The organism is Paraburkholderia phenazinium (assembly GCF_900141745.1).
GTDB classification, from domain to species: domain Bacteria; phylum Pseudomonadota; class Gammaproteobacteria; order Burkholderiales; family Burkholderiaceae; genus Paraburkholderia; species Paraburkholderia phenazinium_B.
Window position 1 is genome coordinate 3557426 of sequence record NZ_FSRM01000001.1, and the last position, 115343, is coordinate 3672768.

101 protein-coding genes and 1 pseudogene (2 of these 102 running past the window's edge) are annotated in these 115343 nt (G+C 61.6%); 58 read left to right on the forward strand and 44 right to left on the reverse strand.

Annotation, left to right across the window (positions count from 1 at the left end; genetic code table 11):
* The 4 genes from BUS06_RS15915 to BUS06_RS15930 form a co-directional block, all read left to right on the forward strand.
* Positions 1-310, forward strand: the 3' portion of a protein-coding gene (locus tag BUS06_RS15915) for a phosphotriesterase family protein (protein WP_074265140.1). Its footprint begins 785 nt before the window's first position; only the last 310 of its 1095 coding nucleotides appear in the window; its start codon lies off the left edge, out of view; it ends in the stop codon at positions 308-310.
* Between the two features lie 116 nt (positions 311-426).
* A complete protein-coding gene (locus BUS06_RS15920) occupies positions 427-1188 on the forward strand; it encodes a glutamine amidotransferase (protein WP_074265141.1) in 762 nt (253 codons plus the stop codon).
* A gap of 12 nt (positions 1189-1200) precedes the next feature.
* Entirely contained in the window at positions 1201-2178 is a 978-nt protein-coding gene (locus BUS06_RS15925; protein ID WP_074265142.1) for a ribokinase, read from the forward strand.
* A 6-nt stretch (positions 2179-2184) separates the two neighbouring features.
* The gene (locus BUS06_RS15930; protein WP_074265143.1) at positions 2185-3024 is read left to right on the forward strand and encodes a BtpA family protein; all 840 of its coding nucleotides are present in this window, start codon (positions 2185-2187) and stop codon (positions 3022-3024) included.
* 50 nt (positions 3025-3074) lie between these two features.
* Here the strand turns inward: BUS06_RS15930 and BUS06_RS15935 are convergent, their stop codons facing one another.
* Together BUS06_RS15935 and BUS06_RS15940 are read right to left on the reverse strand one after the other, a co-directional pair.
* Complete coding sequence (locus BUS06_RS15935) at positions 3075-3473, reverse strand: PPC domain-containing DNA-binding protein (RefSeq protein ID WP_074265144.1); 399 nt, start codon at positions 3471-3473, stop codon at positions 3075-3077.
* Positions 3474-3497: 24 nt separating this feature from the next.
* Positions 3498-3983 carry a hypothetical protein gene (locus tag BUS06_RS15940; protein WP_083611438.1) on the reverse strand — a complete coding sequence of 162 codons (486 nt, stop codon included), beginning with the start codon at positions 3981-3983 and terminating at the stop codon, positions 3498-3500.
* A 243-nt stretch (positions 3984-4226) separates the two neighbouring features.
* Between BUS06_RS15940 and BUS06_RS15945 the strand changes: the two genes are divergently transcribed.
* Entirely contained in the window at positions 4227-5795 is a 1569-nt protein-coding gene (locus tag BUS06_RS15945; protein ID WP_074266126.1) for an amidase, read from the forward strand.
* Here the strand turns inward: BUS06_RS15945 and cls are convergent, their stop codons facing one another.
* The gene (gene cls / locus BUS06_RS15950) at positions 5796-7058 is read right to left on the reverse strand and encodes a cardiolipin synthase (RefSeq protein WP_074265145.1); all 1263 of its coding nucleotides are present in this window, start codon (positions 7056-7058) and stop codon (positions 5796-5798) included.
* Positions 7059-7307: 249 nt separating this feature from the next.
* Between cls and BUS06_RS15955 the strand changes: the two genes are divergently transcribed.
* The 3 genes from BUS06_RS15955 (at position 7308) to pstS (ending at position 11755) form a co-directional block, all read left to right on the forward strand.
* Positions 7308-8705 (forward strand): MFS transporter, encoded by a 1398-nt coding sequence (locus tag BUS06_RS15955; protein ID WP_074265146.1) that lies wholly within the window; start codon positions 7308-7310, stop codon positions 8703-8705.
* Positions 8706-9109: 404 nt separating this feature from the next.
* Entirely contained in the window at positions 9110-10594 is a 1485-nt protein-coding gene (locus tag BUS06_RS15960) for an MFS transporter (protein WP_074265147.1), read from the forward strand.
* Positions 10595-10663: 69 nt separating this feature from the next.
* Positions 10664-11755 (forward strand): phosphate ABC transporter substrate-binding protein PstS, encoded by a 1092-nt coding sequence (pstS, locus tag BUS06_RS15965; RefSeq protein WP_074265148.1) that lies wholly within the window; start codon positions 10664-10666, stop codon positions 11753-11755.
* Between the two features lie 63 nt (positions 11756-11818).
* Here pstS and BUS06_RS15970 read toward each other — a convergent pair whose 3' ends face one another.
* The gene (locus BUS06_RS15970; RefSeq protein ID WP_074265149.1) at positions 11819-12046 is read right to left on the reverse strand and encodes a hypothetical protein; all 228 of its coding nucleotides are present in this window, start codon (positions 12044-12046) and stop codon (positions 11819-11821) included.
* A gap of 212 nt (positions 12047-12258) precedes the next feature.
* Positions 12259-12912 (reverse strand): hypothetical protein, encoded by a 654-nt coding sequence (locus BUS06_RS15975; RefSeq protein ID WP_074265150.1) that lies wholly within the window; start codon positions 12910-12912, stop codon positions 12259-12261.
* Positions 12913-13234: 322 nt separating this feature from the next.
* Here BUS06_RS15975 and BUS06_RS15980 point away from each other — a divergent pair, with 322 nt between their 5' ends.
* Positions 13235-14176 carry an aldo/keto reductase gene (locus BUS06_RS15980; protein WP_254368854.1) on the forward strand — a complete coding sequence of 314 codons (942 nt, stop codon included), beginning with the start codon at positions 13235-13237 and terminating at the stop codon, positions 14174-14176.
* A gap of 32 nt (positions 14177-14208) precedes the next feature.
* Here BUS06_RS15980 and BUS06_RS15985 read toward each other — a convergent pair whose 3' ends face one another.
* On the reverse strand, positions 14209-14748 hold the full coding sequence (locus BUS06_RS15985; RefSeq protein WP_074266127.1) for a YbaK/EbsC family protein: 540 nt from the start codon (positions 14746-14748) through the stop codon (positions 14209-14211).
* Positions 14749-14920: 172 nt separating this feature from the next.
* On the opposite strand from BUS06_RS15985, the gene BUS06_RS15990 reads away from it, so the two are divergent.
* Positions 14921-15781, forward strand: coding sequence for an alpha/beta hydrolase (locus BUS06_RS15990; protein ID WP_217272809.1), 861 nt, complete (start codon positions 14921-14923; stop codon positions 15779-15781).
* A gap of 70 nt (positions 15782-15851) precedes the next feature.
* Here BUS06_RS15990 and BUS06_RS15995 read toward each other — a convergent pair whose 3' ends face one another.
* The gene (locus tag BUS06_RS15995; protein WP_074265152.1) at positions 15852-16154 is read right to left on the reverse strand and encodes a DUF4148 domain-containing protein; all 303 of its coding nucleotides are present in this window, start codon (positions 16152-16154) and stop codon (positions 15852-15854) included.
* Between the two features lie 679 nt (positions 16155-16833).
* Here BUS06_RS15995 and BUS06_RS16000 point away from each other — a divergent pair.
* The gene (locus tag BUS06_RS16000) at positions 16834-17286 is read left to right on the forward strand and encodes a hypothetical protein (protein ID WP_143787531.1); all 453 of its coding nucleotides are present in this window, start codon (positions 16834-16836) and stop codon (positions 17284-17286) included.
* Positions 17287-17376: 90 nt separating this feature from the next.
* Here BUS06_RS16000 and BUS06_RS16005 read toward each other — a convergent pair whose 3' ends face one another.
* On the reverse strand, positions 17377-20913 hold the full coding sequence (locus BUS06_RS16005; protein WP_074265154.1) for an ABC transporter ATP-binding protein: 3537 nt from the start codon (positions 20911-20913) through the stop codon (positions 17377-17379).
* A gap of 128 nt (positions 20914-21041) precedes the next feature.
* On the opposite strand from BUS06_RS16005, the gene BUS06_RS16010 reads away from it, so the two are divergent.
* Positions 21042-21953 carry a LysR family transcriptional regulator gene (locus tag BUS06_RS16010; RefSeq protein ID WP_074265155.1) on the forward strand — a complete coding sequence of 304 codons (912 nt, stop codon included), beginning with the start codon at positions 21042-21044 and terminating at the stop codon, positions 21951-21953.
* 13 nt (positions 21954-21966) lie between these two features.
* Here the strand turns inward: BUS06_RS16010 and BUS06_RS16015 are convergent, their stop codons facing one another.
* Both BUS06_RS16015 and BUS06_RS16020 read right to left on the reverse strand, forming a co-directional pair.
* Positions 21967-23463, reverse strand: coding sequence for a M81 family metallopeptidase (locus tag BUS06_RS16015; RefSeq protein WP_143787532.1), 1497 nt, complete (start codon positions 23461-23463; stop codon positions 21967-21969).
* A gap of 45 nt (positions 23464-23508) precedes the next feature.
* Positions 23509-24822 (reverse strand): MFS transporter, encoded by a 1314-nt coding sequence (locus BUS06_RS16020; protein WP_074265157.1) that lies wholly within the window; start codon positions 24820-24822, stop codon positions 23509-23511.
* A 135-nt stretch (positions 24823-24957) separates the two neighbouring features.
* Here BUS06_RS16020 and BUS06_RS16025 point away from each other — a divergent pair, with 135 nt between their 5' ends.
* On the forward strand, positions 24958-25893 hold the full coding sequence (locus BUS06_RS16025; protein WP_074265158.1) for a LysR family transcriptional regulator: 936 nt from the start codon (positions 24958-24960) through the stop codon (positions 25891-25893).
* Positions 25894-25917: 24 nt separating this feature from the next.
* Here BUS06_RS16025 and BUS06_RS16030 read toward each other — a convergent pair whose 3' ends face one another.
* From BUS06_RS16030 to BUS06_RS16040, 3 genes are all read right to left on the reverse strand, one after another.
* Positions 25918-26478 carry a GNAT family N-acetyltransferase gene (locus tag BUS06_RS16030; RefSeq protein WP_074265159.1) on the reverse strand — a complete coding sequence of 187 codons (561 nt, stop codon included), beginning with the start codon at positions 26476-26478 and terminating at the stop codon, positions 25918-25920.
* 117 nt (positions 26479-26595) lie between these two features.
* Positions 26596-27396, reverse strand: coding sequence for a phosphodiesterase (locus BUS06_RS16035; protein ID WP_074265160.1), 801 nt, complete (start codon positions 27394-27396; stop codon positions 26596-26598).
* A gap of 171 nt (positions 27397-27567) precedes the next feature.
* Positions 27568-28458 (reverse strand): LysR family transcriptional regulator, encoded by an 891-nt coding sequence (locus BUS06_RS16040; RefSeq protein WP_074265161.1) that lies wholly within the window; start codon positions 28456-28458, stop codon positions 27568-27570.
* Positions 28459-28580: 122 nt separating this feature from the next.
* On the opposite strand from BUS06_RS16040, the gene BUS06_RS16045 reads away from it, so the two are divergent.
* Together BUS06_RS16045 and BUS06_RS16050 are read left to right on the forward strand one after the other, a co-directional pair.
* A complete protein-coding gene (locus tag BUS06_RS16045) occupies positions 28581-29321 on the forward strand; it encodes an SDR family NAD(P)-dependent oxidoreductase (RefSeq protein WP_074265162.1) in 741 nt (246 codons plus the stop codon).
* 48 nt (positions 29322-29369) lie between these two features.
* Positions 29370-29963 carry an NADPH-dependent F420 reductase gene (locus BUS06_RS16050; RefSeq protein WP_074265163.1) on the forward strand — a complete coding sequence of 198 codons (594 nt, stop codon included), beginning with the start codon at positions 29370-29372 and terminating at the stop codon, positions 29961-29963.
* Here BUS06_RS16050 and BUS06_RS16055 read toward each other — a convergent pair.
* Positions 29932-31590, reverse strand: coding sequence for a tetratricopeptide repeat protein (locus BUS06_RS16055; RefSeq protein ID WP_074265164.1), 1659 nt, complete (start codon positions 31588-31590; stop codon positions 29932-29934). The two genes, BUS06_RS16050 and BUS06_RS16055, sit on opposite strands and share 32 nt — an antisense overlap.
* 238 nt (positions 31591-31828) lie before the next feature.
* On the opposite strand from BUS06_RS16055, the gene BUS06_RS16060 reads away from it, so the two are divergent.
* From BUS06_RS16060 to BUS06_RS16070, 3 genes are read left to right on the forward strand one after another with little or no spacing between them, the layout of a single operon-like run.
* The gene (locus BUS06_RS16060; RefSeq protein ID WP_074265165.1) at positions 31829-33199 is read left to right on the forward strand and encodes a cytochrome c; all 1371 of its coding nucleotides are present in this window, start codon (positions 31829-31831) and stop codon (positions 33197-33199) included.
* The gene (locus BUS06_RS16065; protein WP_074265166.1) at positions 33196-33651 is read left to right on the forward strand and encodes a (2Fe-2S)-binding protein; all 456 of its coding nucleotides are present in this window, start codon (positions 33196-33198) and stop codon (positions 33649-33651) included. Before BUS06_RS16060 ends, BUS06_RS16065 begins: the two co-directional genes overlap by 4 nt.
* Entirely contained in the window at positions 33648-35915 is a 2268-nt protein-coding gene (locus tag BUS06_RS16070; protein WP_074265167.1) for a xanthine dehydrogenase family protein molybdopterin-binding subunit, read from the forward strand. The genes BUS06_RS16065 and BUS06_RS16070 overlap by 4 nt, the downstream gene beginning before the upstream one ends.
* 86 nt (positions 35916-36001) lie before the next feature.
* Here the strand turns inward: BUS06_RS16070 and BUS06_RS16075 are convergent, their stop codons facing one another.
* Positions 36002-37096 (reverse strand): porin, encoded by a 1095-nt coding sequence (locus BUS06_RS16075; RefSeq protein ID WP_074265168.1) that lies wholly within the window; start codon positions 37094-37096, stop codon positions 36002-36004.
* Positions 37097-37581: 485 nt separating this feature from the next.
* Between BUS06_RS16075 and BUS06_RS16080 the strand changes: the two genes are divergently transcribed.
* The 3 genes from BUS06_RS16080 (at position 37582) to BUS06_RS16090 (ending at position 40524) form a co-directional block, all read left to right on the forward strand.
* Complete coding sequence (locus BUS06_RS16080; protein WP_074265169.1) at positions 37582-38400, forward strand: IclR family transcriptional regulator; 819 nt, start codon at positions 37582-37584, stop codon at positions 38398-38400.
* 36 nt (positions 38401-38436) lie between these two features.
* Positions 38437-39465 carry a 2Fe-2S iron-sulfur cluster-binding protein gene (locus tag BUS06_RS16085; RefSeq protein WP_074265170.1) on the forward strand — a complete coding sequence of 343 codons (1029 nt, stop codon included), beginning with the start codon at positions 38437-38439 and terminating at the stop codon, positions 39463-39465.
* A gap of 66 nt (positions 39466-39531) precedes the next feature.
* Positions 39532-40524, forward strand: a complete 993-nt coding sequence (locus tag BUS06_RS16090; RefSeq protein ID WP_074265171.1) for a substrate-binding domain-containing protein — start codon at positions 39532-39534, stop codon at positions 40522-40524.
* A 77-nt stretch (positions 40525-40601) separates the two neighbouring features.
* On the opposite strand, the gene BUS06_RS16095 is transcribed toward BUS06_RS16090, so the two are convergent.
* Genes BUS06_RS16095 through BUS06_RS16105 form a run of 3 tightly spaced genes read right to left on the reverse strand, consistent with a single transcriptional unit; the run spans position 40602 to position 43737 of the window.
* Positions 40602-41876, reverse strand: a complete 1275-nt coding sequence (locus BUS06_RS16095) for an MFS transporter (protein ID WP_254368857.1) — start codon at positions 41874-41876, stop codon at positions 40602-40604.
* Between the two features lie 14 nt (positions 41877-41890).
* Positions 41891-42421 carry a hypothetical protein gene (locus BUS06_RS16100; protein ID WP_143787533.1) on the reverse strand — a complete coding sequence of 177 codons (531 nt, stop codon included), beginning with the start codon at positions 42419-42421 and terminating at the stop codon, positions 41891-41893.
* 29 nt (positions 42422-42450) lie between these two features.
* Entirely contained in the window at positions 42451-43737 is a 1287-nt protein-coding gene (locus BUS06_RS16105) for an aromatic ring-hydroxylating dioxygenase subunit alpha (protein ID WP_074265172.1), read from the reverse strand.
* A 152-nt stretch (positions 43738-43889) separates the two neighbouring features.
* Here BUS06_RS16105 and BUS06_RS16110 point away from each other — a divergent pair, with 152 nt between their 5' ends.
* From BUS06_RS16110 to BUS06_RS16140, 7 genes are all read left to right on the forward strand, one after another.
* On the forward strand, positions 43890-44219 hold the full coding sequence (locus BUS06_RS16110; RefSeq protein ID WP_074265173.1) for a non-heme iron oxygenase ferredoxin subunit: 330 nt from the start codon (positions 43890-43892) through the stop codon (positions 44217-44219).
* Complete coding sequence (locus tag BUS06_RS16115) at positions 44220-45212, forward strand: PdxA family dehydrogenase (RefSeq protein ID WP_074265174.1); 993 nt, start codon at positions 44220-44222, stop codon at positions 45210-45212. It begins immediately after the preceding gene.
* Positions 45213-45312: 100 nt separating this feature from the next.
* A complete protein-coding gene (locus tag BUS06_RS16120) occupies positions 45313-46941 on the forward strand; it encodes a methyl-accepting chemotaxis protein (RefSeq protein ID WP_074265175.1) in 1629 nt (542 codons plus the stop codon).
* A gap of 145 nt (positions 46942-47086) precedes the next feature.
* Positions 47087-47722 (forward strand): SRPBCC family protein, encoded by a 636-nt coding sequence (locus tag BUS06_RS16125; protein ID WP_074265176.1) that lies wholly within the window; start codon positions 47087-47089, stop codon positions 47720-47722.
* Between the two features lie 14 nt (positions 47723-47736).
* The gene (locus tag BUS06_RS16130) at positions 47737-48627 is read left to right on the forward strand and encodes an FAD binding domain-containing protein (RefSeq protein ID WP_074265177.1); all 891 of its coding nucleotides are present in this window, start codon (positions 47737-47739) and stop codon (positions 48625-48627) included.
* Positions 48620-49123: a (2Fe-2S)-binding protein gene (locus BUS06_RS16135; protein WP_074265178.1), complete on the forward strand. Its 504-nt coding sequence runs from the start codon at positions 48620-48622 to the stop codon at positions 49121-49123. The genes BUS06_RS16130 and BUS06_RS16135 overlap by 8 nt, the downstream gene beginning before the upstream one ends.
* A complete protein-coding gene (locus BUS06_RS16140; RefSeq protein WP_074265179.1) occupies positions 49117-51513 on the forward strand; it encodes a xanthine dehydrogenase family protein molybdopterin-binding subunit in 2397 nt (798 codons plus the stop codon). Before BUS06_RS16135 ends, BUS06_RS16140 begins: the two co-directional genes overlap by 7 nt.
* On the opposite strand, the gene BUS06_RS16145 is transcribed toward BUS06_RS16140, so the two are convergent.
* From BUS06_RS16145 to BUS06_RS16160, 4 genes are all read right to left on the reverse strand, one after another.
* Positions 51506-52141: a TetR/AcrR family transcriptional regulator gene (locus BUS06_RS16145; RefSeq protein WP_074265180.1), complete on the reverse strand. Its 636-nt coding sequence runs from the start codon at positions 52139-52141 to the stop codon at positions 51506-51508. The two genes, BUS06_RS16140 and BUS06_RS16145, sit on opposite strands and share 8 nt — an antisense overlap.
* Positions 52138-54057 (reverse strand): S9 family peptidase, encoded by a 1920-nt coding sequence (locus BUS06_RS16150; RefSeq protein WP_074265181.1) that lies wholly within the window; start codon positions 54055-54057, stop codon positions 52138-52140. Before BUS06_RS16150 ends, BUS06_RS16145 begins: the two co-directional genes overlap by 4 nt.
* 84 nt (positions 54058-54141) lie before the next feature.
* Complete coding sequence (locus BUS06_RS16155; protein WP_074265182.1) at positions 54142-54621, reverse strand: VOC family protein; 480 nt, start codon at positions 54619-54621, stop codon at positions 54142-54144.
* Between the two features lie 136 nt (positions 54622-54757).
* Positions 54758-55690 (reverse strand): LysR family transcriptional regulator, encoded by a 933-nt coding sequence (locus tag BUS06_RS16160; RefSeq protein WP_074265183.1) that lies wholly within the window; start codon positions 55688-55690, stop codon positions 54758-54760.
* A gap of 115 nt (positions 55691-55805) precedes the next feature.
* Between BUS06_RS16160 and BUS06_RS16165 the strand changes: the two genes are divergently transcribed.
* The 5 genes from BUS06_RS16165 (at position 55806) to BUS06_RS16185 (ending at position 61559) form a co-directional block, all read left to right on the forward strand.
* Positions 55806-56684 carry an alpha/beta fold hydrolase gene (locus BUS06_RS16165; protein ID WP_074265184.1) on the forward strand — a complete coding sequence of 293 codons (879 nt, stop codon included), beginning with the start codon at positions 55806-55808 and terminating at the stop codon, positions 56682-56684.
* Between the two features lie 47 nt (positions 56685-56731).
* Positions 56732-58156, forward strand: coding sequence for a 3-isopropylmalate dehydratase large subunit (leuC, locus tag BUS06_RS16170; RefSeq protein ID WP_074265185.1), 1425 nt, complete (start codon positions 56732-56734; stop codon positions 58154-58156).
* The gene (leuD, locus tag BUS06_RS16175; protein ID WP_074265186.1) at positions 58149-58787 is read left to right on the forward strand and encodes a 3-isopropylmalate dehydratase small subunit; all 639 of its coding nucleotides are present in this window, start codon (positions 58149-58151) and stop codon (positions 58785-58787) included. Before leuC ends, leuD begins: the two co-directional genes overlap by 8 nt.
* 49 nt (positions 58788-58836) lie before the next feature.
* On the forward strand, positions 58837-60147 hold the full coding sequence (locus BUS06_RS16180) for an MFS transporter (protein WP_074265187.1): 1311 nt from the start codon (positions 58837-58839) through the stop codon (positions 60145-60147).
* A gap of 86 nt (positions 60148-60233) precedes the next feature.
* Positions 60234-61559, forward strand: a complete 1326-nt coding sequence (locus tag BUS06_RS16185) for a hypothetical protein (RefSeq protein WP_074265188.1) — start codon at positions 60234-60236, stop codon at positions 61557-61559.
* Between the two features lie 62 nt (positions 61560-61621).
* Here the strand turns inward: BUS06_RS16185 and BUS06_RS16190 are convergent.
* Positions 61622-62585: pseudogene (locus BUS06_RS16190) on the reverse strand (GlxA family transcriptional regulator).
* A gap of 127 nt (positions 62586-62712) precedes the next feature.
* On the opposite strand from BUS06_RS16190, the gene BUS06_RS16195 reads away from it, so the two are divergent.
* Positions 62713-63120 carry an MAPEG family protein gene (locus tag BUS06_RS16195; protein ID WP_074265189.1) on the forward strand — a complete coding sequence of 136 codons (408 nt, stop codon included), beginning with the start codon at positions 62713-62715 and terminating at the stop codon, positions 63118-63120.
* 13 nt (positions 63121-63133) lie between these two features.
* Entirely contained in the window at positions 63134-64045 is a 912-nt protein-coding gene (locus BUS06_RS16200; protein WP_074265190.1) for a LysR family transcriptional regulator, read from the forward strand.
* Here BUS06_RS16200 and BUS06_RS16205 read toward each other — a convergent pair.
* Positions 64021-64647, reverse strand: a complete 627-nt coding sequence (locus BUS06_RS16205) for a cupin domain-containing protein (protein WP_074265191.1) — start codon at positions 64645-64647, stop codon at positions 64021-64023. The genes BUS06_RS16200 and BUS06_RS16205 overlap by 25 nt on opposite strands.
* A gap of 270 nt (positions 64648-64917) precedes the next feature.
* Here BUS06_RS16205 and BUS06_RS16210 point away from each other — a divergent pair, with 270 nt between their 5' ends.
* Positions 64918-65805 carry an SDR family oxidoreductase gene (locus tag BUS06_RS16210; protein WP_074265192.1) on the forward strand — a complete coding sequence of 296 codons (888 nt, stop codon included), beginning with the start codon at positions 64918-64920 and terminating at the stop codon, positions 65803-65805.
* Between the two features lie 394 nt (positions 65806-66199).
* Positions 66200-66769 (forward strand): hypothetical protein, encoded by a 570-nt coding sequence (locus BUS06_RS37460; protein WP_143787534.1) that lies wholly within the window; start codon positions 66200-66202, stop codon positions 66767-66769.
* A 31-nt stretch (positions 66770-66800) separates the two neighbouring features.
* On the opposite strand, the gene BUS06_RS16220 is transcribed toward BUS06_RS37460, so the two are convergent.
* From BUS06_RS16220 to BUS06_RS16235, 4 genes are all read right to left on the reverse strand, one after another.
* The gene (locus BUS06_RS16220) at positions 66801-67685 is read right to left on the reverse strand and encodes an NmrA family NAD(P)-binding protein (RefSeq protein WP_074265194.1); all 885 of its coding nucleotides are present in this window, start codon (positions 67683-67685) and stop codon (positions 66801-66803) included.
* Between the two features lie 147 nt (positions 67686-67832).
* A complete protein-coding gene (locus BUS06_RS16225; protein ID WP_254368859.1) occupies positions 67833-68972 on the reverse strand; it encodes an alpha/beta hydrolase in 1140 nt (379 codons plus the stop codon).
* A gap of 22 nt (positions 68973-68994) precedes the next feature.
* A complete protein-coding gene (locus tag BUS06_RS16230) occupies positions 68995-69852 on the reverse strand; it encodes an aldo/keto reductase (RefSeq protein ID WP_302050854.1) in 858 nt (285 codons plus the stop codon).
* 165 nt (positions 69853-70017) lie between these two features.
* Positions 70018-71106: an alpha/beta fold hydrolase gene (locus tag BUS06_RS16235; protein ID WP_083611441.1), complete on the reverse strand. Its 1089-nt coding sequence runs from the start codon at positions 71104-71106 to the stop codon at positions 70018-70020.
* A gap of 232 nt (positions 71107-71338) precedes the next feature.
* Between BUS06_RS16235 and BUS06_RS16240 the strand changes: the two genes are divergently transcribed.
* A complete protein-coding gene (locus BUS06_RS16240) occupies positions 71339-72286 on the forward strand; it encodes a GlxA family transcriptional regulator (protein ID WP_074266132.1) in 948 nt (315 codons plus the stop codon).
* A gap of 229 nt (positions 72287-72515) precedes the next feature.
* Complete coding sequence (locus BUS06_RS37860; protein ID WP_074265196.1) at positions 72516-72923, forward strand: hypothetical protein; 408 nt, start codon at positions 72516-72518, stop codon at positions 72921-72923.
* A gap of 196 nt (positions 72924-73119) precedes the next feature.
* Here BUS06_RS37860 and BUS06_RS16250 read toward each other — a convergent pair whose 3' ends face one another.
* On the reverse strand, positions 73120-74250 hold the full coding sequence (locus BUS06_RS16250) for an alpha/beta fold hydrolase (protein ID WP_074266133.1): 1131 nt from the start codon (positions 74248-74250) through the stop codon (positions 73120-73122).
* Between the two features lie 119 nt (positions 74251-74369).
* Here BUS06_RS16250 and BUS06_RS16255 point away from each other — a divergent pair, with 119 nt between their 5' ends.
* On the forward strand, positions 74370-74999 hold the full coding sequence (locus tag BUS06_RS16255; RefSeq protein WP_074265197.1) for a TetR/AcrR family transcriptional regulator: 630 nt from the start codon (positions 74370-74372) through the stop codon (positions 74997-74999).
* A 246-nt stretch (positions 75000-75245) separates the two neighbouring features.
* The gene (locus tag BUS06_RS16260; protein ID WP_074265198.1) at positions 75246-75767 is read left to right on the forward strand and encodes a DUF2867 domain-containing protein; all 522 of its coding nucleotides are present in this window, start codon (positions 75246-75248) and stop codon (positions 75765-75767) included.
* Between the two features lie 185 nt (positions 75768-75952).
* Here BUS06_RS16260 and BUS06_RS38180 read toward each other — a convergent pair whose 3' ends face one another.
* The 3 genes from BUS06_RS38180 to BUS06_RS16275 all read right to left on the reverse strand — a co-directional run bounded on the left by BUS06_RS38180 (position 75953) and on the right by BUS06_RS16275 (position 78050).
* On the reverse strand, positions 75953-76210 hold the full coding sequence (locus tag BUS06_RS38180) for an aldehyde dehydrogenase family protein (protein ID WP_254368908.1): 258 nt from the start codon (positions 76208-76210) through the stop codon (positions 75953-75955).
* A gap of 243 nt (positions 76211-76453) precedes the next feature.
* The gene (locus BUS06_RS16270) at positions 76454-77152 is read right to left on the reverse strand and encodes a glutathione S-transferase (protein ID WP_074265199.1); all 699 of its coding nucleotides are present in this window, start codon (positions 77150-77152) and stop codon (positions 76454-76456) included.
* 217 nt (positions 77153-77369) lie between these two features.
* The gene (locus BUS06_RS16275; protein ID WP_074265200.1) at positions 77370-78050 is read right to left on the reverse strand and encodes a DJ-1/PfpI family protein; all 681 of its coding nucleotides are present in this window, start codon (positions 78048-78050) and stop codon (positions 77370-77372) included.
* Positions 78051-78172: 122 nt separating this feature from the next.
* On the opposite strand from BUS06_RS16275, the gene BUS06_RS16280 reads away from it, so the two are divergent.
* From BUS06_RS16280 to BUS06_RS16355, 15 genes are all read left to right on the forward strand, one after another.
* Positions 78173-79147, forward strand: coding sequence for a GlxA family transcriptional regulator (locus BUS06_RS16280; protein ID WP_074265201.1), 975 nt, complete (start codon positions 78173-78175; stop codon positions 79145-79147).
* A gap of 336 nt (positions 79148-79483) precedes the next feature.
* Positions 79484-80488, forward strand: coding sequence for an ABC transporter substrate-binding protein (locus BUS06_RS16285; protein ID WP_074265202.1), 1005 nt, complete (start codon positions 79484-79486; stop codon positions 80486-80488).
* A 250-nt stretch (positions 80489-80738) separates the two neighbouring features.
* Positions 80739-81212, forward strand: a complete 474-nt coding sequence (locus BUS06_RS16295) for a MarR family winged helix-turn-helix transcriptional regulator (RefSeq protein ID WP_074265204.1) — start codon at positions 80739-80741, stop codon at positions 81210-81212.
* A 91-nt stretch (positions 81213-81303) separates the two neighbouring features.
* Positions 81304-81714 carry a MarR family winged helix-turn-helix transcriptional regulator gene (locus BUS06_RS16300; protein ID WP_074265205.1) on the forward strand — a complete coding sequence of 137 codons (411 nt, stop codon included), beginning with the start codon at positions 81304-81306 and terminating at the stop codon, positions 81712-81714.
* Between the two features lie 14 nt (positions 81715-81728).
* Positions 81729-83312, forward strand: a complete 1584-nt coding sequence (locus tag BUS06_RS16305) for a DHA2 family efflux MFS transporter permease subunit (protein WP_074265206.1) — start codon at positions 81729-81731, stop codon at positions 83310-83312.
* A 527-nt stretch (positions 83313-83839) separates the two neighbouring features.
* Positions 83840-84415: a TetR/AcrR family transcriptional regulator gene (locus tag BUS06_RS16310; protein WP_143787611.1), complete on the forward strand. Its 576-nt coding sequence runs from the start codon at positions 83840-83842 to the stop codon at positions 84413-84415.
* Between the two features lie 122 nt (positions 84416-84537).
* Positions 84538-85122 (forward strand): TetR/AcrR family transcriptional regulator, encoded by a 585-nt coding sequence (locus BUS06_RS16315; RefSeq protein ID WP_074265208.1) that lies wholly within the window; start codon positions 84538-84540, stop codon positions 85120-85122.
* Between the two features lie 69 nt (positions 85123-85191).
* The gene (locus tag BUS06_RS16320; protein WP_217272810.1) at positions 85192-85932 is read left to right on the forward strand and encodes an SDR family NAD(P)-dependent oxidoreductase; all 741 of its coding nucleotides are present in this window, start codon (positions 85192-85194) and stop codon (positions 85930-85932) included.
* Between the two features lie 248 nt (positions 85933-86180).
* Positions 86181-87056: a helix-turn-helix domain-containing protein gene (locus BUS06_RS16325; protein ID WP_074265209.1), complete on the forward strand. Its 876-nt coding sequence runs from the start codon at positions 86181-86183 to the stop codon at positions 87054-87056.
* An 87-nt stretch (positions 87057-87143) separates the two neighbouring features.
* Entirely contained in the window at positions 87144-88055 is a 912-nt protein-coding gene (locus BUS06_RS16330; RefSeq protein ID WP_074265210.1) for a PhzF family phenazine biosynthesis protein, read from the forward strand.
* Positions 88052-88597 (forward strand): RidA family protein, encoded by a 546-nt coding sequence (locus tag BUS06_RS16335; RefSeq protein WP_083611442.1) that lies wholly within the window; start codon positions 88052-88054, stop codon positions 88595-88597. Before BUS06_RS16330 ends, BUS06_RS16335 begins: the two co-directional genes overlap by 4 nt.
* A gap of 62 nt (positions 88598-88659) precedes the next feature.
* Positions 88660-89412, forward strand: coding sequence for a transporter substrate-binding domain-containing protein (locus BUS06_RS16340; RefSeq protein WP_074265211.1), 753 nt, complete (start codon positions 88660-88662; stop codon positions 89410-89412).
* Complete coding sequence (locus BUS06_RS16345; protein ID WP_074265212.1) at positions 89409-90065, forward strand: ABC transporter permease subunit; 657 nt, start codon at positions 89409-89411, stop codon at positions 90063-90065. The genes BUS06_RS16340 and BUS06_RS16345 overlap by 4 nt, the downstream gene beginning before the upstream one ends.
* Complete coding sequence (gene glnQ / locus BUS06_RS16350) at positions 90062-90790, forward strand: glutamine ABC transporter ATP-binding protein GlnQ (protein ID WP_074265213.1); 729 nt, start codon at positions 90062-90064, stop codon at positions 90788-90790. Before BUS06_RS16345 ends, glnQ begins: the two co-directional genes overlap by 4 nt.
* Before the next feature lie 46 nt (positions 90791-90836).
* Complete coding sequence (locus BUS06_RS16355) at positions 90837-92021, forward strand: serine hydrolase domain-containing protein (RefSeq protein WP_074265214.1); 1185 nt, start codon at positions 90837-90839, stop codon at positions 92019-92021.
* A 6-nt stretch (positions 92022-92027) separates the two neighbouring features.
* On the opposite strand, the gene BUS06_RS16360 is transcribed toward BUS06_RS16355, so the two are convergent.
* The gene (locus tag BUS06_RS16360; RefSeq protein WP_074265215.1) at positions 92028-92861 is read right to left on the reverse strand and encodes an oxidoreductase; all 834 of its coding nucleotides are present in this window, start codon (positions 92859-92861) and stop codon (positions 92028-92030) included.
* A 94-nt stretch (positions 92862-92955) separates the two neighbouring features.
* On the opposite strand from BUS06_RS16360, the gene BUS06_RS16365 reads away from it, so the two are divergent.
* Together BUS06_RS16365 and BUS06_RS16370 are read left to right on the forward strand one after the other, a co-directional pair.
* Positions 92956-93927 (forward strand): AraC family transcriptional regulator, encoded by a 972-nt coding sequence (locus tag BUS06_RS16365; protein WP_074265216.1) that lies wholly within the window; start codon positions 92956-92958, stop codon positions 93925-93927.
* 381 nt (positions 93928-94308) lie between these two features.
* Complete coding sequence (locus BUS06_RS16370) at positions 94309-95580, forward strand: hypothetical protein (protein ID WP_074265217.1); 1272 nt, start codon at positions 94309-94311, stop codon at positions 95578-95580.
* 48 nt (positions 95581-95628) lie between these two features.
* Here the strand turns inward: BUS06_RS16370 and dsdA are convergent, their stop codons facing one another.
* The 11 genes from dsdA to BUS06_RS16425 all read right to left on the reverse strand — a co-directional run.
* Positions 95629-97017, reverse strand: a complete 1389-nt coding sequence (dsdA, locus tag BUS06_RS16375) for a D-serine ammonia-lyase (RefSeq protein WP_074265218.1) — start codon at positions 97015-97017, stop codon at positions 95629-95631.
* Positions 97018-97051: 34 nt separating this feature from the next.
* Positions 97052-98581 carry an amidase gene (locus BUS06_RS16380; protein ID WP_074265219.1) on the reverse strand — a complete coding sequence of 510 codons (1530 nt, stop codon included), beginning with the start codon at positions 98579-98581 and terminating at the stop codon, positions 97052-97054.
* 126 nt (positions 98582-98707) lie between these two features.
* Entirely contained in the window at positions 98708-99625 is a 918-nt protein-coding gene (locus BUS06_RS16385; RefSeq protein WP_074265220.1) for a LysR family transcriptional regulator, read from the reverse strand.
* A gap of 70 nt (positions 99626-99695) precedes the next feature.
* On the reverse strand, positions 99696-100946 hold the full coding sequence (locus tag BUS06_RS16390; RefSeq protein WP_074265221.1) for an MFS transporter: 1251 nt from the start codon (positions 100944-100946) through the stop codon (positions 99696-99698).
* Positions 100947-101190: 244 nt separating this feature from the next.
* On the reverse strand, positions 101191-102510 hold the full coding sequence (locus tag BUS06_RS16395; protein ID WP_143787536.1) for a PDZ domain-containing protein: 1320 nt from the start codon (positions 102508-102510) through the stop codon (positions 101191-101193).
* A complete protein-coding gene (locus BUS06_RS16400) occupies positions 102507-111113 on the reverse strand; it encodes a GH36-type glycosyl hydrolase domain-containing protein (protein WP_074265223.1) in 8607 nt (2868 codons plus the stop codon). Before BUS06_RS16400 ends, BUS06_RS16395 begins: the two co-directional genes overlap by 4 nt.
* Positions 111110-111238, reverse strand: coding sequence for a hypothetical protein (locus BUS06_RS38545; RefSeq protein WP_278500092.1), 129 nt, complete (start codon positions 111236-111238; stop codon positions 111110-111112). Before BUS06_RS38545 ends, BUS06_RS16400 begins: the two co-directional genes overlap by 4 nt.
* 661 nt (positions 111239-111899) lie before the next feature.
* Complete coding sequence (locus BUS06_RS16410) at positions 111900-112667, reverse strand: SDR family NAD(P)-dependent oxidoreductase (RefSeq protein ID WP_074265225.1); 768 nt, start codon at positions 112665-112667, stop codon at positions 111900-111902.
* A 119-nt stretch (positions 112668-112786) separates the two neighbouring features.
* Complete coding sequence (locus BUS06_RS16415) at positions 112787-113713, reverse strand: LysR family transcriptional regulator (protein ID WP_074265226.1); 927 nt, start codon at positions 113711-113713, stop codon at positions 112787-112789.
* 119 nt (positions 113714-113832) lie between these two features.
* Positions 113833-114333: a DoxX family protein gene (locus BUS06_RS16420; RefSeq protein ID WP_083611443.1), complete on the reverse strand. Its 501-nt coding sequence runs from the start codon at positions 114331-114333 to the stop codon at positions 113833-113835.
* Between the two features lie 204 nt (positions 114334-114537).
* Positions 114538-115343 carry the 3' portion of an NAD(P)H-quinone oxidoreductase gene (locus BUS06_RS16425; protein ID WP_074265227.1) on the reverse strand. 226 nt of this gene lie beyond the right edge of the window, so only the last 806 of its 1032 coding nucleotides appear in the window; its start codon lies beyond the right edge, outside the window — the gene reads right to left on this strand; the stop codon is at positions 114538-114540.

The following is a 115343-nucleotide window of genomic DNA, read 5'->3' on the forward strand; positions in this document are numbered from 1 at the left end:
GCTCGAATACGACATGATCGGTATGGACTACTACTATCCCGAGGAAGACGCGCAGTCGCCATCGGACGAAGAGAATGCGCGGGCAATCAGGGCACTGATCGACGCGGGCTTCATCGACCGTTTGCTGATGTCGCAGGACGTGTTTCTCAAGACCATGTTGACGCGCTATGGCGGCCACGGTTATGGCTACATCCTCAGGCATTTCGTGCCGCGGCTACGACGCCACGGTGTGACGGCCCCGCAAATCGAAACGCTGATGATCGCCAACCCGGTCAGGGTCTTTTCACGGCAACGCGAGGCAGGCAGATAGACAGATGCACAGGCAGACCGCTTTCGACGCGTGTCTGCCCGCTCAACAGTAAACCGGTTTTACGCAGCGCATGCCGCCGCCGACACGGCCGCCCGCGCGCCTAACAGGAGATTCGCATGACCCGATCCGTATTGCTGGCCGGAGAGAGCTGGACCAGCACGTCGACACACATCAAGGGATTCGATCAGTTTCCGACGGTGACGTATCACAACGGCGCCACGCTGTTTCTCGACGCATTGAAAGACAGCCGCTATGCGATCACGCATATGCCGAGCCATGAAGCACAAGAAGAATTTCCGACCACGCTCGAAGGCCTGCTAGCGTATGACGCGATCATCCTGTCCGACATCGGCGCCAATACGCTGCTGCTGCATCCGGACACGTGGGCGAAGAGCCAGCGCACGCCGAATCGCCTCAAACTGCTGCGCGAGTATGTGGCGGCCGGCCGCGGGCTGATGATGATCGGCGGTTATCTGAGCTTTCAGGGCATCAACGGCAGTGCGCGGTTTCGTGGGACGCCCGTTGAGGATGTGCTGCCGGTTACTTGCCTGCCCTATGACGACCGGGTCGAGGTGCCCGAAGGATTTACGCCGCAGGTGGTGGCTTCGCATCCGCTAGTTGAAGGCCTCGGCACTGCGTGGCCGCATCTGCTCGGTTACAACGAAGTGCAGGTCAAGCCTGGGGCGACTGTCATTGCCACCGTGCCGGAGACTGGCCATCCACTGCTGGTTGCGGGTACCTTTGGTCAGGGCCGTTCGCTGGCATGGACGAGCGACATGTCGCATCACTGGCTACCGCCGGAGTTCTCCGCGTGGGATGGCAATGCGCGGCTGTGGCTGAACTGCCTCGACTGGCTTACGTCGACAGCGGCGCACTAGGCTCTCGCTGTCATGCGCGCAGATATCCCGTTGGCTCACACGACGTTCGACGCACTCAACCCGGCGCCGCGTGTCTGCGTAGTCGGCAATGCGGCGCTCGATCTGAGCCTGCGCGTCGAACGCCTGCCGGTGGCGGGCGAGACTTCGCTCGCCGTCGAAACGCTCTACGATCTGGGTGGCAAGGGCGCCAATCAGGCCGTGGTCGCGGCACGCGCAGGCACACCGACACAGTTGTTCGCAGCGGTCGGTCAGGATGCCGAAGGGGATCGCATCGTTGCGCAGTTGAGTGCAGAAGGTATCGACACCCGCCATATGATGCGTGTGCCCTACCCGACCGATCTGTCCATCATCACCGTGGATGCGCGCGGCGAGAACACCATCGTCACGCGTAACGAAGCCGCCGCCCGTTACGGTCCCGAGGCAAGCAGCATCGTTGATGCGACCCGCGCCGGCGACTGGATCGCATTGCAGGGCAACCTAAGCGCGGACTTCACGGCGCAGATGCTGAGCGCCGCTCGGCTCGGTGCGCGCCGCACGCTGCTCAATCCCGGACCGGTGTGTTTCGATTGCGTGCCGATGCTTGGCGATGTTGACGTGCTGGTAGTTAACCGCGTCGAGGCGGCAACACTCAGCGCCCACGACGATCCGGTGCGCGCTGCCGCGGCGCTGCTGCATGCAGGTGCCCGCGAAGTCTGTGTCACGCTCGGCGCGCAAGGCGTGTTGTGGTGCAACGAGCGCGGCACGCAGCATCTGCCCGCCATGCCAACGACCGCGATCGATACCGTAGGCGCCGGCGATGCGTTTTGCGGCACGCTACTCGCTGCGTTCGGCCACGGCCTGGCGATGCCATTGGCGTTGCGCTGGGCTCAGGCCGTTGCCGCTGTCGTCGTCACACGGCGCGGTGCACAAGCCAGCTTTCCCGACCGCGCAACGATGCGCGATCTGCTTCTTTCCGTCCCACCCTTGGCCTCTCCCACTCAGGTAAGTTGAATCGATATGGACACTTCTTCTGGCGTCGGACGCGGGCAGACCGACTGCATCAAGCGGATCTTCGGACGCGCCCGTGGCGTGGTGATTGGCGTGATCCACTGTCCGGCCTTCCCTGGCTCGCCGCGATATCAAGGGGCATCGAGCCAGGCGCTATACGAGGGAGCGCTTGCCGATGCGCTTGCGTATCGCAACGGCGGCGTCGATGGTCTGATCATCGAGAATCACGGTGATGTGCCGTTCTCCAAGCCCGAAGACATCGGGCACGAAACCTCGGCATTCATGGCGGTGACAGCCGATCGCATCGCGCGCGAAACCGGCCTGCCCATCGGCATCAACGTTCTGGCGAATGCGGCGATTCCGGCGCTGGCCATCGCCGCGGCGAGCCAAGCTGCGTTCGTGCGCGTCAATCAGTGGGCCAATGCGTACATTGCGAACGAGGGCTTTATCGAGGGCGCGGCCGCCAGCGCCTTGCGTTACCGGGCGCGTCTGCGCGCGGACGGCATTAGTGTGTTCGCCGACGCGCATGTCAAACACGGTGCGCACGCCATCGTCGCGGACCGCGCGCTGGAGGAACTGGTGCGCGACGTCGAATTCTTCGATGCGGATGCCATCATCGCCACCGGACAGCGCACGGGCGACGCTGCGAGCGCTGATTATCTGCGGCAGATCCGGGCGGCGACGAAACTGCCGCTGCTGGTGGGGAGCGGCTGCACTGAAGGCAATGTCGCGGAGATTCTTTCTATCGTGGACGCGGTGATTGTCGCGAGTTCGTTGAAGGTGGGGGGCGTGTGGTGGAATCCGGTTGATGAGACGAAGGTACGCGCATTTATGCAGGCGGCGCGTTAGCTGCAGTGCGCCGCGTCACGACTCCGGCTCGCGACTTACGGCTCACGCAACTACGACTGCGGCCGGATAACCAGTTCCGCAAAGCCCGAACCCGCATCGTGCTCGCGTGAAAAACGATGCTCGGGCAGCAGCGCCAGCAATATTTCCGCCGTAGTTCGAACGATGCAGCCGCGCGTCACATGTCCGCCCGACACCTGTCCATGCGCGTCGGAAACGGACATGTGCAAATGCGCACCATCGGGTGAGATCGATCCGGCCAGCGTGAGAATCTCCATGTCGCCTCGCAACTCGGTGGGCTGATCCACGCCAGCGAAGCGCAACTGCGCGACGCTCAGACTGCCGATGCCCTGCAGCACAAAGGCCGCTTGCACACCGAACCCGCGCAGCGCGTCTTCAAGCGCGCCGCGCAGGTCATCTCCCGGAGACAAGCGCATCGGATGCGTTTGCATAGCTCATACTCCCTCAACTACCCACTACTTCCCATTCGTCTCGCGCATATGTTGCGCGACCGCCTTGTAATCATAGGTCGGATAAAACTCCGTGCGGTAGCCGCCCCATGCGGTCTCCTCGATCGCCCGGTTGACTTCGCGTAGACGGTTTGCCGGTACACGCAACGTCACGACCTGGCCAATGCCCATCATCACATACCACGACACCACCTCGATCCCCGGCGGCGGAAAAGCCTTATAGAAACCCTGCGCACGCAGTTCGTCGTTGATTTTCGGCAACGGCCTGGATTCGTCGTGCCGCAGAAAAATAGTCAGCAGGAAGGTATCGTCACCGGCGGGCACAGGGGCCGCGGTCTCGACACCAGGTGCTCCGGGCACGCCCTTGACAGCAGTCGGAGCAGCGCCAGGCGCAGCCGGGTCTGCGCTCCACGCCGACCCGGAGATCCCGGTAGTTGCGGCAACAACCAGTACGGAACACAGCACAGTACGGCAAGTTAGCGTAATCGACATCGAATGCCTCCATGGTCTATACGGACACGCGGTATCGTGCCCCGGCCCTGCACGCAAAGCAATATTTGCTCCCAGCAACTGTTTCGCCTCATGCGCAGCGAGGACTTTCGCCGCCATCTAATTTTGTTAAGGTAATCTCGCGCGATTGCGAATCGCCTCGACGGCGCAGGGGCTATGGCAACGGCACGGAAGCACAGCAAGGCGTGGCGGCTTCCGCGTTCACATTTCAACAAGAACCTCACTATGAGACGACGCAGTTTCTTCGCTTCAATCGGTCTGCTGGCCTCCGCTATCACCACAAGGAATGCATCCGCCCTGCCCCCGGCCCTCGCACACGGGCACGGTGAAAACGCCCCCGATCCGTCCAGCGCCGCACAGACCGCCCGCCACTATCTGGACCGGATTGCCCGGCTCGACCGGCGCGGCCCGGAATTGCGCAGCATCATCGAACTCAATCCGGACGCACTGCAAATGGCGGCTGCGCTCGATGCCGAGCGCGCGGCCGGCACGCTGCGTGGCCCGTTGCACGGCATGCCGGTCGTGATCAAGGACAACATCGCGACGGGCGACCGCATGTCGACGACCGCCGGTTCGCTGGCGCTCGACGGCGTGCACGCCACCCGCGACGCGCATCTGGTCGAGCGCCTGCGCGCGGCCGGCGGTGTGATCCTCGGCAAGACCAACCTGAGCGAATGGGCCAACATCCGCTCAGGACGCTCGACCAGCGGCTGGAGCGGGCGCGGTGGACTCTCGCGCAACCCGTATGCCCTGGACCGCTCCACGAGCGGCTCCAGTTCCGGCTCGGCGGCCGCCGTTGCGGCGAACCTCACACGCATGGCGATCGGCACCGAGACCGACGGCTCGATCGTCTCGCCGTCGTCGATCATGGGTGTGGTCGGGCTCAAGCCCACGGTAGGACGTATCAGCCGCGACGGCATCATCCCGATCTCGCACACGCAGGACACGCCTGGCCCGATCGCCCGCACTGTGAGCGATGCCGCGTTGCTGCTCACTGCGCTGGCCGGACCCGACCCGCGCGATCCTGCAACGCTCGGCGCGCCCGCGCCTGCCGACTATCTCGGCGCACTCGACAAAAACGCGCTGCGCGGCGCGCGCATCGGCGTGGCCCGCGAGTTCTTCAGCGGCCACGACGAAGTCGACGAAAGGATCGACTATGCGATTGCGCGGCTAGCCATGCTGGGAGCCGAGGTGATCGACCCGATCAACCTGCCGAAGGTGAACTACGACACCGAAGAACAGTCCGTGCTGCTGCACGAATTCAAGCACGATCTACCGTTGTGGCTCGCGAGCTTCGCCCCGCACGCGCAGATTCGTACGCTCGCTGATGTGATCGCCTTCAACAATGCGAACCACGAGACCGAGATGCCGTACTTCGGCCAGGAGCTGCTGATCCAGGCTGAGGCGCTGGGCGACCTCGACAGCGAGGTCTACATAAAAGCGCTGGCCGCCTGCCGCAAGGGCTCGCGTGACGAAGGCATCGACCGCGCGATCCGCGAACACAAGCTGGATGCGATTGTCGCCCCGACCGGCGGCACCGCGTGGCTGACCGATTTCATCAACGGCGACAGCAGCGGCGACGGTTTCTCGACACCAGCCGCAGTAGCCGGCTATCCACATCTGACGGTGCCGGCCGGCCTCGTGCGTGGCCTGCCGGTCGGTTTGTCGTTCGTCGGTCCGGCATGGAGCGAAGCGCGACTGCTGGCGCTCGGTTATGCGTTCGAACAGGCGACGCAGTGGCGCGAGGAGCCGCAGTACATCCAGCACTCGAGTATTCCGCCGGTCAGGGTTTGATCAGAGCTGGCCGTCGAGCAGCGCCGCGAGCCGCTCGACGAGCTTCTCCTTGAGCGGGCGGCGCAACCAGTCATCCAGCGTCACCTGCTCCGACTTCGCCAGGTCGTCGGCAAAAATCGCTGCCTGACGCTGCGCGAAATCGCGGTCATAGATGTTCAGGTTCGCTTCGTCGTTCAGCTTGAACGAGCGGCTATCGAAGTTGGTCGAGCCTACCGATACGAGATATTCGTCCACCACCAGCAGCTTGCAGTGAAACATGGTGGGCTGGTACTCGTACATCTCGACACCCGCCTTCAACAGATCGCCCCAGCACGCGCGCGACGCCTCGCGCACGGTATGCGTGTCGATCCGCTGACCCGGCGTGAGCACCTGCACCCTGACGCCGCGCCGCGCGGCTTCGACGAGCGCGTTGATGGTCAGCTTGTCCGGCACGAAGTACGCGCTCGCCAGATGGATCGAGTGGGTCGCCGCCGTGATCGCCATCAGATACATCAACTGCATGTCGTCGCTGCCGCCCGATGGCGAGCTGCTGAACATATGCGCGACACCGTCGCCGCAGGGTGCGATCTCCGGAAAATAGTCGGGCCCGTGCAGCACATTGCCGCTCGCCTTGACCCAGTTGTCCATGAAGACCGCCTGCATGTGCCCGACTACCGGGCCGGCGACGCGAAAGTGCGTATCGCGCCAGTGCTGCGGATCCTGCGCATGGCCGGTCCATTCGGGCGCAATGCCGACGCCACCGGTGAAACCGGTGTGCCCGTCGATCACCAGCAGCTTGCGGTGGGTCCGGTCGTTCATGCGACCGAGTCCGGTCCAGTGTGGCTTGTGATAGCGGAACACTTCGGCGCCGCTGTCGTTCAGTATCTGCAGATAACGCCGGTCCATCTTCGACGAGCCCATCCAGTCCAGCAGCACATGCACCGCCAGGCCCTCGCGCGCTTTCTCGGCGAGCGCTTGCGCAAACTGCTCGCCGATCTCGCCGGACCAGTAAATAAACGTCTCGAACGTAATGGATTTCTGCGCCGTGCGGATTGCGGCGAGCATCGATGGAAAAATCGCATCGCCGTTCACGAGCACCTCGAAGCGGTTGCCTCCGATGACGGGTGGCCCGAGCAGCAGGCCCATCGAGCGCAAAAATTGCGGGTCGTCGCTGGCGTAGAGCCGCTCGATGTTGTGCTCGATCTTTTTCTCGCCGCTCGACAGGTTGGCGATCATCAGCACCACGACGAGCGTTACAAAGGCGGTCAGCAGAATCGTCAGCATGCGTGGATCCGGTTTGGCCCGCCAAAGCGAGCCGCGTGGGCAACATCAGTCTGCCAGCACGGTTTGTGCCGCACTCCGGTTGAGCATCTTCCGCACCCTTCGCATAGTCCGCACATGCCCCCTCGTCCTGCACCGCACAAGCGTTCGAAAACCGCATTGCGCGTTCATGTAGGGAACACTTCAGAGCAATTGTGCGCGTTCCAATGCCATAATCGCGACTTCGTAGTCCCTCTGCAGACCGTCGCACTCATGACACTTGTCCAGAAAGCGCTTCTTGCCCCGCTCATCGTCGCGTGCGCGATGTTCATGGAAAGCGTCGATGCAAATGTGATCGTGACCGCCCTACCCTCGATGGCACGCGACTTCGGCCGCGATCCGGTCACCCTCAAGATCGCCGTGACGAGTTACGTGCTCGGCCTCGGCGTGTTCATCCCCGTGTGCGGCTGGCTCGCCGACCGCTTCGGCGCTCGCACCGTGTTTCGCACCGCCATCGGCATTTTCGTGGGCGGCTCGCTGCTCTGCGCGGCCTCCAGTTCGCTCGGCACCTTCACGGTGGCCCGCTTTATCCAGGGCGTAGGCGGCGCGATGATGGTGCCGGTCGGGCGCATCATCATCTTCCGCGTGGTGCCCAAATCCGAGTTCATTCGCGCGATGAACTATCTGAGCGTGCCCGCCATGCTTGGGCCCGCGGCTGGACCGCTGCTGGGTGGCTTTATCACCACGTATCTGCATTGGCGGCTGATTTTCTTCATCAACGTGCCGGTCGGCATACTCGGCATCTATCTGACCAACCGTCATATCGTCAACACGCGTGAACCGCATCCGGGGCCGCTCGACTGGATCGGCTTCGTGCTCTCGGCAGGCGGCGCGGCTCTGTTTCTGCTGGGGCTTTCGCTGCTGGGCGGAGAAATGACGTCGAATAGCAATGCGGTTGGCATGTGCGTGTGCGGCGCATTTTTGCTTGCCATTTACGTACCCTATGCGCTGAAGGTTAAATTGCCGCTGCTCGATCTGCGGTTCTTCCGCATCCCGACCTTCCAGGCGAGCGTCGCGGGCGGTTCGCTATTCCGGATCGGGCTCGGCGCTTTGCCGTTCCTGTTGCCATTGCTGTTGCAAGAGGGACTCGGCAGGAGCGCATTCGAATCCGGCCTGATTACCTGTGCCTCGGCCTTCGGCGGCATGTTCATGCGCACCATGGCATCGACGGTCTTGCGGCGCTACGGGTTTCGTCAAGTGCTGGTCGTCAATGCTGCGTTTTCCGGCATCGCGATCGCCATTTGCGGCGCGTTCTTTCCGGGGACACCTACCTGGGTCATCTGGTTTGTGGTGCTGCTCGGCGGTTTCTTTCCGGCGCTGCAGTTCACCAGCCTGAACTCGCTGACCTACGCGGAAATCGCAAGCCGCGATGTCGGCCGCGCGACGAGCCTCGGCAGCGTCGTGCAGCAGATGTCGCTCGGCCTCGGCGTGACGATCGGCGGGATCGTCCTGCAGATCACGCGTGCGATGCACGGTCATTCGCATATTGCGTGGACGGATTTCTGGCCCGCATTTCTCGTAGTCGGACTCTGCTCGTTTGCTTCCATTCCGGTGACGCTGCGTCTGCCGCCTCATGCGGGCGAAGAGATCTCGCGGGGCAGCCGCGGGTGACGCGGATAACGCACTACGTTTGACAATGCCATTTAACGTTTTGGCGTTTTTCGCCCCGTAACTCTGGCGGAAAACGTCGAGCGCTTCGATTACGTTATCCCTACATTTGCGTCGTTAACCTGAATGACGCCACTCTCGGCGTGCTGTTCGCCGTTTAGTTGCGGACACACGCACCCGTTGCATCGCAGCATTCGTCTTCCATCGATCCCGCGCTGATCCCTTAGCACTCCCGCAGAGATGGGGTTTCCCCTGGCGAGCGCCCTGCCGTGGCGCCTGTCATCCGCACGACACCCGCGCGCGGCACCATGCACGTTGGCATCGCAATTCCGTGCGAGGGTAGCGCTCCGCTCATCGAACTGCACTCCAACGCGAGCGCATTAGCAACACACCACAAGGAGAGTGATATGCATGATGTGGCAGACACCGACAGCGTGCAGCGCGCCGCCGTGAAGTCGGTTCAGCAGTACATCGACGAGCGTCCGATGTGGCCAGACGGCACACGTCTTCCTTCCGTCCCGATGACCGGCATGCAATGGCGCATCTGGGCGCTCGCAGCAGCCGGCAAATTCTTCGAGGGCTTCGTGGTCTTCATGACCGGTGTGGCGTTGCCGCTGATCTCGCGCGAATTCGGCATCGGTGCTGCGCAGAACGGTCTGATCAGCGCGGCGAGCCTGATGGGGATTCTGGTGGGCGCCGTGGGTCTGGGCGGTATGTCCGATTACTTCGGGCGCAAGCGGATGTTCATCGTCGAGATGATCATCTTCGTAGCGTTCCTCGTGCTGCTGGTCGTCTGCACTAACTTCCTCTCGCTCGTGATCTGCCTGTTCGGTCTCGGTGTCGCGCTCGGCTGCGATTACCCGACTGCGCACATGATCATCTCCGAAAGCATCCCGAGTACCAGTCGCGGCAAGCTGGTGCTGGCCGCGTTCGGCTTCCAGGCGCTGGGCGCACTCGGCGGCACCGCTGTGGGCTTCCTCGTGCTGTCGACCGTCCCGAACCTCGATGCATGGCGCTGGATGTATGGCACCGCGATCATCCCGGCGCTGGCAGTGACCATCGGCCGCTTTTACATCACCGAGAGCCCGGGCTGGCTGCATATCCGCGGCGCGGTCGACCGTGCGGAAGCCGCTGCTACACGCCTGCTCGTGCGCACGCCGCAATATCCGACCAGTATCGCGCTGTCGCGCGAAATCGATAATGCCGCCACGGGTCACGGTCACGGCAGTTTTATGGCGTTGTTCGCCAAGCGCAATCTGCGCGCGACGATTCTCGCCTCGGTGCCGTGGTTCCTGCAGGATCTGGGCACGTACGGGATCGGCATCTTCACGCCGACGATCCTGGGCGCCGCCTTCGGCGCCAAGCAGGACCACGTGCGCAGCATCACCGACCTGATCCTCAACGACATCCTCGCTGCCAAGGGCGCTGCGCTGATCACGATGCTGCTGATCGTCGGCATCATCTTCGCGGTCATTCTGGCGGACAAGGTTGGCCGGATCTGGTTGCAGGTGGTCGGGTTCGTCGGCTGCGCAGCCGGATTGCTGCTTGCTTCGTTCTCCGATGGATTCGAAGGCTCGACCAAGACCGCGGTCATCTTCGCCGGCTTCATGCTGTTCAACTTCATGACCAACCTGGGACCGAACGCGCAGACCTATCTGCTGGCGGGCGAAGTATTCCCGACGGCGATTCGCGGCACAGGCGCAGGCTTCGCAGCGGCGGTCGGGAAGATCGGCGCAGTGGCGACTGCGTTCCTGTTCCCGATTCTGCTGACGGGCATCGGCACTGGGCCGCTGCTTTACATCCTCGTGGCCACATCGATTCTAGGCGCCGTGGTGACCTGGCTATTCCGCATCGAAACGAATGGTGTGAGCCTGGACGAGATTGGCCAGTAGACGCGTCTTTGTACCGCCTTTGTTGCTCCACATAAACGATAGCTTCCCAGCAATGCGACGGAGAGATGCATGAATCACGATGTTAAAAAACCTGCACTACGCCTGCGCTGGCAGCGTTTCGCTGCCGCGCCGCTATGCGTGGCAGCGCTCACGGTGATGACGGGCGCGTTGGCCAATGCACAAGACCTCACGTTGAACGAGACCGGCTCGACGCTTCTGTACCCGCTCTTCACGACCTGGGTGGACGCGTACACAAAGACGCATCCCGGCGTTCACATCACCGTTGCCGGCACGGGTTCCGAAGCCGGCATCCAGCAGGTGCTGGCGGGCAAGGTGCATATCGGAGCGTCCGATGCGTATATGTCCGATGCCGAGATGCGGCAACATCCGCAGATCATCAACGTGCCGCTGGCAATCGCTGCGCAGACCGTCAACTACAACGTGCCCGGTCTCAACGCAACGCATCTGAAGCTGGATGGCCCCGTACTCGCTGGCATCTACAGCGGGACGATCCGTAACTGGGATGCACCGCAGATCGCCGCGCTCAATCCGGGCGTAACGTTGCCGAATCACGCTATCGTGCCGATCCGCCGGGCCGAAGGCTCGGGGGATACGTTCGTTTTTACCCAGTTTCTGTCGTTCGCAACGGATAGCTGGGAAAACGCCAACGGCTATGGCACGACAATTTCGTGGCCGAACGTACCGGGCAGCCTGACGGCGACGGGCAATGCAGGCATGGTGCAGACACTGCAGAGCACGCCCTTTTCGATCGGTTACGTGGGTGTCAGCTTTGGCGACAAACTGGCAGCCGCGCAACTCGGCACCGCTGCGCTCAAGAATGGCGCAGGGGAATTCGTGCTGCCCACCAAGGAGACGATCACGGCGGGCGCCGCTTCGCTGGGTCCGCGCACGCCGGCCGACGAACGGCTGAGTCTGGTGTACGCGCCGGCCTCGGGGTCCTACCCGCTCGTCAACTACGAGTACGCGGTGGTCTCGACGAAACAGCCCGATCCGACGACGGCTGCGGCAGTGCGCCGCTTCCTGCTATGGTCGATCGTGCCGTCCGAAACCAATGAGACGTACCTCGACACCGTGCATTTCATTCCGCTGCCGCCGCATACGTGGGAGCTGAGCCAGGCGCAGATCCAGTCGATCAAATAAGGACCCGCTAAAACAGAACAGCGCACCCGGTTCGAGGGTGCGCCGTTTGTCTTTTAGCAGCGGCTAAATCGATTGATGGCCGCTATGCAGATGAGCCGCTTTCTTGGCCGCATGCTCGGCGTGCTCGCCAGCGTGCAGCCCGTGGCCATGGGCGAGATGCGCATGGTGGCTTGCTGCCTCGTGATCGCCTGCCTCAGCATGCTTCGCTGCTTCGCGATGATGCTTGGCCGCTGAATCGAGATGCTTGGCTGCTTCGTGGTGATGGTGATGAACTTCGTGTTGATCGCTCATGGAAGTCTCCGGTATGTGCAACGGCTCACTCCACGATAGGAGTGAGCCTCTTCACGATAGTGAAGTGCAGTGTCACTTGCGTGACCCCGGAAGCGGTATACGGGATTGCCGCCGGCGAGCGATACGATCAAGACGAGCGCGAAGTTCTTTGCTTCTTTTCCTCTTTGCCTATTTGCTTCTTTGCCGATACGACCCTGCGTTACGACTTCAAATTACGATTTTGCAGGGCGACCGGTTTTGACAGTTTCGACCGCCGAAATCGCAGCCAGCAGGCGTTGCGAGGTTGCGCCTTCGAGCAGCAGCAGACCGGCGCGCAGCACTTCGCTTTTCTTCACCGAAATGCCGACTTCGAGGCACTTTTGTTTCAGAGCGGCGATCTTTGCATAGTCGGACTTGGGCATCGTGAAGCTGTCGCGGACGACTTTTTCTTTCTTGGCGACTTCTTTTTTCGCTACTTCTTTTTTCGCTACTTCCGTCTTCGCGACTACTTTCTTCGCGGTTTCCTTCTTGGCGCGCTTCGGCTTTTCAGCTGCAGCTACGCTGGCGTCGGCGGCCTTCTCTTTCGGTGCGGATTTTTGCTTCGGTGCGGCCTTGGACTTCGGTGCAGCTTTTTCTTTTGCTACGGCTTCGGCCTTTGGGGTGGCTCTTTCTTTCACTGCAGTCTCGGTCTTCGGGGCGGCAGCGGCCTTTTCAGCGGACTTGCGACGCGATGCCTTCGGCGCTGCGGCTCCCTTCGTCTTCTCGGGTTTCGCGGTTACTTCCACCACTGCGTCGGTTTGACTGGCATCGGCCGTTGCGTCTGCCGTAGCGCTCTTCGGAAAGTGGAAGGTCTTTTTGGTCGGTTTTTTCAGGCTGGGTTCGTTCATTTTCATCTCCATGTCATAAACAATATAAACAGTATATACCGTTTATATTGATTGGCGCAGGTTTGGGGATGAGGCGCGCAGGAACGCCGGGGTACGAGTTGTCCACACATTCCGTTCATAAGGATGTGGATAACTGCCAGGCAAACTCGGCAAGTCGTTGATACCCTTGAGGATTTATGACGCGCGTCGCAGTTGCGCAGGTGATAGTGGTTGCGTACCGCAGGATTTGCCGTTTCGTGAGAGCATCATGTTCCGGCGTTTCGCAGCGCAGCGCACCGTGCCGATGACGCCACGAGCGACTACAGGACGCACGGAGGACCGCATGACTCCACCACGAACCACGACCCCACACCCAACCCGCCGCACCCTCCTGCGCCTCGCCGCAGGCACCATCCTGACCGCACCGCTTAGCACCCTGCTCAAAGCGCAACCTACCCCATCCATGCACACACGCCCAATCCCGAGCACCGGCGAGCCACTCCCCGTAGTCGGCTGCGGCACATGGCGCACCTTCGACGTCGGCGACGACCTCACCGCCCAGGCACGTCTAGCCGAGGTACTCCGCATACTGTTCGCCGCCGGCGGCTCCGTCATCGACTCATCCCCCATGTACGGCACCTCCGAGGCGGTAACCGGCACCTTGCTGACCCAACTCGCCGCCCACCAGAAAGCGTTCGTCGCCACCAAGGTATGGACGCAAGGCCGCGAAGCAGGCATTGCGCAAATGGAAGAGTCGATGCGGCGCCTGCAGCAGCCGCATATAGACCTGATGCAGATTCACAACCTGCTCGACTGGCGCACGCAACTGGCAACGCTGCGCGACTGGAAAGCCAGCGGACGGATCCGTTATCTCGACATCACGCACTACACCTCAGGCGCGTTCGACGAAGTCGAGGCCATCATGCGCAGCGAGAAACTCGATTTCGTGCAGATCGATTATTCGGCAGACGATCGCGCCGCTGAAGAACGCATCCTGCCGTTGGCAGCCGAGCGAGGCATAGGTGTGGTGATCAATCAGCCGTTCGGCGGCGGCAGCCTGCTCGCGCAACTGCACGGGCGTCCATTGCCAGGATGGGCCGCGGAAATCGGCTGCACCTCATGGGCCCAGGTTCTGCTCAAGTTCGTGCTGGCGCATCCGGCGGTGACCTGCGTGATCCCCGGCACTGGACGCCCCGAATACATGATCGACAACGTGCACGCCGGTATCGGTGACTATCCCGACCCGGCGCTGCGCAAACAGATCGTCGCCGCGCTCAGCGCATGAGCGCGTAACCACGCAGTCGCAGCCAACGGCGCCTACTCCGCAGGCAACGTCAACTGCGCAACCTCGCAGTTTGGCAAACCGCGCAACACCGCTGGCGGCAACAACAGCTTGGCCACGCGCACACCGGCGCCCATCACGACCTGCTCACGCTCCATCACCGCAGCATCGACGAGAATGCGCCAGTCGTCAGGCACTCCAAACGCTGTGATGCCGCCGAATTCCATTCCGCTATGTTCGACCGCAACCTCCCGCCTGGCGAACGAGAGCCGCTGCGCGCCGAGGTGTGCCTTCACCGCACCGTTGATATCGAGCCGCAACGAGCCGAGCGTCACAATCGCAGCGTAGTGCTCGCCGCCATCCTTCCTGTAGCGAATCACGATGGTATTCGCGCAGTCTTCCAGGCCGAAACCATAACGCTCGCTGAACGCGGCCGTATCCGAGGCGTCGTCGCTGACGGCGAATACGACGACACCATTGGGTGGCAAATGAGCGATGACCTGCGCCGGCAGATGATCGGCGAGCTGATCGGCTTCGATAATGTCCAGCTTCTGAAGAGATTCGTGTGAGTGCATGATAGGCAGGCTGATTGTCTTGAGTCTATTTTGCGCCAGATTGCCATACACTGAAAATATGGCAACCGTCGTTCACATGTATTTTCAATTTGGCGCGCTGTCTCGTATCCTCGCATGTGTCATCCACGGGATGGCAAGGAAGTCCTGAAGATACCCGACCTAGAGGCTTTGCGTGTTCTCACATCAAACTGGCCGCCTTCGCTCGGCCCTCGTTGCTGCCGTTCTCTGCACGCTGTCCATTGCCGCTGATGCATCCACCTTCGAGATCCATCATCACCACCCGGCGAACGAGGAGGTCATCAGCGCGGCGTCGCAAGGCGGTGTCCTCGTGCGGGACCTGCCGCTTGCAGACGGCGGCTTTCAGCGGGTCCTATACGATGCACCGCCCTCGGAACCACGCGGCATCATCGTGATGTTTCCGGGCGGCGCAGACGACATCGGCATCGAGAAAGATGGCGTGATCAAACACGGCGACAATTTCGTCGTTCGCTCGCGGGACCTATGGAAAGCCAAGGGTTATGGCGTCGTGCTGGTGGACGCGATCGACCATGAGTCGATGCGCGGCAAGCGCAGCACCGCTGCCTACGCTGAAGTAACGCGGGAGATCGTGGCCTTCGCTCATGAGCAGGCCAACGTCCCCGTCTGGGTGATGGGCACGAGCCAGGGGTCGATTGCAGCGATGAACGCGGCTTCACACGAGAAAGGCTCGCGACTTGCGGGCGTGATCCTGACCGAATCGGTGTCGATCCTCGGCGCCTCGCACGAGACCGTCTTCGACGCGCATCCCGATGACGTGCACGTACCCGCGCTCGTGGTCGCGAACAAGGACGATCAGTGCTGGGTCGCACCACCTTCGATGGCCGACGCGATTGCAAAGTCGATGCGCAATACGCACAGCACCGTGATATTCGTGCAAGGGGGCACGGCGCATTCGTCGAACCAGTGTGCGTCGCTGTCACCACACGGCTACTACGGGATCGAGGGCGAGGTGGTCGACGCCATCGCTGGCTGGATGGAGCACGCAGGCGCCTGACACCAACGCGATAAGCGCGCGCAGGCATCGAAAGCCTGGCGCGACGCCCTTACCCGCAGCCTGAAACGAATCAGCTGCTCGACGGCGGTACAGCCGTCGCATTCTGATCTGGTTTGCAGTCCGTAGCGTACTTCGCCATCAAACGCGCCCGTGCATCGGTGATGTCGAGGGAGTAGTTATCAGTCGAAGGCCGGTACCCGACGGACTCCAGTTCGCGCAGTTCACGGATCATGTCGCGGTGCGTCACCTCGCCCTGAGTGTGCTTGAACGGATACGAGTTGCACTCGTGCGGCGTGAGCTGGCCCGAAGCCATCGCACAGGCGCTGGTCATCATCAGCCCGAGAGGCAATGCGTACTTCAACGGGGTCTTCATGGTGTCTTCCTCCAGTGTCTAATATTGCCCTGCGGCAAGGCGGCCTGTGTCGCGATGGAAATGGACCGTTGCCGAAGTTGCGTATTCAGAATAGGCAGGAAGAGGTGTCGTTCCGGCTTCGGACACGTGAAGGTTTTTTCACGCTGTGATATGGATCGCGAACCTCAGGTGAACAGCCGGTCGATCACGACGCCGTCGTCCTTGCCGACCTCCGTCCGCACTTTCTCGCCTGCCTCTGATCTGAACCACTCCAGATACCCTTCCACCACATCGTTATCGAGCACCCTGACAAGCTTTCGATTGGTAAGCCCGCTGGCGGAACGTGGTACCGTTACACCGCATCCTGCGGCGCAAGAAGCCGGCATGAAACGTTTCCGGTGCCATCAGGATGGAATTGACATTTCGAACCTGCATTTCAGGGGTCAAGCGCGAGACGTATCGATGCTGCGTCTTTCGTGGACCGGAAACGCATATAGATAGGGGGGCACTAATGTTTTATCAGTCCAGTGGTCGTTCTTCCGTAGCACGGCGATCCGCAGCAATCGCGGTCGTACTAGGTCTGTCCTCGTGGCTTTCAATCTGCGCCGCGGCCGACAACACGGCTTCGGAACCGGCAGCCGCTTCGGCAGCGGCCGTCAGTTCACAAAGCGACAAAACCGTTGACCACGCAAACGGCACCGTGAGTTTCATCGACAAGAAGAATTCGATCATTGTCGTGACGCTCAAAAGCGGCCGCGAACTGAGTCTGAACGCGAAGGACCATAGCGACGTGCTCGACCGGGTTAGCGTAGGCAACAAAGTCGCCATCGCCTATCTGGAGCCGTACGTCACCGCGCTTACTCCCATGAAGGGTGCCAAACTCACGCGCTTGACGCACAGCGTCAAGGTGACCCAATCGTCAGCCGATTCCGGCCAGGACGGTTTTCGCGCAGTGCGAACCTATGACGGGGTAGTGGAAGTCACGGCGATCAATAGCAAGCTGAATCTCCTGACCATTGCCGACCGGACAGGCACGGCGCAGTCCGTGAAGGTGAGCCAGCCGGATCTCGTCACCGTGATGAATTCATTGGCGCGCCACGAGCACGTCCAGTTGACTTACGAGTCTGCCTTCAAGGTATCTATAACGCATTAAGGCCGGACGCGCGCCCGTTTGCGGGCGCGCGTCGCTGGCCACCGCCCTGCACCGCTGTACTGGCATCCTGATGCCAGCGCATACGTCCAATTAAGCGGCCACCACGCCCGACTGGTGCGCGACGAGCCTTGCATAGGCACCGCGCGCAGCCAGCAGTTCGTCATGACTACCGGCCTCGACCACGCGTCCGCCATCCATCACGAGAATGGTGTCCGCGTTCTGAATGGTCGACAGACGATGCGCGATGATGATGGAGGTACGGTGCGCCATCAGCTCTTCCAGCGCCGCGCGGATCTGCTGCTCGCTGATCGTGTCCAGATGCGAAGTCGCCTCGTCCATGATCAGGATCGGCGCGTCCTTGAGGAATGCCCGCGCAATCGCCACCCGCTGACGTTGACCGCCAGACAGCTGCACGCCGCGTTCGCCCACCCGGGTTGCAAGTCCCTCCGGCAAGCGGTCCACGAACTCGCTCAGCGCTGCCCGATCCAGTGCGCGGCGCACATCCTCGTCGGATACGTCGCGTCCCGCGAGACGGATGTTCGCCTCCAGCGTGTCGTTGAACAGATAGGTGTCCTGCGCCACCAGCGCAATGTGGCTGCGCAGATCGTCAAGGCGCAGCTGGCGTAAATCGGTGCCGCCCAGCTTGATTGCGCCTTGCTGCGGATCCCAGAAACGCAACAGCAGATTCGCTACCGTCGACTTGCCTGCCCCCGATGCACCCACCAGCGCCACAGTGCTGCCCGGACGTACGGCGAAGCTCACGCGGTCCAGCGCCGGCACGCTGCGTCCCGGGTACGAGAACGTCAACGCTTCGATGTGGATGGGCGGGTTCGCCGGCACCGGGAGGTCGCCGTCGGTCACCGGTTCGTTCTCGCTTTCGACTACATGCAAGCGGCGCGTGGAGGCGATCGTATCGGCTAACTGACGCGCCACCTGGCCGATCTCGGCGACGGGCATGAAGGCCGCGACGGCTACAAGCACCAGCAACGGCAGCCACTCGTGGGCAAACCAGCCGCGCGAAGCAAGCACGGCGCCCAGCAAGGCCACGGCGAGTCCACCGAGGCCGGTCGCGATTTCCAGCGCGGCGCTCTGACGCGACAGATCGTCGAGCAGAGCGGAGCGCTGCTTCTGGTAAGCCTGAAGGTCCGCGAGAAACACTGCGCGGCGGCGCCCCGTGGCCTGGAAAGCGGCGAGTTCGGCGAGACCCTGGATCGTCTCCGTGAGATGCGCGCCAAGCTGTCCTAATGCAGCGCGTGCCTCGCCACCGAGACGGTCGATCTTGCTGCGCGCGAAGACCGGAGTGAGACCGGCCCACGCAAGGAAAGGCAGCAGCACCAGCGCGAGCGGCCAGGCCGCCCATGCGAGCAATGCGAGCACGCCAGCGGGAATCAACACTGCGACGAATGCCGGTGCCACGGTATGGGCATAGAAATATTCGACGGTCTCCACGTCCTGAGTGGCCAGCGCCACCAGGTCGCCGGAACGGCGACGCAGCAGATACGCAGGCGCGAGACGCTCCAGCTTCGCAAACAAGGCAATGCGCATTTCCGCCAGCAGACGATAAGCCATGTCATGGGCGAGCCAGGATTCCAGCCAGTGAAGCGTCGCCGCAACTGGCGCAGCAATTAGCAGTCCGATGGTCAACGCGAGGACTGGCCGCCCCGAAGAGACGCCGGCCACAACCAGCGCAGCCAGCACGCCAACCCCGATGAAGCTCAGGACACGGCCGATGCCGCACAGCACGGTCAGCGTCAGCTTCGTGCGCCATGGTCGAACGAAGCGCAACAAGGTCCGCAATGTGTCGCCCCAACCGATCGCCGCGGCGTCCTCGGCGAGCGCTCGCACTTGCGGCCCCGACGAAACTGCCGCTGTCCTTACCCGCTCGATCACAGCCGGCGCTTCGCCTCTCGTTGAGACCTGCGGTCCCATCAGACGGCGATACGCTCCCGGACGATCGATCAACTCGGCATGCGTGCCGCTCTGCACCACGCGCCCCTGCTCCAGCACGAGAATCCGGTCGGCGCCGATCACGCTCGACAGCCGGTGCGCGAGAATCAGCGTCGTGCGACCGCGCATCAAGCGGTCGAGCGCTTGCTGGATGACTGCTTCGTTCTCCGCATCGACTGCGGAAAGCGCCTCGTCGAGTACGAGGATCGGCGCGTCGCGCAGCAACGCCCGGGCAATCGCGATGCGCTGGCGCTGTCCGCCGGAGAGGGTGGCGCCGCGCTCTCCGATGCGCGTCGCGTAACCGTCGGGTAGCACACTAATGAAGTCGTGGATATTGGCCGCAGTCGCTGCGGCGATCATGTCCGCCTCGCTGGCATCGTGCCGGCCGAGCCGCAGGTTATCGGCGATCGTGCCGTCGAACAGCGTGGTGTCCTGCGCGACGATCGCAATCATGCCGCGCACCTGGTCGGGATTCAGCGTGCGAATGTCGTGACCGCCGATGCTGATTGTGCCGGCCTGCGCATCGTGCTGGCGTAACAGCAGGCGCAGGATGGTCGATTTCCCCGCCCCGCTAGGCCCGACGATGCCCACCGTTTCGCCGGCGGCAATCGTAAAGCTCAGCCCGGCGTGGGCATCGGCTCGGCGGCCCGGATAGGCAAAGCCGACGCTGTCGAATGCAATGCTGGGCGTCAGGTCCGGGACCTGCGCGCCGAGCGCAGCCGGAGCATCGCTACGGGCCTCCAGCAACGTGTGGATAGCGTTCGCCGCCGACTGTCCGATCATGCCCGAATGCAGCACCGAACGCAGATCGCGCAGCGGCCGGAAGATCTCCGTGCCGGCCATCAGGATGATCAGCAAGGCTTCAAGGCTCATCTCGCCGTGACGCACCCGCCAGGCGCCTACCGCGATGGCAGCCGCCGCGCCCAGCCCGGTGCCGAGATCGGTAAAGAAGCGGGTCAGCAGACCCAGGGCGAGCACCCAGAACGTGCTTCCGGACAAGGCTCGCGCGTGACCCGCGAGCTTTTGCGCGAAGGCACCGCTCTGGCCGAATGCCTTGAGTGTGGGCAGACCTTGCACCGCATCGAGGAACTCTTCGCCGAACGCCTTGAACGCCGCCGCGCGAGCGATGGCCGCGCGCTTGTCGGCGTTGTGGACCAGCATCGGCAGTGCGAGCGTCGCGAGCGCGGCGACCAGCAGCACGGCGGCGGTTGGCACGTCCCACCAGGCCAGCACCGCGAAGATCACCACCGGCGCGCAAGCTGCGATAACGAGTTGCGGCACATAAGCGCCGAAGAAAGTCTGCAACTGCTCCACGCCGTCGATGACGGCAAGCATCACGCCACCGGTGCGTTCGGCGCCGAACCAGGCGGGGCCAAGCTCGGCGATGCGGTCGAACAGGCGTGCGCGCAGCACCGACTGCACTCGCCCAGCCGTGCCCTGGGCCAGCACGACGCGGCGATGATCGAGTGCGGCCCGCAGCAGCATGCAGGCCACCGTAGCGGCTGCGGCGAGCGCAATCTGTTGCGGTGGTGCACCTTTGAACGCGAGCGCGAGAACCCGGCCGAGAAAGACGAAGCGCATCACGCCAAAGCCCATAGCGAGCAAGCCCAGCACCACCGCGCCGGCCACGCGTAACCGCAGCCCCGCCATCATCATCCATAACCTGCTATCGAAATACATCCGTTTCTCCGGTCGGTTCAGCGCAACGTCGCTTTTTATATTCGGGTTTATGCGACGTTACCAAGCGCCGGACCGGCAGGCAAAAGATGGTTTTTCAAGGGGTGTTGAATATCCTACAATACCCTCCTATGTCCAATATCCCTCCACTGTCAGCGTTGCGCGCGTTCGAGGCGGCGGTTCGGCTCGGCGGCTTTGCCCGCGCGGCGGTCGAACTGAGCGTGTCGACCAGCGCCGTGAGCCATCAGATCCGCAGCCTGGAAGAATCGCTGGGCACGCGTCTGCTCGAACGCAGCACGGGGCTGGGGGGAATTCGCCTGACACCGGCCGGATCGAACCTGATGCCCTCGGTCAGCAATGCGCTGGCGCTGCTGGAGGATGCCTGTTCACAGATCAAGGGAGTCTCCAGACGGCTGACCGTCTCTGCTAACGCATCGTTTTCGACAATGTGGCTGGCGCGCCGTCTCGCCGAGTTTTCTTCCAGCCATCCTGATGCCCCGCTGAACGCCATCATTCAGGATGGCGAACCAGAATTCGCCCGCCACAGCATCGACCTCGCCATCCTGCACGTATCCGAACGCGCCCTACGTCCCGATGACATCGTGCTGTTCCGCGAAGAGGTGTTTCCGGTCTGCAGTCCCGATCTGTATGAGTTCGCCTCCACGAGAGTTTGCCGTTGCCGTCTGCTGCAGGAAACGCACGAGGATTTCCCTGAGATCGATTGGCGCAACTGGTCAGCGGAGTTCGGGCTGCCTGGCGATTTCGAAACCAAAATCGTCCGCTATAGCAGCTTCAGTCAGGTGCTGAGTGCTGCCGTCGGCGGTGCGGGACTCGCACTTGGGCGCTCGCCGCTGATCGACGCGGAATTGCGCAGCGGGCGTGTGGTGCGGCTGTTTCCCGACCGCTCCCGGCCGGCGTCGTGGTGCTTCGTTCTGCGGCGCGGACCGACGCGCCGTCATCGCAAGCTCGACGCGTTAATCGAGTTTCTCTGCTCGGAGGCGACCGTGCCTCCGATGCACACGCTGGTTGCAGCGAGAGCATAGCCTCAAGGCGCCCTCAGCCGCCAAACGACTTTCCCATAGGCCGAATCCTGATACCTCGCGCGAGCCACTTCCATGGCAAGTCGGCGGGATCTGCCGTCATCGGACCCGGCGCCTTCGCGACCAGCACCGTGTGCGCGATCGGCTGGAAGTCGGCCCGAAAATGGACGGAGCTCTTGTTCACCAGTATTTTCATTTGCTCCGGTACGATACCCGCGACCCGATAGAGATTGCGATCGAGCATCTGCGCCTTGGTCGAACTCACGGCGATGCGCACGCCCCCTATCTTCAGGCAGGCCACCGGGCCCAGCTCTACCTGCATGCCGTGCATCATCGGACCATCGTAGCGGCAGCGGCCGTCGGAAAGCGCGACGACTTCGAATGTGCCGATGAAAGGCGCATCGCCCGGCGTTCCCGAGCGGCCTCCCAGCGCCAGCTCCAGCGTTGCGCCCACGCCCGCTGCGTGTGCCTGCGCGGCCGCCTCAGGGTCCCAGACCAGGCCGAGCGCGGCATCCTGTGCGCCGTTATCGAGCAGCGCGCGCAGCATGCCGGTCGTGTTCGAATCGGCGCCGGCGCCGGGGTTATCCTGCGTGTCCGCGATCACCACGGGCTTCTGCGCCGTTGCACTGAGGCGGATCGCTTCAGCGACGGCAGCGTCGGGAGACAGGAACGGCACCGCCCATTGCGCTTCGTTGCGCAGCATTGTGTCGTACAGCGAATCGACGGCGTCGCGCACCGCTGAGGCCTCCTCACCATAACCCCAGATGACAGGCCCGCATTCCGGAAAATCAGCGGCGGGAAAGCCCGGCGCGAACGACAGCGAGACCACCGGTCCCTGCTCCAGCGTGCCGAGCGCTTCGTACATCGAGCGAGCCGGTTCGAGCATCGTGCACATGCCATTGATCGGAATCAGGAACGGCAGACGACGGGCGGCTCGTGCAAGTGGCTTGCGCTCGTCGAGCAAGCGCACCAGCAGGCGCTCGGCCCGCGCGCCAGTGTCGGCCATGTCGACATGCGGATAAGTCCGGTAGGCGACGAGCGCATCGGCGCTGGCGAGCATGCGCTCGGTCACGTTCGCATGAAGGTCGAGCGAAGCGACGACCGGCACAGACGGACCGACCTTGGCACGGATGCGTGCGAGCAGTTCGCCTTCGCCGTCGTCCACATGCTGCGCCACCATCGCACCATGCAAGTCGAGGTAGATCGCGTCGAAGCCACCCTCGCCCGCTGCCGCCACGATCTCACCGACGATGCGTTCATAGGCGTCTTCCGTCACCTGCGCGGAAGGACTCGCGGCGGTCCAGATGACGGGCAGCAGCGTGTGCCCTTGCCGCTCGCTGGCCTGGATAAAGCCGCCGATCGGCAGGTTGACATCGCGTATCGCGAGCACAGCGTCGCCTCGCGCCATCGGCGGATGACCCTCGCCACGTACGAAGCTTTCATAGGTCGCCAGGGACGGCGCAAACGTGTTGGTTTCGTGCTGGAAGCCAGCAATCAGGATCTTGTATGCCAAGTTCGTACTCTCCATTAAAGACAGCGCACCAGCGCGTGCATGGGATCAGGCCCGGGCACGCTGAGCGACGACCTCCGTGCGCGACGGCAAGCGGATCGCCAGCAGCAGGCCCGCGCCGAGCGCCAGCAACGCGACCATCACATACAGGCCAGCCTGCAGGCTGCCGGTCGCGGTCTTGGCCCAGCCGATGATGGTCGGGCTCAAAAAGCCGCCGAGCAAACCGATCGTATTGATCAAGGCAATACCGCCCGCGGCGACATCGCCTTTCAGATAGTCGGATGGAATGGCCCAGAACACCGTGTAGGAGACCCACATCGCCGCCGTGGCGATGGTCATGAAAATGAGCGACAACGCAAGCTGACCGCTCGCCAGCGTCGCGATAGCCAGTGAGATCGCCGCGACAAGCGCCGGCACCGCGCTGTGCCAGCGGCGCTCGCGATAGCGATCCGAGCTACGTCCTCCTAAATACATGCCGATCACGGCAGCAATGTAGGGAATCGCCGAGTACAGGCCGATCTGCATGGTGTCCGTCACCTTGTCGGCCTTGATGATGGTCGGCAACCAGAAGTTGACCGTATAGATGCCGCAGATCACGCAGAAATAGCCCAGCGCCATCAGATAGACACGGGGGTCGCGCGCCACCTGAGCAAATGAATGATGCGCGGCGGCAGGTGTACCCAGGCTCGCCGTGTGCGCGCGCTTCTCTTCCGCCGACAGCCACTTCGCGTCGCCCGGCCGATCGACCAGGAAGAACCACGCCACCACACCGAGCACGATGCACGGCAAGCCTTCGACGAGAAACATCCATTGCCAGCCGGCGAGTCCGAACGCGCCGGCGAAGGTCGTCATGGTCCACGCCGATAGCGGCCCACCCACTACGCCGCTGAGCGGCCCGGCAATCATCACGGTCGCGATCGCGCGCGCCATGCGCTCCTCGCCGTACCAGTAGGTCAGGTAAAAAATCATCCCCGGCGCGAAGCCGGCTTCGAATACGCCAAGCAGAAACCGCAACCCGTAGAACATCGGCACGTTGTGGACGAACAGCATCGATGCGGATGTGAGGCCCCACAGCACCAGAATGCGGCTGATCGTTTTACGCGCGCCCAGTTTCGGCAGCAACAGGTTGCTCGGCACTTCGAACAGCACATAGCCGAGGAAGAAGATGCCCGCGGCGACGCCATAGACCGCGTCCGAAAAGTTCAGATCGGTCTGCATCTGCAGTTTCGCAAAGCCGATGTTGAGGCGGTCGAGACAGGCAAACAGGTAGCAGATCAGCAGAAACGGCAGCAGACGCAGATTGAGCCTGCTGTAGAGCGCCGTGGTCTGGTCTGCGCTCGGATTCGATGGAATGGCGGACACGGACGATCTCCGGAGAAGGGTCGTAGGGGACGGCTGAGGCACCGAATCATGGTCGGCAGCCAAAAACGGGATAGCAAGAGCAACTAATGTGAAGTAACGTTGCTCAATGGGCAACAGTCAGGAAAGGACCCGACAATGCGAGAGATCAATCAGCGCCGGCTACGCTACTTCCATGAAGTGCTGACCCACGGCTCGATCCGCGGCGCCGCGGACCGGCTGAATACGGCGGCTTCGGTAATTACGCGGCAGATCAGGCTGCTGGAGGAGGAAATCGGCGCACCGCTGTTCGAGCGCCGTGCTCGCGGCGTCGCGCCAACCGAAGCGGCGCTGCATCTGGTCGAGTTCTGGCGTGGCTGCCAGGCGCAGCAGGAGCAGTTCGAACAGCGGTTACAAGCACTTCAGGGCTTGCAGCAAGGCCATGTGCGGCTCGCAATAAGCGAAGGGTATATCGACGGCCTGATGGACGAAGTGCTCACCGACTTCTGCGCGCAGTATCCGCAGCTCGACATCACGGTCGACGCGCTGCCCGTCAACGATGTGGTCGGCGAAGTGGTGGAAAGCCGCGCGCACATCGGGCTGGCTTACAACCCGCCGACGCATCCGGACATCGAGTATCGTGCGACGTCGTCACAGCGGGTGGAGTTGCTGGTCCACGCCGGCCATCCGCTCGCGCTGCGTGGCGGACCGGTGAGCGTCAGCGAAATGCTTCAGTGTCCACTCGCGCTGATGCCGCCCGCGTACGGACTGGGCCAGGCCGTGCAAATGCTCGCGTTCGCCGAAAATATCCCCATCCGGGCAACGGTTTCCACCAACTCGCTGGCGGTGATGAAGCGCTTCGTCAAGAAAGGCAATGGCGCGACGCTGATTGGGGGATTCGCGGCAATGCGTGAAATCGCCAGCGGCGAGCTGGTTGCGTTGCCGATCGATCACCCGCTGTTTGCATCGGCGAAGGCTCGTTTGCTGATCCGGGGCGGGCGGCCGTTGAGTGCCGCGGCAGATGAAGTGCTGAAGTGGATGGTGAGCCGGATGTCCATGTTTAATCCGGCGGGTGCGTCAAGGGCTGGGGGCTGAGGCGTTCGCCTTTGCGGCGACGCTTCAGCGGCGAGGCAACGGCTTCCATTCCCGTTTGAGGAGCCCATACACCGAGGAATCCGACACCTCGCCGTCCACGATGCAATCTTCACGCAGCGTGCCTTCGTGCACGAACCCGAGTTTCTCTAGCACGCGGCCCGATGCCGTGTTGCGCGTATCGGTCTCGGCCTGAACACGGTTCAGGTCCAGCGTCTCGAAGGCCCATTGCAACAAAGCGTTCGCTGCTTCAGTGGCGAAGCCCTGGCCCCATGCCACGTCATCGAGGCAATAGCCCATCTTCGCGCTGCGATAGACCGGATCCCATTTGCCCAGAGAGCACCAGCCGATGAACACACCGTCGGCGGCCCGCTCGATGGCCAGCCGCGCGCCGGTGCCTTCCCGCTCAATCTGCCTGCAACCGGCGATAAAGCGCTCCGCTTGTGCGCGATTCTTCCAGGCCGGCGCGTCCCAGTAACGCAGCACGCGCGGGCTGCTTTGCAGCGCGAAGATAGCGTCCATATCGGCGTCGGTGAACGGGCGCAATAGCAGGCGGGCGGTATGCAGCGTCGGGGTTGGCAAGGACATGTGTGAGGTGTGTATTCGTCGAGTTCGATGTGCACGGAGTTCTCAAACCCGAAACGGAAGGTTACTGGCACCTACATGCCAGGCGGCCAGTGGGGGGGGCCGTCCTGTTAGTGAAGTCTAGGCAAACGGCAGCGGTCCCTCAAAGCGCCCGATGTAGCACAAGTGCGAAACCGCGGAGCCCGCCGGGTCTGCCCAGCGATGCAACATAAATGCAGGCGGTTCAAGATAGGACGCCGGCTCGGCGTCCGGTTCGACGCGCAGCGCGATCTGCGTCGTCGTGCTCGGACACGTCAATACGGGCACAGATCCAACGCGCGTCTGCATCGAGCGGTGAACGTGACCTGCGACGATACGGTCGATATTGCCGTATCGAGACACGAGCTCGGCGAAGGCGCCAACATTTCGCAGGCCGTACTGATCGAGATACGGTATGCCGGTGATGAACGGCGGATGATGCATCGCGATGACGACCGGTCTATGCAAGTTTTCAGCAAGTTCCCGTTCGAGCCACGTGAGCGACGCGTGGCTTAGTTCACCGTGGTGGAGACCCGGCAAGCTCGTGTCGAGCGCGAGAATCCGCACTGCGTCCACGTCGATGCCAAAGTGAAGCTCGCCTTCGGCAGGCAACCACAAGTGATCGTCGAAGGCGGCGCGCAAATGGTCCCGGTCATCGTGATTGCCGGGCATGACGGCAAACGCATGCTTTAACGGCGCGAGCAATTCACGCAGTGCCTCATATTCTTCGGGAGATCCCTCGTCCGTCAGATCACCAGTAATCAGCACGAGATCAGGAACGGGATGCAGCCGGTTGAGCGTTTCGATCGCGCGCGCGAACATCGCATTGGAGTCTACGAGATCCTGATAAAGCATTCCTCGCGGTCGAACATGAATATCTGAAAGTTGCGCGATCACTGTCATGGATACCCTGCTCTCCGGTCATGGTCTGTTGGAGGAAGACAATTCGATGTTGCGTGAAGGCTAAGCGACCAAAAATCGTTTGTGGCAAGCCAGTGCGCGGTAATCCAACGTCCATCGCGACTGCCCACATCCGCAGAGACGACACTCCGCGCTCCGGCGGGTTCCATTGGTCTAAAGTCGCTCCGCCAAAGCCGCAGCAAAAAAATCCGTCGCACGACGTACGCGTGCAGGCACAAATCGACGCTTCGGCCAGATGAGGCTCACATCCCGGGCATCGCTTATATATTCGTCGAAAATGCTGATCACGTCCGGATCCAGGAGCTCATCGGCAAGAGAGACTTTGGCGAACAGGCCAATTCCAACCCCGGCCAGCACACCTGAGCGAATCGTTTCGACGCTGTTGGACGAGAGATTTCCACGGACGGCCACACTAAACCGGCCTTGCGGCCCGACGAACGGCCAGTTCGCCGATTCGATCAGGCCTCCATATAAAAGGCAATTGTGATCGACGAGCTCGGCGGGGATCTTCGGCATTCCGTGTTGCTCGAAGTAACGACGGGAGCCGACGCACACGAGCGGAGTGCTGGCCACGCGCCTGACCACCGCATCAGGATCGTCGACCGGGCCCACACGAATCGCCAGATCGATCCTGTCTTCCACCATATCTCGTACGAAGTCCGAAAGAATCAGATCGACCTGAAGGCCGGGATTCAGCGCCAACAGGTCGGGGATAAGCGGAAGAATGTGCAGGCGTCCGAAAGTTCCGGACGCGGCGATCCTGATCAGGCCGGATGCATTGAGCGTGCTGCTGGTCAGTTCGCTATCGGCTTCATCCATCTCGTCGACCAGCGGCTTGGTCCGATCGTAGTATCTCTGCCCCTGGTCCGTCAGCGTCACGCTGCGTGTGCTGCGGTTGAACAACATCACGCCGAGGCGCTTTTCGAGCGCACCGATAGCCTTACTGATGGCGGACTGCGATTCGCCCGTTCGACGCGCCGCGGCGGAAAAGCCCCCCGCTTCGACAACAGCGATGAAGGCGTTCAATTCGTGAAACCGGTCCATTGCATCTCTCCCGTTTAACCCATTCTCTCTGAGAATGGATCTTATGGGAAATCGGCGGATTATCATCGCCGGCGATGACAATTACCATGAACTTGTCAATCACGAACAGGCAGAAGGTTTCAATGTCCACACTTACAGGCAAGATCGCCGTCATTAGCGGCGCAACGACCGGTATCGGTCTGGCGACGGCCAGGCGCTTTGTCGCTGAAGGCGCTCACGTGTTTATCTTCGGCCGTCGGCAGGCGCAGCTCGACGAGGCCGCCAGACTGATCGGTCGCAACGTGACGGCTATCAAGGCCGACGCTGCGAATCTCGATGACCTCGACCGTGTCGCTGCGGCAGTCAAAGAAGAAAAGGGTGTCGTCGACATCATCGTGTCGAACGCGGGCTTTACGGAGCAGGCTCCGATCGACACCCTCACGCCCGAGCATTTCGACAAGGCGTTCAACCTCATGGCCCGCGGCCCCGTCTTCATGGTGCAGAAGCTGTTGCCGATGATGACAGGCAGCGGATCGATCATTCTGGTCTCGTCAGCCATGCATCAGATGGGTATTCCTGGCCACACCGCTTACGCGGCGACCAAGGCGGCATTGCGTTCCTATGCCCGCACCTGGGCTGCGGAATTCAAGGATCGCGGCATCCGCGTCAACATGCTCAGCCCCGGCGCTACCGACACTCCGATTCTCGATTCGCAGTCGGACACTCGCGAGAATCTCGTGAAGATGTACCAGGGCATGATCCCGCTCGGTCGACTCGCCCAGGCCGAGGAAATTGCCAGCGCGGCTCTATTCCTCGCGTCCGATCAGAGTTCTTACGTGACGGGCTCGGATCTGATGGCCGATGGCGGGATCGGTCAGGTCTGACACCAGAGAAGCGCCGCCAGCGCGCTCCGATACATCAAGGAGATTTCAATGAGCTACGCAATCATCGGGCTTGGCAAGATCGGCACGGCCATCGCCCAGGCATTTTCCCATCAGGATATCGAAGTAATCGTGGCAGGAAGACGACCGGTTGATGCACTCGCGGCGGAGATCGGCCCGTTACTCGTGCCCCGGCGAATCGAGGACGCGGTCAAGGCGGACGTCGTCATCCTGGCCGTGCCCTTCGCCAATCACCGGGACATCGGGCGGGCTGCCGCCAACTGGGAAGGGAAGATCGTAATCGACGCGATGAACGCGTACGGCGTGCCTCCAGAGGAACTTGGCGGGTTGCCGTCGAGCGCTGCGGTGGCCAAGTCGTTTCCCGGAGCGAAGGTGGTGAAGGCCTTCAACCATCTGCCTGCTGCCACCCTGGCCCAAGGGGCGACGACACGGCAAGGCGGCCGGCGGGTCGTGTTCGTCTCCAGCGACCACGAAGACGCTAGCGCCTCGGTGGCGGCCCTGGTCGATCGTCTGGGCTTCGCCCCCATCGAGCTTGGCAAGATCGGCGAAGGCGGTCTGCTCGTTCAGGCTCGCGGCAACACGTGGGCACAACTCATTTTCCAGGACCTGACGAAGTTCGACTGAGGTCATATTCCGGGAACCGCTCCGCACACGCTTGCCGCACCTGTTCGATAACCACAGGCCACTGTCCGCCCAAAGGTTGGCGGAACAGACGAATCGTCCCGGGATACCAGGGCGAATCACTGCGTTCGTGCATCCAGCGCCAGTCGACCTCCTCTGCCGGCAGCATCACCCAGCAACGCGTTCCCGCTGATGCCGCGAGATGCGCGATCGACGTATCCACGCAGATCACAAGATCGAGTTGCGCGACGATCGCGGCGGTGTCGGCCATATCCGCGATCTCGGAGCCGAGATGCGACAGGGGTTGGTCGACCGGTGGTGCGGCAGCTTCATCCTCGCCCTCCCCCTTCTGCAGACTCACGAAACTGATTCCCGGCACACTCCAGAGCGGCGCCAACATCGTAAGCGATCGCAGCGAGCGGTGCGCATCGTTCTGATGTTTGGCGTTGCCTTTCCATACGAGACCGATCCTTCGACCCGGCGGCAGCCCCGCGAGGCGCACACGCCAGGATTCGACGAGGGACGGGTCGGGCTTCAGCCGCATAGGCGATGGAATAGTTTCAAGCGTCGTACCCAGATACAGCGGCGCGCTCAAGGGACTCGTCCAGTAGTCGTAACAGGCCGCCTTGGCCCGTCCCGCTTCGTGACTCAGCACCGCATCGACGCCCTCAGCCCTCGCGAAGAGCCGCTGCAGCGCCGGCCCGCAGACAAACGCGACCTCCGCCGCTCCTTGCGCCTTCAGCAGCGAAAAGTAGCGCCCAAAGTGAATCGCATCGCCAAGACCACCTTCCTGCCAGACCAGCAGCCTTTTTCCCGCCAAAGCTTCGCCACGCCAGCGCGGACGGCCAATGATCTTCTGCGTCCTGTGCTGGATGGAGTTGGGGTCCTCGTGACGCTCCTCGTATAGCTGCCATCCTTCTTCGAAGCGTCCCATGCTGATCAGCAGTGTAGCCAAGGCAAACTTCGCAACGTGATAATCGCCGTGGATAGCAAGTGCATCGCGGTAGGCATCCTCGGCTTCCGGCAGGCGGCCCAGCTCCTTCAATACATTGCCGAGGTTGCTGTAGCCCATGACAAAGCCCCGGTTCATTTCGACTGCCCGTTGATACGCTTGCGCAGCTTCGCGCCAACGGCCAAGCGGCCTCAGCACGACGCCCAGGTTGTAATGAAATTCGACGCGGTCAGGGCGAAGCAGCGCAGCCTGCCGATAAGCCGCCTCAGCTTCGGAGAAGCGCCCCTGGTCCTGCAGCAACGAACCAAGCTGGTTGTGGACATCCGCGAGATGGGGACGGACATGCAGCAATTGCCGAAACAGTGCCTCCGCCTCAGGCAAACGGTTTAGCTTTTTCAAAAGCGTGGCGAGGTTTAAGTACGCATCCACGAGGCCTGGGTTCGCAGCGATCGAACGGCGCCAATACGACTCGGCATCGTCGAACCGGCCCAGACCGAGCGAACTGACCGCTGCGATCTGCAACGCCTCAGCAAGCTGGTGCTCCGCTAACGGCGGCTCCATCTCGAGCAGCGGCGTCACCTTCGCGAGCGCGTCCGTGAATCGTGCTGCGTGGTCCGGATGCGCTGTCGACAAGTCATCGCGCGTGCTGGAGGGATCGCTTGTGGAGGATGAACTCATATCTGTTCAGAGAAATCAGGTCGCGACGCTTCGTGCTCGCAGCGGATAGCGTCCGCTGCGAGATGATAATCCTATCGGCTGCAGGCCGATCGCCTGGCGTATGTCACCTTCGTGTTACCTGCGCGCCATTCTCGTGCCATCATCGGTGTCAAAAGTTCGAACCGCACGCGATGATGTTATTTGTGCGCGGCGTATGTGCTATACATGCCGACGGGTCGAACATAACGACAGAGACGCAATGAAGACGAGGTCGATCGGGTTGTCGGCATGGCTGTGCGTGTTGGCGTGCACCGCGTTCGTCGCGGCGACGTCGTGCTGGTTCGTGCATCCGCTCTTCGCGGCAACGGCTGTCGCGGAAGCGCCCATAGCATCGCCGGCGGCCGATGAAACGGCCACGCTTAAACGCGGCGCGGAACTGGCTGCGATCGGCGACTGCGTCGTGTGTCATACCGCGAAGCATGATGCGCCCTTCGCGGGCGGCCGTCCGCTCGATACGCCGTTCGGTGTGATCTACTCCACCAACATCACGCCCGACCGCCAGACCGGCATCGGCGCCTGGTCCCTCGACGACTTCAAGCAGGCGATGCGGCGCGGTGTCTCCCGCGACGGTCATCTGCTCTATCCAGCCTTTCCGTACCCGCACTTCACACATATGACGGATGCCGACATCGCCGCGGTCTACGCGTATCTGATGTCGCGCGATGCGGTGCAGGCCACCGCGCCTGCCAACCGTCTGATGTTTCCGCTTGGCTTTCGTCCGTTGATCGCGGTATGGAACCTGTTCTTCCTTAACCGAGGCGTCGAACCGGATGGCGCGTCCTTTGCTGCTGCAGCAACGTCAACCTCGACGCCAACCGCATCGCACGAAGAACAGCTATTGCGCGGCCGATATCTGATCGATGGGCCAGCGCATTGCGCAGCGTGCCACACGCCGATGAATCTGCTCGGAGCCGAAAAGCGCGATGAGGCATTCGACGGAAACGTGATCGAAGGCTGGCAAGCACCCGCGCTGACCACTTTGCTGCGCGCGCCTAAGCCGTGGACACACGATCAGTTGACCGCGTATCTGCGTACCGGCCTAGCTGATCAACATGGCGCGTCGGCTGGGCCAATGCGGCCGGTCACGCAGTCGCTAGCGGATGCGTCCGATGCCGACGTCGACGCCATGGCTACCTATCTGCTCTCGCTGCAGACAGCAAGCGCTACAGCATTGACAGACGCGGCACCGCAAGAAGCACAAGCGCAAACGCAAACCGCCCCGGCCGACAACATGCACGTGCAAAATGGCGCCGTGCTCTTTAGCGCTACGTGCGCATCATGTCACGCAGCCCATGCGCCGATGACGACCTTTGGCGACCGGCCATCGCTCGCGCTGAGCACAGCCGTCAATGCGCAAGATCCACGCAATGCCCTGCGGCTGATTCTCGACGGGATTCCTAACGAACGTGGCACGCGCGGCCCGTACATGCCGGCCTTCGCCGGCACGCTCACCGACGCGCAGATTGCCGATCTCGCCGCGTACCTGCGTGCCAACTTCAGCAGCCAACCCGCATGGAACCTCGACGCAGCCAACGTCGAGAAACTGCGCCAGGAGACCAGCGAACCATGATGACACTCGTCGTGAATGGCGTACCCCATCAGCTCGATATCGATCCATCGACGCCGCTGCTCTACGCCTTGCGCAACCAGCTCGGCCTGCACGGCGCCAAGTTTGGTTGCGGTCTCGGCCAATGCGGTGCGTGCACGGTGATCGTCGGCGACGAGCCGGTGTTCTCGTGTCTGTTGCCCGTAGCAGCGGTCGGCACACGTCCCGTACGCACGATCGAAGGACTTGGTACCGTGGACAAGCCCGGCAAGCTGCAACAGGCGTTTATCGACAGGCAGGCAGCGCAGTGCGGCTACTGCATCGCCGGCATGGTGATGCGGGCTCAGGCGCTGCTCGAACGGGTGCCCTCACCCACCGACGAACAGATCCGCGCACACATGGAGCCGAACCTGTGCCGCTGCGGCACGCATATGCGGATACTCGCCGCGATTCGTGAAGCTGGGCAACACGCATGAGCAACGACACACCCGCCGCACCCGACAGCGTCAGCCGCCGCCGCTTTCTCGCGGCGGGCAGCGTGATGGTCGGCTTCACGCTGCTGCCTGCGGCGCGCGCGCTCGCGCAGACCACCACCACCGAAGCCGGCACCTTCACCGCGTCCGCGCCGAGCCTGCCGGGCAGTCTGAAAACGGCGCCGATGCTCGACGCGTGGGTCAAGATCGACGAAACAGGCCGCATCAGCGTGTTTACCGGCAAGGCGGAACTCGGCACCGGCATTCGCACTGCATTCATGCAGATCGCCGCCGAACAGTTCGGCGTGATGCCCGAACACATCACGCTCGTGACCGCGGACACTAACTCGACACCGGATGAGGGCTACACCGCGGGCAGCCATTCGACGGCCGACAGCGGCACCGCAATCGCCAACGCCACGGCTCAGGTACGGGCGCTCCTGCTCGAGGCAGCGGCCGCTCGATTGAACGTGGACGTTGCCGCGTTGACGACCCACAACGGCGAAATCGTCGCCACCGATGGCCGTCGTCTCACATTCGGCGAAGCTGTCAGCGGCGTCAATCTGCATCGCAATGCCCAGCCCGGCGTGCCGACCAAAGATCCCAGTACATATAAGGTGATTGGTCAGTCGTTTCATCGTGTCGATATTCCGGGCAAGGTAACCGGCGCTCCGCGCTATGTGCAGGATATGAAGCTGCCCGGCATGGTGCACGCGCGTGTGGTGCGGCCGCCGTCGTACGGTGCGACGTTGAAGCCGGTAGATGTGACGTCGGTACGGTCGATGCCAGGTGTGATCGCCGTCGTGCAGGACGGCAGTTATCTCGCGGTCGTGGCCGACGATGAATGGCGCGCCATCACCGCCATGCGCGCGCTGACAGAGCTCGCGCAATGGCAAAGCGGGCCGCCGCTACCGGCACAGGCGACGATTCACGAGACGCTGGAGAAACTGCCCGCGCAGGAAATCTCGGTTGCCAACACGCAGGGCGCGGCGCCGCCCGCAGCGCAGACACTGCACGCGCGCTTTACCAAACCGTATCTGACGCACGGTTCGATCGGTCCGTCGTGCGCCGTGGCGTGGCTCAACGATGGACAGATGACGGTCTGGACTCACACGCAAGGCGTCTTCCCGATGCGCAAGGGGCTGGCCGAGATGCTGTCGATGCCGCCTGAGCGCGTGCGCTGCATCCATGTCGAAGGCTCCGGCTGCTACGGACACAACGGTGCCGACGATGTCGCCGCCGACGCCGCGCTGATCGCGCGCGCCGTGCCGGGCAAACCGGTGCGCGTGCAATGGATGCGCGAGCAGGAACACACGTGGGAGCCGTTCGGACCGGCGATGTCGAGCAACATTTCTGCGTCGCTGGATGCGAACGGGCAGATCGTCGACTGGAAGTACGAACTCTGGAGCAACACGCATAACAACCGCATCGAAAATGCCGGGCGCTTCATGCCGACATGGTCCCTTTCGAAACCCTTCACGCCCGCACCACCGAAGCCGATTCCGATGCCGGAAGGCGGTGGCGACCGCAACAGCATTCCGTTGTATCGCGTGCCCAACCTGTACGTGCAGCATCATTTTTTGCCCGACATGCCGATCCGTGTGTCGGCGATGCGCTCGCTCGGCGCGTATCACAACATCTTTTCGATCGAAAGCTTCATCGACGAACTCGCGCTTGCTGCGCATACCGACCCGGTCGCGTTTCGGCTGAAGCATCTGGACGATCCGCGCGCGCATGCCGTGATCGAGCGCGCGGCGCAACGTTTCGGCTGGCCGCATCTCGCACACTCGGGCGCACCGTCGCGTGGCGTCGGTTTCGCCTTCGCGAAGTACAAGAACCTGATGGCCTACTGTGCACTGGCCATCGAAATCTCGATCGAACGCGAGACCGGTTACGTGACGATAGAACGCGTCGCGAGCGCGCTCGATTGCGGACAGATCGTGAATCCCGACGGCGTGCGCAATCAGATCGAAGGCGGCATCCTGCAATCGGCCAGCTGGACGCTGTTCGAAGCCACGACCTTCAACGAGCACAACATCACGAGTTTCGACTGGAGCGCCTATCCGATCCTGCGCTTTTCTTCCGTGCCGAAAGTGCTCGATGTCGATCTGATCGACCGGCCGGGCACGCCGTTTCTCGGCGTTGGCGAAGCATCGCAAGGGCCGATGTCGGCGGCACTCGCGAATGCGATTGCCAACGCGACCGGAAAGCGCTTCAGGGATTTGCCTTTATCGCCGGAAAAGTTGCGCGCGGCGTTGCGGGTCTAATACCGGCGTCTTCTTCAAACCAGAGCAATACGCGACGAGCTCGCGCAACCCAAAGAGGCGTTGCGCGAGGCTTTTCAAGCCACCGCTCAGAACACCGTGTGAATACCCACGCGGAACACGGTCTGGCTATTGCTGCTCGAACCGGGACCGGTATCCGTGATGCCGCTGATTTCCGCCGAAGCGCCTTCATTGGCGATCTGATAGATCGAACTCACGTAGACCGTCGTACGTTTCGAGAGGATATAGAACAGTGTTGCGCCGACCTGATTGGCGTGATTGTTGTCGAGAAACGTATTGCCTTTCAGGTACATGTACTCGCCACTCAACATCCAGGTCGGTGTGAATTGCCAGCGCACGCCCCCTGACATTTCAGCCGCGGCAGCACCGTTACCCATGTTGTGTACGGTCGTGATCAGTCCGTGCAGCGTGATGTTGTCGAACGTGTACAAGGCGCCCACACCCCAGTTGCGTACGCTCACCTGCGGGCCGCCCGTGACCACATACTTCACATCGGTATAGGCCGCACCGAGCTTCAGATTGCCCACCAGGTAGTCAAGCCCGAAGCTCGATGAATTGCCCGTGCCGACCGACCCCGCCACATTACCGAAGCCATACATGGCGCCGACCGTCAAACCGCCCAACGACGGGCTCAGATACTTGACCGTGTTGGCGATCGCCGTGCCCTCGCTGCGATCCCAGTCGAGTTCGCCGGTGGGATTGTTCGGAATGCCGAGACGCTGGAACGGGCCCGCCGGAAAGCCGAAGAAGAAGCCGCCGTCGTCGGCCGTATCGATACCCGACGCCCACAGCGACATCGCCATGAAGTCGTACTGGCTACCCATCGTGAACGTTCCATAGCGGTCGTCCTGCAAGCCGATATACGACGTCTTCGAGAACAATTGCTGACCGGGTGTGATGCTGCCCGTGTTGACCGAGAACTGGTCGGTCAACTGAAAGATCGCCCTGAGTCCGCCGCCCAGATCCTCGATACCCTTGATGCCCCACAGGTTCGGCGTGAACACACCGTCATTGGCCTTGACGAGGCCATGCCCGTGCTCGTTGCTGATATAGCTGACGCCGTTGTCCATCAGGCCAAACAGCGTGACACTACTTTGCGCATACGCGGCACCGGTAAAGGTCAAACCCAGTGCTGCGAAAAGCCCCAACAGTCCTGCTCGCATCCTGCTATCTCCTCGTGTTTTTTTGATGCAACTGCGCCGAACAAACCTGTGTCAGACGGTGTTCGCAAGCTGGCATCCCTACCGCTCGCCACCACCACCCACGCTAGACGCGCGCCGTCCCCGTCGGCCGGCATCGCTCCGCACCGCTCGCTTGACGTTCCTTTATACGGAACGTCGTTCCTGTTTGCGAGCGGTGGTATTTGGCAATCTCCATTGATCTGTGTCAAGAAATATTCAGCCAGGGTAAGCCCTGAGAGCGTTTCCAGCGGCCCTTCCATTTTCGAGTCAGAGCCATGCGCCGCGCGGTTGTGGGAGGCCTTTCGTCAATTCGCCAGGCCGCCGTGGAGCGAATATCATTTGGCATGCCGCAACACTTTCGTCTTCGTGAGCAGTCACGTCCGCTACTGGACAGATCCTGTCAAAAACTGCACAATGTTCCCTTATACGGAACGATGTTCCATTCAATAACTTTTGAGGTAAAGTCTATGGCAACGAATGCATCTGAGGCGTCGCGTCCGAAAGAAGCGGCGGTTGAAAGTCCTGCAGAGGGGCGGCTGTCATCGGTCACCGCGGCGGTCCGCGTGCTCAAGGCATTTTCGGAGGAAGAGCCGGAAATCGGTATCAGCACGCTCGCCAAGCGGCTGAAACTCGCCAAGAGCACCGCGCACCGGCTTGCCACGACATTGCTTGCCGAGGGGCTGTTAGAGCAGAACCTGGAGAATGGCCGTTATCGGCTGGGGATCGAACTGTTCGCGCTCGGCGCGCTCGTGCGCCGGCGGCTCACCGTGTCCACCCAGGCGCTGCCGTTCCTTCACGAATTAAGAGAGAAGACCGATGAGACTGTTCACCTCGCCATCCTCGACGGCACCAGCATCATTTATCTGTTCAACCTCGAGAGCAATCAGGCCATCCGGGTGCGGTCATACATCGGGGTGCGCAAGCCCGCTTTCTGCACGTCCGAAGGTCTCGTCCTGCTCGCGCATAGCGCGCCCGACGTGGTCGGCCGGGTCATCAAGGAAGGTCTCGTGGCGCGCACGCTGAACACCAATACGAGTTCGGCCGCCCTGCTCAAGGTGCTCGAACAGGTTCGCGTCGAAGGCTTTTCGATGGACGACGAAGAGTCGGAAGCCGGTATGCGTGGCATTGCCGCGCCCGTTCGCGATCTGACCGGACAGGTTGTAGCCGCCATCAGCGTCGGCGGTCCGACTCAACGTCTCACCAAAAAAGCATTGCGCGGATTCACTCCGCTATTGATCAACGCCGCCGAAGGTATCTCGACCCGACTGGGATACCGGCGCCCATAAATCTTGTTTCCTGCCCGGAAGGGGAATAGTGGATCCATGTCTGAACTGACTCATTGCATTACCCTGGAAGGGGGCGACGTCACATTTTCTTGCCCGCCCGACGACACCATTCTCCGATCCGCGCTGCGCGCAGGCATTGCCTTTCCCTATGAATGCAATGTGGGCGCCTGCGGCAACTGCAAGTTCCAGCTCGTCGACGGCGAGCTTCAGCAACGCTGGGCCGAAGCACCGGCCTGGAGCGACAAGGACCGCGAACGCGGCCGTTTTCTGGGCTGCCAGTCGGTGCCTGGCTCCGCCTGCACGATCAAGGTCAGGCCTTCGGCGCTCTACGCGCCCGTGCATCGGCCGCGCCGCGTGGCGGCGACCTTGACGCAAAGCCGGCCCATTACGCACGACATTCACGAATTCCACTTTTCGCTCGACGAACCGCTGCCGTTCGAACCCGGCCAGTACGCACTGCTGACGTTGCCCGGCGTGACCGGCGTGCGCGCGTATTCGATGAGCAATGTCGCTGAAGCGCCGGCCTTGACCCTGCAGTTCCAGGTGCGTCGCGTGCCGGGCGGAAAAGGTACCGCCGCGCTCTTCGAGGGTTTGCAGCCCGGCATGCGTATCGAGATCGACGGCCCCTATGGCCGCGCCTATCTGCGGCGTGATGCGCAGCGCGACATTGTGTGCATTGCCGGCGGTTCAGGTCTTGCACCGATGATTTCGATCGCCCGTGGTTTTGCTTTCGACCCCAATCTTCAGGACACCAAACTGCACTTCCTGTATGGCGCCCGCACCAGCAAGGACATCTGCGGCCGCGACATGCTCGAAGTTCTGCCCGGTTTCGGCGAACGAATCCAGTTTCATGCGGTGGTCTCGACGCCCGAACCAGGCGATGCTGACGCTACTGCCAGCCACACCGGCTTCGTGCATGAACTGGCCGACACATTGCTCGGCGACAGCCTTCGCGACATGGAGATCTATTTCGCAGGACCGCCGGCAATGGGCGAGGCCATCCAGCGCATGTTGCTTGCCCGGAAGATTTCCTTCGATCGCGTGCATTTCGATCAGTTTTATTGAACCCACTGCGCAACGGCGACGCGCGCCGTCGGTCGCGCGCGCTGCGCAGGCCTCAGGAGCGACCACGTGTCAAAGCTTAAACTCACCTTCGGCTGCTGGAACTACGACCGCACTCGCGGGCTGATGGACGGATCTGTCCAACCCGACGGCATCGATCTGAACTATCTGAACATGCCGGTCGAAGAGACCTTCTTCCGGATGCTGCGCAACCGTGAATTCGATGCGGCGGAAATGTCGCTGTCGTCGTACACCATGTCGTGCTTCAAGGATCCGCAGCCGTTCATTGCCATCCCGGTGTTTCCCTCGCGCTTTTTCCGGCACTCGTGCATCTATGTCAACGCGAACTCTGGCATCAAGAGTCCTAAGGACCTGATTGGAAAGCGCATCGGCAACCCTGAATACCAGATGACGGCGCCGGTCTGGATCCGCGGCATTCTGTCCGACCATTACGGCGTGCCGGTCGACAGCGTCACCTACTTCACCGGTGGCGAAGAAGAACCGAACCGTTCGGAAAAGCTCAAGCTCGACTTGCCGGACAACATCCGCGTGGAACGGATCGGCCCGGACAAGACCTTGTCGCAAATGCTCTACGACGGCGAAATCGACGCGCTCTACACGGCGCGTATGCCCTCTTCGTACCGGAAGGGCGACGGCAAGGTGACGCGGCTGTTCGAAAATTACGTCGATGTCGAGCGCGAGTACTTCAAGGAAACGGGGCTCTTCCCGATCATGCACACGGTCGTCGTGCGCCGCGAGATTTACGAGGCGAACCGCTGGGTCGCACAATCGCTTTACAAGGCGCTCGTAGAATCGCAACGCCGAACCTACGAAGACCTCAACGAGACTGCTGCCCTAAAGGCAATGCTGCCGTGGCTGAACTCGCACGTCGAGGAAGTCCGCAAGGAGATGGGCGACGACTTCTGGCCGTACGGCTTGCAGAAGAATCGCGCGAATCTGGAAGTGTTCCTGCGCTATTCGTACGAGCAAGGTCTCTCCAGAAAACTCCTGACGCCGGAAGACCTGTTCGCACCCGAGACGTTCGAGTCGTTCAAGATCTGACGCGTATGTAGCAAAACGCGCGGCACGGAGAGAATTCACCGTGCCGCGCGAACATCTGTACTGCTCTTCTGTTCTGCCTAGCGCACGGGCTCCTGAACCCCCGCTTCGTCATTAGGTACAGGTGCATACGCCGCGTAGACGTCCCGCCGCTCGGGATAAACGTACGGCCCAAGGCGGCAAATCGACACGATCGATACGGCAGTCAGCCCGACAAAAGCCCACAGCGCGACGTGGTACGAATGCAGCAGGTCGTAGCACAGACCGGTCAGGAAGATCATGATGCCGGCGCCCCATCCCCAACACGCCCAGATACCGCCGCAGACGCGCCCAAACAGTCTCAGGTCGAAATAGCGGCTGACGATGAAGGTGATGATGTCGGCTTCGGCACCGATGCTCACGCCGATCAAACCGGCCGCCACCATCGCCGAAGTCCCCGTAGCGCCGTTCGCCAGAATCAGCACACCGATCATGGTGATCGAGAACGACACCGCAGCCACATACGGCGCATGCACGCGGTCCATCAGATACCCGGCCAGCAAGCGCCCGACCGCAGACGACAGGCCGGCGATCGATAGCATGCTGGTTGCGACACGAATCGTCGCGCCGCGGTCCATCATCATCGGCACCAGTTGCGATAGCAGCGCGAGCATCACCCCCGACATGCAGAAGATGGCCAAGCCCAGCTGACGAAAACTGCGGCTCGTCCGCGCGATCTGCGAAAGCTTCGGCAGGTCCGCATTGTTCTTTCGGGTACGCGGCGTGAGCTGCGAGTCACGGGGCATCTTCACGAGAAAGTACAGCGCGGGTAGAGAGAACGCGGCAACCGCAACCGCGACGCCGAGATAGCCGACACGCCAGCCGAAATTTCGCAGCAGATAGCCTGCGTACTGCGGCATCAGTGCGCCGCCCACTGCAGTGCCGCCGACCGTCAAGCCGAGAGCAAGGCCGCGATGACGGTCAAAACGCGCGCAGACGACCTTCGCGTAAGGCAATGCATTGCTGCCGGGCGCGAAGAAACCGACCAGCACGAACGCGAGGCAGAACAGCGGCACCGATGGCGGCATCACGCTGACGAGCGCGATCGAAAGTGCGAACAACGTCAGGAACAGCAGCGTGGGTTTGCGCACACCCCAGCGGTCGACCAGCGAGCCGAGCACGATCGTGCCCGGCCCCATCGCGAATTCGAAAATGGTCAGGCCGAGCGATACCTCCGATCGTCCCCAGTGATTCTGTGCGGCGATGGCACGGATGAAGGTGCCAAACATGAACGCCGATATCACCCCGGCGCCCACCGAGAGGCAGATGGCGCCGCCTACGACGGTCCACCATCGATTCAATTCTTTACTGTTCAAGTCTCACTCCACAATTATTCGCCGACGCCCAGCGCGTCCAGCAAATCGTCGAGATAGCCGGTGTCGTTCACCAGCATCATCGTCGTACACAAAGGCCGCAACGTGTCCGAGGTCCGCGAGTCTGTCGACGCGGTACCGAGACGCCGGCGGATCAGCCCTGAGATCGTGACAGACCGGCCGCGGTAAGCACGCGCGGCCAGCACACCTGCAGTCGGATCATCCCCTTCGTCGCCGACGATGAGGACAAGGTCCACGGGGGCCGCCCACTGCGCAAGGCGCTCGGCCGCTGTCGAGCCGAAGCCGAAGCCCGAGCCTGAGCCAGGCTCGGCGAACGCATGAAGCTCCGCCGGCCCCGAAACGCGCATATGCGCCGACGGCGCCCGCGAGCGGCACAAGGCCATCTCCGGGTCTGCCTCGTTCAGGAAGATTACCCGAGCCGTGCGGGGCGACGCATTCGCTGCCCGTATCCGGAAGCGCGCTTCCGGCCAGCCGGAGGAAGAGGATCGCGCCTGAGCGCGCCTGGATTCGGATTCGCCTGTTTGCATCAGTGGACGCTTTTGCCGTTTGTCCGGAATCAGACCGTGGTATGGGACTTGCCCGGTTCGGCGCGCAGTGCGTCTTTCGCGCCTTCCTTGAACGGAACATCGCGTGCGAGCACCGTGGCAACCGAACGGATGCTCTGCGCCGCGGCGTCACGGCCCGGCGGCAATTGCCCTTGTTCGGCCAGTGCACGGGCGGCTTTCATCAAGCGGTTGCGAACCATGATGATGCCGTTGTCGGTCGATACGAGGTTTTCTCGGGTGCGGTCCTGGATCGCTCCCATGCTTTCCTGCAGCGACGCATCCTGCATGCCAATGCCTTCCACACCACTATATGTATGACCCGCCTTCTGCGCCGCGCGGTCCATCAGGTAATCGTTGTCCTTGTTCTGCAGCGGACGATAGGTACCCGGCACGTATTTGACGTGAATGCCGTGGCCTTCCTTCATTGCCTGGATTTCCCCCTGCGTCAGGTCGCGCGTCGGGTGGTAATCAAAGCTCCAGGCCCAGCAATGTTCGTCGTCGATCGGCACCCAGAAATGCCCGTGCACCGGATGGTCGCCGCGCGGCGGCACCAGTGTGAAGCAAGGCATCACCCACGGTGTAATGCGCCAGTAGTACTGCTCGTTCTCCGCATTGCGGCGCGCACCGATGAAAAGGCCGCCCTCTGTGTCGACAACCTCGAACACCGGGCTCAGGTCGCTGAGGTTGTACTGATTACCTTTTGCCCCTTTAAACAAGGGGTCGTGATGCAGGCTGGCGCTGTGCAGAAACGAGACGTGGCTCGAGTCGACGCCGCCTTCGAGCGCCTGCAGCCAGTTGGTTTCCTGAAAGCGCTTGGTAATGAAGCTGCGACCGAGCGGCAACGTCGCAAACTCGAATTCCGGCGGGGGCGGCTGATCTTCCGGCGGACCCATATACACCCAGACAATGCCGCCGCGCTCGATCAGCGGATACGACTTGAGTTTGATGCGGTTGCAAAAGCCGCTTTCAGCCGGCTCCGACGGTACTTCCATACACTGGCCGTTCACGTCGTACTTCCAGCCGTGGTACGGACAGCGAATGCCGCCCTCCTCGTTGCGCCCAAACCAGAGTGATACGCCACGGTGCGCACAGAACTCGTCGATCAGGCCGAGACGTCCTTCGGAATCGCGAAACGCCAGCATCCGCTCCGACAGCAACTGCAGTTTGACCGGCGCCCCACCCGCTTCCGCAACTTCCTCGGCCAGCAGCGCCGGCAACCAGTAACGGCGGAACAACTCGCCCATCGGCGTGCCATTACCCGTTTGCGTCAGCAGATCGTTTTGTTCTTTCCTCAACATGTTTTGCCCTTGCGTTCTTGATAGCAATTCTTCCGTCCGGCGCCGTGCCAGGAGGACCTCAAATTTCACATGTTCCATATATAGGAACAGTGTTCTTTTCAATAGAACAAAGTTATCATCCGCTCGAATCCTTTGTCAAACGGAGATTTCCGATGCCGCAGTCGTGTACCCGCATGGGGCTTTGTAAAGTTTCAGATGTCAGTTCCGGGAAGGCCATCAAGATCGAGAAGCAAGGCCTGACGCTCGCCGTGTTCAATGTCGCCGGTGACTATCTGGTCACGGACGACGCCTGTACACATGGCCCAGGTTCACTGTCGGAGGGGTGTATCGATGGGGAAGTCGTGGAATGCGACTTCCACAATGGCGCCTTCAATATCCGCACGGGTGAAGTAGTGGCGCCGCCATGCATGATCCCGCTAAAGACGTACAAGACCTATGTGGAAAACGATGAGGTTGGAATCGAACTGGTGGAGTCCGAGTAAATGAGCCGCCCCAAAATTGCCATCGCACTAGGCGACCCCGCCGGGATTGGCCCGGAAATCGCGCTCAAAGCGGCGCTTGACCCACGCGTTCTGGAAATCTGCGAACCGATCCTCGTGGGCGATGCTCAGGCACTCGCCTATCACGCGAAGGCCAGCCAGATCGATGCTCACATTCATTCGGTTCAGTCGGCGAAGCAGCCGGCGATTACCGGTCCCTCGGATGTCACGCTCATGGCGCTCGACCACTTCTCGGCCGAACCGCTGCGTGTCGGCAAGATCGCGGCGGCGCATGGACGCTCGGCTATCGAGTCGGCACGCGTCGCCATCGAAGCCGCCATGGCGGGCGACGTCCGCGCCGTGGTCGCCTGCCCGCAGACCGAGTACGCCATCAAGGAGGCGGGCATCGAGTTCGACGGTTATCCGTCGTTTGTCGCGCGTTGCACGGGCACGCCCGTCGACGACGCCTATCTGATGTTGTGCTTCGATTCCACGCGCATCGTGCATACGACGCTGCACGTGAGTCTGCGCCACGCCCTCGATCTGATTACCGAGGCACGTGTCCTGAGCGTGATCACGGCAACGCATGCGGTGCTCGCACGCCACGGCAAGCCCGTGCGGATCGCTGTCGCGGGTCTTAATCCGCACGCCAGCGAAAGCGGCATGTTTGGCGACGATGAGGCTCGCATCATCGAGCCCGCGCTGAAAGCGGCACGCGAGCGCGGGCTCGATGTCGACGGTCCATTCGGCGCCGATACGATGTTCAAGAAGTCCGGCTACGACGCGTTCATCGTGATGTACCACGATCAAGGGCATATCGCCGCCAAGCTGCTGGCTACCAACCGGACGGCAGGCATGACGATCGGCACGCCCATCCTGTTTTCCTCGGTGGCGCACGGTAGCGCGCTGGATATCGCCGGCCTCAATCAGGCAAGCCCGGAAGCCGTCGTAGAAGCGGTACACCGCCTCGTGCACGCCTCGCCGGATCAGGTCTGAACGTTGGGTACGAGACCGGCTTTATTGTCGTGACGGCGCGCGCAAGACGCTGCTAACAAAAAGAAGTTCCTTTCCACAGGTCGCTGTGCAGGAGACACCCATGAGCCGCCTGAGCCTGAATGCGAAACTATGGTCGGTCCTCGTCATCATGTGGATCGGGCTACTGTTGCTAGCCTGCTCCACGGCGTGGGAATCGCGCCAGAGGATGCTCGACGATCGCAAGAGCGCCATCGAGAACATCGTTGAAGCAGCAACCGGTGTAGTCGACGATCTCGCCGCTCAGGCGGCGACGCATGCAATCAGTGAGGATGAGGCAAAGAAGCAGGCGCTGGCCCGCCTGCAGTCGATGCGTTACGGCAAGGACGGATTCGTGATGGTCACCGACTCGCATCCCGTCGTGCTCATGCACCCCACCCTGCCTGATTTACGCAACAAGGATGTCAGCGCGTTCAAGGGACCAAACGGCACGCTGGTCTTCGTCAATATGGTGCAGACGGCGCAGGCGCATGGGCAAGGCTACGTCGAGTATCTGGGGCGTATCCAGAAGGCCTCAGGCTACGTCGCCGCGAACAAGCTCACCTTTGTCAAACGGTTCAAACCATGGGACTGGTATATCGAATCGGGTCTCTATCTGAACGACATCGACGACCTGTTTCATGCCATGTTGCTGCAATACCTGCTGATCGTTCTCACGATTGGCGCGCTGGTCTCGGCGGCGATGCTGCTCATCAGCCGCAACGTGCGGCGCAGCCTGGGTGGCGAGCCATCCTACGCCGCTGAAATCGCCAACCGGATTGCCAATAACGATCTGACCGCCGTAGTCGATACCGCGCCGGGTGACCGCTCGAGCATGCTGTTTTCAATGAAGCTCATGCAGGACCACCTCACGCGAACCATCGGCACGATTAAAAATTCTGCCGACTCGATTGCCACTGCCTCGCAGCAGATAGCGGCAGGCAACCTCGACCTCTCGCAGCGGACCGAAGAACAGGCCGCGTCGCTCCAGGAAACTGCCACGAGTATGGAAGAACTGACGAGCACGGTTCATCACAACACGGAAAATGCCCTGCAAGCGAGCGCGCTGGCCAATAGCGCCTCTGATACCGCGCAGCGTGGCGGGGCAGTCGTGGGACGCGTCGTCGAGACGATGCACGGGATCTCCAGCAGCTCCGCCAGAGTGGCCGACATTATCAACGTCATCGAAGGCATCGCGTTCCAGACCAATATCCTCGCGCTCAACGCAGCGGTCGAGGCAGCGCGAGCCGGCGAGCAAGGCCGCGGCTTCGCTGTGGTTGCCAGCGAGGTACGCAATCTCGCGCAACGCAGCGCGACCGCCGCCAAGGAAATCAAGGCGCTTATCGGCGAGTCAGTGGATCGGGTACAAGCCGGCGCCAGGCTGGTCGAAGAGGCCGGCAATACGATCGAAGAAATCGTCCATGCCGTGAAGCGCGTGACCGAGATCATGAGCGCAATCTCGTCGGCATCGCAAGAACAGAGCACTGGCATCGAGCAGGTCAACCGGGCGGTCACGCAAATGGACCAGGTAACCCAGCAGAACGCTGCGCTCGTCGAAGAGGCCTCGGCGGCGGCGCAGTCGATGGCCGATCAGGCTCAGGAACTGCGTCACGCTGTGGCGGGCTTCAAGGTCGGCAATCTCGACCCGGCGCGTACTACCGGCGCCGGAACCGCGCACCTGGCATCCCCACTGCCCTCGTTTGGGCCATCCTGACCCCATCAAATCCCCCGTTAAGCGGGCGTCGCGCTGCGATTTCACATGATCCGGCAACGCGTCTAAAAACACTCCCATATTTACCAACCGGTTAATAAGGCGCAGAATAGCGCATGAAATTGGGGTTTATATCAGGAGGCGGCAGATGGAATTGTCCGGCAACCAGTTGATGGCGGCGCCGAGAAGCGCCGTATGGGAAGCGCTTCTCGACCCCGCGGTCCTGCAGCGCTGCATCCCCGGATGCGAGGACGTCGCCCGGGTTTCGGATGAAGAAACGCACGTGCGGATTCTGGTCAAGCTGGGTCCGGTGCGCGCCAGGTTTACCGGCAAGATGTTCATGTCCGAGGTCGATCCGGCCAGGCATTGCAAGCTTTCGTTCGAAGGCGTGGGCGGTGGCGCGGGGTCGGCCAAGGGCTCTTCGAACGTCGAGTTGTCGGATGAGGCCGGTGGCACGCGGCTGACCTACTCGGTGGCAGCGTCCGTCGGCGGGAAGCTGGGACAGATCGGCGGGCGGTTGATCGATTCGTCCGCGAAAAAAATGGCCGACGAGTTCTTCGCCGGCCTGCAACGGCAACTCAGCGGAGGCGCGATTGCCGATGATGCCCCGCTTGTCGCCGAAGCCGCGGCTCGCCCGACGAACGCGCCCCCCTCGCCGGAACGCCGGCCCAACACCTCGCCGTCGTCGCTATGGCCTGAAGGGCGATTCGCGCCCGAACTGGCGCGGGCCGGATGGTTTGCGCTCGGTGTGCTCACAACGCTTCTCCTGACGCATCTTGCGTAAAGGCAGACTCGCTCATGAAAGCAGCCGCGTTTGACTATGTACGCCCTCGGGAAATAGCCCAGGTTTTTGCACTGCTCGAAGAGTACGGCGATGAGGCCCGGATCATTGCCGGCGGGCAGACGCTGCTGGCAACGCTCAACATGCGCTTGTCCGAACCTCAGCTATTGATCGATATCGGCGCCCTCGACGCACTGCGCGGCATCAGCGTTTCCGGCGATCACTTGCGGATCGGCACGCTTGTCACTCATGCGCAAATCGAAGACTCGGATCTCGTGCGGCGCCACGCGCCGCTGCTCTCGGAAGTTGCGCCGCACGTTGCTCACCGGGCGATCCGCAACCTCGGGACGTTCGGCGGTTCGATCGCATTCGCTGACCCCGCCGCCGAGTGGCCCACCTGTCTGGTCGCGCTGCGTGGCTGGGTGATCGTTTCCGGCGCCACTGGCGAGCGGCGGATCCACGCCGACGACTTCTTCCTCGACCTGTACACCACCGCCTTGCAGCCAGGCGAGGTCATCCTTGCCTGCGAAGTGCCCGTGGCGACTGCGGCATCGAATCATCAGTTTGACGAACTGGTCCGGCGTCATGGCGATTACGCCATCGTCGGCGCAGCGGTCACGGGCGGCATGACGGCCAACGGGCTGATTGAAAATCCACGGGTGGTCTTTCTGGGCACTGGCAATGTCCCCGAAAGAGCTCATGCCGTGGAGGCTTTGCTGGAAACGACCGCTTTGACCCGCAACACGGCGTCGCAATTCGCCGACGCGCTCGACATCGATCCGGCCGCCGATCTCTACCACTCCGCGCAAACCAAGCTGCATTTGTCCCGCGTGGTCCTGAAACGTCTGCTGCACAAGTTCGCCGAGGCCCGCATCGAAGTTCGGCACGAAGGAGACCAACATGCCTGAGCGCATGACTATCCGGCTTGAAGTGAACGGCCGCGCGGTTAGCTGCGAGGTCGAACCGCGTACGCACCTGATCGACTTTCTCAGGGACTCGCTGCAGATCAAAGGCGCGCGGGTCGGCTGCGAGCATGGTGTATGCGGGGCCTGCACGGTCCGGCTCGACGGCAGGATGGTGCGCGGCTGTCTGCTGCTCGCGGTACAGGCGCAGAACGCGCGCGTCGAAACGATCGAAGGCGCCAGCGACCGCGGTGACCTCGCCGAGCTACAGGCTGCGTTCCATGCGAGAAATGCCTTGCAGTGCGGCTTCTGCACAGCGGGCATGCTGATCGCCGCGGCCGAACTGATCGAACAGAAACCGCACGCCAATCGCGACGAGATCCGCAAATTCATGTCCGGCAATTACTGCCGCTGTACGGGATACCAGGCAATCGTCGACGCCATCGCGGACGTTCTCGAAGCCCGCCTGCAGCGCACCGCGGCACAGGTGCCATCATGCTGAGAAAACGCCAGCAGAACGACATCGGGCTTGATGAACGCCGCTATATCGGCAGCGCAGTCGCCCGGCCGAATGCACGCCGGCTGCTGCAGGGACGCGGCACCTACGTGGATGACATCGCGCTGCCGCGCATGGCGCATGTGGTCTACTGGCGCAGCCCCGTCGCTCATGCGCGTATCACCGCCTTCGATAGCAGCTTCGCGCGCATGATGCCGGGCATCATCGGCATCTATCAGGCGAGCGATCTGGAAGGCGTGTGCAAGCCGTGGGTGGCCACCTTGTCGCACCTCGCGGGGATGAAGTCGGCGGTCCAGTACCCGCTCGCACCGGGCCATCTTTGCTGGCAAGGCGAGCCGGTCTACGCGGTGGTGGCCGAATCGCGCCGTGAAGCGGAAGATGCCATGCCGTACCTGCAGGTGGAATGGGAGGAGCTGCCGGTCGTGGCAGACATGGAGCACGCCCTCGATGCCGATGCTCCCGTGATTCATCCGGAGCTTGGCGACAATCTCTGCTTCACCCGCACCATCGACACGGGCAATGTGAGCGCGGCCTTCGCAAGCGCAGACCTGGTTGTAGAGGAAACCTACCATTTCGGCCGTCATACCGGCGTCACGATGGAAACGCGCTCGGTGCTCGCGGACTTCAATGCCGCGGACAACACCCTGACCGTATATCACTCGCACCAGGCACCGCACATGATGCAGGATCTTTACTCCCGGCACCTGGATTTGCCGGAGGGATCGGTGCGCGTTATCTGCAAGGACGTGGGAGGTTCTTTCGGCATCAAGGTCCATTCCTATCCCGACGACTTTGCGACAGTGGCATTAGCCAAAAGCCTGAGGCGGCCCGTCAAGTTCGTTGCGGACCGGTTGGAGTCCTTCGCCAGCGACATCCATGCGCGCGAGCATCGCGTTCACGCGCGGCTCGCCGCGATGGCCGACGGGCGCATCGTCGGCTTCGAAATCGACGATCTGAGCGGTGTCGGGCCCTACTCCGTGTATCCCAGGACCAGCGGCATCGAGGGAAACCAGGTGCTCAATATCACCGGCGGGCCGTATCAGCACGAACATTACCGTGCAGTCCTGCGCGTCGTCTTTCAGAACAAGTCACCGATGAGCCAGTACCGCGGGGTCGGCCACCCCATCGCGTGTGCGGTGACCGAAGGCATCGTCGATCTTGCGGCCCAGCGGCTCGGTATCGATCCGCTGGCGTTGCGGCGCATGAACGTCATGCGCGACGACAGCTATCCGCGCACCGCCGCTTCGGGCATCAAGCTCGAGGGTCTGTCACACGAGGCATGTCTGGATGAGATCGAGGAGATGATCGATTACGGGCGGCTTCGCGAGGAACAGCACACGCTGCGTTCGCAAGGCGTATACCGGGGTATCGGCATCGCCAGCATGGTGGAGCTGACCAACCCCGGCGCGGCTTTCTACGGCGTCGGCGGAGCACGGATTGCCGCGCAGGACGGAGCAACGGTACGGCTGGATGCGGGGGGCGGAATTAGCGTGCTGGTCAGTGTGGGCGAACAGGGCCAGGGCACGGAAACCATCTTCGCGCAGATCGCGGCAGATACGCTGTCGATGCCCATCGGCTCCGTCCGGGTCGTCACCGGCGATACCGGCGTTACGCCCTATGGCGGTGGCACCTGGGCCTCCCGCGGCGCGGGCATCGGCGGCGAAGCGGTGCTGCAGGCTTCGATCGCACTCTGCGCACAGGTGATCGACTTTGCGGCCCGCCTCCATCAGCGCGAGCGCAGCGGCCTCACACTGGCAGACGGCGCTGTCGTGGACACCGCGACGGGCGAAACCGTTGCGCGCCTCGTCGACCTCGCTACCCAGGCATACTTCCGCCCGGACACCCTGCCGCCCGGCATTCATCCGGAACTGTCAGCGACGCGGCACTACGCCCAGCGCGACTATCCCTTTGTGTTCACTAACGGCGTGCACGTATCGCATGTCGAAGTGGACGTGGAAACCGGCATGGTCAAACTGCTCAAGCATTGGGTAGTGGAAGACTGCGGCAGAGTGCTCAATCCGATGCTGGCGGACGAGCAGATTCGCGGTGCCGTGGTGCAGGGAATTGGCGGCGTGCTGTTCGAGGAATGTCTTTACGACGCGGGCGGTTCGCTTCGCAACGGCAACATGGCCGACTATCTGGTCCCCATGGCCGCCGAGATGCCCGACATCGAGGTCGCGCACATCGAAACGCCTACCGCAACGTCACAGCTTGGTGCCAAGGGAGCAGGAGAAGCGGGCACGGCGGGCGCACCAGCGGCCGTCATGAACGCGATAAACGATGCACTCGCGCCGTTCAATGCCCGGCTTACGTCCCACCCGATCACGCCCGAAAAAATATTGATCGCACTGGGGACGGTAAGCGCTTCTAGGTAATGAAAATGTCGCCGGCGCCTTTCATGAACGCATGCACACGATCGCCGATGATCCGGTCGAGGTTCCGCGGAAAAGGCTGCCCATAGATGAACACGCGAATGCCAATATAGAAGATGCCGCCGTGCAGTCCCCACAGATGCTCGAGTTCGGCATCGTCGAGCTTTCGAGAGGAGGGCCGGCCGAGATGGACGCGCGTCTCGCGAATGATGAGCGGGAACAGTCGACGCTTGAGCAAGGCCAGATACTTCCTGGGGATGTAGCTGTCGTTCATGCCCGACAACAGCAGGATGCGGACCCAATCGCGCGTCAGGATGGTGCGGGCATAGTCGATATAGAAACGCGTCAGGCGTTGCTCCAGCGGCACCTCGGCGTCGACCACCCACTGCTCCCATTCGCGCTTCCATCTGCCTAGATAAACTTCCTCATAGACCCGTTCGATTAACGCCTGCTTGGTCGGGAAGTAATGGTAAAGAAGAGGATGCGTGATGCCGATCTCTTTGGCGAGGTCGCGCATCTGCCCTCCCAGTCCCTGCTCCGAGAAGAACTGCACCGCGCCTTCCACGATCTGCTGTTCGCGCGCCTCGGTGCTGAGGCGACGCCGTGGTTGTCCCGCTGCAGATCCGCTCACTTCTTCGCGGCTCCGCCCAGATACTCGGCAAGGAACGTGTCCATCGCCTCATAGAACTCGAACATGTTCTCTTCGTTGTGAAAACCGTGCCCTTCGTTTTCCTTGAGGATGTATTTGACATCCACACCACGGGCCCGCAATGCGTCGACGATCTGATCGCTCTCTGCCTGTTTGACTCGCGGATCGTTGGCGCCTTGCGCAACAAGAAGCGGCGTCACGATCCGGTCCACGAAGAACAGCGGCGACGCATTGTGCAGTGCCTGCTTGCCCTCTTCGGTCCGCGGGTCGCCGATCATCTCGTACAACATATCGAGCATCGGCTTCCAGTACGGAGGCATCGATTCGAGAAACGTGAAGAGATTCGATACCCCGACATAATCGACGGCCGCCACATATCGGTCCGGCGTAAACGTGACGCCCGCCAGCGTCGCATAGCCACCGTAACTGCCGCCGTAGATCGCGATACGCGCCGGATCGACGATCCCTTGTGACACGAGCCAGTCGACGCCGTCGTCGATATCGTTCTGCATCGCCCGGCCCCATTGCCCGAAACTGGCCTCCCAGAAAGCGCGTCCGTATCCCGTGGAACCGCGGAAATTGATCTGCAGCACCGCATAGCCGCGATTCGCAAGCAGTTGCGCTTCGGCATTGAAGCCCCACATGTCTCTCGCCCAGGGACCGCCGTGCGGATTGACGACCAGCGGCAAGCGCTCGGCGACATCCTGCCCCAGCTCGAATCCCGCGGGCAACGTCAGATATCCACTGAGTGGCAGGCCGTCGCGTGCCGTGAAGCGAATCGGCGACATCGGGACCATATCGGCTGGATCGAGCCACGGCATCATGTCCGCAAGCCTGGCTAGCTGTCGACGCGCGACATCGTAGATCCACACGGAGCCGGCCGACCGATCGCTTGTGGTACGCACGATCGCGCGCGACTCGTCGCGCGTGATACTCGCGATGCTAATTTCCTGATCCGGCAATTGCCGCTCAAGATCGGCCATGACGTCTCGCGCCCAGTCGTCGAAAAAGTGGCGATGAACCCGATCGTCGATGTATGACGCAGCTGTCAGCACGCGCCGATGTTCTGAATACGCGAGATCGCCCACATCGACATGCGCGGTTTCGAACAGCAACGCACCCTCTTCACCCGTCTGCGGATCGAACTCGAAAAATGCGGCTTTGTCGCGCCCCCGATTCGACAACACGTATAAGCGTTTGTCGTCGAAGGTAAAGAACAGCGGCGCAACAGTCTCGCGAAAGTCCGTCGTCAGAATGGCCCGGAAAGCCTCTGCCTCGGTGTCACGGTAAAGCAGCGTCTGGTTGACACCATCGGATGCGATCGCGGCGCGCAACCGCCCCTGGTGGTCAGTTAGCCAACCCATGACATTGCCGGGATTCTCGGCGATCGGTGTCAATTCGCCTGTTATGACGTCAACACGAAAGACGTCGAAGACCTGCGGATCGCGACGATTCATCTGGATCAGCACGTGCCGGTCGTCATCCCTCAGGTCATCGACAATGTCGGCCTTGACGCCATCGAACGGCGTCAGATCGCGCGGCTCGCCGCCGTCGATCGGCACCGACAGCACGTGGAAGTTCTCGTCTCCGCCAAAATCCTTGACGAACAGAATGTGGTCGTTGCCTTTCCATGCGTGGCCGGGCACGTCCCGTTCCGTCTCGCTGGTCAACGGACGCGGCTCGCCTATGGGATTGCCTTCAGCATCGATGCCCTGCACGAATACATTCTGGCGGCCGGCGTGTCGCGCAAGAAAGGACAGATGCTTTCCATCGGGAGCGATCGTGAACGAATGCTTGTCGGGTTTGCGAAAGAAGTCTCGCACCGTGTAGTGTCTGGCCGGGCCACGTTTGGCTGGGCCACCGTTACCGCTACCCTTTTGTCGATCGTCAGCAACCATGCGTGTCTCCATGAAAACTGCATTTGAACACGAGACGCGCCTTGATGCGCGCGTGACGGGCTCGTGGCCTGGAAGGATGCGCGTTCATTCTCGAGGTGCCGCTGCGCGCTCTATGGCAGCGATATCGATCTTCTTCATTTTCATCATCTCTTCCATCGCACGCCGTCCCGCATCACGATCACTGCCGCCGACAAGCTCGATTAGCCGCCTCGGCGTGATCTGCCACGAAAAGCCCCAGCGGTCCTTGCACCAGCCGCAAGGCGCTTCCTCTCCGCCATTGTCGACAATGGCATTCCAATACCGGTCGGTCTCTTCCTGGCTATCCGTGTAGATCATGAAACTGACCGCCTCGTTCGGCTTGAAATTGGAGCCGCCGTTCAGGCCAAGAAAGCGCTGGCCGAGCACGGTGAAGTCGACCATCAACTCCGCGCCTTGTCCAATGCCCGGTATGGGCGAGACATGACCCGCGTCGACATGGCTGTCCGGAAAGTGGGCGGCGTAAAACTCTGCCGCTTCGTGCGCTTTACCTTGATCGAACCACAAGCATGTTACGAGCTCAGTCATCGCAATCTCCTTTCAGAAACACGCAGCACGAACTGGTTTTGAGGGCAGCATCCTGACACTCACGCCAACGGAACAGTTGGCATGAGCGTCGATAATAGCCTGGGTGTACAGAGCGAAGTGCACGCGACCAAAGATCTCATCTGGAAGTCTCCATGCCGCCTGTTTCTACTCCCCCGTCAAACGCACTTCGCAGGTACTCGCCCAGGAAGTCGACGAACGTGCGCAGCTTGGCAGACAGCCTGTTGCGTTCGAGGTAGATTGCGTGGATATCGGCGTTCGGGAGGGCCCATTCGACGAGCAGCGGCACCAGTTCTCCGCGTTCGATATGGCCGCTGATCTCCCACTGCGAGCGCGCAACGATACCGCGTCCATCGAGCGCCCACTGCAGCACGATGCTGCCGTCATTGCTCGACAGCGAACCATCGACTTTCACCGTCTCCGCACGCTTGCCCCGCGAGAAATGCCATGTTCCGTACGCCGAATCATTCTCGCGCAGCACAATGCACGAGTGGCGGGTCAGGTCGTGCGGCACGGAGGGCTGGCCATGCCGCTTCAGATACGCCGGCGATGCGCACACGATGCGCCGGTTCTTCAGCAACAGACGAGCGTTGATACGCGCGTCGGGGACCTCGCCGAACCGGATGCCGAGGTCGAAGCCTTCTTCCTGCAGACTCAGCGGCCGCTCAGTCAGTTGCAACTGGATCTTCATCGACGGAAAGCGCTCGACGAACTCCGATACCGCGGGTGCGATATGTGTCCGTCCGAAACCGAACGACGCATTCACTCGCAGCAGACCCGTAGGTTCGCCACGGCTACGCGTGACGAGATGCTCCAGTTCCGACAGGTCGTCGAGGATGCGCGAGCCGTTGGCGAGATAGAGCTCGCCTTCCGGCGTGAGGGAAAGACGCCGCGTTGTCCGGTTCATCAGCCGCACGCCAAGGCGCTGCTCCAGTTGCGCTAGCCGCTTGCTGACGGCGGGCGGCGTCACGCCTAGCTCGCGCGCCGCAGCCGCCAGGTTGCGGTTGCGCGCAACCAGCGCAAACAGATTCAGATCGGAAAAGCCATCCATCGCGTCACTCCCTGCCCAGGCTCATTCGTTCCTTAAAGTTACGACCGGATTGCTTTTGTGGAAACCCAATCGCCCATGGCATGAATTAGACTGCAAACAACTTCAGGAGACAACCATGTTCGAAGCGTTCTGCGACGCATCGACAACCGTCGACGGCGTCCGGATTCACGCGATCAAGGGCGGACGCGGCCCCGCGCTGCTGCTCTTGCACGGTCACCCGCAAACCCACGCGATCTGGCACAAAGTCGCGCCCACCCTGGCCGAGCACTTTACGGTGATCGCCGCCGATCTGCGCGGTTACGGCGACAGCGACAAACCCCAAGGCGCCGACGACCATGCCAACTACTCGAAGCGCCGCATGGCGCTCGACCAGGTCGAACTGATGCGCGCGCATGGATTCACGTCGTTTGCGGTCGTCGGTCATGATCGCGGTGGACGCGTCGCGGCACGGATGGCGATCGACCATCCGGATGTCGTGACGCAACTCGTAACACTCGACGTCGCGCCGACCGTCGCGATGTACGAACAGACCTCATTCGAATTTGCGCGCGCCTACTGGCACTGGTTCTTTCTCGTACGTCCCGCACCCTTCCCCGAAACGCTGATCCGCGCCGACCCCGACCTCTATCTGAAGCAGACCATGGGTGCCCGCAGCGCGGGGCTCAAGCCGTTCACGTCCGAGGCTTACGCCGCCTATCTGCGTTGCCTCTCCGATCCGGCCACCGCGCACGGGATCTGCGAAGACTACCGGGCCTCGATCACCATCGACCTCGAGCACGACCGCGCGGATCTTGCGGCAGGCAAGCGCATCGTCTCACCGTTCCTCGCGCTATGGGGCGCGGACGGCGCAGTCGGCAAGTGCTTCGATCCGCTGGCGGAATGGCGTCACTGGAATGCCGACGTCAGCGGCGAGGCGCTGCCTTGCGGTCACTACATTGCCGAAGAAGTGCCGGCGTTACTCCTCGAACGCGTGCTGGCATTTCTTCAGCGCTGATTCGCTCCTGATCCGTACGTTTGATCCTTACCAGTCGGGTTTCAATCATGTCCTCACAAACGCTTTACCGGAAACTGGTCGATTCGCATACCGTATCGATCATCGACGCGGAGCACGTTGTGCTCTACGCCGATCTGCACATCATGAACGAGTACACCAGCCCACAGGCATTCGCGGGGCTGCGTGAGAAAGGCCTGCGCGTGCGGCGTCCGCATCAGCAGATGGGTATCGTCGATCACGTGATTCCGACGCGGCCGGTGCCGGTTCGCGCGCGCACGATCGAGGTCGTCGACGCCGCAAAACAGGCTACGAATTTCACGCGCAATTGTGCGGAGCATGGCATTCATCTGTTCGACGTCACCGATGCGATGCAAGGCATCGAGCACGTCGTGGCGCCCGAGATCGGACTGATCCGTCCCGGCATGGTCGTGCTGTGCGGCGACAGCCACACCACCACCTACGGCGCACTCGGCGCGCTCGGATTCGGCATCGGCACCTCGGAGGTCGAGCACGTGCTGGCCACGCAGACGCTCGTCTACCGCGTCGCGAAAGACATGCGTATCGTCGTGGACGGCACGCTGCAACCGGGCACGACTTCGAAGGACGTCGTGTTGCACATCATTGCGCAGATCGGCGCGCAAGGCGCGCGCGGATACGCGGTCGAATACGCAGGAGAGGCGATAGCCGCACTGTCCGCCGAGGCGCGCATGACCCTCTGCAATATGACGGTGGAAGCCGGCGCGCGCGCCGCGTTGATCGCACCGGACCGCACGACGCTCGACTATGTCTGCAGCAAGGTACGCGATCTCGATGCGCAAACTCTAGACGCCGCGCGCTCAGCGTGGTCGCAACTGCGCTCGGATGCCGATGCGCATTTCGACGTCGAACACCGGTTCGACGCAACGCGCGTCGCGCCCTATGTCACGTGGGGCACGAGCCCGGACCAGGCGATTCCGGTCGACGGCCGCATTCCCAACGCCGACGCCACGGACGGCTCCGGTCTCGACGTCGCGACGATGCGCAAGGCGCTCGACTACATCGGACTGCCTGGTGGCGCGCCGATCGAAGGCACGGCGATCGATCGCGTGTTTATCGGCTCGTGTACGAATGCGCGGATCGAAGATCTGCGTGCGGTCGCCGCCGTCGTGCGAGGCCGCAAAGTAGCATCGACGGTGCGCGCGATGGTTGTGCCGGGCTCGGGCATGGTGCGTGACCAGGCGGAGCGCGAGGGCATCGCGCAGTTGCTAATAGAGGCCGGATTCGAATGGCGCCAGCCGGGCTGCTCAATGTGTCTGGCGATGAACGACGACGTGCTCGCACCGGGCGAGCGCTGCGCATCCACGACGAACCGCAATTTCGAAGGGCGCCAGGGGCGCGACAGCAAAACCCATCTGATGAGCCCCGCGATGGCCGCCGCTGCCGCGATCGCCGGACGCATCGTCGACATTCGCAAGGAGCTGACTCATGGCTAAGCCGTTCATGATCGCGGGCACCGCCGCCCCGCTGCCGGTCAACAACCTCGATACCGACCAGATCATGCCGAAGCAGTTTCTGCTCGGCATCGACAAATCGGGGCTCGCGCGCGGCCTGTTGCACGACCTGCGCCTCGATGCGGATGGCCATGTGCGCGAGAATTTCGTGCTGAACCGCCCCGAATACAAGGGCGCGAAAATCCTGATCGGCGGTGCGAACTTCGGCTGCGGATCGAGCCGCGAACACGCGGTATGGGGCCTGCAGCAGGGAGGTTTCGAAGCGGTGATCGCGCCGAGCTACGGCGAGATCTTTTACTTCAACTCGACCAACAACCGTTTGCTGCTTGTCACACTGCCGCCTGAGCAGATCGAGGCGCTCGTCGCCGAACTCGAGAACGGCAGCGACAAGCACGTATCGATCGACGTTGAGAACGAGGTCGTGCTGACGCCTTCGGGACAGCACTATCGGTTCTCGCTGCCCGCGCGCCAGAAGCAGATGCTGGTGGAGGGGCTCGATATGATCGGCTTGACGCTGCGCGAGGAGAAGGCGATCGACGCCTTTGAGACGCGCCACTGGGCAGCGCAGCCGTGGTGCCGTATCGATCTGCCGGCGCAGCAGAATCACCATTGAATAAGACCAGGCGCCAGGCACGCTTGATAGCGTTACATAGGAGACAAGAATGAGCACCACCATAGTCCATCCGCAGGAGGACGCCGCGCTGGAGACTCGCGTCGTCAGAAAGATCTCGCGGCGCATCACGCCGTTTATCATCGTTCTGTACTTCCTGAGCTTTCTGAATCGCGTGAACGTCGGCTTCGCAGGCCTCACGATGAATCACGACATCGGCCTCACGCAGGCCATGTTCGGTGTCGGTGCGGGGATTTTCTTCGTCGGCTATATCGCTGCCGGCATGCCGTCGAATCTCGCGCTGCAACGTATCGGCGCGCGCCGTTGGATCGCACTGCTGATGGTCGCGTGGGGTGTTCTGTCGGCGGCCACGGCGTTCGTCAGCGGTCCGTACAGCTTCTATACGCTGCGCTTCGTACTCGGTCTCGCGGAAGCAGGCTTTTTCCCCGGCATCATCCTGTACCTGAGCTACTGGTTTCCGGCGCGCCATCGGGCGTTCGTCACGGCCATGTTCATGACGGCGGCGCCACTATCGAACATGATCGGCTCGCCGATCTCCGGTGCGTTGATGAGCCTCGAAGGTTTCGCCCATCTGCACGGCTGGCAGTGGCTGTTCCTCGTCGAGGGCGCGCCAACCGTGCTGCTCGGCGTCGTCTCGTTCTTCTTCCTGACCGACCGGCCGGAGGATGCGCAGTGGCTCGCGCCCGCCGAGCGCCAATGGCTGAGCGGCGAGATGCAGCGCGAACGCGATGGCAAGGCGGCGCAGAGCAAGTCGAGCGTCTGGAGCGCGGTGAAGGATCCGCGCGTGCTGCTGCTCGCGCTCGTCTATGCGGGCACCTCGACCGGCCTGTACGCGATCGGCATCTGGGCGCCGATGATCATTCACCGCTTCGGTTTCAGCTACTTCGAACTCGGTCTCGTGAACGCGATTCCGAATCTCTTCGCGGTCGTCACGATGGTGCTGTGGGCGCGCAATTCGGATCGCACCAACGAACGCCGCCTGCACGTCGCGATCGCGTGTCTCGCGGCCGGGATCGGGATGCTGATGTCTGGACACGCAAGCACGGTGATCGTGCTGATCGTCGGACTGTCGATCGCGAACTTCGGCATCAATGCGGCAAAGCCGCCTCTGTGGAGCATGCCGACGCAGTTCCTGTCGGGCTCCGCCGCGGCGGCGGGCATTGCGCTGATCAATGCGATGGGCAGCCTGATCGGCGGCACGATTGGTCCGATGGTGATCGGCCGGTTGCGCGATATGAGCGGCGACTACTCGCTCGGCTTGTATTTCGTCAGCGCGACGCTGCTCGTCTCCGCGGTGCTGTCGTATCTGTTCGGTAGGCGCACGCGGCGCGGCGGCGCGTGAGGTCGCGGGGACTTCTTTCGCTGGCCGCTTCCGGGGTATCCTACGCAAGATCCGATTTACCGCTGTTCGATACCCCCTTCACGCGCATGCAAAAGCTCATCATTCATATTGGCGCAGGCAAATGCGGCAGCTCTGCGATTCAGGCCTATCTCGGTGCCAACGCGGCATCGCTCAGAGCGCAAGGCGTACTGATTCCTGGCCTCGACCTGACGATGAACGCGAGCATCGCCGGTCAGCAAATCAACTTTTTCCTGAATCTGGTCAACGCGTCGCCGTCCGCTCAGGCTCCGCATCAGCCTACCCGGCTGGACGCGGTGTCCATCGTGCGGCGACGTCTGGCCGCACTCAAGGAAGAGATGGTCAGAAGCAATCTGCACACGCTGGTGATCAGCGCCGAGAACCTGTCCGACCAGCACGCGTTTTCGAGCCTCTTTGCGGAAGAGAAAGCACATTTCGATGTGCATATCGTTGCCTACATCCGGCGTCAGGACGAGTATCTCTCGTCTGCATGGGGGCAATGGTACGTAAAGGCTTACGAGAGTATCGACGAATACCTCGCGGCCCGTGTTCCGGTCGACGGCGACTGGTACGCCATGCTAAGCCCATGGTTGCGAGACTTCGGCCGGGACCGGGTTCACGTCCGCCGGTTCGATCGAAAGTCCATGTACAACACAGACGTTGTCGACGATTTCATCACCATCACCGGTCTGCCTGTCGACGCAGGTCATAAGAGAGTCGGCGTCATCAATGAAAGCAATGACGAGCGGTTGATTGCTCTGGCACACCATGTGCGGGACGAGTTCTCGTCGATCCACGACACGTCTTTCTACGACGTCATGAACGGCGTCCTCGGCAAGGAGAACCGTCCAAAGAAATCGAAGCCTTATCTTTTCGATCGAACAACACGGCTGAGAATTCTGGATGCTTACGCCGGGAGCAATGAAAAAGTAAAGACGACATTCTTCCCGGAGATCCCTTCCGACACTGCCCTCTTTCCGCCGCCAGGTGAAAACGATGTGCTGGATTTGAGCCCCGTCGAGAAGCTCGAACGGGAAGTGTCCATGCTGACAAGAATCGTCTATTCTCTGGCGAAGAAATTGAGTGAGCCCGCCGCCAAAGAAATTCCTGTCGCGCAGACCGTGAGTTCACCGGCCAAAGGAAATCCGGTGGTTACTCAAATCATTGGCACGATCGCCGTTCCCGGGTCCAAGGTGTTAAGAGAAGCCCTAAGCAGCCAGTGGTATGCGGAGCGGAACCAGGACGTCAGGAACGCGGGCTTCGACCCCTACTCGCATTGGTGCGATTTCGGAATGAAGGAAGGCAGGTTGCCGGCTCCGGACCTCGAGAAGCTAATGGCTGAGTTATCGGCAGAGCGAAACGCACTATCGCAGCAGAAGCCTGGGCCTGCCTAAGCGGAACGCTCGCCCAACAACGGTACATCGAATCAGCCCAGGATCGGGACAAGCGCGTTGTATCAACGCATCTCCGCGCGCAGTTCCCGCACCCCTCGGCCGAGCTTGCGACGCAACAAGGTCCGCAATGTCGCGGCGTCGGCATAGCCCACCTCGCTCGCAATGGATTCGACGTCGAAACCAATCGAAAACGAGGTGCTTCGCCCGTTCGATTCTCAGGTCCTGGAAGAACGCCATCGGCGACTTCCCGAGCACGGCCTCGGTGCGGCGCTGCAAGGTGCGTGTGCCGACGGACAATGCGCTCGCCGCATCCTGAAGCGAAAACCCCCGTGCCAGATGGTCGCGAGCCCAACGCTCGAAGCGTGCGATCAGCGGATCGGCGTGGGCAAGATAGTCCGGAATGATGTAGTGCGCCTGCGACGACCGCTTGTCGATGAGCATAAAGCGGGCGACGAACGCAGCCAGATCAGGACTGGCCTGACGCACCAGCCACAGCGCGAGATCGAGGTGGCCCATCATGGTGCCCGCGGTCACGACGCGATCTGCTGCGACGACCATGCGCGAATCGTCCAGCGTAACTGCCGGATAGCGCTGACGGAAGAGCGGCGCCAGCGGCCACGCTGTAGTTGCCGCAACGTTGTCCAGCAGCCCGGCTTCAGCGAGGAGAAAGGTCCCGAGACACGCCGCCGCGATGCCGACGCCTTCTGCATGCCAGGCACGAAGGTACGCGATCGCGTCGCGCACGTCGGATCGTTCCAGCGCTGCAAGCAACCGCTCGGGCTGTTTGGTATTCGGCGCGGGGACCACCACCCAATCCGTCTGACCAATACTGCTCACCGGCTCGACCGCGGCGGACAACCCGAGCGCCGTACGGACCTGTCCGCCGAATCCGACGATCTTCACGTCGAAGGGCGGCGCGGCGAATCCTTGTGCCGCGGCCAGTTCGTTGGCCGTCGCGAAGGTATCCAGCAGAACCGTCAGGCCGGTGTCGAATACGCCATCAAGAGCGAATATAGCCAGTCGCATGTCACAAATGAACCCGTTAATGTCATTAGCGACTATAGCCCCTCGCAGAAGCGACGGCTAGACTGCGGAGCAATGCGGCCATGGCAATCCGATTGGCCGAACAACCGATCCGCCGGAGCACCGCTCAATGAAACTCACGCCCGAACTCTATTTCCTCACGCTCGTCGCCTCGGCCACGATCCTGATGTGGATTCCCTACACGCTCGCAAGGATCGTGACGCGCGGGTTGATTCCGACGTTGGGCAATCCCGATCCTTCGCTGCCGCCCGACCCCGCCTGGGCCGAGCGGGCACGGCGCGCTCACACCAATGCGATCGAGAACCTCGCCGTCTTCGCCCCTCTGGTGCTCACCGCAGCGCTCATCGGCGTAAGCACGCCTGCGACCGTCCTCGCTGCAAAGCTTTATCTCATCGCCCGACTTGTCCACTATTGCGTCTATGCTGCTGGGGTTCCCGTCTTGCGCACCCTCGCCTTCCTGGCCGGCGTCGTGGCGACGCTCATGTTTGCGCTCACCCTCCTCCACCATATTGCGTAGCTACGCATCCGCCATGTCCGATCTGCGTAACCTGACCTTCGAACATCTTCTGAATTACATCGCGGTAGTGGAGACCGGTTCGTTCACGCGGGCAGCAGAGCGGCGCGGCGTCGGGAAGACGACGGTCAGCGACAGCATCCAGCGGCTGGAACTCGAGCTGGGCGCCACGCTCCTTGTCAGGACGACGCGGCGTATCAGTGTGACGGAAGCAGGCGCATCGTTCTTCGAAACGTGTCGCGAGATCGTGCGTCTTGCCGAAGAGGCCATGTCCCTGGCCAGCCCTTCTCAGGATGATCTGCGCGGCACCTTGAGGGTCGCGTCTTCGGTCGAGTACAGCGCGATCGTTCTTGCTCCGGTGCTTGCGCGCATGCGAAGCGCGCATCCGCGGCTGCGCCTCGAGATCGTATCCGGGGATCGCGCTATCGATCTGATTGCGGAAGGCGTCGACGTCGCCATCCGCCTGGGTGAACTGACTGATTCGAGCCATCGCGCGGTGCGCATCGGCGAATATTCGAAGTGGCTGGTCGCCGGTCCCGACTTTGTCGTGCGCAATGCGCTTCCTGAAGACGTTGGCGATGCGGCGAAGCTGGCCTTCGTGGGACTCTCGGTTCTCGCACAGCCGTCACGCTTCGAGTTGTGTAGCGCCGCTGGGGATTCACGCGAGATCGAATTCGTTACCGGTCTGTTTGCCGATACTGTCTACGCGTGCCGCGCGGCAATCGCGGAAGGCGCGGGCATCGGCCTGCTGCCCGACTTCTCGGTTCGCGCGGATATTGCCGCGGGCCGGCTCGTACGTGTGTATCCAGACTGGTCAACCGCGCCCATGACGATTCATGCGTTGCTCCCCCCGGGCAGACATACCGCGCCGAAAGTCCGGGCGTTGATCGATATGCTCAAGGATCATTCACGCGTCGCACGCAGATGACCGTGACGAAGCAGGATGACCGTCGGCACTTCGGCGAATGGCGCGTGCCGGGCGCCAGGATGGAGGCGCAGCCAAGTTCCAGCCGGATAGTGTTCGTTCGCATCCCTAAGTTCTCCGCTCAACACGAATATTTCTTCGCCACTCGGATGCGTGTGATCGTGGGTCTGCGCGCCCGGGTGAAACTCGACCAGGCTGACGTGCTGCCTGCCGCTCGCTAGCGGAGCAATATGCATCCGTGGATTGATTCCATTGCGCCACACTCGAGCTCTCGCACTCCGAACGATTGGATCACAGCGGGAAGCGGATGCTTCGCGATAGATGAGCAGACGTGCCCCACCGTCGCCCGCTTGCACGAGGGGTGCGTCGCAGCGAATGAGGAAGTCGTCGGCATTGAATGTGTGGCCGTTTATCGCAACGTTGCCTCGCAATACATACAGATCGTGCCGCTTCCCCGCATCGAGCGTGTACGTCGCCGAGGGGCCGAAATCTACGATGCCGGCCCACTGCGATTCCGCTGCATCGGTCAGATCGGTGACCCTGCGCGTCTCTCCCGGCACCGCGTCCGGATCGATCCACTCACGTTCAATCAGTTTCGTTTGCATGATGTGCCCCCTGGTTTGGCTGATGCGAGCGCTCACCGGCCGGTTAGCCGTCGAAGCCATTGTGCGCAATGACATCGCATGTCAGAAGGGGCCGGCGCGGCGAAACACAATCCGGGTTTGCCGGACAATGCGCTGCCGCTGGCGGTAGCAAAGCGTGTCCAGCCTCCCCGCCATCCGGATCCTGTTAGTGCTCTTACTATGATGACGTCACTACTGCTACGGAACGGGAAATGGCCGGATAGTAGAGGAGACAACCAGGGAGGTTTCAGTATGCGTATTTTTCTAACCGGCGCGACAGGCTTTATTGGCGCGACCGTGGTCCCCGAACTCATCAAGGCTGGACATCAGGTAATCGGCATGACGCGTTCCGACGCGGGCGCTCAAGCGCTGATCGATGCGGGAGCGGAGGTGCATCGCGGAACGCTGGAGAATCCAGACACGCTTCGCAGCGGCGCGGAGAAAGCAGATGCCGTCATCCACACGGCATTCGATCACGACTTCTCCCGCTTCGTCGAGAATTGCGAAAAGGACAAACGTGCGATTGCCGCACTAGGGTCGGCGCTGGCGGGCTCCGATCGTCCTCTCGTCATTACCTCCGGAACCGGCATAGGCAGCGGTGAACATGGTGAACCGGCGACGGAAGATGTCTTCAATATCAGCCATCCTAATCCGCGCATCGCATCCGAACTGGCCGGAAACGAGCTGCTGGAAGCAGGCATCAACCTGTCGGTGGTACGACTGCCGCAGGTTCACAACCCGTACAAGCAGGGGCTTATCTCGCCGCTCGTTGCCATCGCTCGCGAGAAAGGCGTCTCCGCCTACGTGGGCGAGGGCCGCAACCGTTGGCCGGCATGCCATGTCTCCGATGTCGCGCTGCTCTACCGCCTCGCCATAGAAAAGCGCCAACCGGGCGCGCGCTATCATGCCGTCGCCGAAGAAGGCGTCAGTAGCCGTGAGATCGCCGAGGCGCTTGGACGCGGTCTGAAGTTGCCCACCGTTTCAATCTCCCCAGATGAGGCGGCGGCACATTTTGGCTGGATGGGCATGTTCGTCGGCCTCGATATGCCGGCCTCGAGTGCCAAAACCCAGGCGCTGCTGAACTGGCACCCAACCGGTCCGACACTGATTGCCGATCTCAACGAAGCGCGATTTGTCTAGTCGCTGCGTTGGTTAAGGCCGATTGTTCGCCGCGGAAACAATCGAGGTTAAAGCGCTCGTCGCGACGAGCCTCACCCTTCCCCCATTTGCCGGACTCTGGCGGCGAACGCGTTCAGGGCGAATGCTGACGGCCGTCTTCGATGAAACTCACCGCTGCGGCCGGGGTTCGGCATAGTGCCGCTGCCAGACTGGCAATTTCGTCAAAGGCCTGGCAGTCACGCCGACAGGCGCCTCGCGCAAGATCCCGAAACGAAAATATTTCAGGAAATCGGCTCAAGAAACGCTTCAGCCTGCCGTTATCACGAGGATAGGCCGGTAATCGGGCGCTTCTCTGGTGTTGGCCAGTCAGCCCCAAAGCCGCGTCGCATTGCTTTCGAGCCAATCGAGGGATTCCATGCAAATCCAGCCGACCACCACCGCCACGGCTTTCACCGCCGGTACAACCACCGCGACCACCTCGGGTGACGCGCCGTCCGCTTCGAAGGCTCGCACTGCCGCCTCGTCAGCCGCGGCTGGTGATGTGTCCGCTAGCGCGGTCGCCTCGCCTGGGGCGACGTCATCGAGTGAAGCATCGGGCGCAGCTTCGTCCGGGTCGACCTCCTCCGCTTCCGCTTCAGGTACGGGCGGCGCAGGGGGTGGCGGAGGTGGCGGCGGCGGATCGGTGTCTTCCAGCAGTTCCTCGACCGAGCTCGACGAAATGAATGCGCTCGCCCTTTCGCTCGAAGCCCAGCTGGCGCAAGTATCGTCAGCCGGCGGCTCGGCGGGAGGCGCTGACGCCAGCCAGATCAACCAGATCAAAGCCCAGTTGCAAAGTGCTCAAAGCTCGTTGAGCGAAGCACTGCAGAGTTCGAATACCAGCGAACTCAGCCAGATCGAGAGTCAACTGCAAAGCGCGCAAGGCGCCCTCGCGCAGTTGATGCTGGCTAGCGGTCAGACGACGGGGTTGGTTTCGAGTAGTGCGTGAGGGAGGCGCAGTTCGACCCGTTGTCGACTGGTCAGTCTGCGAAGACCGCCGCGTGCTTCCGAATGAACGCCTCAACAGTCATAGGCGGGGTTCCCGTCAGTTCTTCGACCACCTTGTTGGTACCAGCGAAAATGCCATTCTGGTAGTCGACCGCGACAGACAGAAGATGCTGTGAAAAAGCGTCGCTAAATTTCGAATCGGTATCCAGACGCTTTTCGAACATGTCGAGGTCAATCGGCTGGTACCTCACTTCCCGCTCCAGGGCCCTGCTCATTTCATCAGCAATCTGATGGTGGTTCATCTCGACGGGGCCGTATAGCGGGTAGACCTTGCCCGCGTGCGGAGCTGGATCACGAAGAATCGCAGCGATCACGCGGCCCTGGTCTTCTGCTGCAATCGGTGCATGACGCCCGTTACCAAAGGGCAGTCGCAACGTCCCGTCCTTTTTTATGTTTGCAACCTGGCCGGGATAAGTCAACCATTGCGCGAAGAACGTCGGGCGAATGTGGGTGACCGGGATTCCTGACCAGTCAAATACCCTCTCCGAAATCCAGTGGTCGCGTGCGGCGTGACTCGTTGCGTTCCGGCGAGCGGAAATTTGCGACATGTTGACGATCCCGCCGATTCCAGCCTCCCGGGCCGCCTGAGCAAAATAGACGCTCGCCTGTATGCCCCCCGCTTCGATTGGATAGACAAAGTACGCCGAAAAAATGCCCTCAAGAGCGCGTGCCACGTCATCCAGACTGGAGAGGTTGCCGACCAGAACCTCGACTCCACGCGCCTTCAGTCGTTCCGAACGTTGGTCCTCCTTCCGCACCAGTGTGCGCACCTTTTCACCCGCCGCGAGAAGTGCTTCGGTGGCTGCTCCGCCGGTGTCGCCGGTTGCTCCAGCAACAAAAATTTTCTGACCAGACATTTTGAACGCTCCACGCTGAAGGAAAAGGGCTACTGCATCGGTGCCATGTCGAGGTGCTCAATTCAACTCATGCGAGATAGCTTGCCGGAGCCAGTCGACGAACTGCTTCACTTCGCCTGGGAGACGTTCACCCGGCCGATCCACCCACTACAACCCGCTCGTCTTAAGCCACGAACGAATGGCCTCGAAAAGCTCAGTCTTGCGCTCAAGCGGAAGCCAGTGACCAGCGGGCAGGCTCGCTACGGAAAGGTAGTCGCAGGCGCCACGCATCGGTTCTCCGAGGCGACTGCGGTTGATATCGCAGATGGCGTCCCAATCACCGTTGACGAACAAGACAGGCTGGCGCAGCTGGCCGCCTTCCGGCGCTGTGTGCGCGTAGGCAATGTTGGCGGTGTCGTTCAGGTACCAGGCGTTGACCGAACGGAAACCACTGACATCAAACGCATCGACCAGCGCGTTAAAGTCGGTGGGCGTCCAGAGCGCTGGATCGGGCGGCGTTGCCGGAGCGCGATGCGCCGAGCCATATCGCCCACCGTTTTTTGTGATAAAGGCGGACGGAGAAACCTGCCCGACCGACGCAGGATTGCCACGCCGATAGAGCGACGCGAGCGCTGCCGGGATGTCCGCCTCGAAATCGCTAACCGTCTGGCTGAAGTGCGTCAGGTAAAAGCGAAAGTAATCCCACTGCCCGTCCGGGTATTGATCGGCCGGGTACAACTGACGGTCGATCAGTTGCACGAGATTGGGCAGTGCGAAGCCGTCCGGAAAGTAAGGGACTGAGATCAGCACTACGCCGCGACTGCGCGCCCCGTGGTGCGCAGCCAGCGCTCCAGCCACCGGACTTCCCCAGTCGTGGCCAACCCAGATTGCCGGGCGCGCCCCCAAATGGTCGTGCAGTTCGACCATGTCGTGGACGATCTCGTGCAAGGCATAGGCCCCGGAAGCCGCCGGCGCCGATGAGCCGCCGTAACCCCGCATGTCCGGAGCAACGCAGCGCCAGCCTTCGGACGCGAACGCCTCGATCTGCGCGCGCCACATCAGGCCGATCTCGGGCCAGCCGTGGAGAAAGATCATCAACGGCCCATCGGTCGGCCCAGCTTCCAGGTAGCGCGTTGTGTGGCGCGGCGAGCTGAACGTATTCACGCTCAGGTTAGGAACGTTATCTGAACTGGCGCCGGGGACTACCGTGCCGCCGGCAGCACCAGACCCAGCCCCAAAAGCTGCCTTACCCATCAACAGACCTGCACCAAAAGCGGTTCCATCGGCGAGCAGAGTGCGGCGCGACATGGCTGACCTGGGGAAATCTGATTTAGTCACGATTGATTATAGGAAAGGTTTGCGGACTCACCTGCTCCGGGTCTGGTCCGCCGCGTTCGCCGGTGTCGAGCGCGCTGATTGCCTGAACTTCCTCCGACGCAAGTGCGAAGTCGAAGATATCGATGTTCTCGGCAATCCGTTCCGGGCGCACGGACTTCGGGATAGGAGACGTGCCCAACTGGATCTGCCAGCGCAGGATAATCTGCGCCGGAGTCTTTCCGTATTTCCTGGCGAGCAGTGCTACCGTCGGATGGGAGAAAGGGTCGTGCACCTCCTGCGAGGCCTTCGCCTTTTCTCCGTCGCGCTTGATGCCGCCAATCGGGGACCACGCCTGGGTGATGATTCCGCGCTTCTCATCAGCTTCACGAAGTTCGCGCTGAACGAAGAAGGGATGCAGTTCTATCTGATTCACTGCGGGAATGTGACCCGTTTCCTCAATCAACCTGTTGAGATGGTTGGAGCTGAAGTTACACACGCCAATCGCTCGAACGCGCCCCTCTTCGAGGAGCTTCAGCGCGGCCCTGTAAGCGTCGATAGTTGCTGCGAAGGCCGAAGGAACCGGCCAGTGGAGCAGATACAGGTCAAGGACATCGAATCCCAGCTTTAGAAGACTTTGGTCGAAAGCACGAAGGGTCTGGTCGTAGCCGTAGTCGGTGATCCACACTTTGGTCGTCACGAAGATATCTTCTCGAGGGATGCCAGACGAACGGATACCTTCCCCAACCTGCTGCTCGTTCATATAGGCTGCAGCCGTGTCGATCAGCCGGTATCCATTTGCGACTGCCGATCGGACCGCAGCTACGGTTTTCTCAGGCTCGCTACGAAACACCCCAAGTCCGAAGGCGGGCATCTCGATTCCATTGTTCAACCTGTACACGGGACTTTTGCCTGTCACCATCGTTAATCCATTTTCAGTTGGGTGTAGCTCTTGCCAGCGCGCCTGCTGCAAGGTGCGTGGGCGCGAGTGCCGTGACGCCGGGTAGATGCCCCCTCCGCATATCAATCCCATTGCGGGTCAGACGGGCGTTACCATTTGCAGGAACTTCACGAGTTGCTCATTGACCACATCAGAGGCTTCGTGTTGAACCCAGTGGCCTACATTGTCGAGTTCGAGACCGCCAACGAGACTGGGAACGCCAGAGCGCATTTGGTCCACGGTCAGCGGATAAAGCTCTCTCAAGCCATCCGCCTTCCCCCAGATGAAAAACGAAGGCTGGGTAATCCGGGCGCCCTTCCATGGAGCGGACAGGTAGAAGTACGGTTCAGCGGCCCGATAGTAGTTCAGGGCACCATGAAAGCCGGTGCGCTGAAATTCCGCCACGTTATGAGCGACGTAATCGGGCTCGGCCCATAACGGCAACGGTCCAGGGGCCGCACGGTGAAGGCTTCGTGCCGGGTCCAATGGACTCCATCGCTGGTCTGCGGGAGCGGAGCCCGATGCCCAGTACAGAATTCCAGGAATAGTCACCGTGGCATCGGCCCAGATCTGATCGGCGTCCGGCCGGCTCTGTTCGAACATGTAGAAATCGTCCTGATGTCCGGACTTGCGCATCTTGTCGAAGACGCTGACATCCCCACGAGGAACGAAAGGCACGCTCAGACCGAACACAGCCTTGAATCGATCGGGACGCATCAGTGCCGCTTGCCACACGTGCGTTGCACCCCAGTCGTGACCCACGAGGACAGCGCTCTGAATCTTCAATGCATCGAGCAGGCCAACCAGGTCGCCGACCGTTTGCAGTGGCGTGTACAAGGCTGGGTCCGCCGGAGCCGAACTACGTCCGCAGCCGCGCATATCTGGAGCAATTGCCCGATATCCGGCAGACGCCACGGCTTTCATCTGCTGGCGCCACGTGTAGGAGGTGTCCGGAAACCCGTGGCAAAAAAGTACGGCTGGCCCATCGCCCTGTTCGGTTACGTGCAGGGTGATGCCGTTGGTATTGACGTCGTACTCCTTGATACCGGAAACGCCGCCGGTTCCAGGAATTTGTGCCTGAGCCCCGCGATCCAGCAGCAGGCTTGCACCCAAAGCCGTCCCGCTCGCGAGGAACGCGCGGCGAGAGATAGACGGTGCAGGAATAGAGGCTGTTGCAGAGAGGTTCATTTCCATATGGGTTTTTTGATTGGCCCGATGTGAGATTCGGGAACCCGCTAATCTTAGAAGCCCTCAACAAGCCGGGAAGGACGTATTTCCGACAATTCTGGCCATGTTGGCGCGACCACACTTATCGGCATCAGGACCGGTGGTTAGAATCACAGTTCAGCAGGCGATGGCTCGTGCCAGGCGCCAGTGTGCAGGACGTAATGTTATGGCCTGCTATTTTCCGGGATCTATCATGCTGCGCATTGGCTACATCGTCGTTCCAGGCTTCCAGGTCATGGTTTTCGGCGGACTAACCGTGTTTGAGCTCGCAAACCGGCTGACGAGGGAGCCGTACTACGAGATACGGCTGATATCTGAAAGCGGAGGGCCGGTTCAAAGTTCTCTCGGATACTCCGTCATGACGGACAGTTTCGAGGAAGGCGCGTTCGACACGGTGATCATCGGCGGCGTCATCACTGGTGCGTACCCGGCGAGCGCCGCACTGATTGAATATTTAAGAGGCGCGGTGAAAAACACCCGGCGTGTTGCCTCAATGTGCACGGGCGCGTTTTTTTTGGCTCAGGCCGGCGTTCTGGACGATCGGCGTGCCACGACTCACTGGGCTCACGCGCGCGAGTTGCAAACGACGTATCCGAAAGTCAAAGTCGAAGAAGATCGGATATTTGTCGTGGATGGTCCGGTATGGACTTCCGCGGGCATGACTGCAGGGACCGATCTTGCGGTTTCGATGGTGGAACGGGACCTTGGTGCAAAAGTAGCGCGCATTGTCGCCAAGCGAATGGTCATGTTCCATCGACGCGCCGGCGGACAGTTACAGCACTCCACACTGCTGGATCTCGATGCGAAAACTGACCGGATACAAACCGCGCTGGTCTATGCGAAAAGCAATTTGCACACCCCGCTGACGGTCGACAGACTGGCTGAAGCGGCCAATCTGAGTGTGCGGCAGTTCAGCCGCGCATTTCGTGAAGAGACGGGGCAATCCCCTGCAAAAGCTGTCGAGAACTTGCGGTTGGAAGCGGCGCGTCTTATGGTCGAGCAGGGCAGGCTGCCTATTGATGTCGTTGCGCGAGAAACGGGCTTTGCTGATCCCGACAGAATGCGCCGTGCATTTCTGCGAGCATTCGGTGAGCCGCCTCAGGCTATTCGCCGCAACGCACGTGGACAAGCGGATAGCTGATTCGCCCCAGCTGCAAGAGGAGCTCTCATGACCGCCTGAGGCTGGCACTGATGACGTCGCCGTGCCAGAGGTTGATCCTGTGAACAGTTGCGGTCATCGCTGCTCCAATTCGCCCTCGTGGAAGCGCGCCTGCGTTCGCGCGGTGGGTCGCCATCCTGGGCAGATTCGCGTTGCCTCAGCCGTTCGATTGTTGCTAGCGAACCGGAGGCTATAAGAGGGACCGGGGGAAGTGCTGCGCGAAATGTTCCACGCGTTCGCGACCTTCACTGCGAGGCATCCCGAATTCCATCGATTGATCGCGTTCGAAGGTCAGATAAACGGCGACCGCTTCGATTGGTTGATCGAGAATTACATCCGCCCGTCCTACGAGATATCCACGCAAGCGATTCGTGCAGGACAGCAGGCTGGCGTCGTGCGCGCCGGCGATCCTGGGCAGCTTCACTACGCAGTAATCGGCATCATCAACACCAGCATCGTGTTCGCGAACGAGTACAGCCGGATGACTGGCCTGGATCCGCGCGCGCCCGGCGAAGTCGAAAAGGTCGTGAGTCTTGTGTGCGACCTCTTAGGACTGCCCACTACGACGGGACTGGAAGAGCGCGGCGAAGCGCACGCAGGTGTTGAACCGTCAAGGTAAGCCGTCCTGCATCGTCCGCACGAAGGTCCCTTGACCGGGTGGACCTGACACTCGAACGTCGGAGTCAATGCATAGATGAAGTTCTGCTTTTGGCCGGTCATTTTGCCTGACGGCCACTGAAACGTGACGGACCTGACGGGACGGTGGTCTGGAAGCCGGGCGATATTTTCAGGAGCAACGATAGGCATTCCCTAACCTAACCGCTGATGTGATCCGCCCCGCCCACCTCCTTGATGAAGGCGAGCAGGAGCTCGCTGAGCCGAACCGGCTGCTCCTGCTGGATCCAGTGACCGGCGCCGTCGATCAGTTCGATGCCCTCCATTCTCGTCGCCGCCTTCGTCCTCATGAGATCGAGCGCGCCAGGCGCCGAATAAGTGCCCCAATCGCTCTTCCCGCCAATGAAAAGCGAAGGGACATCGATCGTCTTGCCCGAAAACAGGCGCAACTCAGCGTTCAGGTCAGGATCGGAAAAGACGCGATAAGGCTGCAAGGCGCCTTGAAACCCCGTGCGGCCATACTCCTCCGTGTACACCCCAAGTTCCGGCTCGGTGAGCCATTTGCAGGCCAGGACCTCGGCGGCCGAGGGTTGGAATGGAGCGACGGTCTCGGGCATCGTCTTGCCGAGATCCATGACGTAATAGGTGGGCATTTGTGCAAGTTCTGCGGCGGTTAGCGCCTTCAACGGATGCGGCTTATTCCCCGGCCAGTCGGCGCTCTTGACGTAGAAAAATGCACGGAGAAACGCGTGTAAGCCTTGAGGGGGGCGCCACATGTCGTGGTTCGCCTTCCGTGTGCTCAGGTATTGCTGGTAATACTCTCTCGGCGGGTTGAGCGCCGCCAGCGCGGCCGCCAGGTTTTGAGTGCCAGTGTTCGGTTGAACCGACGATACCTCGCTTTCCGCAATGTTAAAGGGAAGCGTCGGCGGACCGGGGAACGGTGCGCTCATCAGCACCACCGAGGGAAAGACGTCAGGTCGGGCCAGCGCACAATAGGCCGCCACGGGCGAGCCGAGGTCGTGCCCGACAAGCATTGCCGTACGCCGATACCCCAACGCCAAAACCAGTCCGAGCGCGTCACGCGTCATATTCAAGAGGCTGAAGGGCGCTAGCTGGGCGTCATAGTCGTTCACCCAACCGGTGGTACGGCCAAAACCCCGCTGGTCGGGCGCCACGACATGGTAGCCGGCGTCAGCCAGAAGCGGGATCAGGTGTCGCCAGCCGTACGCCAGATCGGGAAAGCCATGCAGAAGCAATGCGAGCGGCCGGTCGGGGGTTTCGTAACCGGCCTCGAGAATATGGACATCAAGGCCGTTGACCCCATGGATCATGCGCGAGCGGACCCCCTTGGGAAGCGTGTCCTCACGATACGTTGATGTGGTCAAAGCAATTCCTCCTATGGGGTTTGCGCGGGCGGGTACCGGACTCCTGATATGGTGATCGCCATAGTATGGCAATCACCATAGAATCATCAAGCGAAACGTGCTATGTTCGCGGCATGCCACGTAAGACTGACGCCCGCGCTCGCGCGATTGCCACGGCCGAACGACTGTTTCGCATCCAGGGCTACACTGCGACGGGATTGATCCAGATCCTTGAAGAAAGCGGTGCGCCTAAAGGATCGTTCTACTTTCACTTTCCACGCGGCAAGGCACAACTCGCAGAAGAAGCAATCGATAATTACATTGCGAATCGAATTGCTGTGTTACGGGACATCTCGGCGAATACGACGGGTGATGCCCTGAATTTTGTTCATCAGATTTTCAGGACATTCGCGGCCGAAATGGTCGCCTCTGATTTCCAGTATGGATGTCTAATGCAAAATCTGGCGAATGAGTTGCCCGCGCTCGACGCTGAGCTGACCAAACGGGTAGCGCGCGGATTTGTTGAGTCGACCGAGATTATTGCGGAGCATTTTAGGGGCTGCGGTTTTGCTCCCGCGCGCGCGTCCTCTACCGCAGCCGCATTGGTAGCCGCCCTCGAAGGCGCGCGGACGATCGCACGCCTGGAACGCACACCGGCTATATTCGAGGCGCTGGCAGACGTTAGTGTCCAACGGTGGGCTGCCTCCGAGGGGTGATCCGGTCCAATGTTCCCGGTCGAACAAAATTGGCACCGATCATCGTACGAAGAGCGTCTGTCTTTCGCGAATGTCCGTTCGCAGACGCCCAGCCGCCGGATGAATGTCCTGGCATTGTCCGTTGCCGGACCGCCACAATCAGTTTGGCTTCGGCTTAAGCAGGAATATGTCACGCTAATTCTCTCGACTACGTTCGCTTGGGTCGTGCTGAGGCAGTCGGGCAACTTGAACGCATGGAGAATGGGCATGCAGACGAATTCGAAGAAGGCCGAACAGGTCGGCCTGCCGGCGACCTCACGGCTCAGCCAGTCGTATGGCAAAGCTGATTTTGTCGACGCCTTTTCGGTGGACTTGCCAGCGACTGCTTGCAACGATGCAGAGTCTCTCGCTCGATACATCTTTGCAGGGCAACCCAAGTGGATCGCGATGCTGCTGGGAGTTCGCGACATTGCCGTTTGGCCATTCGGCCTTAAAAGAACGATCGATCTGAGAGTCGCGAAGGACGACCGGCTAAGTATTTTCCGCGTGTTCGAACGGCATAAAGACGAGATCATTCTGGGAGAGGACGACACGCATCTTGATTTCCGCGTGTCGGTTCTCGTGCAGCCTGCATCTGAAGACCGGTCCCAGCGACTGATAATCACTACACTTGTCTTCTACAACCGTCTGCTGGGTCGGGCCTATCTTAGCCTTATCGCTCCTTTCCATCGCCTCGTCGTGCGAGCCTCGCTCGACCGGGCACAGAAGCTCGGATGGCCCGGCCGGTAGCGGCGATTCCGATCAACGCTCCTTCCAGCAGGCCGTAGATGGCCTGACGCTGAAAGTCGCGGGTTCCTGAGAGCGGCCGGGACCAGGCGTAGCTATCCGTCTCCACCTGATCGGTCACGCCGAGCGGCGTATGGTGCAGTTCGACAATATGTTCTTCGGTCTCCTCGACGATCTCGACCGGAATTCTACGGGCCGCAATCTGACGAATCCACGAGATGGGACCGATCGACCTCCGGCTCCGCCATGGTCTTTAGCGGCTTCCCCTGTTCAAGAATCAGCAGGCGTGACAACTCGTCCCGATGTACTTCGAGTGCGTCGGCGTAGGCGTTGAGGTATTTCTGGCGCCCGTCGTAGCCAAGCGCAGACCAGGCTTTAACCGCATGCCTGGCCGCTGCGACGGCTTCTTCAAGCTGCCGGCTGAGGCTGCCGGGGCCTTGGCGAATACTTCACCAGTAGCCGGGTTGATTACGTCAAAGCTATCTTGCGACTTCACAAGATTACCAGCGATGCTGAGGTAATACGGGCCGTTGAAAATGCCAACGGACTGAACTGCTTGTGGCAATGCAGACATGAATTGTTCTCCGAGATACGGAGGGCTGAAGTGTTGATGTCGCGAATCCCGCCAAAAATCGACGGGTTTTTCGTTACCTGGTAGGACTACTTAGCTTTAGAAAAATGAAATTTTTTCATGCAGCCGCTGGTACGGAGAACGCCGGCTGCGTGCTTACGCTGGGCCGCTCCTGCATTCTTTCGTACCATGCCAGGAGCGCGGTGCACTCAGCCGGCACTGGCAGCTTGACGATAGAAGCGAAGACCAGGCCGCCGATTACGGTGATGTCGGCCATTGAAAATTCTTTGCCGGCGACATACGGCTGATTTCGAAGAACAGCATCGAAGTAGTGCATTCCGCGTAGAGCCTTGTCGCGCTGCCTGAATCCCCATTCGGCGTTCTGGTACAGCTCAACGTGCGGCCCCAATCCCGGCGTTCCATGATGGAAATACACGCTTATGGCGTCGAGCAATTCCAGTTCGGCACGCTTGCTCATCATGTGGATCAACCCTTTTTCGCGCGGCGCCCTGCCAGTCAGAGTCGGCACGCCATCGAGTCCGTCAAGGTACTCCGTGATGGCCGTGCACTCGGCAATACAGGTCCCGTCATCGAGTTCGAGCACCGGCAGCGTGCCCGAGTAGTTCTTGCTCGCCATGAATTCGGGATTCTTGTGCTCGCCCGCGTACAGATCGACCAGCACGAACCGCACTCGCGATTGCAGATTCTTTTCCGCCAACGCAATGCGCACACGCGTCGGATACGGCCCTTGCGGGAAGTCATAAACCGTCATCGTCGACAAGTGATTGTCATTGATACTCGTTGCGATAGCACTCATTTGGCTTTCCTTTCGTAGTGGTGTCGTAGCGAACGACAATCTTGCATACCTACCTATCGTTCGTTAGGTTTACAATATGCGTTACAATCCGGGTTGTCAACACTGAGTAGTCGACCCATAAGTCACCTTCGATTTACCCGGCCACCCAATGCAATCGGCACACGCTGCCTGCTACTGGCAAGCCACCGATCGACGGCACGCGACGCGAAGCGGCAACTCAGGTTCCACCTGCGGTGATTTCCATGACAATTCGTCGTCGCGCGGCGAACCCCTGTTCGGACCGTTGCTTTACTAGCTCCACGACCGCCCGCGGTGCGACATCTGGCCCACCAGCATTGAATGGCGGCGCCGGAGCATATTCGAGTTCGAGCTGAATCGCCTGCGCTTCCTCTACCCCCGCCAACTCTGCAGCCACTGTCAATCCAAAATCGATGCCCGCGGTCACACCTCCGCCGGTGATGAGGTTGCCGTCACGGACTACCCGACCGTGCGTCGGAATGGCACCAAGTGGCTCAAGCGATGTGTGGAAGGCCCAATGAGTTGTGGCACGCCGTCCGCGAAGCAACCCTGCGGCACCAAGCAACAATGCGCCGGTGCAAACAGACGTGATGTAGCGGGCACCGGCGGCCTGTTTGCGAACAAACTCGATCGTTTGAATATCCTGCATCAAGTTCGTCACGCCACCTCCACCGGGAACACAAATCACGTCGAGTGGCGGGCAATCCCCATAGGTCGTTGTGGGCGTAAGGAGCAATCCATTGCTAGATGTCACGGGGTCACGTGTTTTCCAGATCAAGTGGGTCGTTGCGCCGGGAAGCGATGCGAGTACGTCGTGGGGACCGGTCAGGTCCAGCTGTTGTACTTGTGGAAATACCAGAAATCCGATTTGGAGCGTCATGAGGATACCTTGTCAAATGTATAAGCGATTTTCACCAACGACGGTCTTCGAGGTGGACGGATCGATTCTATGCAGGTAGCCTTTGGCAAGATTGCCATTTACCCCTCAGTTTCTGCCATGTAATGTCGACCAAAGCGCGATCCATATTGCTGCTTGCTTTCCCGGACGTTCAACTCCTTGACGTCAGCGGGCCATTGCAGGTTTTTGCCTCCGCCAATGAACTGGCAGCGCAGCAGCGGCTCGCCGAACCCTACGCACCTCGAGTTGTTGCGGCCGAAGCCGGGCTCGTGACCTCGTCTTCCGGCCTGGCCCTGCTGGCCCATTCCATAAGTTCAGTGAAAGGGCTCATCGACACGCTCATCATTCCGGGTGGCCGCGGCGTTTCCGCGGCATCGGAGGATGCGCGCTTGACCCGTTGGATACGGCGTCAGACCAGCCGATCGAGGCGCATCGCCTCCGTGTGTTCAGGAGCGTTCCTGTTGGCAGAGGCCGGGTTGCTGGATGGGCGGCGCGTGGTCACGCATTGGGGCCGTTGCGACGAACTGGCGAACCGCTATCCAAAGCTGCGCGTAGAAACTGATCCAATCTTCGTTCGCGATGGCGATATCTGGACATCCGCAGGTGTGACCGCAGGAATCGATCTCGCCCTTGCGCTGGTGGAAGCGGACCTCGGCCGTTCGATCGCACTAGAAGTCGCTCGCGAACTCGTCGTCTTTCTGAAACGACCGGGTGGCCAGTCCCAGTTTAGTGCCGTGCTGTCGATGCAAAGGGCGGACGACAGGTTCGGCGACCTGCATGCATGGATGGTGGCACACCTTGCCTCGGACCTGTCCGTCCCTATGCTCGCCAGACGACTCCACATGAGCGAACGCAGCTTCATGCGTCATTACAAGGCGGAAACGGGCCGCACGCCGGCGCGCGCGGTTGAGCAACTCCGGGTCGAGGCAGCACAGCGACTACTCGGCGAGACCTCATGGCCGGTCAAACGCATCGCATCTCGCTGTGGATTCGGTAGCGAAGAAAGCATGCGGCGCAGCTTCGTCCGACTCCTGCGGGTCGCTCCGCAAGCGTACCGAGAGCGGTTCTCGTTTTGCTAGCACGCGCATCATGCGTACGCCATGCGATACAACGTTGACCGCGCCAGTCATTCCATCGAAAAACCGCCAGACCGTTGACGAATTTACAGAGAACGTCGAGTGACCGTTTGTGGCCGGTCATTGCCTGACGATGATCAGCGATGCCCGCCGCCCCGTCACTAGAAGCGATACAGCAAGCACCCCGCTCTTTCAACCTATGCAATTCACCTCTGAGCCGATTTAGATCTTCCAATTCGATATTGGCCTTGCGTGAGCCACGCTTCCTATAATGGCCCGCCGATCGCCGAGGACAGAAAAAAATCTCGCGCCGACGGCGGTTTCCGAAGGAGCGCTTCGATGTACACACTGTCGGCATCCCGCCGCCGTTTGCTCAAGCTCGGCGTGGCGTTAGCGGCGGCCCCGCTTACGCCTCGCTTCGCGTTCGCGTCCTCCGCACCGGCAAATGCCGAGGCGCTTGCCGGCGTCACATTGCGCGTCGCCACCTATAAAGGCGGCTGGCCGCCGCTGCTCGCCGCTTCCGGGCTTGCAGATACGCCATACCGCATCGAGTGGCACGAGTTGAACAATGGCCTCTTACATATCGAGGCAATTAACGCGGACGCGCTCGATATCGGTTCGGGCAGCGAAATTCCTGCAGTATTCGCTGCGCGCCAGAATGCAAACGTGAAGTTCATTGCGCGTACCCGCGAGGATCTCAACAACCAGGCGACGCTCGCCCGCAAAGACACGCCTATCCAGCGGATCGCCGATCTGAAAGGAAAGCGCGTCGGGTATGTGCGTGCGACCACGTCACATTACTTCCTGTACCGGCAGTTGACCGAAGCGGGCTTGTCCTTTGACGACATCCACGCAATCAACCTCGCGCCTGCGGACGGCCTGCCCGCGTTCGCCGGCGGGGACATCGACGCCTGGGCGATATACGGCTATAACGGTCAACTTGCACGCAACCGCTATGGCGCACGCGAACTGGCAACAGGTAAAGGGTATCTGTCGGGCAATTTCCCGATCTACGCAAATCCGCGGGCGCTCGACGATGCGCGCCGCCGCGCTGCGATCGGTGACCTGCTCGTGCGGCTGCGGCATGCATATGCGTGGGCAAATCCACACTTCATTGATTATGCCCGTGCACAAAGCGCAGAAACACGCGTACCGGTCGACGACCTGGTGGCCATGTTCAATAGACGCAGCGACGATTTCGGGCTGCTGGCCGTCACGCCCGATGTGATTTCAGGGCATCAGGAAGTTGCGAACGTGTTTGCGCATATCGGTGTGCTGGATGGCCCGACGAACGTCGCTCCGTTTTGGGACGCATCATTTACACCGATCATCCAGTCCGCGTGAAGCGAACAACCTGCCCCAGATCGCAAGCCTCAAACCGGCCGTGCCTGTCGCGTCAGACCTCGCCCAGTCCGATCGCCGATTGACGGCGATCGGCAGCGCGCGCAGCAAGATAGCAGACCTTCAATCGATCAAGTTGAGCGATGTGGGAGACAACAGACGGGTTGACGATCGAACCGCCCCTAATAAAGATGCGAACGAAATCGCCTAAAAAATACTTGAATATGTGCATATGCATCGATACACTGCACCCATGAACCGTTCACTCCGTCACGATGAATGTCATTGTTTCGCCATGCGTCAGGCGGCGCGGTACATGACTCAACTCTATGACCGGCATCTCCAGTGTGCTGGAGTGACAGCAGCCCAGTTCACGATTCTCGGCAAGCTCGCGAGTCAGTCCGAAGTCAGGATCGCCAGCCTTGCAACGGAAATGGTGATGGACCGGACCACGGTTTCACGTGCGCTGAAACCGTTGGAACGAGAAGGGTTGATCAGATTCGAGCTCGACGAAGATGATGCCAGGGTTCATCTGCTGACCCTGACGGAGCATGGGAAACACGTGTACGAGCAGGCGAAAATGGCGTGGCGCAATGCACACGACGAAGTCGAACGCAAGTTTGGAAAGGAACGCACGACAGCACTTCGTCGTGAACTGTTCCTGTTGACACACGACGCACAACCCAACAGCAATATCGGAGGGTCGCGGCGGGCGAGCGGACGCTAGCTGCACCGTTTCTTTTTGGCATCAAAACGTGCGTATGCACGTTTATTTTTACCCAATTGCATGCATATGCACTTTTGAAGGCGCACGATCAATGGAAACCCTGCCCGACGACGATTGCTTTGCCCTGCGCCAGGCGTCGCGCTTTATCTCTCAGATCTACGGTCAGCATCTTGCAAATGTGGGCCTGACGACGACGCAATACTCCATCCTCGACCGTCTGCATAGGCATGGAGACATGACCATGCACCAGCTCTCCATGGCCATGGTCATGGACCGCACGAGCATCGTGCGCGCGCTCAAACCCATGCAGCGTGACGGTCTCCTCGAGAGCCGAAGGGATGGCGGCCGCGAGTCGACCATAGCCCTGATGAAAGCAGGCGTCACGCGTCTGAAAAAGGCCCGCCCCTATTGGGCTACAGCGCAAGCCGAATTCGAAGAACGTTTTGGAAGCCAGCGAATAAGAGCGCTGCGGAGTGAACTGTTCGATCTGACCGACGACTAGCCGTACCAGCGAACATGAATACCTCTACTGCCACTCCACTGCCGGATCCGATGGATTTGCCGGCGCGCACGAAGCTCGTCGCTTTCGGCATCATGTGTCTCGGCTTCTTCATGGCCACGCTCGACATTCAGATCGTCGCGTCATCACTTCGGGACATCGGCGGCGGACTCTCGGCCAGCCAGGACGAACTGTCATGGGTCCAGACGTCTTATCTGATTGCGGAAATCATCGTCATTCCAATGTCGGGCTGGCTTACGAGAGTGTTTTCGACACGCTGGGTCTTCGCCTTTTCAGCGCTTGGATTCACGATCACCAGCATGCTTTGCGGGCTCGCGTGGGATATCGACTCGATGATCCTGTTTCGCGGTCTCCAGGGCGCGATGGGGGCTGCAATGATTCCAACGGTCTACACAACGGTATTCGTGATCTTTCCACCCAGGCAGAGAATTATTGCTGCCACCACGATTGGCGCGCTTTCGACGCTCGCACCGACGATCGGGCCGGTTATTGGCGGTTGGGTGACATCCGAGTGGTCGTGGCACTGGCTGTTTTACCTGAACGTCGTGCCTGGCATTATCGTCACGCTCTTCGTGCCACGGTACGTCAACTTCGATCATGCCAATCTGTCGCTGCTGAAGAAAGGAGATTATGTGGGTATCACGTTGATGTCGGCGTGCCTTGCCTGCCTCGAATACGTGCTCGAAGAGGGGCCACGCAAGAACTGGCTCGGTGACGAGGCCATTCTCCTGTGCACGTGGATCAGCGTTGTGAGTGGCTTCCTGTTTATCGTGCACGCACTGACAGCAGACGAGCCGATCATCGACCTGCGCGCACTTGCCGTGCGCAACTTCGGGATCTGCAGCGTGCTGTCGTTCATCATCGGCATCGGCATCTTTTGCACGGTGTATCTAACACCGGTTTTTCTCGCGCGGGTACGAGGTTTCGATTCGCTCCAGACGGGAATGGCACTACTGTCGGTGGGATGCTTCCAGTTGCTCGGCATGATCGCCTATACCGTACTCGCGCGGCACATCAACATGCGCTACCTGTTGATACTGGGACTGACGATGTTCGGCCTCGGCTGCTACCTCTACGAGCCCCTGACAAGCGACTGGGGCTGGCAGCAGTTGCTGCTTCCGCAAGCGCTGCGAGGCTTTGGCCAGCAACTCGCCATTCCACCCATTGTCATCATGGCCCTGGGTTCGCTGCCGGCTTCCCGGCTGAGATCCGCGAGCGGCCTGTTCAATCTGATGCGCAATCTCGGCGGCGCGATCGGCATTGCGGTGGCTAGCACCATGCTCAACGATCGCCTGAACTTCCACTATGAACGGCTTGCAGAACATGTCAGCATCGGACGTCCGGTTGTCGGAGCGTTTTTGCAAAGCAAGACCGGTCACATCTCCGAAGTGGCGGGCGATACGCTGAACGCTGCCAATGCAGGACTAGGTGAGTTGCATGCGCTCTTGATGCGGGAGGCGCTCACATTGACATTCGCCGACGCCTTTCTCGCCGTCGCGTTGTGCTTCTGCGTGGGGCTCATCAGTGCGTTTTTCACGCAACCGGTCGCCAATACCGCTCCGCCGCCCGATGCACATTGAGTTCGCCCGCTCATTGCGATGAATGGTTGGCGCCGATCGCTTCCTGTTCGAAACAGAATTCGTCGGCGCCGGCTTAGGTCTTCTCGATCCGCTTGACCTGAATTACATGCCGGACAAGTCCGGACGGAGATTGCGGACCGGGCTCACGCTTTCCAGCAGCGAAGCCAGATGCAGAAGTGTGGATTCCGCCATCCACGGCGAGACCAGTTGCACTCCGATCGGTAGCCTGGATAAGTAGCGAATAAAGCCAGGTTTTATGACTACCTAACGTTTGTTAGTTAGAAGATTGGGCGTTATACTTCGTCTCGTCAACACTCTTTGAACCGCAAGGGATGAGCGGAGGCTCTGGCAACGGCAAGCGCGACGGTCATCGCGGACTGATGGAATCACGCGCCCCTACCCCATCCGCAGAAGCTGAGGCAAACTACTGTCGGCAACTCAGCAATACTTGCTGTCGTGAGGCCTGCAACTTAAGCTAAGCCACCTCTGTAATTGCGGGGTGGTTCATGTTCAATGAGGGGAGATTCGTGGCGAGCCAGGCAAGCACCAGTTCCAGTGACAAGATCCTGGCTGTCGCGACGAAGATCGCGCAGGCGCACGGCTATGGTGGATTAAACCTCCGTACCCTTGCGCAGGAAGTGGGTATCAAGGCTGCAAGCCTGTACCACCATTTCCCGAGCAAGGCCGACCTGGCCGCCGCCGTCGCCAGGCGTTACTGGGAAGATGCGGCGGCGGCGCTGGAAGCGTTATCGACAACGACTGCAGATGCGGCCGACTGTTTGCGCAGATACCCGGGGACGTTTCGCGAGGCGCTGGAGAACGACAATCGCATGTGTCTGGCCAGCTTCATGACCGCCGAATATGACGATTTGCCCGAGGTCGTGCAGAAGGAGGTCCAGGCCTTTGTTGAGGTCAACGTTGCGTGGCTTGGAAAGATGCTTGCGGCAGCGAGAATTGTCAGCTCCAGAGACGCCAAGAAGCGGGCCCGCGCCATATTTGCCGCAGTCTCAGGCGCACAACTAATGGCGCGAGGCCGTTCCGATATCAAGCTCTTTGATGCCTTGATCGAGAGCTATCGGGAGGCTGGACTCTTACCCGCGTAGGAATTCGATCACGGTGAGGACCACACGCTGAACAATGCCCGCAGCGCCCTCGCCTTCGTCCGCGATGACACTCGCCTTGGATGGTTATTGACAGATTGGTCCAGAACAAATAATCTCGGCTCATGGCTAGACCTAGAGAGTTCGATCGGGAAGAGGCACTGGACCGCGCTACGCGCGTGTTCTGGGCGAAAGGCTACGCCTCGACCTCAACTGAGGACCTGCTCGCTGCGATGGAAATCGGGCGACAGAGCCTCTACAACGCGTTCGGCGACAAACGAAAACTCTACCTGGAAGCCCTGGAACGCTATCAACGGGAAAGCACCACGGGCCACCTGGAGCGTTTGAACGGCGCTGCATCGCCGGTAGGCGGTATGGAAGCGCTTTTGCTTGGCCTCATCGCCGAGGACGAGAACACTCGCGCACTTGGGTGTATGGGTGTCGGCGCTGTCGGTGAATTTGGGGCTGCAGATCCGGAGCTTGTGATGCTCCGGAGCAAAGTGGGACCCAAGCTTTCCAGGCGCCTGGCTGAACGCATCCGTGAGGGACAGACTTGCGGAGAAGTCGATCCCGCCATCGACGCCCGCGAAGCCGCCGCCTTTCTACAGATGACGATGCAAGGCATTCAACTCGGCGCCCGCGCGGGCGGCGACGCGAAGAGCCTGCGCATGCTGGCCAGATTTGCAATCAACCGCCTTAAATCGCGCTAGGTAAAGGAAAAACTGGCGCAGTTTCCGCGCGCCCATTTATGGACTAATCTGTCAAAAACGGAGACAGAATTGAACGAGAATCGCAAACTTACGGGAAAGGTTGCCATTGTCTTTGGCGGTTCGCGAGGCATTGGTGCGGCGGCAGCAAGGCGCCTGGCAAACGACGGGGCCAATGTAGCGGTGACCTACGTGTCGGCGCCGGAGCGAGCGGCAGAAACGGTTGGGGCGATAGAGGCCGCCGGACGGACCGGCCTTGCCATCGAGGCAGACAGTGCTGATCCGGCAGCGATCGAGGCGGCTGTCGCGCAGGCCGTGGATCGCTTTGGGAGACTGGACATTGCAGTTGTCAACGCAGGCATCCTGTTGCTTGGCGACGTTGCGACGGTGAGCGTGGAAAATCTTGACCGGATGCTGAACGTCAACGTGCGTGGCGTCTTCCTCTCCATCCAGGCTGCGGCTGCGCGTCTCGCTGACGGTGGCCGGATCATTACGATCGGCAGCAACACTGCGGTACGAAGCGGGCATCCGGGCTCGAGCGTCTACTCGATGACGAAGGCTGCAGTTGCAGTCATGGTGAAAGGCATCGCCATCGACCTCGCAGGCCGTGGCATCACGGTCAACAATATTCAGCCCGGGCCTACGGTTACGGATATGACAGTCGATCATATCGAGAGGATCAAGCCGCTCATTCCACTCAAACGCGCGGCAGATCCGGACGAGATTGCTGGTCTGGTTGCATACCTCGCCAGCAAGGAGTCAGGCTATATGACGGGCTCCAGCCTCACCATCGACGGTGGCATGGTGCTGTGACTGCCAGTGAACGGCCGAACCAGGCCAACTGCCCCGCCTGAATCCGGGCGCCATTGTTTTCGAAGGTCATCTTGCGGCGGCACGGGGCGCGGGTAGGTATTCACCCAGCCGTATTTTGCGGTGCTATCCTGCCCAACATCCCTTAGATGCCAGCCCGTCCGGCCTTTCGCGATTCCGCGCCGCACAACGCGCTTCAGCCGCAACCCGGTCAAGATATGAAACTCTTCTGAATCGCATGGAGTACCGCCATGCTACGAACGTTCACCCAGCTCTGTCAGCCCGCCAACAAGGCCCTGCTCGTCGCCGCCGATGACGGACACGCGACGCTCACCGGCAGCGGCACCTACGCGATGCCATGGCACTGGCACGACTGCCTGATGTTCATCCTGCCGAGTCACGGCGCCGTCGAGTTATGCCACGAAGATCGCCGCGCGGGCACCTGGCTGTCGCAGGATCGCTTCGCAGTCGTACCCCAGGGGCAGGCCCACCAGACCCGCGCCGGATGCGCCACTCACACGCACGTCGCCGTCTACGTCACTGGCGACGCGTTGCGCAAGCTCGATACCGGGGTCGGCTCGCTTGGCGAATTCCGCCGTCGCACGCGCACTCCCATCCTCGTGCGCCGGACCGCAGCGATTCGTGCGTTGCAAGACCTGTCGTTGCGCAACGACATGGGAGCCTATGGCGGCGCGGCCACGCGCCAGGCCCTGTCGGCAGCCTTGCTGATGCAGTGCATCGGCGAAGTCATCTCTGGAAAAACAGAGCCGGGGACCTCGCCGCGCGAGCATGGCATGGCGCTCGTCGCCGACCTCGAAGCCTTCGTGACCCGCCATGCGGACCAGGACATTCCGCTCGACGCGCTCGAAGAGCGCTTCGGCATTTCCCGCCGGCACATTACGCGTCTGTTCCGCGAAGGCACCGGACTCTCGATCGGCGAATTCCAGCAGCGCAAGCGGTACGAAAACGCCTGTCGGCTGCTCACCGACACGGACCTGCCGATCGGCGAAGTGGCATTCCGGGTCGGCTTTGAAAGCGGCGCGGCCCTCGCGCGCGCGATGCGCCGCATCGGCGACCATTCGCCGTCCGATCTGCGCGCGACGATGGCCCGTTCGGTCAAAAGGTAAGGCCCGTTCGAACGCACGGCCTGGCGTCGATCCCCGTAAATTGACCGGATGGAAACACATCCCCCGGTCAGCGGGGCTCACGCCGTCATGTCTTCACGTCATCAGGTCGAACTCGTCAGCGTATTCGCCGCCGGCCCCGGCGGTGGCAACCCGGCGCCTATCGTGGTCGACGCAGCCGGCATGTCCGACACGCAAATGCAGGAGGTGGCGCGGCGCTACGGCCACGAAAGCGGCTTCGTCCTGCCGGCGCCGCCCGGCTCCAGCTGCGACTACGAGTTTCGCTTCTGGGTCCCGAATCATGAGATGTCGATGTGCGGTCACGCCACGGTCGGCGCAGTCTGGCTGCTCCATCAAACCGGGCGCTTACGACGTGACCGGCTAACCGTCCAGACCCGCAGCGGCGAGGTCGGAATTCGTATTACGGATTACACGGCCGAGGGCGCCGCGGTCGAAATCTCCCAACCCATGGGCCGGGTCGAACCGTTGCCGCTGGCGCAACTCAGCCGCGACGAGATCCTCGACGCGCTCGACATCACCGAGGCACAACTTGCGCCATTGCCGATCCAGAACGCCTGCACCAGTCGCGTCAAAACGCTGATTCCACTTGCCAGCCCGGTCGATCTCGACGCGCTTCGGCCGCGCTTCGAGAAAATCGAGGCGCTGTGCGAGCGGATCGGTTCCACCGGTCTCTACCCCTACGCGAGCTTCGACACCCGCCGGCAAATCTTCGATGCCCGGCAGTTTCCGCGCGCCTCTGGCTATCCAGAAGACGCGGCAACCGGAATCGCCGCCTCCGCGTTGTCGTTCGGTCTGCTCGCCAATGGCCTGGTCGAGGCGTCCACGCGGACCATCACGATCCGCCAGGGGCGCGCGATGAAACGCCCGTCGCAAATCTCGGTGCGCTTCAGTTTCGAGGACGGTGCCGCATCCGGCCACCCCGACGGCTGCTGGCTCGGCGGCCCGGTTCGCTTTGAGACGCGTGCCGAGGGGACGTCATGACGACTGTCATCGCGGACCGGCTGGCGCAGCTGGGCATGACTCTGCCGCCTCCTCCATCGCCGCGGGGCGTCTACGTGGGCGTGGTGATCCACGACGGTATCGCCTATGTCAGCGGCCAGGTCAGCCGCGTCGGCGACGAGATCATCGCCGGGCCAGTCGATCGCACCACCCCGCCCGAGCTGATCCGTCATGCGGCGCGGACCTGCGTGCTGCGCGCGCTGGCCGCGCTTGCGGCAGCGCTGCCGTCCACAACCACGGTCGAACGCATTCTGTACCTGCGTGGCTTCGTCAATGCCGTGCCTGACTTCATGAACCACAGCCAGGTGATGGATGAAGCCTCCGCGCTGCTGCATGAAATCTTCGGCGAAAGCGGCCGGCACGCAAGATCGGCACTCGGCGTCGCCGGCCTGCCGGGCGGCGGTCTCCTTGAAATCGAACTCACTGTCGCGCTCGCGCGCGAGTCCGTTCACGCACAGGAAGGCGCCGGCAACCCCAGCGAAGCCGGGCCACAACACACCGACGCACACCAACGCACGCCATAACAAGACGCGGGATCGCCGCTAAAACCGGCAGATCCGCACGATCATTTACCTCGGAGAACGCCATGAATCGTCGTCAACTGCTGCAACTCGGCCTTGCGGCCGGCCCCGCCATCCTGTTGTCCCGCTCCATTCAGGCGGCCGACGCCGAACTGGTGGTCGGTTCCAACGTGGGCGCCCCGCCGTTCGCGTTCAAGCAGGGCGACAGTTACTCCGGCTTTGACGTCGAGGTCTGGAGCGAAGTCGCCACGGGCATGAACCGTAAATGGCGCCTCCAACCGATGGAGTTCGGTGCACTGATCCCGGCACTTCAGACGCACAACCTCGACGTGATCGTCTCGCAGCTTTTTATCAAACCCGAGCGCCAGCAGGTTATCGACTTTTCCACGCCGTACTATAAAAGCGGCCTGATTGCGCTGACGCGCATCGACAACACTACCATCCACACCCCGGCCGATCTCGATGGCAAACACATCGGCACCGAAACGGGTACGGTCGCGGTCGGCTACGTCAAGGATCACTTCAAGGACGCTACGCTCGAGCAATTGCCGAGTATCAACAATGCGCTGCTGGCACTGGAAGCCGGCCGCACCGATGCGGTCGTCTACGATAAGCCCCTGTTGTTGTACTACGCCAACACCGCCGGGAAGAACAAGGTCAGAGTGATCGCGCCGCCTCTCGAGGGGCTCGATGTCGGCATGGGCTTCCAGAAGGGCAGCCCACTGGTCGCAGCGGTCAACCTTCAGCTCGCCGCCATGAAGGCAGACGGCCGGCTTCAGGCGCTCAACCAGAAATGGTTCGGCGAGGCGTCGTCATGAGCTTTGATTGGGCGGCTATCGTTGCCGCGCTGCCGGACCTCTTGCTGGGTCTGCGGCTCACGCTCCTGATCGCTCTGGCCGGGCTGCTCGGAGGCATCGCGCTCGGGGTTCTGGCAGGCGTGACGCTGACTTACGGCAGCCGGCTCGCAGCATTACCGGCGCAGGTCTACGTGGCCCTGATCCGCGGCACGCCTATCGTGGTCCAGGTGATGTTCGTCTACTTCGCGCTGCCGATCATGATGAATATACGCATTAGCGCCACCAGCGCCGCCATCATCACCTTGATCGTCAATTCTGGCGCGTATAACGCGGAAATCATCCGGGGCGCGCTCGACGGTGTTCCAGGTGGATTGCGCGAGGCGGGCCTCGCGATGGGCCTTCGTTTTCATACCGTGCTGGCGCATGTCATCACACCCATCGCGTTCAGGCGCGCACTACCGGCGATGGGAAACCAGTTCGTCAACCTGGTCAAGGACACCTCGATTTTTCTCGTCATCGGCGTCGGCGAATTGACCCGCCGGGGACAGGAAATCATGGCCGAGAACTTTCGGGCGGTGGAAATCTGGACCGCAGTGGCGATCATCTATCTGCTCGTGATCAGCCTGCTTGCGCTGGGTCTGCGAGTGCTCGAACGGAGAGTACGTTTGCCATGAGCATGATCGAATTTCAGCAGGCTTCCAAACGATTCGGCCAGCATGTCGTTCTGCAGCCGCTCGATCTCGCGATCTCGGCTGGCGAAGTCGCCGTTATTGTCGGGCCTTCCGGCTCCGGTAAATCGACCATGCTCCGCTGCATCAACGGACTGGAAACCATCAGTTCCGGCAACCTGCTCGTCGACAACATCAGCGTGCTGGGCTCCGCACGCGACGTCAGGCGCATCAGACTCGAAGCGGGCATGGTGTTTCAGCAGTTCAATCTGTTTCCGAACCTGACGGCGATGCAGAACGTCATGTTCGGCCCGATCCGGGCACGCGGTCAGACCAGGGCCGAAGCGCGCGAGATCGCCGCCGCGCTGCTGCACAAAGTAGGTCTTTCCGAACGCATGCATCACTATCCGTCGCAGCTTTCAGGCGGTCAGCAGCAACGCGTGGCGATCGCGCGGGCACTCGCCGTCCGGCCAAAGCTGATGCTATTCGACGAACCGACTTCGGCACTCGATCCGGAACTGCGTCAGGAAGTTCTCAAGGTCATGCAGACGCTCGCCGGTGAGGGCATGACCATGGTCGTCGTCACGCATGAGATGGGCTTCGCGCAGCGCGTGGGCTCGCGCCTGCTCTTCATGGAAGGCGGCCGCGTTGTGCACGACGGCAACCCCGTGGAAATGCTGTCCACGCCGCCGGGGGAACGCTTCCGCGAGTTTCTTCAACATGTTCATTGATGGCCTTGCACTTCACGCTCGCACGCCATAGGAGTCTGCAGTCAAAATGATCCCGTCGCACTTTGAAAACGCTTACGGCTTTCGCCGGGACAGTGTCCGGCACGACAACTGGCGAGAAGCACCATGGAATGTCTGGGCCTTTCGCCATGTCCACGAAATCATCCCGACAGCGCGAATTCCAGCCACACCGGGTCTTGCCGAAGAACCCAAGGTCAATGCCGACGCGCTGACCGAACACGCACTCGTGGTCCGCGGCGAACACCACACGATCGCGTCGATCCTGCAGCGGACCTCGACCGATGCCCTCACGGTGATGCGAGCCGGACGTTTCGTCGCCGATTTTCATGCGCCTAACTTTACGCTGCAAAGCCGCCATATTCTGTTCTCGGCCAGCAAGTCGGTCGCGGGACTGCTCGCCGGCATGCTGGTCGGCGATGCTCTGCTGGACCCCGACGCGCCAGTGGCGCAATACGTGCCGGAACTCGCGTGTTCGGCCTTCGGCGACGCCAGCGTCAGGCACGTGCTGGATATGCGAACCAGCCTCGCGTTCAACGAGGACTATCTCGATCCGAACGGCATCTACGCGCGCTATCGGCGGGCCGGCCTGCTGGACCCGCGCCGCGAAGGCGAGCCGCCGGAGACGGTGCTCGACCTGCTCGCTTCGCTGACCAAAGGTGCGGGCGAGCATGGTGGTCCGTTCCATTACTGCTCACCCAACTCTGACGTGCTCGGCCTCGTGATCGAGCGCGCCTCGGGACAGCGCTACGCCGACTTCGCGGCCACGCGTCTCTGGCAGCCGCTGGGGTTGCGGCAAGACGGTTGCGTCACCGTGGACATCGCGGGCACAGCGCGCTCAGGCGGCGGCTTGTGCATGACCGCGCGCGATCTGGCGAGAATCGGCGAACTGGTGCGTCTCGGCGGTATGGTCAATGGGCGCAGGCTGATATCGGCGGACTGGATGACCGATACGCTTACGGGCGGCAGCACAGAGGCATGGCGACAAGGAAAGTTCTCAAGCTGGCTGCCGAACGGCAAGTATCGCAACAAGTGGTATCAGGTCGGCAACGCCAGCGGAGCATGCTTTGCGATCGGCATTCATGGCCAGTGGCTCTATGTTGACCCGCTACGCGAGACGGTGATCGCCAAATTCTCGTCACAGCCCGTTCCGACCAGCGACGAATTCAAGCTCCTGAATCTCGCGCTGTTCGAGGCGATTGCGGCGATGGCGTAAGGTACTTCAGCCGTCCGTCGACACCGTGACCGCCTCCCATTCCCGGATCTCACTCTCCAACGCGGACAACTTGTCCCTCACGAGCCCGAGCGCATCGCTACCGAGCAGGAGATGCGTGGGAGGGCAATCCGCGGCGATTGCGGCGAGCATCGCGCGTGCGGCCTTTTGCGGATCGCCCAATTGCTTGCCGCTCTTCTCCTCGCGCGCTTTGCGGATGGGATCGAAGACCTGGTCGTAATCCGCAATCGAACGGGGCGTTCGCGTCATCGAGCGCCCCGCCCAGTCGGTGCGGAACGAGCCTGGCGCGACGGCTGTCACGGCGATGCCGAAAGGCTTGACCTCTTTGCCAAGCGCCTCGGAGATGCCCTCCAGCGCGAATTTGCTTCCGCAGTAATAAGTAATCCCTGGCATGGTGATATAGCCGCCCATCGAGGTGATATTCAGAATGTGGCCACGTCTGCGCTCACGCATCAACGGCAGCACGGCTTTTATCATGGCGACAGCGCCGAACACATTCACATCGAACTGTCTGCGCATCTCGGACAAAGGCGATTCTTCCATAACGCCTTCGTGGCCATAGCCGGCATTGTTGACCAGGACGTCCACCGGTCCGACGCTCGCCTCGATTTCCGCCACGATGCCGTCGATGGCATCGAAGTCGGTTACGTCAAGTACACGTCCGAAAGCCGCGTCCGCAGACAGCGACTCGAAATCACGCTTTGCCTGCGCACTTCTCACGGTACCGACGACCTTGTACCCCGCCGCTAGTGCCTCCTGTGCGAGCGCACGGCCGAAGCCGCTGCTGACGCCCGTGATGAGCAGAATTTTGCTGGATGCCATCGAAGCTTCTCCCGAATGTTGACTGGAAAGTGCATACTAGTCTGAAGGATAAAGCTATCTAAGCCAGATTCCGCTATTTTTATTGCCTAAAACTATGAACGCCAGGCGCGCCTCTACCCCCAATCCAGACCTCTCGTCGGGAAACCAAAAACGCATGATTGCGTTGCTCCACGCGTTGGCGCCCGATGAGGGCTACAACCTCACGGCGCTGCCGAGCGTTCGCATCCTGCGCTCAAACCGGCCGTTGTCGCGCACGCCGGTGCTCTACGACCCTGGCATCGTGATCGTTTGTCAGGGTCGCAAGCGCGGTTATTTCGGCGACCAGCTCTATCTGTACGACGAGCATCACTATCTGGCCGTGTCCGTGCCGGTTCCGTTCAGCATGGAAACCGACGCAACCGAGGAGCGCCCGCTGCTCGCGCTGTACCTTCACCTCGATTTCACATTGGCCGCCGACCTGGCGGTACAGATCGACCATGAAGGCGCAACCGAGCACGTACAAGCGCCCCAGAGCATGATGTCGACGCCGATGGATGACACGATGCAGGCGTCCGTGTTGCGCTTCCTCGAGGCGATGCAGCGACCGCTCGAAGCCGCGGTACTGGGCCCGGGCTTACTGCGCGAACTGTATTTCCGCGTGCTCACCGGAGCGCAAGGGAGCTCGATGCGCGAGGCTTTGGCGATGCGAGGACAGTTCGGGCGGATAGGCAGATCGCTACGCCTTATCCACGCCGGCTATGCGCAGCCGCTGGACGTGATGCAACTGGCTGAGGAAGCGGGAATGAGCGTTCCCAGCTTTCATAGCCACTTCAAGTCGATCACGCAGGTTTCGCCGATGCAGTACGTCAAGTCGACGCGCCTGCATCAGGCCCGCCTGTTGATGGTCCGCCAGGAACTGACCGCGGAGGCGGCAAGCCACGCGGTGGGTTACACGAGCCCGTCCCAGTTCAGCAGAGAGTTCAAGCGGCTTTTTGGCCTGACGCCGGCGGCGGAAACGAAGCGTATGCGCGAGAGCTTCGCCATTCCCGCTGCGTTCGAGAATGCGACGTACGTTTCGTCGCACTGAGTTTGGCGTACCTCATTTTCTCTACGGATGTTCTTCGAGGTCATCGCTCATATCTCCGTTGAAAAGTCTCCATGAAGAAAAACCGCTCGTCTCTGTTTCCCCGCCAACGCAAAGCATTTCTTACAATGTAATATCAACCGCCACGGTTGCCCCCTGCGAGCGTTGCGACTGACCAGGCAAAAATTCCCGACCCACGACCTCGTACGGCTACGATCGTTCGGCATACATATAGTCTTTCGCCTGGGTTATACCCGGAAACATTATCTTGGGCCCTTCAGGACATGCTAAAAAGAGTCGATATCCCGGAAGGGCGACTGAAGGTCCGGTCCGGAGATTGGAGAATCCCACGCGGACTGTCGCACGGAATCCCGAGGTGAAAGTATGGAAAAAAAAGTGCTCGTCGCGGTGGCCGCCGCGCTGATGTCTTCCGTGGGCGCGCTGCATCCCGAATCCGCCCGTGCCGCTGATGCTGCAGCTTCAGCCTACGAAGACTCGACCGTCGACGCATCCCTCGATCCCGGCGAAGAACGCGTCTCTGCCGATGCCGACAATCAGGCCCGCCTGAAAGACCTGCGCTACGCGTATTTCATCGGCTACAACGCGCGCGCCAGGGAAGACTCGAAATCCTATGCGACTTTGGGCGACGAGGTAAAGCATCCGCAGAAGCAGCTCGCCGCGGCGCCCCTGCCCCCCGCAACGCCGAAACCAGTTGCCGAACGGGTTGCGCCGCCAAGGCGCCCCGTGGCGCAAGCCGCGCCGTTGAGGCAAGTATCCGTGCCGGCCGCATCGACGAAGCAGGTACCCGCGCCGGTCACATCGCCGAAGCGGGTTGTCGCCGCGCGGGCCACGCAGTCCAGGCAGGTCGTTGCACAGGCTGCGCCTGTGCCGCTCAAGCGCGTTCCCGCGCAGGTGGCGCCCGTACCGCAGAAACATGTTTATGCGCAAGTCGAGTCTGTGCCGGCGAGACGGGTCTCTGTACCGGTCGCGCCGTTGAAGCAGGCTTCGGTGCAGGTCACGCCGCCTAAGCGGGTTGAAGTGCAAACTGTATCTCTGAGGCAGGTTTCTACCCGGACCACGCCACCGAAGCTGTTTGGTGCCGAGTCCGAGCCGCCGATCCTGATTCCGACGCAAGCCGTGACGTCATTGCCCGAATCCAAATCCGACAATGACGACGACGCGCAGGTGACGCCGCGCCGCGATGCGCAGAACACCCAGCGGGCGGCGCCGCAGTATCGGCAGACCGATGAGGAATCGCAATACGCCGCGGAGCAAGGAACTCAGGCGGCGCAGAACCCGCAACCTCGCCAATATCAGAGTCGACAGCCCCAGCAATACGCGGCGGCGCCGGCCTATAACCAGGTATCGACAGAGTATCAGCAGCCAGGCGGGTACGTCGGACGGCAATACACGCCGCCGCCCCCGCCACCCTCTCGAACCGTTCCGGCTAACCAGTACGCGCCTGCGCAATACCAACCGGCTTACGCGCAGTCCGGCTACGTCCCTCGGCCGCCCGCTCAGGCCTCGGCACAGCAGGTCGTCGTCGTGGGCCGCCCGCCCGCCTACCCGGCAGATGACGAGATGTACACACCGCCTGAACTGCGGCGACAGTACCCCGCCGGTAACGGCAACTGGAATCAAACCGTTTCCCAGTAAGGCCTCGCCTTCCCAGCTAGCGAACAGGTCGCGGGTTCAGAAATCGATTCACGCTCTGGCGACAACTGCGCAGCGTTCTGCGCTGCCCAGTTGTCGCTCACCTTCGGCGACGTACTTGTCCATCTCCTCACGCGGAACCATACCGCCGCCTGTCGCCCAGACGACATGCGTAGCGGCCGCCCTTCGCGTCGCGTCGAGACCGATGCGCGCATGATAGCCATCGACCTCGGCGAGCACGCGCGTGAATCCGGATGCGCCCGCCAGTGCCGATGGTTCCAGGCGTATGTCCTCGGTGTTCGCCATCAGATAGAGCAGCGCCAGCAACTCGCTGTCTTCGACGGTGAAATAGCCATCGATCATCCGTTGCATCGACCGTCCGACAAAGCCCGATGGCCTGCCGACCGCAAGGCCGTCGGCGGCCGTCACGTTATCGATGCCGAAGTCCTGCACTGCAAGCTGGTCGTGCAAACCGGTGTACACCCCCATCAGCATGCACGGCGAGTGCGTCGGTTCCGCGAAAATGCAGTGCACGGCGTCGCCGAATGCGAGCTTGAGTCCAAACGCAACGCCACCAGGGCCGCCGCCGACACCGCACGGTAGATAGACAAACAACGGATGATCCGCGTCGACGCGCGTGCCTGCCGCTTCGAGTTGGCGTTTCAGGCGTTCGCCCGCAACCGCATAGCCGAGAAACAAGGGGGTCGAATTCTCGTCATCGATGAAATGACAGGAAGGGTCGGCGGCCGCCTGGCGGCGACCGCTCTCGACTGCTTCGCCGTAATCGCCCGCGTATTCGATGACGTTGACGCCATGCGCACGCAGCCGGTCTTTCTTCCACTGCCGCGCATCGGCAGACATGTGCACTGTGGTCTCGAAGCCGAGCGTCGCCGCCGCGATTCCGATCGACATCCCGAGGTTGCCTGTCGATCCGACCGCAATCTTGTGCGCACGGAAGAGCGCCTGACACGGCGCGTCGGCGAGCACCCGGTAGTCGTCGTCAAGCTTCAGCAAACCCTGTGCGAGGGCGAGCTTTTCCGCATGGAACAGCACTTCGTAGATGCCGCCGCGAGCCTTGATCGAGCCCGAAATCGGCAGATGGCTGTCTTTCTTCAACAGCATCCGCACCGGCTCCGAGACGCCGTAACGTGCGCGTACGGCGTCCGCGAAGGCGGGAACCGGCGTCAAAGGCGATTCGATGATGCCGTTCGCAGGCGCTTCATCGGGAAACGCCTGTGCAATGAACGGCGCGAAACGCGTCAGGCGATCGCTTGCAACGCGAACGTCAGCGGCGTTCAGCGAGATGTCGGCGAGCGCGTCGGCCAGCGGTGCAATGGCGGGATTGAACCACGCGACTGGTCGATGTTGCATCAAAGGTTCGAGCAGCGGGAATTCGGCTCGCCACGTCGAAAGCGGCTTGCCGTAGAGCGTTTCAGTCATGTCAGGTGTCGGAATCAATCGTATCGCAGAGCAATCAAACGGCAGGACGCTCGCCATGTGCAGCAGCGGACGCGCCGAGCACCGGCGGATGCGTGACGATCGCCCGCAAGTCCACCTGGGTTTTGGACAGCGCTTGCAAATCCGGCTTCGGACGACGCAGCTCGGGCGAGCCTTCGCACACTGCCTCGACAGCATGCGCTGCCAGCAGCAATTCCAGGTCGCCGCGAAAGCGGCCGATCATCTGCAGGCCGAACGGCATGCCGCGATGATCGCTGCCGACCGGCAGCGATAGCGCCGGATTGGTCGCGAGCGTCACCACGTACGTTAGCGACAGCCACCTGTAGTAATTTTCGAGCGCGACGCCATTGACCGACTTGAGGTACGGTTGCGTCCAGGGAAACGGCGACACCGGCGTGGTCGGCGACAGGATCACGTCGTAGCGATCAAACAGCTTCTGGAATGCGCGGAAGATCAGCGTCTGTTCGTTGTGTGCGCGCACGCAGTCCTTCAACTTCAGGCTCGCGCCCATTTCATAGTTCGCCCGCGGGTTAGGCCCGAGCAGGTCGGGATCTTTGTCATAGGCTTTCTGCAAGCTCATGACGAAGGCTTCCGCGCGCAGCACGTCGAAACAGGTGTGCGCGTCTTTCATCTGCACTTCGACAGGCTCGCAGACCGCAAAAGCGCTGCGAAGTGCATCGATTTTCTCGCGAAATACCGCGCGGATCTCGTCGTCCACTTCGCAGACGCCAAAGTCTTCCGTGTAGCCGACTCGCAGCCTCGAAAGATCGGCGGGCCGTGCGCTGTCAATGGACGGCGGCATCGTGAAAGGGTAACTCAGCGGATCCGTGCCGGATGCGCCGGCGGTGGCGGCGAGCTGCAGCCATGTATCGGCGACGTCACGTCCCATTGGACCGACTACGGCAAGAGGCGTCCAGCCGAGTTGCTTGCGCTCGCTCGGCACCAACCCCGGCGAGGTTCGCAGACCAACCACGCCGCATTTCGCCGCCGGAATCCGCAGCGATCCGCCCGTATCCGAGCCGCTGCACAACGGCACCATATCGACTGCCAGCGCCGCCGCCGAGCCGCCCGACGACCCCCCTGCATTCAGCTCCGGGTTGAACGGATTGCCGGTCGCACCCCAGACCGGATTGAAGCTGTTGGCGCCCGCGCCCATTTCCGGCACATTGGTCTTGCCGACGACAATCGCACCTGCGCCACGCAGGCGTTGCACCAGGGTGTTGTCTTCTGACGGGACGTTGGAGCGAAACAGCGGCGAGCCATACGTAGTCAGCACGCCCGCGGTTTCTTCGAGGTCTTTAATGCCGATAGGCAGACCTTGCAAAATGCCCTGGCGATTGCCATTCGCGAGATCGCGTTCGGCCTCGCGCGCTTCGGCACGCGCGCGGTCGAAACAGGTCGCCGAGAACGCATTGATCTTCGGATTCAGCGTCTCGATGCGTTCGATACACGCGTCGAGCAGTTCAACCGGCGATATCTCGCGGGCATCGAGACGTTTTTTCAATTCGACTGCACTTTGACTCACCAGCTCGTCTGTATGGGACACGGTTCGCTTACCTTTCGCTGCGTTGAAGAACGATGCGAATGAATGTAGCCGAGTCGTGCGTACGCGGCTATTGACGAATATAGAAAGGCGATTTCCCTTTTGGACAACGGCAGGCTGTATGCCGGTTTATTGCGCGGAAGGCGCCGGCAACCATACCTTAACAGTTGCGATGAACGCTTCCATCAGTGGGGGCAAATCGCGGCGAGCCAACGTTTGCACTTCAATATTGCGGTCGCTGACATGCAGTTCGGGCACAGGCAACGCCACCAGTTGACCGCGAGCGAGACGGCTGCGCAGAAACAGTTCGCCAGAGAACGTAACTGCCTCGCCGGACAGCGAGAAATTGAGCAGCGTTTCGAGTGTTTCGCTGTCGAGCACGCTCTTGTAGTTGATGCCCTCGCGGCTGCAATAGATATCCAGCAACTGACGCAGCGTCGAATTCGGTCCGGGCAAAGCGAGAGGATGTTCGAACAGTTCGCGCAACGACACTTCGCTGCGCCGCGCGAGCACATGGCTGGGCGCGACGACGGCCAGCATCGGCGCAGGTTGGGAATACTTGACGTAGATATCGCGGGCCGGCCCGAGGCTAAACGTCAAGCCAAGATCGACTTCGGCTTCGCGGACCTGGCGCGTGACCACCGATGCAGCCGCCACCGCCAGGTTGAAGCGCGCCGACGGATGGTCGCGACGGAATTGCGTCATCACGCGCGGCAGGAATTCGGTGGCGAAGCCTTCAGTGCAGGCAATGCGGATGGTGGTCTCGGTATCGGCGCGCAATGCGTCCAGTTCGGCGCTGACGTGCTCGGCGTCAAGCAGCGAACGTCGCGCATACGCAGCCAGTAATTCGCCCGCACGGCTCGGCACCATGCCACGCGACTGGCGCTCGAACAGCGTCGCGTTCAGCTCGCTTTCGAGGCGGCTGATCTGACGGCTGACCGCTGAGGGCACCACGTGCAGCTTGGCCGCGGCATCGCTGATCGAGCCGGTATTGACGACTTCGAGGAAATAGCGGACGGCGGCTTCTTGCAGGATGCGCGGGTTCATTGGGCGGAAGAACAAGTGATCGACCGCTCAATGATAGCCCGGAGACTGTGGGCCGGCGCTATCGCCGTGCTCAGGCTTCCGCTTCGTTCGCAAGTTGCACGTCGCGGATTCTCGACGCATTGATGGTCAGACTGACCAGCGTCGCCATCGCCGTGGATGCAATCAGGAACATGAACGCAGCGTCGTAGCTGTCATAGTGCGAGACCAGCAAGCCGATTACGAGCGGCGCAACGAACCCGGCCACCTGTCCGCCAAAGTTGACCATCCCGACACCCGTTCCGACGAGGCGCTGCGGCAGGATCTTGGTTGGCAGTGCGAATGCAGTGGCGAACACGAACGACTTGAAGAAGTAGACGATCGACTGATACGTGATCACGCCGGCCACCGTTTGCGCGGTGTACATCAGGTACAGGAACACGCCAGTGATTGCGCAGCAACTCATCATCAGATACTTCTCGCGTCCATCGAAGAAGCGGGTCATGACCCAGCCACCCATGGCGGTCGCGATACTCGCGGTGATGAACGGCAGCGGCGTCAGCATTCCGACCGCTTTCAGATCGAGGTGGCGCGCGGTCAGCAGATACGCGGGCATCCACGCGTCAAGCCCCTTGTTGACGATGCTCAGACCGAACCACACCGTCAGTATCTTCCACATCAAGGGCATCTTCAGCAGATCCCTGGTGCCGCCCCTCCCACCCTTGCCGCTGTTCAGGAGCGCCTGCGCGGCCGCCTCGTCGCGACTCATGCGAGGCGCCTTGACGAATACCAGATAGACCAGCGCGAACACCACACCGGCGACGCCAATCGCGACGAACGCATGACGCCAGCCGAGATACAGGATCAGCGGTGCAATGACCAGGGGCGCAATAAAGCTGCCTACGTAGTTGGACGAAATCAGCAGCGACGACATCCTGGGGCGTTCTGCGCGCGGATACGCTTCGACCACGCCTTTGACCGCCGACGCCGGATAGCCGCCTTCACCGAGACCGAAGATAAAACGGATCGCAATCAGCGACGCCAGAGACCACGCAAGGCCCGTCAGCGCGGTGAACAAGGACCAGAACGCTATCGACACCACCACCACGACCTTGCTGCCGAAGCGGTCGGCGAGCCAGCCGCCCGGAATCTGCATGATCGAATAGCTCAGATAGAACGCACTGAGGATCACGCCGAGTTGCGCCGGATTCAGATGGAAATCGCCACCGATATGTACCAGCGACAACGATACGGCCGACCGGTCTATGTAAGAAATGCAGTAGCCGACATAGAGCAGGATAAAAACCAGCGTCCGTTTGGTGCGGGGTTCAGTTCCAGCAATCATTGTCCAGATCCGGTAAGAGCACTGATGGGCGGCTGCCTGGGCGCGGCAGGCCTGAAGCGGCGTGCATCTTGACGACAACGCCATTCCCGACGGTTCGAACCGATCGTATGGATTCAAAAACGGGGTAACAAGTGATAGATTCCGACGCCTCCTTTGCCAAAAAAGCAGGGTTGCTACAATGCAGCCGCCACCGCGCGGGCGTTTGCCCGAATTCTGATCGAGGGGTTTTGTCAGCTGTCAGTTGCTACGGCGAGATCAGATCCTGAAGTACCAGATGCACTCGTTGATCGCCGCTCGTCCGGTTCACGAGGATGGGAACGCTCGCGTTGCCCGGCTCCTGAAGCAGCGCTCGTATCCTGAACAAGGTGCTCGCCTCAGCGGGAAGCGCGCCAACTTTGATAACGATGTCACCGGCGTGGATGCCGGCCTGTGCCGCCGGTCCATTCGCCGTCACGTCGATGACGCGAAGCCCTCGCTGTCCGGATAGTCCTAACCACATGCCGCTCCGGTCATAGGGCTCAGGAGCGTCGAAGCCGGTGCTCTTCGAAAGCCACATCACATGATGGCCATAATCAAAAGAGACCGTAAATCGCTTCAGGATTCCCATGCCGATGCTCCCTGCCCGATCACCCCGGGTGAAAGCACCTGCCTTCTGAAGCGACAAACGCGTAACAGGTGCCGGCACGGCAAGATCGCCGATCGAAAAGCGCGCCGGCCGCCCCACGATGCCGCGGATCGGGCCTCCGCCGCCGTAGCCGGTCATCGCCTCAACGGTAGTCCCCATTTGCCCGTCCAATCGATAGGCGCGCCAGAAGGCGCCGAACAGCGTCAGGCTGAACCGGTCACCCGTATCGATCTGAAACATCCCGGTTATTCCTGCCACCGACGCTGTCACAACGGGCATGTCGTTCTCGTCCAGCGAAAAGGGGATCGGTATCGCGTCCGCCGCCGGCCTGAATCGATCCTCATCCTGGATGGTCACCTGCTCTCGGGGGGCATCTAACGTTAAAACATACTTCCGGAATATCTCCGTCCCGAGCACGCCGTCGAAATGCTGAAATCCGATGACACGATTGAGCTGGCTCGTGTCCATTGCCGGGATATCCAGAGCGCCGACCGAGAATGGACCCACGCTCAGATCGTTAAGGTGAACGATCTTGAAAGACAGTTGCTGCTCGCCGGCGCCCGTTCCGGTGCCGGCGCTCGTGGGCGCAAGCTTCAGCTTTGCCGCCAGTGCGGTACTGACGGTCGAGCTGGACGAGCCCGTATCCACGATGAAAGAGAACGGGCCTTTGCCATCGACCTGCACGGCAATGAAGGGGCGATTGTCGACGATCGAAAGCGGGAATACCTGGGATTGCGGAGCATCGGAGGCCGATGCGGAACCGGTCACAGTACCGCACAGCCAAAGTAGCGCCAGAAAGCCCCTTCGTGCGAGACGCATGTTTTTCTCCCCTGATCGTAGCGAATGCCAACTGTAGTCGACCAGACAGAAAAATGCATCGTTGCCGTTCGTCGAACTAGCTGCCGCTTTACTTTCGAAGAGCGATGCGTGATCCGTCACGCGATCTGGACGCCCGACTGCACGTCTTCACTTACGCCGAAGCAGAGCGAAATCACGAGGTGATGTGAACCTGCATCGAGCGGCACACGCACCTGTCCACCGCCACATTCAACGCTCGCACCGTCGAGCATCGCACGCGTCACACCGGGCTCGTCAGCGGACTCGACGCGAATCTCATAGCGCGTCGAATGCATCGACACCGTTGCTTCAAACCCCGGCCATGTGTCCGGAATGCAAGGATCGATCACCAGAAAATTCCCCTCGCGGCGAATCCCAAGAATGCCCTCGATACCCGCCCGGTACATCCACCCCGCCGATCCCGTGTACCACGTCCAGCCGCCACGCCCGGCATGCGGCGCCACGGAATAGACATCGGCGGCAACGACATAAGGCTCGACCTTGTAACGCTCGACTTCCATCGGTGTGCGCGCATGATTGACCGGATTGAGCAGTGAGAACAACGCGGCCGCCTTGTTGCCATCACGCAGTTTCGTCGATGCGAGAATCACCCACATCGCCGCGTGACTATACTGGCCGCCGTTTTCGCGCAGCCCCGGCGGGTAGCCCTTGATATAGCCCGGATCGTGCGACGTTTTATCGAACGGAGGCGTGAACAGCAACGCAAGCGCGTCGTCGCGACGGATCAGGTGCTTCTCCAGCGAGGCCATCGCAAGCGTTGCGCGCGCTGGGTCTGCCGCGCCGGACAATACCGCCCATGACTGCGCGATCGAATCGATCTGGCATTCGTCACTTTCGCTCGAGCCAAGCCATGTGCCGTCGTCGAACGTCGCGCGGCGATACCATTGGCCATCCCATGCGTCACGTTCCAGCGATTCTCGCAACGAGGCCGCATGAGCGCGCCAGCGTGCAGCACGCGCCACCGAAACCGGATCGCGCGATTCAGCCAGCGGTGCAAACAGTTCAACGGTCCGCAAGAGCAGCCAGCCGAGCCAAACGCTTTCTCCCTTGCCACCGGCGCCGACGCGGTTCATGCCGTCGTTCCAGTCGCCCGTGCCGATCAGCGGCAAGCCATGCTCGCCGGTCAGTTCGATGCACTGATCGAGACCGCGCGCGCAGTGCTCGAATAACGATGCGGATTCATCTGCGATCATCGGTTGAAAGAACGCATCGTGCTCGCCGGGTCGCAGCAGCGGTCCGTCGAGGAACGGTACAGTCTCATTGAGAATCGCGACGTCGCCAGCGCAGCCGACATAGTTTGCCGTCGCGAACGCGAGCCACACGCGGTCATCGGAAATCCTCGTGCGCACGCCCTGCCCCGTTTGCGGCAACCACCAATGCTGAAAATCGCCGTCGACAAACTGTCGCGCCGCAGCACGCAGCAAATGCCGGCGCGTCTCGTCCGGCTGCACATGCGTCAACGCCATGCCGTCCTGTAACTGGTCGCGGAACCCATAAGCGCCGCTCGCCTGATAGAACGCCGAGCGCGCCCAGATACGGCACGCGAGCGTTTGATACAGCAGCCAGCCGTTCAACATCAGGTCCATCGCGCGGTCCGGGGTCTTCACCTGGACGGTGCCGAGCACCTTGTGCCAGTGGTTCGTCACCTCGGCGAGAACGGCGTCAAGATCGGCCTTGCGATAGCGTTCGATCAACGCGCGCGCTTCTTCGACGGAAGCGCATTGTCCGACGAACGACACCACTTCGACGATCTCGCCGACGCTCAACTCAATCACGTCCTGCAACGCCGCGCAGGGATCGAGGCCTGCCCCCGTCGCGCCGGAGAGCCGTGCATTGCCGCTCAGCGCGGCGGGTGCTGCGCTGCGGCCATTACGGCCGAGAAATTCGGTACGATCCGCCGTCCATGCGGTCTGCCGGCCGCCGAGATCGGCGAACGCGACGCGTCCCGCGAACCCCATGCTCCAAGGATTACGCGCCAGCATCGCGCCGGTCGCAGAGTCGATCTCCGTCACGATGAAGGGACCGGATGCGCCGCGCGAGGTGCCGAGCACCCATTCGTTCCACGCCGTCACGGACAGACGTCGCGGCCTCGCGGACAGATTGCGCACCGTCAGCCGGGAAATCTTCAGCGGATCGGCGAGCGGCACGTATTGCAGCAAGTCGAGCGCGATGCCATTCGCCTCGTGTTCGAAGCGGCTATAGCCATGCCCATGACGCGCGACATAGGTCCCGCCGTCGCGGATCGGCTGTGCGGTTGCGCCCCACACCTCGCCAGTGGCTTCGTCGCGCACATAGATCGCCTCACCCGCCGGATCCTCGACCGGATCGTTCGACCATGGCGTAAGCTGATTCTCTCGGCTGTTTTCAGCCCACGTGTAGCCGCTGCCTTCTGCCGCGACCTGAAAGCCAAAGCCGGGGTTCGCAATCACGTTGATCCACGGCGCAGGCGTCGTCGCGCCTGCCACGAGAACGGTGACGTATTCCCGGCCGTCTTTATCGAAACCACCCAGGCCGTTGAAAAACTCGAGCCTCGACGCAGCCGAAGAAACTATGCGCGGCGGATGAGGCGCTGCAGGCCATGGCGACGACATCGACGGCCTCTGCTGGCGCAACGCCGACGCCTGGCCACGCGACTGCGGCAAGCGCGCGAGTTGCTCGGCGATCAAACCGCGCCGGGCGATCAATGCGACTCTCGCAACCGATTGCAGCAACGCACGCGCCTCCACGCTCATCAAATCGGCGCGTAGCGTAAAGACGGCCCCTTGCGCGAGTTCTTCGCCGTAGCGCGGCCGCAATTGGCTGCTACGCACGGCCGTTTCGATCGCGCCCTGCAACTCCTGGATATACGACGACGCCCGTTCGTTGATGATGACGAGATCGACGGCGAGCCGCTTCATCCGCCAATACTCGTGCGCCCTCAATAACTGCCGGACCTGCGCAATGTCTTCGACGTCGTCGATGCGCAGCAGCACGATCGGCAGATCGCCGGAAATCGCGTGCGGCCAGAGTCCCGACTGCACGTCGGCCCCGCGAATGATCGTGTCCGACGGCGCCCTGAAGCGGGCATCGGCGTAAATCACGGGCGCGGCCAGGCGCTGAAAATTCGCGGCCTCTTCGGCTTCGACTGCCAGGTGGCGCAACTGCACCTGAGCCTGCGTCCACGCAAGCGTTTTGGCGCGATCGAACGCGTTACGGTCATGGTGTTTGTCGACCAGATCCAGCAACAGCGCCCGCGACTCGGCTACCACCGTCCAGAACGTCGCGCGTGCAACCTTGCCCGGCGGCACCAGCACGCGATACCTGAGTGCAAAGACCGGATCGAGTACGGTGCCGGCAGTGTTGGTCAACGGCTGATCGTCGAAGATCGCCGCTGCAGTGCCTGCGTTATTGCCGCGTCCGAGAAAACGTGCGCGGTCCGATTCGTATTGCGGATCGGCGACAATCTCACCGTCGACCACCGCGAAATGCGCTGCCCACACCTGCTTTTCATCGTGCGACCGTGGACGGCGCGTAGCCAGCAGCGCGCCGAATTCGGCGAGGTGCTCGGTCTGCACGAACATCCGCGAGAAGGCCGGGTGGGCGTTGTCGGAGGCAGGCGTCGCGAGCACGATTTCGGCGTACGACGTCAGCTCGATCTCGCGCGCGCGACGTCCGCTGTTTGCCAACGAGACGCGGCGTACTTCGCCATCCGCCTCGCCGGAAACCAGCACGTCCATCGTCGTGGTCAACGAACCGTCACGACGAATGAACTCCGCATGGTCCTCGCCGAACACAACCTCTTCGTACTCGGCTTCGCTGCCCACCGGCTGCGCACCGGCCGACCACACGTGGCCGCTGTGCGTATCGCGCAGGAAGATGAACGAACCCCAGTCGTCGCGCGTCGCGTCTTCGCGCCAACGCGTGATGGCGAGATCACGCCAACGGCTGTAACCGGCGCCGGTTGCCGTCAGCATGACCGCGTAGTGCCCATTCGACAGCAGATGCGTCACCGGTGCAGCACCGGCCACAGCTGACGCTGCGAGGCGCCGTACCGTCGACGGGGCGGCGCCGGCGACCGCTGCCGACGTATTCACTTCTTCCGCACGGGGATGCCCAACCGCAACGTTGCGTGGCATGCGTTCCTGCAACAGCAGTTCGCTCGCCTGAATCATGGGCTCGCGATGGAAACGCGCACGCATCTGCGCGTCGAGCAACGTGTTCGCAATCGACACGATGGTCATGCCCTGATGATGCGCCATGAAGTTGCGCACGATTGCCACGTCCGCGTTGTCCGGCAAGCGCGAGCGCGTGAAGTCGAGCGCTTCGTAGTAGCCATAGCGACCCAGCGCGCCCAGCCCGGCGAGTTGTGCATAGTTCTCTAGCGCGGCCTGCGGGTCGACCATTGTGGCCAGTCCCGTTGCATAGGGCGCAATCACGCGATTCTCCGAAAGCCCGCGCTTCAGACCGAGGCCAGGTACACCGAAATTCGAGTACTGATAGGTGAATTCGATGTCGCGCGCGTTGTACGCCGATTCCGAAATGCCCCACGGAATACCCAGCGAACGTCCATACGACGCTTGCCGTTCCACCACCAGACGGTTCGTCTGCTCGAGCAGACTGCCGACCGGCGCACGCATCACCAGCGAGGGCATCAGGTATTCGAACATCGAGCCTGACCACGAAATCAGCGCCGAGCCATTGCCGACGGGTGTCGCAGCGCGGCCGAGGCGGAACCAGTGGCGCGTCGTCACGTCGCCTTTGGCGATGGCGAACAGGCTTGCGAGACGCGCTTCGGACGCGAGCAGGTCGTAGCAGTTCTGGTCGAGGCTGTTATCGGACTGCGAATAGCCGATCGATAGCAGCTTGCGTTCCGGATCGAGCAGGAACGCGAAGTCCATGTCGAGCGCCAGCGCTCGCGACGTATCGGCGAGTTCCTTCAAACGGGCCTTCAGAAGACCGGGCGCCTCGGCAAGTTGTTGCCGGTCGCGAGCGTGCTCGACGAGACTTTTGCTCAGAGCGTCGACCCAGAACATCAGGTCGGCGCAGCTGTCGTCGCCGCCCGCCGGTACCAGTTCGCGCGTGGCCTTGCCGGCCTTTTCCGTCAAGCGCATGAGCAACGGCGACAGTGCGTCGAGCGTTTGCGCGCCGTGCAACTGCGTGCGGATCTCTTCGAAGATTGTTACCAACTGCTTGCCACGTTCACCGCCTGCGGCAGGCAAAGCGTCGATGGCTGCGCGTGCAAGCTGCAGGTTGTCCACCATGCCGGACCGTGCAGCCGGCGCGAGCAGATCGTGCTGCCACTCTTCGCATGCATTGGCGAGAACGATCAGATGACCGGCCAGATTGCCGCTATCGACCGACGATACATACGCCGGCGCCAGAACCTGCAGATCGAGCGTCCCGTACCAGTTATAGAAATGCCCCTTGAAACGGGCGAGCTTGTGCATCGAGGCGAACGTTGCTTCGATGCGCTCGACGGTTTGCGTCGTCGCCGCCCAGCCGAAATCGCGCGCGGCAATCGCCGACAGCAGATAGAGCCCCAGGTTGGTCGGCGAAGTGCGGTGTGCGACGACCGGCACCGGATCTTCCTGGAAGTTGTCGGGCGGCAGCATGTTTTCTGCCGGTGTCACGAAGGTCTCGAAGAAGCGCCACGTGCGGCGCGCGATGAGACGAAGGCTGCGCGCGTCCAGTTCCGCCATCGCGAAGCGCCGTGCGACTGTTGGCGATCGGCTCGACCATAGCGCTAGCGCCGGCGCGGCGAGCCACAACAGCGCAAACGGCAGTGCGAGTGGCCAGTGCGACGGCGCATACACAATCGCACCCGCCGGCAACACGAGGCCGAGCGCGACACCGCCTGTCATCTGCCGGTAAAAGCCACGCAGATCGAGACGCGGACTGCCCTTCGATTGCGCAGCGGTCGTCCATTCGAGCAGCCGGCGATGCGTCACGAACAGCCGCAGCAGCGTCCGGACGATCGCATCGCCCATGCGCCAGGCGTGATCCGCGAGAAACGCAACGGAGAGAAATGTTTGCAAGGCAGCGAGCCGCACATCAGCGGCCAGCACCTCCAGATGATTGCGCAAACGGATCCCGGTCCGGCGCGGCACTACCGCGAACAAAGTCGGCAGGAAAGCGGGCATCGCAAATGCGCCTAACATCAGCAGCGCGCCTGCGATTGCGGCATGGGCCGGCATCAGCCAGCATAGGGCGAACGCGGCGACCATCAAGGGGTCGAGTAACGAACGGCGCAAATTGTCGAGCATCTTGAAGCGGCCGATCGATGGCATCGCGTGCCGGTCCGGGCCGCGATGGCCGACGATCCACGGCAGCAATTGCCAGTCGCCACGCGTCCAGCGATGCTGGCGCTTGCCGATCACGTCGTAACGCGACGGCACCTCCTCGACCACTTCGACATCCGAGGCGAGTCCGGCGCGCGCGAAAACCCCTTCGAACAGATCGTGACTGAGCAGCGTGTTTTCCGGCACTCGTCCATGTAAAGCGGCTTCGAAGGCATCGACGTCATAGATACCCTTGCCGGTGTACGAGCCTTCGCCGAACAGGTCCTGATAGACATCGGACACGGCCGCCGCATACGGGTCCATCCCGCCGGGTCCGGAGAAGACGCGCTGATGCAGCGACCCTTCCTGGCCGACCGGCAGCGACGGCGTGACACGCGGCTGCAAAATCGCGTAGCCGTTGACGACGCGTTGCTCGGCCTCGCTGAAGGTGGGGCGGTTCAGCGGGTGCGCCATCTTGCCGATCAGCCGCAGCGCGGCGTCGCGTGGCAAACGCGTATCGGCGTCGAGCGTGATGACGTAGCGCACATCGGGCGGCACCTGCGGCGCACGGCCGGCGATCGGCATGAAGCTCGTATCCGCCGCGCCGCGCAGCAGTCGATTGAGTTCGTGCAGCTTGCCGCGTTTGCGTTCCCAACCCATCCATTTGTTTTCGCTCGGATCGAACAGGCGACGGCGATGCAGCAGCAGGAAACGGCTGCCACCGGGGCCTGGCTCGTAACGGGAGTTCAGCGCTTCGATGGCGTCGGCGGCCACGGCGAGCAAATGCGCATCGCCCTCCAGCACTTCCTGGTCCGCATCGAGCCCGTCCGCGAGCAACGCGAAGGACAGGTCACCACCGGCGCCCGCGAGATGATGCACCTCGAGACGTTCGATCTGTTCGCGCAGATCGGCCTCGCTCGTCAGGAGCGTCGGGACGGCAACCAGCGTGCGCAACGACGACGGCACGCCACCCGTCAGTTCGAGACCCGGCAATACGATTGCGCCGAAACTCCATGTCACTGCGCGATTGACAAGCGCAGTCGCGATCTCGGTGACGGGCAGAAATCCGCACGCGGCGAAGAGTACGAACACCCAAGGTTCGAGACCGCTCGGCGCGAGTATCCACATTGCCCACAACACCAGCGCCAGCAACGTCGTGGCGACCGTCAGGATGGTGCCGACATAGCCGCCCATGCCGAGCCGGACGTTGAACCGGGTGATGCGCAGACGCGGCGGCGGACGAAAGCCAATCGCCTGCTCCAGTGCTTGCCGGCCTTCGGCGATCAGGTGATAGCCGGGGTCGCCTGCGCGTTCCGCCTGCGCGATGTCTCCTGCTTCCAGTGCCGCCGTCTGCGCCGATTCCAGCGCCAGCCCCGCGACCTCGAGTTCGGTAAACGACGAGCCGCGCGCCAGTTGCTCGATTGCGCTGCGATACAGATTGCGCGTCGGAAAATCCATCGAGGCAAAGTGGCTGCCGGCGCGCAAATGGGCGTCGACGAGACTCACTTCCTCGAACAGTTCCGCCCAGTCGATGTCGGAAATCAGCCGCATGCTCGTGATCACATTGCGCACGGTGACGTTCGATGCGCCCTGGCGCTGCTGTGCGTGCTGCACGACCTCCTCGATGGAGGCGCCCTGAAGCTTGAGCCGCTCTTCCAGCCAGCCCAATGCCGGCATGGTGCGCGGATCCTGGTCACGCAGCCGTTTGGCGAGTTGCGCGGCGAACAGCTCCGACAACAGGCCTGCGGAACGAGAGGCGATGTCCGCTTCGAGCGCCGAACGGGCGCCGCCCGATTCGAGCAGACGCTCGGTGAGCGCGTCGGCGTCGGCGCGGGCGCTACGGCCTGCGGTGATCTGGTCAGTCAGGCGCCGCAGGTTCTCGATCAGCACGATGCGCAGCGTGATCGCCACGGCCCACAATTCGCCGATCGTCAGCGGTTGAACCCGTTGATACGCGCTGATAAAACGCCGCAGGATCTGCGGGTCGAAGTGACTGTCGGTATGGGCAACGAACGCCCATGCGAGACCAAACACGCGTGGATAGCCTGCGAACGGACCCGCGGCGAGCTTGGGCAACTGACGGTAGTAACCAGGCGGAAGGTCGTCGCGGATCTCGCGGATCTGTTCCTCTACGAGGTGATAGTTGTCGAGCAGCCATTCCGCGGCGGGCACCACGCCCCGGCCGCTCTCCAGTTCTTCGGCACTCGCACGGTAGGCTGCGAGCAGGACGTCGGCGTTGTCGTTCAGTCGCGTGTGCAACGATAAAACCGCGGGCGGTGTCTTCGTGATGGCTTGCGCGGCGGCCAGGCTCTCGGCGTGTTGCTCGAGCCGCTCGACGCCGAACAGCTCTTCGCGTACCGGTGCAATGTCAGTCCAAGGCGGCGACGGCAAACGATGCCTCGTCACATATCGAAGGATCGTGTTCATAGGCGAACTTCCTGCAACGTCGGTGAGTTCGCTGGAGCGAACGAATTGCGGTGGCGAGGCACGCTGGCGGCGAGCGCATCGTTCGGCATCGTTGTAGCGCCGGACAGTTCTTCGAGATGGGACATGATCGGATCTTCCTTCGGGGAGGTCGCACCGCGCGCGTCGCGTGCATGCAAGCCTCCAGGGTGTGGCTTGATTCACGGGTGCGGGTGGACGCGCGAGGAACCGTCAGGATGAGACAGCAGGCACACAGTTTCTGTGTGCGCTCGGCCGTCACGCGCCCATGCGCCAACCGGTGGCTACCGTTTTAGCGACGGACTAAAGCGTCGGATGAGCTTTGAGCGAACCGCGGTGCGGTATGAATGAGGGACAGGCGCATCTGCACACCCCTGTCGAAGCGCTTTCCGGCTGAACACCCGGAGAAAGTGTGGAGACGGACACGGATCCGTGTCCCGGTGGGCCTGTTATTTCTTTCTTGCCGGTGCGCTGGCCGAAGCGGTCTTCGGCGCAGTCGTCGAGGACACGCCAACTGCAGGAGCGACCACCTTTTTGGCTTGCTTCGGCTTTTTGGCCTCGCGATTGCCACGCGTTGTGCTCTTTGTCATCGTGCTTCTCCTGATTTGCCGGTCGCGAACGCGACAGCCATGTCGCGCAGTTTGGGCGCTTCTGGTCACTCTGTCGCGATTTATATTTTTTTTAGACCCGCAAGCGCTTCGCACTCGCACGCGCTAACGCCAGTGAATCACTAGCTGACAGCGTGCTCGCGGAAGCGCTTTACCGGCTTACTCAGGCAATCCATCCGCCATCGACCGTCAGACTTTCACCGGTGGTGTAGCCTGCTTCAGGACTTGCCAGATACGAGACTGCCGCGGCAATTTCTTCGGGCTTGCCGAAGCGACCCACGCTCGCGAGCTTAGTCATCGTTGCGTGGTCTTCCGTTCCGGGTTGCGGAGCCAATTCGGTGTCGATCGGACCGGGCTGAACCGCATTGACGGTCACGCCATACTTCCCGAGTTCACGCGAAAGACCACGCGTGAAGCCTCGAATGGCAAATTTCGAGGCGATATAAAGGGTCACGCCCGGCAGCGGCGCTGCCTCGCCGAAAGCCGAACCCACGTTGACAATGCGGCCCCAGCCGGTCTTGATCATGCGCTGCGCAGCGTCCTTCGCCAGTTCGATCGGCGCGCGCACATTCAGATTGAAATGCGTGTCATACGACGTTTCTGACGAGTCGAGGAACGGTCCGTATTCGACGGTACCTGCATTATTGACGAGGATGTCGAGCCGGCCTTCGAAGCGGCCGCCGAAGACGCCGTTCAGCGAGTCGATCAATGCCGTGACACCCTCGGGCTTCGCCAGATTGGCGCCGACTGCTTCCGCCTCGCCGCCTGCGTCGCGAATCGCCTGGACCACGGCCTCCGCACGCGCCGAGCTCGACGCGTAGTGGACGATGACCGATGCGCCATCGCGCGCAAGACGCGTTGCGATGGCAGCGCCGATGCCACGGGAAGCGCCAGTCACGAGTGCCAGTTTGCCTTTCAGAGCTTGAGTCATGATTACCTCGACAGTGAGTTTTGAACGATCTGCATATGTGCCAACACGTTCATGCATTGGTTGATGCGTATCGTCCGCCACCGTCGCGAGGCAGGGTAGTCATCTGCGAGGAATAGGTGTTATCGCCGCTGAACGCCCTTCTGGGTCTCTATGCCGCCGTTCTCACCCAGCAGGTGCTCGACGAACGCGACGAAGGCGCGCGCTTTCGTTGTCGCCATGCGGCCGGACGGGAAGACGGCCCAGACGTCGATGGTCGGTAAAGTCCATTCGGTGAGAACGGCTTGCACGGTGCCGTCGGCGAGCTCAGGGGAGAACATCCATTCCGATGCGACCGCGAGACCCATGTGCCCCAGCACCGCCGTGCGCATGCCCTCGGCGGCACTCACGCTGACCCGCCCCGACACAGCGACAGAGACTTCGGTACCGTCGTTGCCGCGGAATGACCAGGACTCGCCGCCGCCGCGCAACGAATAGACAATCGCCTGGTGCCGGCTCAGGTCTGCCGGTGTCGTGGGAGTACCGGCCTCCGCGAAGTAGCGCGGCGTCCCGACCACCAGTCGCCTTCCTCGCAGGAGGCGTTTCGCGGTCATTGTCGAATCGTCGAGCGCTCCCATACGGAGCGCCACGTCGACGCCGTGCTCGAGCAGATCGATAGAACGGTCGTCGAGGACGATGTCGATACTCAGTTTCGGATGCTGGTCGAGGAAGGTCTTGAGCGCGGGCAGAACATGCAGTCGCGCGAACGTGACGGCCGCACTGATCCGCAAGCGCCCCGATAGACCGTCCGACGATTCGCGCACGACCTGTTCGGCCTGATCCGCTTCATCGATCGCACGGCGAGCGTGCTCGTAGAATCGCTGCCCTGCATCGGTCGGCGCCAGGCCTCGTGTCGAACGCAGCAGAAGCCGCGCGCCGAGGTGCTCTTCCAGTTGCGCAATGGCCTTCGAGACTGCCGGCTGGCCCAACTTGAGCCGGCGAGCGGCGGCAGAAAATGAACCCGCGTCCACCACGGTCACGAACGTTTCCATCGCCGTCATGCGGTCCATGCAGTGCCCCTCGTGGAAACTGTTGCAAGAAAAGAGCACAGTCTACCGAGCATCGGTACCCGCTGTCTTCCGCTGCGAGATGCTTGCTCCGTTCGCCCCTCGCTTGCCATCACCCTCCCCTATTTCCGCCCGCGACGGGCAAGCCAGCCATCGACGGCGAACGGTCCCGATCCGCCCAGCACCAGAGCGGCAAGACACGCGAGATAAAGCAGATCGGTCTCGTAGCCAGGCGGCCCGAACTGCGCACCGGCTGACGTGACGGCCAGCAGCTTGATCGACGAAAACCCGTACTGAAGATGCACGGTCAGTGTCGCCACCATCAGCACCGCGATCATTGGCAGACTGACGAGCGGCACGAATGCGCCGACCATGACCGCAAGGCCGCCGACCAGTTCAGTGAGAATGGTCGCCCACGCCATGAAGTGAGGTGCCGGCACGCCGAGCGTATGCAAAATCCCGGCAAACACATCCGGGTTCTTGACGATTTTTGCGTAGCCGTGTTCCATGAATCCGTAACCGGTGATCAGCCGTAGTGGCAACGGGGTCCATCGCGCGAGACCCCAGCGGTGGGTCAGCTGGGCGGGATCGGTGAAACGAAGCAGGTGTCGTGCAGTGTTCATGCGCAAGGGTCTCCGGACGGACGTTAGCAAAGAACAGCGGGCAACGCAGCCAGGGACTGCATCGCCGCGCTCTCTTTGTAGTTCGTTGGAGAAGGACGCGCGGTTACAGCGCGGCTGACTATTTTTTTCCTGGCGCGCGGTCGCGTCTGCTGTGGCTACCGTCTACTGATGACACCTCAGACATGGCATGCGGCAAGCCAGGCTTCAGCCAATAAGATCCGCGCCCGTCGTCAGGACAATCTTTCCAAAGTGTGCGCCTGAATCGATCAACTCATGAGCGCCGCGAGCGTCGGCAAGCGCAAAGGTCTTGTAGACAACCGGCTTGACCTTGCCGCTCTCAATGTGCGGCCAGACCTCCCGCTCCAGTTCCTTGACGATAGCCGCCTTGTCCCCGGATGAGCGCGATCGCAGTGTCGATCCCATATGCGTCAGTCGTTTCGTCAACATCGGCAAGACGTCGAGATCCTTTGCCGGCCCCTTGATCACGCCCACCTGCAGAATCCGTCCGTCCATGGCTGCGGCTTCATAGTTTCTGGCCACGTAGTCGCCTGCGATGATATCGAGGATCACGTCGACACCTTTTCCATCGGTAAGCCGCTTCGCTTCGGCGACGAAATCTTCCTCGCGGTAATTGATCGCGAGGTCTGCGCCTAGCGCCAGGCTGGCCTCCCGATGCGCTTGCGAGCCCACTGTCGTGATGATTTTCGCAGCGCCGAATGCCTTCGCCAGCATGGTCGCCGTGGTACCGATGCCCGACGCGCCGCCATGGATCAACACCGATTCGCCGGCAACCAGCTTGCCGCGCTGGAACAGGTTCAGCCATACCGTCATGAACGTTTCGGGCATGGCCCCCGCTTCCACCAACGTCAGGCCTTTAGGGATATGCATCACGTTGTCGGCGTGCGCGACTGCATATTCCGCGTAGCCGCCGCCAGGAATCAATGCACACACGAGTTCGCCGATCTGGAATCGGGACACGTTGGAGCCGACGGCAACCACTTGACCGGCCA

What these genes read in the sequence shown, in the direction of transcription:
- BUS06_RS15985 (WP_074266127.1), bottom strand. Translation starts at nt 14,748, where the DNA reads ATGCACTCACACGAATCTCTTCAGAAGCTGGACATTATCGAAGCCGAT.
- BUS06_RS16010 (WP_074265155.1), top strand. Translation starts at nt 21,042, where the DNA reads ATGTCCAATATCCCTCCACTGTCAGCGTTGCGCGCGTTCGAGGCGGCG.
- BUS06_RS16365 (WP_074265216.1), top strand. Translation starts at nt 92,956, where the DNA reads ATGAACGCCAGGCGCGCCTCTACCCCCAATCCAGACCTCTCGTCGGGA.
- BUS06_RS16385 (WP_074265220.1), bottom strand. Translation starts at nt 99,625, where the DNA reads ATGAACCCGCGCATCCTGCAAGAAGCCGCCGTCCGCTATTTCCTCGAA.
- BUS06_RS16070 (WP_074265167.1), top strand. Translation starts at nt 33,648, where the DNA reads ATGAGCAACGACACACCCGCCGCACCCGACAGCGTCAGCCGCCGCCGC.
- BUS06_RS16230 (WP_302050854.1), bottom strand. Translation starts at nt 69,852, where the DNA reads ATGCCCGCCTTCGGACTTGGGGTGTTTCGTAGCGAGCCTGAGAAAACC.
- BUS06_RS16165 (WP_074265184.1), top strand. Translation starts at nt 55,806, where the DNA reads ATGTTCGAAGCGTTCTGCGACGCATCGACAACCGTCGACGGCGTCCGG.
- BUS06_RS16130 (WP_074265177.1), top strand. Translation starts at nt 47,737, where the DNA reads ATGAAAGCAGCCGCGTTTGACTATGTACGCCCTCGGGAAATAGCCCAG.
- BUS06_RS16355 (WP_074265214.1), top strand. Translation starts at nt 90,837, where the DNA reads ATGATCCCGTCGCACTTTGAAAACGCTTACGGCTTTCGCCGGGACAGT.
- BUS06_RS16125 (WP_074265176.1), top strand. Translation starts at nt 47,087, where the DNA reads ATGGAATTGTCCGGCAACCAGTTGATGGCGGCGCCGAGAAGCGCCGTA.
- BUS06_RS16055 (WP_074265164.1), bottom strand. Translation starts at nt 31,590, where the DNA reads ATGAGTTCATCCTCCACAAGCGATCCCTCCAGCACGCGCGATGACTTG.
- BUS06_RS16250 (WP_074266133.1), bottom strand. Translation starts at nt 74,250, where the DNA reads ATGATCCATGGGGTCAACGGCCTTGATGTCCATATTCTCGAGGCCGGT.
- BUS06_RS16110 (WP_074265173.1), top strand. Translation starts at nt 43,890, where the DNA reads ATGCCGCAGTCGTGTACCCGCATGGGGCTTTGTAAAGTTTCAGATGTC.
- BUS06_RS16160 (WP_074265183.1), bottom strand. Translation starts at nt 55,690, where the DNA reads ATGGATGGCTTTTCCGATCTGAATCTGTTTGCGCTGGTTGCGCGCAAC.
- BUS06_RS16140 (WP_074265179.1), top strand. Translation starts at nt 49,117, where the DNA reads ATGCTGAGAAAACGCCAGCAGAACGACATCGGGCTTGATGAACGCCGC.
- BUS06_RS16105 (WP_074265172.1), bottom strand. Translation starts at nt 43,737, where the DNA reads ATGTTGAGGAAAGAACAAAACGATCTGCTGACGCAAACGGGTAATGGC.
- BUS06_RS16135 (WP_074265178.1), top strand. Translation starts at nt 48,620, where the DNA reads ATGCCTGAGCGCATGACTATCCGGCTTGAAGTGAACGGCCGCGCGGTT.
- BUS06_RS16360 (WP_074265215.1), bottom strand. Translation starts at nt 92,861, where the DNA reads ATGGCATCCAGCAAAATTCTGCTCATCACGGGCGTCAGCAGCGGCTTC.
- BUS06_RS16315 (WP_074265208.1), top strand. Translation starts at nt 84,538, where the DNA reads ATGGCTAGACCTAGAGAGTTCGATCGGGAAGAGGCACTGGACCGCGCT.
- BUS06_RS16080 (WP_074265169.1), top strand. Translation starts at nt 37,582, where the DNA reads ATGGCAACGAATGCATCTGAGGCGTCGCGTCCGAAAGAAGCGGCGGTT.
- BUS06_RS16220 (WP_074265194.1), bottom strand. Translation starts at nt 67,685, where the DNA reads ATGTCTGGTCAGAAAATTTTTGTTGCTGGAGCAACCGGCGACACCGGC.
- BUS06_RS15995 (WP_074265152.1), bottom strand. Translation starts at nt 16,154, where the DNA reads ATGAAGACCCCGTTGAAGTACGCATTGCCTCTCGGGCTGATGATGACC.
- BUS06_RS16270 (WP_074265199.1), bottom strand. Translation starts at nt 77,152, where the DNA reads ATGAGTGCTATCGCAACGAGTATCAATGACAATCACTTGTCGACGATG.
- BUS06_RS15975 (WP_074265150.1), bottom strand. Translation starts at nt 12,912, where the DNA reads ATGAACGAACCCAGCCTGAAAAAACCGACCAAAAAGACCTTCCACTTT.
- BUS06_RS16305 (WP_074265206.1), top strand. Translation starts at nt 81,729, where the DNA reads ATGAATACCTCTACTGCCACTCCACTGCCGGATCCGATGGATTTGCCG.
- BUS06_RS16370 (WP_074265217.1), top strand. Translation starts at nt 94,309, where the DNA reads ATGGAAAAAAAAGTGCTCGTCGCGGTGGCCGCCGCGCTGATGTCTTCC.
- BUS06_RS16045 (WP_074265162.1), top strand. Translation starts at nt 28,581, where the DNA reads ATGTCCACACTTACAGGCAAGATCGCCGTCATTAGCGGCGCAACGACC.
- BUS06_RS16335 (WP_083611442.1), top strand. Translation starts at nt 88,052, where the DNA reads ATGACGACTGTCATCGCGGACCGGCTGGCGCAGCTGGGCATGACTCTG.
- BUS06_RS16185 (WP_074265188.1), top strand. Translation starts at nt 60,234, where the DNA reads ATGCAAAAGCTCATCATTCATATTGGCGCAGGCAAATGCGGCAGCTCT.
- BUS06_RS16400 (WP_074265223.1), bottom strand. Translation starts at nt 111,113, where the DNA reads ATGAACACGATCCTTCGATATGTGACGAGGCATCGTTTGCCGTCGCCG.
- BUS06_RS16235 (WP_083611441.1), bottom strand. Translation starts at nt 71,106, where the DNA reads ATGAACCTCTCTGCAACAGCCTCTATTCCTGCACCGTCTATCTCTCGC.
- BUS06_RS16390 (WP_074265221.1), bottom strand. Translation starts at nt 100,946, where the DNA reads ATGATTGCTGGAACTGAACCCCGCACCAAACGGACGCTGGTTTTTATC.
- BUS06_RS16300 (WP_074265205.1), top strand. Translation starts at nt 81,304, where the DNA reads ATGGAAACCCTGCCCGACGACGATTGCTTTGCCCTGCGCCAGGCGTCG.
- cls (WP_074265145.1), bottom strand. Translation starts at nt 7,058, where the DNA reads ATGCTGACGATTCTGCTGACCGCCTTTGTAACGCTCGTCGTGGTGCTG.
- glnQ (WP_074265213.1), top strand. Translation starts at nt 90,062, where the DNA reads ATGAGCATGATCGAATTTCAGCAGGCTTCCAAACGATTCGGCCAGCAT.
- BUS06_RS16030 (WP_074265159.1), bottom strand. Translation starts at nt 26,478, where the DNA reads ATGTCCTTGCCAACCCCGACGCTGCATACCGCCCGCCTGCTATTGCGC.
- BUS06_RS16225 (WP_254368859.1), bottom strand. Translation starts at nt 68,972, where the DNA reads ATGTCGCGCCGCACTCTGCTCGCCGATGGAACCGCTTTTGGTGCAGGT.
- BUS06_RS16260 (WP_074265198.1), top strand. Translation starts at nt 75,246, where the DNA reads ATGCAGACGAATTCGAAGAAGGCCGAACAGGTCGGCCTGCCGGCGACC.
- BUS06_RS16330 (WP_074265210.1), top strand. Translation starts at nt 87,144, where the DNA reads ATGTCTTCACGTCATCAGGTCGAACTCGTCAGCGTATTCGCCGCCGGC.
- BUS06_RS16155 (WP_074265182.1), bottom strand. Translation starts at nt 54,621, where the DNA reads ATGACTGAGCTCGTAACATGCTTGTGGTTCGATCAAGGTAAAGCGCAC.
- BUS06_RS16295 (WP_074265204.1), top strand. Translation starts at nt 80,739, where the DNA reads ATGAACCGTTCACTCCGTCACGATGAATGTCATTGTTTCGCCATGCGT.
- BUS06_RS37460 (WP_143787534.1), top strand. Translation starts at nt 66,200, where the DNA reads ATGCAAATCCAGCCGACCACCACCGCCACGGCTTTCACCGCCGGTACA.
- BUS06_RS16420 (WP_083611443.1), bottom strand. Translation starts at nt 114,333, where the DNA reads ATGAACACTGCACGACACCTGCTTCGTTTCACCGATCCCGCCCAGCTG.
- BUS06_RS16075 (WP_074265168.1), bottom strand. Translation starts at nt 37,096, where the DNA reads ATGCGAGCAGGACTGTTGGGGCTTTTCGCAGCACTGGGTTTGACCTTT.
- BUS06_RS16340 (WP_074265211.1), top strand. Translation starts at nt 88,660, where the DNA reads ATGAATCGTCGTCAACTGCTGCAACTCGGCCTTGCGGCCGGCCCCGCC.
- BUS06_RS16285 (WP_074265202.1), top strand. Translation starts at nt 79,484, where the DNA reads ATGTACACACTGTCGGCATCCCGCCGCCGTTTGCTCAAGCTCGGCGTG.
- BUS06_RS16255 (WP_074265197.1), top strand. Translation starts at nt 74,370, where the DNA reads ATGGCAATCACCATAGAATCATCAAGCGAAACGTGCTATGTTCGCGGC.
- BUS06_RS16050 (WP_074265163.1), top strand. Translation starts at nt 29,370, where the DNA reads ATGAGCTACGCAATCATCGGGCTTGGCAAGATCGGCACGGCCATCGCC.
- BUS06_RS16150 (WP_074265181.1), bottom strand. Translation starts at nt 54,057, where the DNA reads ATGGTTGCTGACGATCGACAAAAGGGTAGCGGTAACGGTGGCCCAGCC.
- BUS06_RS16210 (WP_074265192.1), top strand. Translation starts at nt 64,918, where the DNA reads ATGCGTATTTTTCTAACCGGCGCGACAGGCTTTATTGGCGCGACCGTG.
- BUS06_RS15930 (WP_074265143.1), top strand. Translation starts at nt 2,185, where the DNA reads ATGGACACTTCTTCTGGCGTCGGACGCGGGCAGACCGACTGCATCAAG.
- pstS (WP_074265148.1), top strand. Translation starts at nt 10,664, where the DNA reads ATGAATCACGATGTTAAAAAACCTGCACTACGCCTGCGCTGGCAGCGT.
- BUS06_RS16100 (WP_143787533.1), bottom strand. Translation starts at nt 42,421, where the DNA reads ATGCAAACAGGCGAATCCGAATCCAGGCGCGCTCAGGCGCGATCCTCT.
- BUS06_RS15920 (WP_074265141.1), top strand. Translation starts at nt 427, where the DNA reads ATGACCCGATCCGTATTGCTGGCCGGAGAGAGCTGGACCAGCACGTCG.
- BUS06_RS15935 (WP_074265144.1), bottom strand. Translation starts at nt 3,473, where the DNA reads ATGCAAACGCATCCGATGCGCTTGTCTCCGGGAGATGACCTGCGCGGC.
- BUS06_RS16240 (WP_074266132.1), top strand. Translation starts at nt 71,339, where the DNA reads ATGCTGCGCATTGGCTACATCGTCGTTCCAGGCTTCCAGGTCATGGTT.
- BUS06_RS16115 (WP_074265174.1), top strand. Translation starts at nt 44,220, where the DNA reads ATGAGCCGCCCCAAAATTGCCATCGCACTAGGCGACCCCGCCGGGATT.
- dsdA (WP_074265218.1), bottom strand. Translation starts at nt 97,017, where the DNA reads ATGACTGAAACGCTCTACGGCAAGCCGCTTTCGACGTGGCGAGCCGAA.
- leuD (WP_074265186.1), top strand. Translation starts at nt 58,149, where the DNA reads ATGGCTAAGCCGTTCATGATCGCGGGCACCGCCGCCCCGCTGCCGGTC.
- BUS06_RS16205 (WP_074265191.1), bottom strand. Translation starts at nt 64,647, where the DNA reads ATGCAAACGAAACTGATTGAACGTGAGTGGATCGATCCGGACGCGGTG.
- BUS06_RS16410 (WP_074265225.1), bottom strand. Translation starts at nt 112,667, where the DNA reads ATGACTCAAGCTCTGAAAGGCAAACTGGCACTCGTGACTGGCGCTTCC.
- BUS06_RS16060 (WP_074265165.1), top strand. Translation starts at nt 31,829, where the DNA reads ATGAAGACGAGGTCGATCGGGTTGTCGGCATGGCTGTGCGTGTTGGCG.
- BUS06_RS15980 (WP_254368854.1), top strand. Translation starts at nt 13,235, where the DNA reads ATGACTCCACCACGAACCACGACCCCACACCCAACCCGCCGCACCCTC.
- BUS06_RS15945 (WP_074266126.1), top strand. Translation starts at nt 4,227, where the DNA reads ATGAGACGACGCAGTTTCTTCGCTTCAATCGGTCTGCTGGCCTCCGCT.
- BUS06_RS16180 (WP_074265187.1), top strand. Translation starts at nt 58,837, where the DNA reads ATGAGCACCACCATAGTCCATCCGCAGGAGGACGCCGCGCTGGAGACT.
- BUS06_RS16275 (WP_074265200.1), bottom strand. Translation starts at nt 78,050, where the DNA reads ATGACGCTCCAAATCGGATTTCTGGTATTTCCACAAGTACAACAGCTG.
- BUS06_RS16200 (WP_074265190.1), top strand. Translation starts at nt 63,134, where the DNA reads ATGTCCGATCTGCGTAACCTGACCTTCGAACATCTTCTGAATTACATC.
- BUS06_RS16195 (WP_074265189.1), top strand. Translation starts at nt 62,713, where the DNA reads ATGAAACTCACGCCCGAACTCTATTTCCTCACGCTCGTCGCCTCGGCC.
- BUS06_RS16025 (WP_074265158.1), top strand. Translation starts at nt 24,958, where the DNA reads ATGCGAGAGATCAATCAGCGCCGGCTACGCTACTTCCATGAAGTGCTG.
- BUS06_RS15960 (WP_074265147.1), top strand. Translation starts at nt 9,110, where the DNA reads ATGCATGATGTGGCAGACACCGACAGCGTGCAGCGCGCCGCCGTGAAG.
- BUS06_RS15925 (WP_074265142.1), top strand. Translation starts at nt 1,201, where the DNA reads ATGCGCGCAGATATCCCGTTGGCTCACACGACGTTCGACGCACTCAAC.
- BUS06_RS16280 (WP_074265201.1), top strand. Translation starts at nt 78,173, where the DNA reads ATGTCGACCAAAGCGCGATCCATATTGCTGCTTGCTTTCCCGGACGTT.
- BUS06_RS16120 (WP_074265175.1), top strand. Translation starts at nt 45,313, where the DNA reads ATGAGCCGCCTGAGCCTGAATGCGAAACTATGGTCGGTCCTCGTCATC.
- BUS06_RS15940 (WP_083611438.1), bottom strand. Translation starts at nt 3,983, where the DNA reads ATGTCGATTACGCTAACTTGCCGTACTGTGCTGTGTTCCGTACTGGTT.
- BUS06_RS16005 (WP_074265154.1), bottom strand. Translation starts at nt 20,913, where the DNA reads ATGTATTTCGATAGCAGGTTATGGATGATGATGGCGGGGCTGCGGTTA.
- BUS06_RS15970 (WP_074265149.1), bottom strand. Translation starts at nt 12,046, where the DNA reads ATGAGCGATCAACACGAAGTTCATCACCATCACCACGAAGCAGCCAAG.
- BUS06_RS16065 (WP_074265166.1), top strand. Translation starts at nt 33,196, where the DNA reads ATGATGACACTCGTCGTGAATGGCGTACCCCATCAGCTCGATATCGAT.
- BUS06_RS16035 (WP_074265160.1), bottom strand. Translation starts at nt 27,396, where the DNA reads ATGACAGTGATCGCGCAACTTTCAGATATTCATGTTCGACCGCGAGGA.
- BUS06_RS16345 (WP_074265212.1), top strand. Translation starts at nt 89,409, where the DNA reads ATGAGCTTTGATTGGGCGGCTATCGTTGCCGCGCTGCCGGACCTCTTG.
- BUS06_RS16325 (WP_074265209.1), top strand. Translation starts at nt 86,181, where the DNA reads ATGCTACGAACGTTCACCCAGCTCTGTCAGCCCGCCAACAAGGCCCTG.
- BUS06_RS16085 (WP_074265170.1), top strand. Translation starts at nt 38,437, where the DNA reads ATGTCTGAACTGACTCATTGCATTACCCTGGAAGGGGGCGACGTCACA.
- leuC (WP_074265185.1), top strand. Translation starts at nt 56,732, where the DNA reads ATGTCCTCACAAACGCTTTACCGGAAACTGGTCGATTCGCATACCGTA.
- BUS06_RS16040 (WP_074265161.1), bottom strand. Translation starts at nt 28,458, where the DNA reads ATGGACCGGTTTCACGAATTGAACGCCTTCATCGCTGTTGTCGAAGCG.
- BUS06_RS16415 (WP_074265226.1), bottom strand. Translation starts at nt 113,713, where the DNA reads ATGGACCGCATGACGGCGATGGAAACGTTCGTGACCGTGGTGGACGCG.
- BUS06_RS15955 (WP_074265146.1), top strand. Translation starts at nt 7,308, where the DNA reads ATGACACTTGTCCAGAAAGCGCTTCTTGCCCCGCTCATCGTCGCGTGC.
- BUS06_RS38545 (WP_278500092.1), bottom strand. Translation starts at nt 111,238, where the DNA reads ATGTCCCATCTCGAAGAACTGTCCGGCGCTACAACGATGCCGAACGAT.